A 114,213-nucleotide genomic window follows, 5' to 3' on the forward strand; every position below is an offset into this window, starting at 1 on the left:
GATACTTTCGACTGCCGTGATCTCGTCATCTGACACTCCTTCTGACATGTCGCCAGTCTTACCCCGACGAACATGACAAGAAGTTTGAGTCAGTAGATCCGCGTACTATCGAACATACATTCGAATAACTGGTTCCCCGGATTGCACCGGGATGTTGCCGGCGACGACGTCGCCGAAGGGTTCGATTGTCCCGTGCGGGATGGTCCGAGCCGATTCGCCTATTCGAGCTTGTGTTTCCGCCCTGGTTGTTCACCTTCCTTTGAGAGGTTGGGTATCTGGCATGGACGCCACCCATTTCGACACGTTCATCGATGCGCTCATCGATGACCTGGCCGCGTCGCCTGTTCCTGAGCGCGACGTTGATCGCAGGCTGTTTCATCTGCTCGACGCTCCGCGCCGGATTGTCGATGAGCAGCCCTTGCTGGGGGTGTTGGCCGGTGCGGTGGTGGCGCGCAATCTGATCGACCACGTGATCGCCCAAGCGGTCGCGGCCACCGAGCGGCTTGGGATCCCGGCACGCAAGCACCTACGTTCGGGAGCTGATCTGCTCACCAGATGTGGTGTTGCGCCCGGCGCGGCGCACCGGGCGGCACGGGTGGGGCGGGCAGCGCACACGCTGCCGGCTCTGACCGCGGCCCAGCGCCTGGGTGGGGTCGGCATCGAATTCGCCGACGCCGTCGGCCGCGGCGTCACCCACATCAGCGCCAGAGTCGCCTTGTCCGAGGAAGATCGGGCGAAGGTCGTGACCAAGCTGATGATCCAGACCACGCCGTCGCAGGTGGACGAGAAGGCCCGCGAGATCGCCATCGACAAAGCCCAGACACAACCACCAGAAGACGGGGCGGTCCCGGTGGCCGAGAACGCTGACCTCAACGAGATGACAGTGGTGGTCAACGACGAAGGACGCGTCGCTGCCACCCTGAACCTTGACGCGTTCACCGGTGAGGAACTGCTCACCGCACTGGACCCGCTATGCCGGCCCATACCGCTGCCGGACGGATCGCCGGACCCACGCCCGGTCGGTAAGCGTCGCGCGGACGCCTTCGGTCTGGTGATGCGGACCTACCTGTCCAACTCGCGGCGCCCGATGTCGGGTGGCGTGCTGCCGCACGTCACCCTGATCCGCCCACAGGCACCAGGGTTCGTGGACACCCTCGGTTTCACCGGGCCGGTCAGCGCCAGCACCGCCGAGCTCATCACGTGCGACAGCACCATCACCTCGGTGACTGTTGATGGCGCCGGGGCGCCCCTGGATGTGGGGCGCAGCGAGCGACTGTTCACGCCCGTGATCCGGAAAGGGTTGGCAGTGCGTGACGGTGGGTGTGCGTATCCGGGATGCGGGTGCCCGGTGTCCTGGTGCGATGCCCACCACATCACCCCGTGGAGCAGAGGGGGCACCACCAGCATCGACAACGGCGTGCTGCTCTGCCGACTGCACCACACCGCGATCCACCACGGCGGCTGGCAGGTCTACCTCGGCGCTGACCGCCACCCCTGGTTCATCCCACCCCGCAAACCTGGCGAACCCGAGCCGACGCACCTGCGCTCCCACGCCCGACGCACCATGACCACCCTGCCCACCGCGGCCTGACCAAACCCTTTGCGCACCTTGACAACTACACAGAGAAATTTTCAGCGGCGGGAACCGGCACGCACCACCGAGCCGGACCCGCCACGACGCCGCTGCCTGCGGACCGGACAGAACCGAACCGCCAGAGCCGACGAACCGAATCGCCGTCGGGCACGGGCGACTAAGCAGCCTCTTTGTCCGCCTTCTTGGTATCGGACTTCTTGACCTCAGACTTCTTGGTGTCGGACGTCTTGACCTCAGACTTCGTGGTCTCGGACTTCTTCGCGTCAGCCTCGGCGTCCCCGGCGGTCGACGCGGTCGCCGCCGGCTTCTTCTTCTTGGGGGTGAACGCATTGGTGATGTCTCGCACCAGGTTCTGCAGAGGGTTCTTCTTGACCGTCGGCTTCTTCACCACCGGCGCCTCCGCCTCGGCCTCGGGTTCGGCCTCAGCCTCGGACGCCGCCGGGGTTTCAGCGGGAGCCTCTGCCTCAGAGGGAGTTTCGGCCTTGGTTGGTTCCTCGGCCGCCTCGTCGGTGTCCTCGTCCTCCGGGGCCGCATGCTTGGGTGCCAGCCCGGAGTCCTCAGGGCTCTCGGCGCTCGGGTTGGCTGCATGCTTGCCCGTGGGGACGTCGCCATCGGGATTCACCGACAAAGTAACCAGTTTGGCGTCCGGGTCTGGAACCTCGCCTGCCGCCGCCGCCAGCGTGCGGGCCGCATTGGGCGACTGGCGACCCGCCTGCCCGGTGAGTCCGGCGACGAGATCATCAAGGCCCTCCTGCAGGCCCGCGGTGAGACCGCCCAGATTCAGTCCCTTGGTGAGGGTCTGGATCAGCTTGCCCAGATTCTCCAGGACGTTGGGCGGGGCCGCGCTGGGCTTACCGCTGACGAACTCCTTGTGGAAGCCGTTTGCCAGCGAGGTCAGCACATCGTTGATGGCCCTGCCCCAGTTGACGTCCGGGAAGGACATGAACGGTGTCGCGGTGTCCGGGTCGTCCAGCGTGCGGGTGTAGGTGCCGTCCGGGTTGCGCACCACGTCGGTGTAGCCGAGGTTCACCAGGCTGGTGAGCGCGGGAGCCAGCGCGTTGGCCAGCCGGATTGGGAGAGTGCCCAGCGTCCCGAAGCTCACCATGTTCAGCAGGTCACCGGCCAGATACAGCGGCTCCAACAGAGGCAGGGTGCTGGTCGCCAATGTCAGATAGATGTTGATGTTCAGCGGATTGCCGAGATCCAGTGCATCGCTGACGGTCTCCCCGACCTCTTCGAGGATCTGGTCCAGCGCACTGTCCAGCTCCACACCGCGCAGGATGTAGGACGCGCCGATGGTGCCTGCCAGCAGGTTGTTGAACAACGTGAACGGATTCGGCCAAGCCGCGAAGTCCGAGTACGGCTGGTATTGAACGGTGGCGTCCACCTTGATCGGGACAAGGTTCGCGGCACCGAGCTCGATTCCGGTGCCCAGCACCGGGATGCCGGTTCCCACGTTGGTGGCCTGCACATCCGGGGTGATCATGTCGATACCGAGCAGATCGAACAAGGGGTAGAACCGGGCGAGCATGCCGCCGTTGGCGCGGCCCACATTGTTGGCCAGGATCATCGGCAGCAGGGTCAGGCTGCCCAACGGGCCGCCGCCGTTCGCGCCGAGACGGGGCTGATTCTTCAGATCGTCCAGAACCTGCTGGTAGGCCGATCCTGCTGCCATCGCACCGAATCCCGATCCGATGACGATCGGGATACGCACCTCGATGACGTTGAGGTCGGGCAGGTTGATGTTCTCGATACCGTTGAGCACGGCGTCGATGAGGGGACCGAGCAGAGGAATCCCGCCGACCGCGTCCCCTGCCAGATCCAGGACGCCGTCCAGCAGCTTCTCGACGCCGATGTCCAGGTACGGCGTCTGGTTGATGGTCTCGGCCACGGCGTTCGCGGTGCCGGGCGTCCAGCCCAGGTCAAGTCCGGCGAGCATCTTCAGCAAGGTGAACGGTTCGCCGGCGGTGATGATGTTGATACCGGGAATGTTCAGTCCGGCCAGATTCAGCGGATCCGAGAGGTCCAGCCCGACAAGGCCCAGGACTGCCGACAGCGTGATGTTGCCCCGGGCATCGGTGATGTTCAGCAGGTCAAGGATTCTGATGAGCAACGGCGTGACGACGCCACCCAGGATCGGTTCGAGCACCGGCCCAAGACCTATCGGAATCGCACCCAGGATGTCGTCGAGGAACGCCGTCGGGATCTGACTGAGCAGGGTCTCGATGTTCAGGCCGAAACCGCCGGCCAGATTGACGCCGGCCAGCGCCCGCTCGTAGGCCGCGATGAATTCCTGAAAGGTGTTGTAGCCGGTCTGCCCCGCGCCGCCGGTGACATCGGCCAGGCTGCCGGGCGGACCGAACGGGCTGACCGCCGCGCTCAGGTCGACCGGCTGCTCCACCACCCGTAGGTAATGCTCCTCCGGGCGCGGGATCGGAGTCGGCGCTGCCGCACCGACCGTCAGCGCCGTCGCAGTCGCCGTCGCGGCCGTGACCACGGCGATCCGCCTCGTCCGTTCCGCCACGTTCCGGTGTTTTCCAGCCATCAGCCCCACGCCTCCCCCGCTGCCCCATGCAGTTCTCAGCGGAAACTTAACATTCAAGATCGCCGCGCTGGGGCGTTTGCGGAGGTAATGATCGACGGCGTCGATCAGGGCTGACGCATCACCGTCCGCAGTACCCGATCCCGCACGCGCGCTGGCAAATTCGTCATCAGCGCCACCTGTAGACGCGGTCCGGCGCCGACGATGTAGCGGGGGCGCGGCCGTCTCGCGGTGAGCGCCGCGCGTACCACGTCAGATACCTTCTCGGGCGCCACCGCAAGCCTTTGCGAGATCGGCACGGACTTGCGCATTCCGTCGACATGGCGCCCGTACAGCTCACGTTCGGCGGGCGTCAGCGCGGCCTCCACATCGTCGACCATGGTGCCCGCGGTCCGCCACATATCGGTGTCGGTCTGCGCCGGTTCGATCAGCACCACGGGAATCCGCCACGGGCTCAGCTCCATTCGGAGGGCATCCGCAGCCGCCTCCAACGCGAATTTCGACGCCGCGTACGCCCCGATCAGAGGAGTCGACAACCGGCCGTTCACGCTCGAGATGAACAGCACCCGGCCGCGGCCTGCCCGCAGGCGGGGCAGCACGGCCCGGGTCACCGCGAGCTGACCGACGACGTTCACGTCCAGCTGTCTGCGCCATTGCTCGCTGGTTAGGGTTTCCATCGGTCCGGCCATCACGACACCGGCGTTGTTCACCACCGCGTCCAACTGCGCGGGCAGCGCGCTGTCGAGTGCGGCGATCTGCGCGTCATCGGTGACATCGAGGATGATCGTCGAAATATGCTGTGGGTCAACAGCTGTCAGCACAGCGCCGTCTGCCTCGCTGCGCACGCCCGCGATGACATCCCAGCCATGGGCGGCCAGTTGTTCGGCGATGGTGCGGCCGATACCCCGGCCAGCGCCGGTGACCAGGACTGTAGGCATGCGGCCAGACTATCCGTCGCCGGGAGCTGCCGGGCCGAAGGCGAAGATCAGGGCCGCCGCCGTGACGACCGCCGCGGCCAGCCCGATCACCGGCGCCACCACGTGCAGTGTCAGCGTCGCGCCCAGCACCGCTCCCGCACACATCGTCAGCACCACGGTGTAGCGCAGCTTCTCGCGTTGTCCGGTGCCGCCGGCGATCCTGCTGTCGAACCCGATGCCGACGATGGTCTGGGTCAGCACGGTGGTGCTGAGTTCCTGGATACCGAACTGCCGGGCGGAGGCGTTCTGGATGCCGAATGCCACTGCGAGGCCGGCGATCAGGATGAGTTTGGTGTTGTCGTGGTAACGCAGCACACCGCTTCCGGCCAAGATGGCAAGGACGATCAGCAGCATGACCTCCACCGACAGCGCGACCGTCAGCCAGCGGCGCTGCGAGGAACCGAGGTGGCGTACCAGCCGTCCGCCGATGACTGCGCCGGTCACGAAGCTGAGGAAGGCCACCACCGCAGCCCACAGGTCCACGCCCGAATGCGGGACGAGCCAGAATCCCAGGAAGATGACATTGCCGGTCATGTTGGCCACGAACACATGACCGAGCACCAGCACGCTCACCGCGTCGACCAGTCCGGTCGCGAAGGTGAGCAGCAGCAGCGCCGTGACGGTCAGGCGCTGCGAGACGGGCGATTTCATGAACGCGTGCCCGGCAGCCGTCAGAGCCTGGGAGTCAGATCCAGAGAAGTGATGGCGTTCATCTGGGTGATGAGCCAGTCGGTCCCGCGTTTCTCCATGTTCAGACGGTAGGACAGGTAGCGCAGCGACGGGATGTTCTTGGTCACCGGACTGGTCGCCACCGAGTTCGTGTAGACGATCGCCGATGCGCTGTCGGTGTCCAGCGACTCCACCGCCGCGCCGAGCACCTGGGTGTTGTTGGACACCTGGGCCTGCTTGTTGGGTGCGGCGATCGCGTCGATGTATTTGCGGTACTCGGCCTGGAAATCCCCGCCGAGGAACTTGGCGGCCCGGTCCGGCAGGGTCTCCATGTCGTCAGGCGTGTAGGTCCACAGCGTCGTGATGGCATTGGCAGCGGTGCCCGCGATATCCAGCTTCACCTGGACCAGGGCGCGGTCGGTCAGATACGGCGCCGCATTGGCCCCGGCGAAGGCGGCGGCAGCGACGAACACGGCGGCGCCGGCGACAGCCGCGACCTTCACGCCGCGACTCGGTGCACGGTGCGGCACCAACACGGGTTCGGCGGCCGCGTCATCGTCGGCCGCTGCGTCGGTAACCGCATCTTCGGTCGCTGCATCGTCGGTCGCGGCGTCGTCGGCCGCTGCATCGTCGGTCGCGGCGTCGTCGGTCGCCGTCGTAGGCTCGACGTCGGCGTCTGCCTCGGAGGTCAGATCACCTGAATCAGCCGGCTGATCTTCCACTGCTGTCCCTCCTTGATCGCCGTTGCCACCCAACGACTTCCGGTCTCGATGGTCTGCTTGCCGTCCGGGGTGGTGGTGGTCATCTTGGTCGCAACCAGCACATCGGCGCTGCCGTCGTCGTTCCACCGTTGCACACCCGCCTCCAGCACCTCACCGTTGGTGGGTTCGTTGCGGGCCACCTGCAGCACGATCTCGTTCTGCTTCTCGGTGAACGTCTTCACGAATTCCCCGGTGCCCTGGGCGCGTATCCGGTCGGCGTAATCGTTGGCGTTGAACGGATCCAGCGTCGTGTAGGCCCGCATGAAGGCGCGCACATAGCCCAGTGCGTCGGCATCGCGAATCTGGGTCCGGCGGTCCGACTCGTGGGCAACGGTCATGAACGTGGCGAGGCCCAGCGTCACGGCGATCAGCAGCGCGGAGATCCCCGCGACCAACGGCAGACCCCACCGGGGCGGCGGATCGACCGGTGCGTAGAAGTACTCCGGCGCCTCGGTGTCGACGACGCGGCGCGGGCTCATTGGCCACCCCCGGTGCGGGGCTTGGTGAGTACGGACAGATTCTGCACCTGCCACTGATCGCCGGTCTTCACGAAGTCCGCCCGCACCGTGGCGGTGATGAACCGCATGGCGTTCGGATCACTGCCGCGCTGGCCCTGCATCGCCAACAGCATCGACGCGGAGCTCGTGGTCAGCGCGGGCTGCTCCAGCACCACGCCGTTGACGGTCCAGTACTCGTTGGACACCAGCGGAGTCTTCTGCAGCGCCTCCTGCTGCTGGACCAGTTGTGGGCGGTAGATGTCGGTGGCCAGCGACTGCGCGCGGGCGAAGTCGTCCTTGGCGGTGTCCGGGGTGTAGCTCAGGATCTCTTCGACGATCCGGGCGCCCTGCGCGGCGATCTCGGCACGCGCGGTCTCCAGGGCGCGGTCCTGGCGATACACCATCAGATAGCCGGCGGCGGCGGCGACGGCGCACAGCAGCGTGGCGGCCACCAGCCCGATCGCCACCGGCCGGCGCAGATTCCGCTCCGGTTCCCCGACCCGGTGAACTTCGGTGCGCAGCAACAGGTCTGCGAAGGTCCGGTGCCGCCGGTCCCACAGCGGCCACAGCCAGCCCAGGAACACCGCGGCGGTGTCCAGCAGATGAGCGAGGTCACGGGCCAGCAGCCGGACGGTCCCCGCGGCTGCACCGTCACGGCGCACCACCCGGATACCGGTCACGGCGCGGCCCACGGTCCAGCCGGTGATTGTCGGAAGCACCCAGCGGTTGATCATCATCGCCAGACCGGCCAGCACAGCCACCACGACGTAGACCCACCACAGCCAGCCCATCAGCGGCGCGGTCCAGGCCAGCAGTGCCAGCGTGACGATCAGCGCCACACCGAAAAGTACGTCGATGCCCAGCGCGGCAGCCCGGGCACCCCACGACGCGGGTACCGCAGGCGCGGCCTGTTCGGTGCCGTCGAGCTCGTCGAGCACGGCCGTCACGTGGTGACCTGGACGAGGTTGGCGATCTTGTAGGTGCCGTCGGCGCGCTGCATGGTGACCCGCAACCGGTAGCCCTGCTCCTGATCTGCGGTCTCGGAATTCGTCACCTTGGTGCGCACGGCCACCAGCACGTCGACGGAGCCGTCGTCGTGGTGGCGTTCGACTGCGGCACGCAGGTCGGCGACCTCGACCTGAACCTTGGCGGCCTGATAGGCCTCCATCATCATCGAGCTGTAGAACACCGCCTGGGCGCCGAAATCACCCGTCGCGCAATCGACGATCCTGGCCTGCGCGGCACCCATGGAAGCGGTGTCAGGTGCCTGGGTGGCCGTCACACAGTCCTTGGCCGCCTGCAGCGCCACCGCGTCATCGCGGGCGATCTGCTCGCTCTGCGCATTGGAACGCAGCAGCAGGTAGCCGCCCGCGGACAGAGCCGCGGCCGCCAGGAAGAGCACCAGACAAATGGTGACGAGCCAGCCCTGGCCGAATCGCCCGTGATTCGGTTCCTCGGTGGACTCCCGTTCCGCGAGTTGCTCGGGGGCGTCCGCTGTCAATATCTCCGCCGCCTCATCGGCAGCGGTGTCGTTCTCGTTGTCGGTGGGGTTCAGCCGGCTGGTGCCAGCATCTCCTTCCATCCGCTATCTCCTGAGCTACTCGAGTTGGTGACGGAGTACTTGACCCCATCGGGTCCGACAACCTCACCGCTGGACGGGCTGTAGACCGCCGATGGACCTGCTGCCGGAGTGTAGATGCAGGGGTTGGGTTGCTGTCCACTGCAGGTGACCGAGCCCTGGCCAGGCGGGGTCAACGGGTCACTGGTCGGCAACGTCGACTCCGGCGGCGGCAGCTGGCTGGCCGGCAGCGGGTTGACCCCGTTGTTGATCGACGGTGCCGGGATCACCTGACCGGGGTTGACCGGCTGGGTGCAGCGCGCACCCGCCGCGGGGCAGTCGACGATCTGGTTCGGGTCGCCGTACCAGGGGTTGGTGCCCAGCGGTACGTAGGGCTCCTCGCTACGGCACTCCCGCGGGGTGGCGGCCCGCTTGCCCGGCACATCCGCGCACGGGTAATTACGCGCACCGCGGACCGCGTTGGGCGCATCCTTGGGGATCTTGCAGTACAGGCCCGACGGCAGCGGTTCGGTCTTGGTGTCGGCCGGTGACCGCCACTGCGAGGCCGGCAGGAAGCCGGTCAGACACGGCGGCGGCAGGTTGATACCGAGACCGAAGTGCAGCAGACCTTCCGGGGCGAAGATCGTCGCGGTCTGTGCGATCGCCGCGCCCTGCGGGAGCACGACGAGCACCTGCTCGACGTTCTTGTTGTACCGCTTGAGCATGTCGATGACGACCTCAAGGTTGGCCAGCGTCTGCGGCAACGACTCCCGCACATCGCTGAACACCGCGTTGAGCTGATCGGCGGTGGGTGCGGCCTGCTGCAGTCCGCTGCGCAGCGCGGCGTCCTTCTCCGCGGTCTGCGCGGTGATCGTGTTCAGGTTGGCGGCCCACTGCGAGATCGCGTCCCGGGAGTTCACCTGCGAGTCGATGATCGGCCCGGAGTTCTCGACGATGTCGGTGACCGCGGGCAGGTTCTCCCGGAAGTCGCCGGCCAGCGCCTGGGTGCCGTCGACGAGGCGTTTGAGTGACGGCCCGAGGCCGCCGACGGCCTTGGCCGTCTCGTCGAGCAGGACGCTGATCTTTTCCTCCGGCAGCGCTGCCAGGCCGCGCTGGGCCGAGTCGAGCGCCGGACCGACCTCCGCGGGCACCCGGCCCTTGGTGATGGTGTCGCCGTCCTTGAAGTACTGCCCGGTGTTCTCGGTGGAGACCAGATCGAGGAACTGCTCACCGACCGCCGACACCGAGTGCACGTTGGCGACGGTGTCGACCGGCACCTTGGTGCTGTCCTCGATGTTCATCGTCACCCGGGCGCCCTGCTCGGTGGGTTCCACCGAGAGAACCTTGCCGACCGTGGTGCCGCGGAAGGTGACGTTGGCGGTCTCGTACAGACCCGCCGAGTTCGGCAGATTCGCGTAGAGCCGGTACATGCCGATGCCGGCGTAGGCCGGCAGTCGCAGGTAGCCCAGCGACAGCACCACCAGTGCCACCACCGTCAGCGCGACGAAGATCAGCAACTGGGTCTTGATCATGCGGGTCAGCAGCATGCTCTACTCCGACCTTTCGATCAGCGGACCGCCGGGCGCGTTGTTCGGGTTCGGCGTGAAGCGCACGTCCGGGATCATCGTCGCCGGATCGCGGCCCCAGGCCTGTTCCAGTGCCCGCAGCATGCCCGAGACACCGGTTCCCGACAGGAACCCGTTGTCGATGGCACTCAGGGTGAGGTCGATGGTGACCGAGACGTTGATGTAGTCACCGCGGATCGCCTTCGGGATGTTCTCGATGTTGAACGGCACCGTCAGCAGCAGCTTGAGCGCCCCCACCAGGTACGGCGAGGCCTTCGCCAGTTCCCGCAGCGGGCGCTGCAGGTTCTTCAGGTTGGTGTTGAGGTTGGCGTTGGTGTTGCTCAACGTCTCGTCGGCGGTCGCACTCAGCCTGCCCAGTGCGGTCACCGCATCGGCGAACAGATCCTTGGTCTCGGCGAAATGTTGGATCAGCGGGGGGAACTCGGTGAGCACCCGGTCCAGCGTCTCATTGCGGTCGGCCACGATCGACAGCAGCCGATCGGTGGAAACGATGGCCCGGGTGATGTCCTGGCGCTGCTCGTTCAGCTCATAGGTGAAGGTGTCGAGCCGGTTGAGGAACTCCCGGATCTCGCCCGAGCGCCCGGTGAGGATCGCGTTGACCTCGTCGCTGATGACCTCGATGTTCGGGATGCCACCGCCGGTGAGGATGCCCGAGATGCTGGCAAGCGTCCGCTCGATGGTCGGGAACGCCGAGGACCGCGCCAACGGGATGGTGTCCCCATTGCGCAGCGGCTCCGGCGACGGGGCCTCGTCCTCGGGCTCGTCCAGTTCTACATGCTGGGAGCCCAGCAGTGAGGTCTGGCCGATACGGGCCACCGCGTTCTGCGGCAGCTCGACGCCGGGCTCCAGGTCCACCGTCAGCAGCGGCGTCCAGTTCTTCAGCTCGATCTTGCGCACCCGGCCCACGAACACGTCGGCAACCCGGACCCGGCTGTTGGCGTTGAGCGCCAACGTTTCCGGCATCTGGATGTAGATCGTCGAGTGTCCGGACTGTGTGCCGGGACCACCTGGCAACGGGACGTTGGCGATACCGCGCCACTGCCCACAACCGCTGAGCATCAGCCCGGCCGCGGCCAGCGCCACCGTCCGCGTACCCAGCTTTTTCCAATTCCGGCTCATCACGCGCCACCTGCCTCTGCGGGCAGCGGAGGCCCGGGCGGAGCCGGCGCAGCGGGCACGGCGACCGCCGCGGCCGGCGGCGGATCACCGGGGATCACGCCGGGCGCCGGGATGGGCGGCGGGCCGGGCTGCGGGTACCACGGCGGCGGCAGCGGGGTGTTCTCGCTGTACGCGTTCGGCGGTCCGGGCAGGTTGCCGCCCGGCGGCACACCGAATGCCGGCGGGGCCGGCGGCGCCACGATATCGGGCCCACCGAGCAACGCGGCCAACGAATCCGGGGTCAGCATGTTCGCGGTGAACGGCTGCACCTCCACGCCCTGCATACCGGGTGCCACGATCCAGCCCGGCTCGTGGTTGCCGTGCGAGAACAGGGTGTCGCGGGAGAAGATGCCCGGCACGGTGGTGTCCTTGTAACCCGGAGGCGGTTGCAGCCGCGGCTCGGAGTACGCGATCTGCTTGGGCAGCGTCATCGCACCGGCGGCCAGGTTCGCCCCGAACGGGATGAAGTTGAACTTCATCGCATCCATCACCGGCGCCAGGTACTGCGCGCACAGCTCCGCGGACTCCTGGTAACCGAGCCGACTGCCGGCCTGGATCGAGCTGCAGATGAAGTTGAGCGGATTGGAGAAGTTCGTGACACCGGGCAACACCGGCAGACCGACGATGCCGCCCTGGTTGGGCGACACCACGTTGACGACGTTGGCCACCAGGTTCGGGTAGGCGTGCAGACCGGTCTCCAGGCCGTCACGGGGCTCGGGCTGCAGGATCGCGTTCGTCACCTCCGCCAGGTTGTTCACGTCGTTGGTGAGCGGTGTGCCGTTCTCGTCCAGGAACTTCCGGGTGGTGGCCAGCAGCGTGTCGAGGTCCTCCACCGCCGTGGCGACCTCACGGTCGGTGTTGGTGAACGAGTTGGTGAACTGCGCCAGATCGTTGTTCAGCTCCACGAACTGCTGATCGCTCTTGTGCAGCGCGTTGACGAACACGGCCAGGCTCTTCACGATTCCGACGAAGTCACCGCGGCCCTCGTTGAGCGCAGTCACCGCGTCCGAAAGACCCTTGAGCGTCTTGTTGAACTGCTCGCCCTTGCCCTCGAACCCGTCGGCGAACGATTCGACGACGTCACCGAACGGGCCCTTCGGCTGCTCCGGTGTCGGCCCGAGATCGGCCAGCAGGCGGGTGACCTGATCGCGCAGCTCGTCGTACTCGATCGGGATCTGGGTGCGGTCCTCGTCGATGACGGCGCCGTCCTGCATCGCCGGCCCGCCGGTGTAGGGCGGTGAGATCTGGATGACCCGGGAGGCCACCAGGGACGGGTTGAGGATCGAGGCGCTGGCGTTCTCGGGGACCTTGTACTTGCTGTCCCAGTGCATGACGATCTTCATCCGTTCGCCGTCGGGTTCGATCGAATCGATCGAACCGACCTTGACGCCCATGATGAGCACCTTGTCCCCGGGGTAGAGCGCCAACGCCTGCGGGAAGTAGGCGGTGACCGTGGTGGTGGTCAGCTTCTTGTAGACGTTCCAGCCCACGGCGGCGGCACCGACGGCGACCGCCAGCACGATGGCGCCCATGATGACGGCCGCTTTCGAGAGGCGCGGCAACTGGATGTTGCGAATGTTGAAGATCGTCGACATCTACTCGGCCCTATCCCTGCGATCCGGGCGGAAGAAACGGCGGGTTACCGGGTAACGGCTCGGTCCCCACCGGTGAGAGCTGCTGGCCCGGACCGGCCGGCGGCGGCGGTCCTGGCAGCGGCGGCGGCAGCGGTGCACGTCCGGGAAGCGGTCCCGGCGGGGTGGGAACCCCTGGCGGACCGACCGGCACGACGCGCGCTCCCGGCGGACCGGGTGCGATCGGCACCGGGGTGCCCGGCACGTTGGGTGCCACCTGGCCGGGAATGGCCGCACTCGGCACACCCGGGTTGGGTCCGATTCCGTGCGCGTTGGGATCGGAGGTCTGCACACCCACCGGACCCTGGTAGTTCGGGCCGTACGGGTTGTCGCCGAACGGACCGACGGTCAGATCCGCACAGGGCAGCGGGTTGTCGGGCCGCGGCAGGCCGTCGGCCGGCGGGGTGTAGGAGCACGGTGACCCCTTGGGCACCGCGGGACCGGGGAATTCCGGGGTGCCTTCGAGTACCCGCGGAGCCGGCGGCGGCGCGCCGTTCTCGAAGCGGGTGCCGTTGGGGTCCGGGAACTGGAATGCGGGCAGGCCGGCGTTGCGCCAGAACTCCTCCGGGTTGATGCCGCGCTTCTTGAACGCCGCGTCGACGAAGGGCTGCAGCAACGTGGGCGGCAGCAGGTTGACGAGCATCACCTTGAAGTACGGGCCCGACGCCAGCGCCTCGGCCAGTGAGGTGATGAATTTGCCTGCGATGGAGAGGGTGTCGGCGAGGTCCTGCTTACGCTCCACCAGCGTGTCGCTGACGGTGTTGAGCTGGGTCAGCACCTTGTTGAGATTCGGGTTGTCGTTGATCAATCCCGAGATCTGGTCGGACACCCCGGAGATGCGCTCCAGCAGCATGTTCACGGCCTGGCTGCGCTCGTTCACCGCGGCCAGCAGTGTCTGCGCGTTGACCAGCAGCGCGTTCACCTGACCACTACGGTCACCGAGGACGGTGGCGATCTTGTTGGCGTTGGCCAGCAGATCCTTGAGCTCGTCATCACGCTGGCCGAGCGTGTCGGAGAACCGCTGCAGCCCTTCCAGCGCGGACTGCAGATGCGGTGAGGTCTGATCGACGGTCTCGGACAACACATTCAGCGACTGCTTGATGGCCTGGGTGTCCCAGCCCGATGCCGCCTCGGTGACGTCGAGGAACGCGTCATAGATCTGATACGGCGTCTGGGTCTGCTCCACCGGCAGGAAGCCACGCGGCTTGAGCAGGGTGTCACCGCGCGGTTCGACCTCGATGTTCTTGCGGCCCAGCACGGTATCGGTACGGATGGCGGCGCGGCTCTCGGTGCCGATCTGGCGGCCACCGAGGGTGTAGCCGATCTCCACCTTGTCGCCCTTGATCTCCATGCTCTGCACGGTGCCGACGTCGACGCCGGCGATGCGCACCTTGTCGGCGATGTTCAGGCCGCCGGTGTCATTGAACTGTGCGTAGTAGGTCGGCACCGCGAACAGCATCGGCACGCTGGTGATGCTGGAACCGACGCCGATGACGAGTGCCACCGTCAGCACGCCCATCACACCCTTGCGGATGCGATCCGAACCCTGGATTGTCCTCATTGCGGTGTGCACCTACCCGTCGGCTGGGTGGTCACCTTGATGGTGCGGGTCGGGCCTCCCGGCTGAAGGCCGTTGAGCCGCAGCGAGAGATCGCAGGCATAGAAGTTGAAGAAGTCGCCGTAGATGCCACCGGCGCGGCCGATGACCCGCAGCGATGCCGGGATCTTCGCGACGATGTCGTTGACCTGGTCGAGCTGGTCGATCAGCGGCTGCTGGATGGTCTCCAGGTAGCCGACGGTGTCTCGCAGCAGCGGCCGGTTGTCGGCCAGCAGATCCGACAGGGAGCCGGCGGCGTTGCTGATGTCGGCCACCGAGGATCCGATCGGCTCGGCGCGGTCCTTCAGCCCGGTGATCAGTGTCTCGAAATTTTTCAAGGTGTCGTCGAACTGCTTCTGGTGTTTGACGGTGGTGTCCAGGACGGTGTTGAGGTTGGTGATGACCTCGCCGATGGCCTGGTCGCGATCGGCCAGCGCGGAGGTGAGCTCCGAGGTCTGGTCCAGGATGTTGTTGATCGTCCCACCCTGGCCCTGGAAGATCGTGATGATCGAGGTTGCGATGTTGTTGACCTTGTCCGCGTCAAGGGATTTGAACAGGGGACGGAACCCGCCGACGAGCGCGTCGAGGTCGAGCGCGGGCTCGGTGCGTTCCACCGGGATGGTGCTGCCGCCGGGCAGGATCGCGTCGCTGTCACCGCGGCGCAGTTCCACATAGCGGTTGCCGATCAGATCCAGGTAGCGGATCGCGGCGGTGGTCTCCTGGAACAGCTGCAGGTTGCGTTCCACCTCGAAGTCCACCCGGACCTTGTTGCCGCCGTCGATCAGGACGACGTCCTCGACCTTGCCGACCTCGACGCCGTAGGCGCGCACGAACTGTCCGGCGCGCAGGCCGCTGGCGTTCTCGAAAACCGCCGAATAGCCGGTGGTGCGGTCGAACCGGAGCTGGGCGAACACCACGAAGATGATGGCGGTGAAGGTGAGCAGCACCGCCGATATCGCACCGAGCTTGAAGAGCGTTCCTCGAATACTCATGGGTTGATCGTGTTCTCCCCCACTTGGCGTCCCCAGACGTACTCGGTCATGATCGGCTGGCCGAGTTCGAAGTGGTTGTACGGCGCGAGGCTGGCACCGGTGTCCATCACCAGGTACGGCATCGGCCACAGGTCGCGGGTGATCGGCTGCCAGCAGCCGGGGCGTCCGCCGGGGCCGCCCTTGGCGTTGACGCGGGGCAGGTTGTCCGGGAACACGTACGGGTTTCCGGCGCCGAGCACCGAGGAACGGGTCAGCAGGGAGTAGCCGTTGCCGCCAAGGGCCCCAGCGAGTTTGGGCGCCGCATCGTGGTAGTTGCGGACGGTGCAGAGAAGTTCGGGGCTGTAGTAGTCCAGCAGCTTCGAGGTGGGCAGCAGGTCCTGCGCACCGCGCACCAGGTACGGCCCGCCGCGCTCGAAGATGTCGGCACCGGTGTTGCCGAAGCCGACGGCCGCCATCAGCGCCTGGTCGATATTGCCCTGCTCGTCGTTGAGCGCCCGGGCGGTGATCACCGCATTGTCCAGGCCGTCGAACAGATCCGGCCCGGCGTCGGAGTACACCTCGCCCAGGTCGGCCAGCCCGGCGATATCGCGGCGAATCTGCGGCATCCGCGGATTCAGTTCGCCGAGAATGTCATTGCCGTCCACGATCGACTGCCCGAACTTGTCGCCGAGTCCGTCGAGGGCCTGCGCGGCGGCGGTGAGGGTCTGATTCAGCTTCACCGGATCGATCTGCTCGGAGATCTTCATGATCGTCTCGAACAGGGTGTTGAACTCGGTGGTGGTGCCGGAGGCCTCGATGGTGGCGCCGCTGGCCAGCCGGGTGGCGGCCGGGTTGTCCGGCGACAGGAAGGAGATGTACTTGTTGCCGAACACCGTGGTGGCCCGCAGCTCGGCTTCCACGTTGGACGGGATGAGCGACAGGTACTTCGGGTCGACGTCGAGGGTGAGCTTGGCCTTGGGCACCTCACCGACGGTGACCACGCCGGCCTCGGTGAGACGCCCGATCGGGACGCCGTTGAAGGTGACCTTGGAGCCGGGGTCCATTGCCAGCCCGGCACGTTCGGCCATCACCGTCAGCTGAACCCGCTTCTCGAAGAAGCCGCGGAACTGCAGCCAGGTGAGGCTGAGGATCAGTGCGCTGATCAGCAGCAGCACCAGGCCGGCCAGCTTGTAGGGCGGGGTCTTCGGCTTGTTGAGCGGTGCGTGTGGTGTCGTCATGGCGCTACACCGTCAGGTTGAAGTTCGGGTCGGTGCCGTAGAGCGCCAACGAGGCCAACAGGACCACCAGCACGATGGCGATCAGTGAGGTCCGCATCGAGCGGCCCACGGCCTCGCCCACACCGACCGCGCCGCCGCTGGCGAAGTAGCCGAAGTAGCAGTGGTTCAACATGATGATGATCGACATGATGATGACCTCCAGGAACGACCACATGACGTCGTCGACGCGGAGGAACGTGTGGAAGTAGTGCTCGTAGGTACCGACCGACTGTGAGTAGAACACCGTGGTCACCAGCTGAGCCGACAGGAAGGACAGCAGGATCGCCATCGCGTAGAGCGGGACGATGACGATGGCGCCGGCCATCAGCCGGGTGGACACCAGATACGAGATCGACTTGATGCCCATCACTTCCAGCGCGTCGATCTCCTCGCTGATGCGCATGGCGCCGAGTTCCGCGGTGGCACCGGCGCCGACGGTGGCGGCCATGGCCTGCCCGGTGACCACCGGTGCAACGACGCGGATGTTGGCCAGGGCGGCGAAGAAGCCGGTGAACGCCTCGACACCGATGTTGCCCAGCGAGGCGAAGCCCTGGATGGCGATCAGGGAGCCCGCCGAGAGGGTGACGAAACCGATGATGGCGACGGTGCCGCCGATGACGGCCATCGCCCCGGTGCCCATGCCGATCTCGGCGACCAGGCGCAGCGCCTCGCGGCGGTAGTTCTTGAACGCGTGCGGCAGTGAACCGACCGCCTGCACGACGAACCAGGCGACATGCCCGATGCTGTCGAGGAATCGGGCCGGCCCGCCGGCGTACCCTCGGGTGCGGTCGAACGCGCGCGGGAAGCGTGTCCGCAGGACTGCAGCGGTACTCATGGGGCGCTCAGCCTCCCGTTCCGAAGCGGACGCCGATGGTGGTCAGCACCACGTTGACCGCGAACAGCGCGACCACGCAGAGCACCAGGGTCTCGTTCACCGCGGTCCCGACGCCCTTCGAACCACCGGCGACGGTCAGTCCCCGGTAGCAGCCGACCAGCCCGGCGATGAGTCCGAACAGGGTGGCCTTGATGACCGAGATCATCACCTCGGGGAAACCGGTGAGCAGCGTCAGCGTGGAGACGTAGGCGCCGGCGTTGACGTTCTGGATGTAGACACCGAAGAAGTAGCCGCCGACGAGGCCGATGGTGATCACCGCGCCGTTGAGCAGGAAGGCCACGAACGTCGCCGCGACGACGCGGGGTGCGACCAGACGCTCGATGGGATCGATGCCGAGCACCTCCATGGCGTCGATCTCTTCGCGCACTGTGCGGGCCCCGAGGTCGGCGCAGATGGCGGTGGATCCCGCACCGGCGACCACGAGCACCGTGACCAGCGGCCCGAGCTGGGTCACCGCGCCGAGGGCGGCGCCGGCGCCGGAGACGTCGGCCGCGCCGAACTCGGCCAGCAGGATGTTGAGCGTGAAGATGATGAGCACCGTCAGCGGGATGGACACCGCCAGGGTCGGCAGGAACGCCACCCGGATCAGGAACCAGCTCTGATTGACGAATTCCTTGAACTGGAACGGCCGGGTGAACAGCGCTTTACCGGTCAGCACGCTCATCTTGAAGAAGCCGCCGATCATCGTCAGCGGTTTGTCGAGCTGTTCCTTGACGTAGTCGACCAGACCGTTGCCCGCCGTCACCGGCACACCCCGGAACCGAGTTCATAGCGTGGCGGCATTATCTGTCGCACGCCCCCTCCTTCACTTACTCGGAACCCCGCGTCCGCTGGCCTGTGATGCTGGTCTACCTACTGGTCGGTAGTAAGACAGACCACAGGACTGTACCCGATCCGATACCGGCGGTGTCGCACATCGGCTTTATTCACACCGCAACTGTTAGCAAAGACATCCCGTCCGGTTACCTCTCCGAAGTCGTCCCAGAAACCGTTGCCGCACTGGAACTTTCGTTGGCGTCAATCACGGATTCCGCACCGAAGGCCGAGCGCAGTTCCGTTTTCAGAACCTTGCCCGACGGATTTCGGGGGAGTGCATCGACGATCTCCAGCGCCTTGGGGTGCTTGTATCTGGCTAACCTCTCGGTGAGGAAATCGTCGAGTTCGGCGAGCGTGAGGCCCGCCGCGGATAAAGCTACAACAGCGACCGGAACCTCGCCCCACTTGCGGTGCGGGCGCCCGATCACCGCGACCTCGGCAATTGCCGGGTGAGCGGCCAGAACGTTCTCGACCTCGGCGCAGTAGATGTTCTCGCCGCCGGAGATGATCATGTCCTTCTTACGGTCGACGACCCAGATGTAACCCTCTTCGTCCTGGCGAACGAGGTCGCCCGAGTGGAACCAGCCGCCCGCGAACGACTCGGCGGTGGCCTTGGGGTTGTTCCAGTAGCCCGACATCAGGGTCGGGGCCCGGTAGACGATCTCGCCGACCTGGCCGATCGGGACGTCGTTCATGTCCTCGTCGACGATGCGGGCCGACACCGTCGGGATGACCCGTCCGACCGAGCCGAGCTTGCGAATTGCATCTTCGCCCAACAACATACAAGTCACCGGAGACATCTCGGTCTGACCGAACGCCGCGAGGATATTGGCGCCGGGGAAAGTTTCGGCCATGTCCTTCAGCAACGTGTCAGAGGCCGGTGCCGCGCCCCAGGACAGCACCCGCAACCGGAGGTTGCGCGGCTGGGCGCGCTGGGCCGCACAGACCGCCTGCCACTGTGCGGGCACCAGGAAGATGCCCGTCACCTCCTCGTCCTGCAGCACGTCCAGCAGGGCTCCCGGGTCGAAGGCGCCGAGGGGGTAGAGCACCGTCGGGCGGCCCAGCAGCAGGCCCGGGATCATGTTGCCGATACCGGCGATGTGGAACAGCGGGACGCCGATGAAACCGACGTCGTGGTTCAGATCGGCACCGTTGGTGAACAGGAACGTCTGCGCCTGCCCGGTGATGTTGGTGTGGGTCAGCACCGCGCCCTTGGGCCGGCCGGTGGTGCCCGAGGTGTACATGATCAGCGCCGGGGAATCGTTCGGGATATCGGCGGGGGCGGGTGCCGGGCCGGCTTCGGCCAGCAGGTCGTCGTAGCCGAGCACGTCGTCCTCGGTGCCGCCACCGGCGACGATCACCGTCGACAGCGTGGCGTCCAGGGCGCGGACGGCGGTCGCCACCGGCGCCAACACCTGTTCGGTGATGACCACCGCGGCGGCGCAGTCACTCACCAGGAAGGCGATCTCGGGCGGGGTCATCCGGAAGTTCACCGGGACGGCGATCGCGCCGAGTCGGTTGGCGGCCAGGAACGACTCGATGAACTCGGTGCGGTTGAGCATCAGGATCAGCACCCGGTCCCCGGGCCCGACCCCGCGCCGCTGCAGTGCACCGGCCAACTTGGTGACCCGGTCGTCGAGTTCGGCCCAGGTGGTGGTGTGGCCGAGGAAGCGCAGCGCGGTCTTCTGCGGCTGCATCAACGCATGTCGGGTCAGCTGGTTGGACCAGTTCTGCTGACGGGCGAGGTAGGGCTGTTCGGTGCTTGGAGCAGTCAACGCGAAGGCTCTTTCGTCAGGGATGCGCAACCGGGCTTGCGCAATGTTTATATTTGATCAAATCCTGTGTCGTCGCGGTCACACTATGACGACTGCAGCCGCTCGAACAAGCCCACTCACAGAAGAGGCCCCGTGATCGCACCCGTGAAATCGCGACGCCGCGAGCAGCTCTCCGACGAGGTCGCCGGCCATCTGCGCGTCGCGATCATGTCCGGGTCCCTGCGCCCGGGCACGTTCGTGCGCCTCGATGAGACCGCGGCACAGCTCGGCGTGAGCATCACCCCGGTACGCGAGGCGCTGCGCACCCTGCGCGGTGAGGGGCTGGTGCAGCTGGAGCCCCACCGCGGACACGTCGTGGCACCGTTCACCCGCGACGACATCGCCGACATCTTCTGGCTGCAGGGGACGATCGCCGCCGAACTGGCCTCCACCGCGGCCCAGCGTGCCGATGAGACCGATATCGACGAGCTGGAACGACTCACCGACGCGCTGGACGATGCGGTGCAGGGCGGCGACGTCGAGTCGATCGCGCGGGCCGAGTTCAACTTCCACCGCACGTTCAACCGCACCACGAACCGCATGAAACTGGCCTGGTTCCTGCTGAACGCAGCGCGGTATCTGCCGCCGCACATCTATGCCTCGGATCCGCAGTGGGGGGTGGAGGCGGTGGCCAACCACCGCGAGCTGGTGGCGGCGCTGCGGCAACGTGATGTCGGCGAGGTGGTGCGGCTGACCCGTAGCCAGTTCGACGACGGTGCGCGGCGGCTGACCAGTCTGCTCGACGACCTGGGGCTGTGGACCTGAGTCAGCCGGCCCGTTCCACCATGTCCAGATAGCGCTGTTCACGCTCGGTCAGCCGGGTATCGGTGATCGCGCCGAACGCCGCCGCGTCCCGGGCGAACCGGTCGGCGGCGTCGGGCAGGGCGTCCGGCCCCTCCAGCCGGAAACAGCTCGGCGCCAGCGGCCCGAACAGCAGCGCGCGGCGCAGCTGCGGCCAGCGCGCCGGATCGGGTTCCACGCCGGCGGCCCGGGCAAAGGCCAATGCCGCCAGGTTCATTCGCGTCTTCTGCGACAGGCCCCGGCGCTGCCGGCAGGCCTGCAGCCCGGGGTTCGGATCACGGGCTGCGATGGTCCCGCCCCAGGTGTAGGCGACCCATCTGGCTTGCAGCTCCATCGGTACGAAATAGCCACCGGATTGATCCCACATCCCGACGAACGCCAGACCGGGCAGATCGGGATGAAAGGTGTGCAGATCGGCGTCGAGGTGGACGTCGTCCAGATCGACGGCTGCGCGGATCGATTCGTCGAGGAACGGCAGGCTGAGGCGGAAGCCGGTGCCGAACAGGATCCCGTCGAAGGATTCGGCGTGGCCGTCGTTGAACCTCACCGTGGTCCCGCTGACCGCGTCGATCCAGGGGCGCACCGTGATGCGCCCTTCCGCGACCAACGGCAGATGGTTCTGGCTGAGCGTCACCCCGGCCGCGAACAGCGAGCGGTCCGGTGCGGGTGCGCCGTACTGCTCGGGGCTGCCACCGGCCTCGACGACGAGTTCCCGCAATTGGCGGTCGATCTCGGCCGGGGGTAGTTTCTCGGCGGCCAGCGCCCCGTAGCGGGTGAAGATGCGGTGATCCGACGGCACACCGGCGGCGAACTTCGGCAGCACGTAGCGCTGGCGTCGCTGCGTGAGGACCACCCTGGCCGCGCCCGCATGGACCAACTCGGCGGCGATCTCCAGTGCGCTGACCGCGCACCCGGCCACCAGCACCCGCTTGCCCCGATAGCGATCCGGGTCGCGGAAGTGGTAGGTCGAAATGGCCGATTCGCTGCCGTCGAAGGTGTCGAGGCCCGGGACCGGGGGGATGACCGGCGCCTGGAATCGCCCGCTGGCCACCACCACCTTGTCGAACCGTTCCTGATCGACCAACCAGCCCGAGTCCACATGCCTGCGCACGCAACGGACCTCGGTGCCGAACCGTATGCGCGGCAGCAGCCCGAACACCTCGGCGTAGCGCCGCAGATAGCCCAGGATGTCGCGGTTGGACGGGAACACCGCGGTGCTGTCGGGCGGCAGATCGCTGAAGGCCGTGAGAATTCGGCTGGTGTTGGTGTGCATGTCCGGCCACACCCCGCTGCGGCCGGGTCGGCCGTTCCACTGTCCACCGAGTTCGGGTGCCAACTCGAAGATCGTGACCCGGAAACCCTGCGCCGACAGCCAGCGGGCAGCCACCAGTCCGCCGGGACCGGCTCCGATCACCGCCACGCTCTGGCTCATCACGGAACTGTCCCACGCGCGGCGACGTGGGATCGGCGGTTAGGCGCTGAGCTCCTCGGCGCGCTTCTTCAGGTTGCCGGCCAGGTGTTCGAGCGCATCGCCCGCCACCTTCTTCACCATCATCGAGGGCACGCCGGGCATGGACACCTCGACATCCATGTCGACGGTGAGCAGGCTCGTCGGGCCCATGTCCACGACGGCGAACAGCTGCTCCTGCTTGGAGAACAGGTTGCCCTGCTGCATCACCGTCTGGATCTGGTTCTCGCCCGGGTAGTACACGGCCTGGATGTAGGTGCCGTCCATGCCTTGGACCTTGGTGTCCAGGCGCAGCTGGCTGGGCCGGCCGTCGTCGTAGCGGGCCAGCACCCAGGCACCGGTGACCTCTTCGTTCCACTGCGGATAGGACTCGAAATCGGCGACGATCGCCATGATCGCGGCGGCGGGGGCGGCAACCTCGACGGTCTTGCTGACGACTGGCATCGGGCGAGCATATCGAGCGGCCGCCCCAGGGTTGATCGCGCGCTCAGATCTGCACCGACTCGCCCCGCGGGATTTCGACGACGCGGTCGTCGAGACTGCGCCGGGTCATTGCGTCACGGAACTCGCTCAGCGGGGAAGCGAAGACACCGTAATCGTCGAAATGCACCGGGATGACCTTCGGCAGGCCCAGCGCGGCCGCAGCTGCCGCCCCCTGAGCGCCGTCCATCGTCACCGTCAGACCGAAGGGCAACCGAGGGCCGGCAGGCAACCGGGTACCGCCGAGATGGACGATCCCGGCTTCGATCGCTTCGAACCGCACGGGAATCTCCTTGAGATCCTCGATGAACAGCGTGTCCCCGGAGATGTACAGGCGACGCTTGAACGAATCGTCCGCCGTGCCGAATTCGAGCATCGACCCCATCACCGGAGGTAGCAGCCGCTGCGTCCACGCCGGCGCGTGCCGACCGGGTAGCGACGTCACCCGCAGCGTGGTGGAACCCTTGACGACGTCACGCGTGTCCCAGGTGCTCAGGCCGCGAGCGGCGTCAAAGCCACGCCGCAGCAGGCGCTTGGCGGCGTGCGGGGTGGTCAGTACCGGTAGCGCATGGTCGAGGTCCCGCTGGGCGACCCGGTCCCAGTGATCGCCGTGCATATGCGACAGCACGATGGCATCGATCGGTGGGAGCTCGTCGATGCTGAGCGCCGGTGGCCGACGCCGCCGGGAAACCAGGCCGTAGCCCAGATAGGCGTGTTGCCCCTGATGCAGAAAGTTGGGGTCGGTCAGAACGGTGATGCCACCGGCCGAGATCAGCGTGGTGGCATTGCCGATGAACGTGACGGTCAGGTCCACCGGGTTGCCGTCCGGCGCACGGTCCTGGCGGCCAGGACGCCGACGACCACCCAGGGACCGGCGATCATCAGCGGGTCCATCCAGGTGTGGGCGTTGTCCACCCGGGTGGTGCCGACGCGGGACTTCCAGCCGTTGTGCGTGAACTCACTCCTGATTCCCGTCTCGGTGATCGGGTTGTCCGGATGCAGGGTGACCAACGAGGCCAGGTGGCTTTCGATGGCGTCCAGACGGTCCGCGCCGATCAGCAACAGCCAGTGGGCCGCACGACCTTCGCTGTAGCGGTGGTATGCGAACCTTCTGACCACTCCCGACACACCGCGAAGCGGGGCCGATGTTCCGAAAACCGGTGTGAGCCTTGCATGTTCGATGGAACGCTCACGCGGGCGCTTCTCGGGTTGCTGCTCGGGTAGATCCCAGTGGGCTCCGGTTGCGGCCGGGTCGAACCTCATCCGCGGGACGGCTGGACGATCGGCGGGGTCCAGGTCGGCACCCCAGCCGGGAATCCGGGCTCGCAGGTCGTCACTGTCGGGAACCGGAGGGTGGTCTGCTGTGTACACCATGGCGCGCTCCTGTCAGCTGGCCTGGGGAAGGATGACCGGCTTTATGCAGTCATCGAGTTTTGCCGAGAAGATGTGATAGCCCTCGGCGATGTGTTCCAGTGGAATTCTGTGCGTCACAATGTCATTCGGCTTCAAATAACCGTTCTGGATATGCGAGAACAGCCGCGGCCACTGCCGCTTCACCGGGCATTGATTCATCCGCAGCGTCAGGCCCTTGTTCATCGCATCGCCGAACTTCACCGCACTGAACATCGGGCCATAGGCGCCCATCACCGACACCGTGCCACCCTTGCGGACCGAATCGATGGCCCAGTTCAAGGCCACCGGGGAGCCGCCCTGCAGTTTCAGTTTGGCCGCGGTGACGTGCTGGATGAAGTTCCCGTCAGCCTCGGCGCCGACACAGTCGATCACCGAATCCGCCCCCAGCCAGCCGGTGGCTTTTTTCATCTCCACCACGATGTCGTCGTACTCGGCGAAGTTGCGTGTCTCCGCGTGCGCGAAGGTGCGCGCCTTCTCCAGCCGGTTCTCCAGGTGGTCGATCACGATGACGCGGCCGGCACCCATCAGCCACGCCGATTTCGCTGCGTAGAGACCGATGGGGCCTGCACCGAAAACCGCGACGGTATCGCCTTCGACGATGTCGGCCAGTTGCGCGCCGAAATACCCCGTCGCCAAGGCATCGGTGCACAGCAGAGCGTCCTCGTCGTCCATCCAGTCGGGGATGAGGCCGGGGCCCACGTCGGCGAAGGGCACTCGGACGAATTCCGCCTGTCCGCCGTCGTAGCCACCACAGGTGTGCGAGTACCCATAGATACCGCCGACCGCAGTCGCGTTCGGATTGACGTTGTGGCAGTTGGAGTACAGGCCCCGCGCACAGAAGTAACAGGACCCGCAGTAGACATTGAACGGCACCATCACGCGGTCACCGCGCCGAAGGTTCCGGACCGACGGGCCGACCTGTTCGACCACCCCGATGAACTCGTGACCGAATGTCATGCCGACCCGCGTGTCGGGCATCATGCCGTGATAGAGATGCAGGTCGGAGCCGCAGATTGCCGCCATCGTGACCCGAACGATCGCATCGTTGGGGTGCTCGATCAGCGGCACGTCCTTCTGTTCGACTCGGACCTTGTACGGACCTCGATAGACCATTGCACGCATGGGAAGCCTCCGTGTTTCGGTCTCAGACGGCTACCCGGTCGAGGCTGACGGAAACAAGACGCGGTCAGGGCGTCGCCTGGTGGACCACCGTGCCCAGCAGGCTGCGTATCGCGGCCGGAATGGGCACCGGGCGTCGCGTTTCCCGGTCGACGTAGACGTGCACCCAGGAGCCGACGGCGGCGACGGGACCGCCGTCCGCCCACAGCCCGGTGCGGTAGGTGACGCTGCTGGTACCCAGCCGGGTCACCGCGAGCCCGACCACCAGATCGGAGGGGAACTTCAGCTCCGCGAAGTACCGGCAGCTCGACTCGGCCACCACGCCCAGCCAGGGTGCGGTCACCGGGTCCACCTGTGCCCGCGTGCCGATCCACGCATTGATGGCGGTGTCGAACAGCTGGTAGTAGATCGCGTTGTTGAGATGACCGAACATGTCGTTGTCGGTCCAGCGCGTCTGCACCGGCCAGTGCAGCGGGAAGTCCGCACTTGAGTACTCCATGGGCGCAAGCATGTCAGGCTGGAACCATGAAGATCCGTGGTGCGGTACTGGAAACGATCGGAGCGTCCCGACCGTATGCGGCCTCCAGGCCGTTGTCGGTGACCGAGCTGGAGCTCGACGATCCCGGCGACGGTGAGCTGCTGGTGCGGATCGAGGCGGCCGGGTTGTGCCACTCCGATCTGTCCGTGGTCGACGGCAACCGGGTGCGCCCGGTGCCGATGCTGCTGGGCCACGAGGCCGCCGGGATCGTCGAGAAGGTCGGCGGGGCCTCGGATCTGACACCCGGGCAGCGGGTGGTGATGACGTTCCTGCCGCGCTGCGGGCAGTGTTCGGCGTGCGCCACCGACGGGCTGGCGCCCTGCATCCCCGGGAGCGCCGCCAACGGTGCGGGCACGCTGCTCAGCGGTTCGGTGCGGCTGAGCGACGGTGTGCTGCACCACCTCGGGGTGTCCGGGTTCGCCACCCACGCCGTGGTGGACCGCCGTTCGGTGGTGCCCGTGGACGCCGACGTGCCCGCGGTGGTGGCCTCGCTGCTTGGGTGCGCGGTGCTCACCGGTGGCGGCGCGGTGCTCAACGCCGGGCAGCCCCGTGCCGGACAGACGGTCGCCATCGTCGGCATGGGCGGAGTCGGGATGGCCGCCATGCTGACCGCGCTTGCGCACGAAGATGTTCGGGTCATCGCGGTGGACCGGCTGCCCGACAAGTTGGCGCTGGCGCGGGAGCTGGGCGCGCACGCCACCTACACCCCCGAAGAGGTCACCGAGAAGGCCGAAGTGGTGATCGAGGCCGTCGGGCACGCCGCCGCACTGGAAGGCGCGATCGCACTGACCGCGCCCGGCGGGCGCACCATCACCGTCGGCCTGCCCGCCCCGGATGCGCGGATATCGTTGTCTCCGTTGAGTTTGGTGGCCGAGGGCCGCACGCTGATCGGCAGCTATCTCGGCTCGGCGGTGCCCGCCCGGGACATCCCGCGGTTCGTCGAGCTGTGGCGGGCCGGGAAGCTTCCGGTGGAGAAGCTGGTGTCGGCGACGCTGACCCTCGACGAGATCAACAGCGGCATGGACGAACTCGCCGACGGGCGCGCGGTACGGCAGATCATCGAGTTCTGATCGCGCACCCGGCGATCAGATGGGCAGACCGATCCGCTCGCCGGCGCACCGCACCACCGACCACACCCCGGGCGCGCCCTTCATCAACGGCCAGGTGACCACCGCCACCACCACCGAGCACACGCTCACCGCGAGCGAGGCCGGCACCCTGACGGGATCCATCAGGTCGTTCTCGGCGAACGGTCCGGCATCGGCGGACACCATGAGCGTGGTGAACTTGCGCAACGAGCGGCCCGCGCCGCGCAGCCCGTCCACGGCACGCAGGATCGAGTCCCGCTCCGCGATTTTCGCGCGCAGTTCGTCGACGGATACCCCCAGATGCTCGGCCAGCAGACCGTCCCGCACGGAGACGATGAGTGCGCGCACATCATCGCGGCCATCCGGATCATCCAGCGCCAGATCGCATTCGCTGTCGAAGCCCAGCGATCGGTTGTTCAGGTTGGAGGACCCGATACGCAGGAACCGGTCGTCGACGACCATGACCTTGGAATGTATGTACAACGACTGGCCGCCGGGCACCGCCGGCCAGTAGACGCCGAGGCGGCCGTGCTCGTCGGCCGCCCACAGCAACCGGAGCATCCGTTCGCGGGCGCTGTCCATCGAGGCGGTTTCCAACGGGCTCTCCGAGGTGCGCGGCAGCACGATCACCACTTCGGGCCCGTCCGGCTCACGCAGCCGCTCGGCGAGCGCCGCACAGATGACCCGGGAGGCCAGGTACTGGTTCTCCAGATAGATGAAGTCGCGAGCGGCGGCGATGGCGGCGAGGTTCAGCGCCTCCACCTCACGGACCTCGTCGCGCTCGGGCAGCGGCGGCAACGTGCGCGCGATCCCCACCTCGACATGGCGGAGCGCCGGTTCGCAATGCTTCGGCCAGGCCGCCGCGCCGGGCCCGACGGGTGCCAGCGTCTCGCCGGTCGCCAAGTGCCACCGGTCCCGGGCCAGCTCGGCCAGCGAACGTGCGGCTTCCCCGTCGACCACCGTGGCCACTTCATGACGCGGGCCATACGGCTCGCCGCCGGCGTGCCTGCCGGGATCGTTGGGGGTGTGCGCGCGGGTGTCCCACCGCCCGAGGGTCAGGTCGATTCCGCCGCAGAACGCCACCGCGTCATCGATCACCACGACCTTCTGGTGATGCACCGCACCGAGCGGATGTGCGCCGTCGACGGCCAGATGCATGCGCGCCGACGTGATCCGGTTGAGCCACTGCACCGGGACGATGCTGTACCAATACCGTTCGAAGGCGGCGAGCAGACGGAGATTCGACTTCAGCACGTAGACCTTCAGGTGCGGCCGTCGCCACAGCAGCCAGAACAGGAATGGGCCCAGCTGGTTCGGGCCGGGCATTGTCGCGCCTTCCGGCTCGAACGTCACACGGGAATCGAAGTCCCACCCCACCAGCAGGATCCGGTTCTCGGCACCCAGCATCGCGGACTTCACGTGCCGCAGGTAGTCGGCCCCGTCGATGATGGGCGCATAGCGATCGGCCTCGGCCGTCCGCCAGCAGGTATCACCGGGCGCCAGCAGCCGTTCCTCGACCATGGTCATCAGCTTCTCCTCCGCCCGCGGGCGTGCGCCCACGCGCACTCCTCTGTTGAGTCGCCCGCGAAGGGACTGCGCGCACGCAATCGAGACGCACAACACACATCTTCGTCCGACCACCAGGCCCTTTTCAACTTGTATGATGAGTTGTACACTCATCACATGACTGATGCCATCCGCCAGATCCGCCTGTCCCACGTCGTGCTGCCGCTGCCCAACCCGGTCAGTGACGCCAAGGTCCTCACCGGCCGCCAGAAACCTCTCACCGAGACGGTGTTGCTGTTCGCCGAGGTCAGCACGGAGCAGGGCTTCGAGGGAATGGGGTTCAGTTACTCCAAGCGGGCCGGCGGACCGTCGCAGTACACCCACCTCTCCGAGATCGCCGATGTTGCGATCGGCCAGGACCCCTCCGATATCGAGCGCATCTACCAAACGCTGCTGTGGGCGGGCGCATCGGTGGGACGCTCGGGCGTCGCCACCCAGGCCATCGCGGCTCTGGACGTCGCACTGTGGGATCTCAAGGCACGCCGCGCCGCACTGCCGCTGGCCAAACTCCTCGGCGCGCACCGTGACTCCTGCCGGGTGTACAACACCTCCGGAGGGTTCCTACAGGCCTCTGTCAGTGAGATCAAGGAGAAGGCCACCGCCTCACTGGAATCCGGCATCGGCGGTATCAAGATCAAAGTGGGCCAACCGGATTGGAAGATCGATCTGGATCGGGTCGCGGAAATCCGCGAACATCTCGGTGACACCCCGATGATGGTCGACGCCAACCAGCAGTGGGACCGGGCGCGTGCCCGCCGGATGTGCCGCGAGCTCGAACAACACGACCTGATCTGGATCGAGGAACCCCTCGATGCCTGGGACGCGGTGGGCCACGCCGACCTGTCGCGCGTCTTTGACACCCCGATCGCCACCGGCGAGATGCTCACCTCCGTCCCCGAGCACATGGCGCTGATCGACGCCGGATACCGCGGCATCGTGCAACCCGACGCACCGCGGATCGGCGGCATCACCCCGTTCCTGCGCTTCGCCACGCTCGCCGCGCACGCCGGGCTGGCGCTGGCCCCGCACTACGCCATGGAGATCCACCTGCACCTGGCCGCCGCGTACCCGACCGAGCCGTGGGTCGAGCATTTCGAATGGCTCAACCCCCTGTTCGATGAGCGCATCGAGATCCGCGACGGCCGGATGTGGTTGCCGGAGCGCGCCGGGCTCGGTTTCACACTCAGCGACCAGATGCGGGCCCTCACCAAGGAGAGCGCGACCTTCGGTCAGTCATGATGTTGCGATGACGACCTCGTTGGCCCAACGGGTGGTCGCCGGCCTGAAAGACAAGATCTTCGCCGGCGACCTCCCGCCCGGGCACAAGCTGCCCTCGGAAACCGAACTGGTCGACGAGTTCGGGGTGTCCCGCACCGTGGTGCGCGAAGCCGTCACCCGGTTGCGAGCCGAAGGTCTCGTCGAAACCTTCCAGGGCCGCGGCTCATTCGTGCTCGCCGTGCCCGAACCCACGTCGTTCACGGTCGAATCGGCAGCCATCCGGTCCCACCATGACGTGCTGGACATGATCGACTTCCGGCTCGGTATCGAATGCGAGGCAGCCGCCCTGGCCGCCGGCCGGATGGATGCGACGGGCGCACGCACCGTCCGCACCGCGCTCACGGAGTTCACCGAGGCCGCGCCGGAAGACGCCGTCGAGGCCGACTTCCGTTTTCACCGCGCCGTCGCGGCAGCCAGCAACAACCGCTTCTATCTCGACCTGATCGACTCACTCGGCCCGATGATGATCATGCTGCCCCGCACCCGCCTCGGCGACACCCACTCGATCACCGACGCCGGGCATGCCGAGCGGATTCGCCGCGAACACGACGCGATCGCCACGGCGGTCGTCGATGGGGACCCCGAGCTGGCCCGGGCCGCGATGCGTCTGCATCTGGGCAACACCCGGCGCCGGCTCGATGCCGGCAGGCATTAGCGCACAACGGTTTCGGAGGCTCAGAACGTGTCGGACCTCTCTGCGATAATCGTGGTATGCCGCCTCCCACAACCGCTTACGCCGAGCACGTGCCTCCGGTGCGGCGTATCGAGGTGTTGTTCGAGGAGATGGGTGAGCTGATCGGGCAGCGTAATGCCCTCGATGGACGGTTGGTGGAGATCATCGCCGAGATCGACGGCAGAGGCGCCAGTGACGGCAACGCGCTGTGGGGTGCCACGGGGTGCCGTTCCCTGGAAGCGTTGGTGGCCTGGAAGACCGGCGTCTCACCCCGTAACGCCGACACCATGGTCGCCATCGCCCACCGCATCGACGAACTTGAACGCTGCGTCGCGGGCTTGCAGGAAGGCCGGGTGTCGCTGGATCAGCTCGGGGTCATCGCCGAACACGGGGGCCAGGGCTGCGATGAGCACTACGCCGAACTGGTGCAGTACGCCACCGTCGCCCAGTTGCGTACCGCGGTCAAACAGGAACCCCGCCCCGAACCCGAGGTTAAGCCCGAACCCAAACGCTCCTTCAGCCGCACCGAGCAGGACGATTACACCACCTACCGGATCCGGCTCCCCAAGCTGGAAGCCGCGAAGTTCGAGGCCGGCCTGCAGTCCCATCGCGATGCGTTGGTCGCGGACTGGAAACGCGACCACGACGCCCAGGACTCCATCGATCCCGAGGACGGCAGTAAACGCCAGTACGGGGCCGAGAGCCAGGTGTCTGAGCAGGCGCCGCCGTTCCCGGACGGGGTCGATGCGTTCATGAGCCTGGTCGAGGCCGGCTGGGACAGCGAAGCGCAGCGGCGCCCGCACGGCCAGCACACCACCGTGGTGATGCATCTCGATGTCGAGAAGCCTGTGGCGTCACTGCATCTGGGTCCTGCGCTGACAGCAGACGATCGGCGATATCTGCTCTGTGATGCGACGTGTGAGGTGTGGTNTCGATGTCGAGAAGCCTGTGGCGTCACTGCATCTGGGTCCTGCGCTGACAGCAGACGATCGGCGATATCTGCTCTGTGATGCGACGTGTGAGGTGTGGTTCGAACGCCACGGCCGACCCATCGGGGTGGGCCGGGCCACCCGCACGATCAGCCGCCGGCTGCGCCGCGCCCTGGAACACCGCGACCACACCTGCGTCGTCCCGGGCTGCGGCGCCACCCGCGGCCTGCACGCCCATCACCTGGTGCACTGGGAAAACGGCGGGCCCACCGAGCTGTCCAACCTGGTCCTGCTGTGCCCGTTCCACCACCGCATGCACCACAAAGGCGGCATCACGATCACCGGGCCCGCCGAGACACTACGAGTCACCGACAGCGAGGGCGAACCCCTCACCAACCGATCACTGGCCCGACCACCCACCAAGGCCCCGCCCGACGTGCCGCCGTGCCGCGGTCCACTCGGGGAACGCGCGCAATGGTGGTGGTACACACCGTACGAACCACCACCACCGACAACCGACTAGCGCGCAACGGTTTCGGCGTCATCGGCCTTGGCGGGCGCAGAGGCCGCGGCACGCCGGTGGCGCACGTACTGGATCACCGGGAGCAGCACCAGCAGCAGGAAGACCGCCAGGATGCCACCCGAGATCGGCCGGGTGATGAATCCGGTCGGGTCGCCATCGAAGATCAGCAGGGAGCGCCGGGTACTGGCCTCGATGATGGTGCCTAGCACGAACGCCAGCACCATGGGGCCGGGATCGAAACCGGCCTTCTTCATCAGGTAGCCGACGATGCCGAAGGCCAGCATCACGAAGATGTCGAAGGTCGAGTTGTTGATCGTGTAGACACCCAGGATGGTGATGAGCGCAGTAATTGGCGCCAGGATCGCCGGGCGCACCCGCAGGATCCGGACGAACAGGCCCACCAACGGAATCGACAGGATCAGCAGCAGGATGTTGCCGATGTACATCGAGTTGATGACACCCCAGAACACGTCGGGATGCTCGTCGACGAGTTGCGGTCCCGGCGAGATGCCCAGGATCAGCAGCGCGCCGAACAGCATCGCCATCGACGCGTTGGCGGGCAGGCCGATGGTGAGCAGCGGGATGAAGGACGAGGTGGCAGCCGCGTTGTTGGCGGTTTCCGGTGCGGCGACGCCCTCGATGGCCCCGCGGCCGAACCGCTCGGGGGTCTTGGAGCGCCGTTTCTCGGTGGCGTAGGCCACGATCGACGACAGTGTGGCACCGCCGCCGGGCAGCACACCCAGGACGAAACCGATGATCGAACCGCGTCCGATCGCGCCCGAGGACTGCCGCAGATCCTTGCGCGACGGCCACACATTGCCGACCTTGGCCGGCACGTGTGTCTTACCGTGGCGCTGCTCCAGGTTGTAGAGGATCTCCCCGACGCCGAACAGGCCCATCGCGACGACCACGAAATCGATACCGTCGGCCAGTTGCAGGCTGTCGAAGGTGAAGCGGGAGGCACCGCTGAAACTGTCGCGGCCCACCGTCGCGAGCAGCAGGCCCACCGCCCCGGCGATCAGCGCCTTGAGCTTGTTGCCGCTGCCGATGGTGGCAACCAGGAGCACGCCGAGCAGCGCCAGAGCCGCGTACTCGGGCGGGCCGAAGTCGAGGGCGATCTCGGCCACCACGGGGGCCAGCAGCGTCAGCCCGATGATCGAGATCGTCGCGCCGACAAAGGATCCGATGGCCGCGATACCCAACGCGGTGCCGGCCTTGCCCTGTTTGGCGAGCGCGAATCCGTCGAACACGGTGACCACCGAGGACGCTTCGCCGGGGAGCCGCAGCAGCACCGAGGTGATGGTGCCGCCGTATTGGGCGCCGTAGTAGATGCCGGCCAGCATGATGATCGCAGCCACCGGGTCGATGGTGTAGGTGATCGGCAGCAGGATCGCGATGGTGGCGGCGGGGCCGAGGCCGGGCAGCACACCGATGATCATGCCGATGAGCACGCCCATCAGGCAGTACAGCAGGTTCTGCGGTTCGGCCACCAGGGCGAAACCGTCGAGGAATGCGTTGAAGTCCATGGCTTTTCGGCTTCGCTCAGAAGGAAATCAGGTGCGGGAGCGGAATCCGCAGCCCGTAGATGAACAGGACATAGAACACCGCCGTGGTGGCAACGCTGATCACCGCGGTGCTGCGCCAGCTTTCACCGCCCAGGAAACGCAGCCAGATCACACACAGCACCACCGCGGGGATCTCGAAGCCCGTCAACGGCATCAGCAGACCGAAGGCGGCGAAGGTGACGGCGCCGATGGCCACCAGAAGACTGCTGCGGGTGAACTTCTCGGCATCATCGAGGCGGCGCCCGACCACCAGCAACAGCACCGACAGTCCCGCGATGAGCACGCTGACCACGAACGGCCACAGCCCGGGGCCGGGCTCGCGCAGCGACCCCAGCCCGTAGCCGTACGCCAGTACGGCCCCGGCGACGCCGACCACCAGACCGGTCAGTGCACCCGCGATCTGGTAGCCGGGTCCACCCGCGGGCGGCCGTTCTTCCTGCAGCTCGTGCGCAACCTCGGCCTCGATCTCGGCGAGGAGGTCGTGTGCGTGCGGTGTGTGCGGCGTCTGCGGCTCACCCACGGCGGTCATCAGCCCGCATCCCGCAGATTGATGTCGTACTGCTGGACCAACTCGGCGTAGCGCTGCTTGTCCTCGTTGAGCTGGGTCAGCACGTCTTCACCGGGCAGCTCCATCGGCGTGAGACTGTTCTGCTCGTTGAACTTCTTATAGTCCTCGGTGGCGAACGTCGCCTTCAGACCCTCCACGAGCTTGTCCTTGGCCTCCTGCGGGGTGCCCTTGGGGACCGTCATGAACCGGTACTGCGTCACCTCGACGTCCAGGCCCTGTTCCTTCGCGGTCGGCACCTCGGGGAGGTAACTGATCCGGTCGGGGCCGAACACCGCCAGCGGCACCAGTTTCCCGGACTGGATGTTCTCGATCGCCTCGCCCACCTGGATGGAGGCGACCTCGACCTGGTTGCCCAGCACCGCGGCCAGCGCCGGCGCTCCACCGTCGAACGGGACGGCCGCCGACGGCACATTGCTGCTCTTGAACAGCAGCGCGGCCGACAGCTGGGCGCCGGTGCCCACGCCGGTGGTGCCGTACCGGACCGTGCGGTTGGCGTTCTGCATGTCCTGGATCGTCTTGAATCCGCTGGCGGGGCTGGTGACCAGGACGTAGTCGTCGCGGGAGATCCCGTAGACGACGTCGAAGTCGTCGATGTTGGTGACTTCGTCGGGACTCACCGCGAGCGGGGTGATGGTGTACAGCGACGCATTCTGGATGGCGATCTTCGAGCCATCCGCGGGTGCGTTCGCCACCTCTGCCGCGGCCAGCGCACCGTTGGCGCCTTCGCGGTTAATGACCGGGAACGACGCGCCCAGGTCATCGCTGAGACCCTTCGACACCGCCCGGCTGATGAGGTCGCTGGAACCACCGGCGGAGGCGCCGACGTACATCTCGACGGTGCCGGACGGCCAGCCGTCACCGGATCCACTTCCGGTACTGGTCTGCACTCCGCCGCAGGCGGTGAGCAGCAGTCCAGTGGCGGCTGCGGCGGCCAGCACGGCTCGGGGGCGTAGGCGGGCGGCTTCGATCGCCATCGGGCACCTCCTGTTGTTCAGGTCTCAGTCCGACACAGGTGTGGCGGCCATCACCTAAACTTAGAAAGCTCTGCGATACCTGTCCAAGGCATAATTGGTATCGCTTCATGCCGATAGTGAATCGACGGTGCTACCTCACGGAGCCGGTTTCCGCCCGAGGTCGTGCAGATCGATGCCGTTCTGCTGGACCAATTCGGCGTAGCGCTGCTTGTCCTCGTTGAGCTGCGCGAGCACCTCGTCGCCGGGGATCTCCATCGGGGTGAAGCTGTTCTCTTCGTTGAACTTCCGGTAGGCCTCGGTGTCGAATGTCGCCTTGAGACCGTCGACCAGCGCATTCCGGACGAACTTCGGCGTTCCCTTGGGCACCGTCATGAACCGGTACTGCGTCACCTCGGCGTCCACACCTTGTTCTTGGGCGGTGGGCACATCGGGCAGGTAGCTGTTGCGGTCCGGGCCGAACACGGCCAGCGGCACCAGCTTCCCGGACCGGATGTTCTCGATCGCCTCGCCGACGTGGATGACGGCGATGTCGACCTCACCGGCGACCACCGCGGCCAACGCCGGCGCTCCGCTGTCGAACGGCACCGGCTCCGCCGGCACCTCGGCGTTCTTGAACAGCAGCACGGCCGACAGTTGGGCGCCGGTGCCGACACCCGTGGTGCCGTATTTGATGGCCTGGTTCACGCGCGGAATGTCCTGAATCGAGCGGAATCCACTGGCGGGGTTGGCCACCACGACGTAATGGTCCCGGGAGATCCCGTAGACCACGTCGAAGTTCTCGATGTCGGCGGCCTCATCGGGTGCCACCGCGAGCGGGGTGATGGCGTACAGCGACGCATTCTGGATGGAGATCACGGACCCGTCGGCCGGGGCAGCGGCGACCTCCGCGGCGGCGATGGCGCCGTTACCGCCCTCCCGGTTGACGATCCGGAACGGAGCCGCGCCGTCACCGGCGAGGCCGTCGGCGACCGCCCGGCTGATCAGATCACTGGATCCGCCGACGGCGTAGCCGACATACATGTCGACGGCGCCCGACGGCCAGCTGCCGGCGGCGTCGTCGGCGTTCACGGACTCGTTCCCGCCGCTGCATGCCGCGAGCACGACGGCCGCGAGCGCCAGCGCGGCCGCTGGACGGAATCGGGCGCGTTTGAACGCCATGGACACTCCCCTGATTGTCGAAATCCCCCGGCCACTGCCGCTGTGTTGACGGTGACGTCAGAAAGATTACATGCCACGCAGTTACCGCAGGGAAGAACGGGGCGATCTCAGAACCAGTTGTCCTGCATCTCCAGCGTGGTGCGGTCCAGATTTTCCAGCAAATCCAGCTGAGCCGCGGTCTTGGGCAGTTCGTAGCGGAAGAAGAACCGGGCCGCCTGGCGCTTGCCCTGGTAGAAGTCGCCGTCCTGTCCGCCGGCGGCCAGGTACTGCTCCAGCCAGATCCAGGCGATGACGATATGCCCGAAGGCCTCCAGGTAGATCGCACTGTTGGCCATCGCGGCCTGGATGTCGCCCGAGGCGAACATGCCTGCGGTCACCGTCACCAGACGTTGCCAGGAGGCGTCCAGTTGCGCGGCCAGCGGATCGTCGCCGGCCGCGGCGATGGTCGAGGAGATCCGCTCGGACAGCGCCGCCAGGCTGGCACCGTCGTTCTGGGTCACCTTGCGGCCCAACAGGTCCAGGCTCTGGATCCCGTGGGTGCCCTCGTGGATCGGGTTGAGCCGGTTGTCCCGGTAGTGCTGCTCGACGTCGTACTCGCGGGTGTAGCCGTAGCCGCCGAGCACCTGGATTGCCAGGCTGTTGGCCTCCAGGCACCACTGCGACGGCCAGCTCTTGGCGATCGGCGTCAGGATGTCCAGCAGCACGGTGTTCTCTTCGTCGGCCAGCCGCGCGCAGTACAGCGCCAGGCCGAGTGCACCCTCGACATAAGCCTTCTGCGCCAACAACATCCGCTTGACATCGGCATGCTCGATGATCGGGACCTGCGGGCTGGCCGGATCCTTGATCAGCCTGCCCTGCGGCCGTTCCCGGGCGTACTCCAGGGATTTGAGGTAACCGGTGTAGCCGAGCGAGACGGCACCCATCCCGACGCCGAGCCGGGCCTCGTTCATCATGTGAAACATGTAGGCCAGACCGCGGTGCGGCTCCCCGACCAGATGGCCGACCGCACCGTCGAAGTTGAGCACGGTGTTGGTGATACCGCGTTGGCCCATCTTGTGATTGAGCCCGGAGATCGCGACACCGTTGCGGGTGCCGTCGGGCAGGAACTTCGGCACGATGAACAGCGAGATGCCCTTGGTGCCCGCCGGCCCGCCCGGGATCTTGGCCAGCACCAGGTTGATGATGTTCTCCGAAAGCTCGTGCTCGGCACCGGAAATCCACATTTTGGTGCCGGACAGCCGGTAGCTGCCGTCGTCCTGGGGTTCGGCGCGGGTGGTGATATCGGCCAGTGAGGAGCCGGCCTGGGTTTCCGAGAGCGCCATGGTCCCGGTGTACCGGCCCGCCAGCATCGGCTCGACGAAGGTCTCGATCTGTTCGGGACTGCCGAACTTGGCGATCAGGTTGGCGTTGGCGATGGTCAGCATCAGGTACCCGGAGGTGCTGGTGTTGGCCGCCGAGATCCATGCGAAGCCCGCCTGCGCGACGGTCGCCGGCAGTTGGGCCCCACCGAGCTCGGCGTCGAAGCTCATACCCATCAGGTCGGCCTTGGCGAAGGCCTCGATGGCCGCCTTCACCTCGGGGATGACGGTGACCGTGGTGCCGTCGAACTGGGGTTCGTGGGCGTCGCTGAGTTTGTTGTGCGGGGCGAAATAGCGTTCCGCCAACTGCTCGCACAGATCCAGCACACCGTCGAAGGTTTCCCGGGAGTGCTCGGCGAAGCGCGGCCGCTCCGTCAACTCCTCCACCCGCAGCCATTCGTACAGCAGGAAGTCCAGGTCACGGCGGGACAAGATGGTCGACTTCATGCCGCCAGATTAGTCCTCGGGTTCCGGAGCGGGCAGCGACATCTGGGCCAGTCGGGCGGGGTCGATGATCGACACGATCCCGACCAGGCGGCCGCCGTCGACCGTGCAGGCCATCACGCTCAGCGGCCGCCCGGACCGGCCCCACGCCAGGATGCCGGGTTCGCCGTTGACCGACACCCGCCGCGCCAGGACCTGGGAGCCCTGGCCGCGCCGCACCGCATCGATGACGGCCGCGGCCCCGGTCCCGCTGATCACGCCGGCGACGGTGTGACGCTGCCAGTGCACCTCGGGATCGAGCACGCGCAGCAACGCCTCGAAGTCACCGTCGCGGGCGGCGGCCAGGAACGCGTCGACGACGGCGCGCTGTTCCTCTTTCCGGCGATGCTCCCCGGTGGGCGCCGGCACGTCCTGCACCTTGCGGCGGGCCCGGCTAGCCGCCATCTTGGCCGCATCGGCCGACTTGTCGAGGATCTGCCCGATCTCGGCGAACGGCACGGCGAACATGTCGTGCAGTACGAACGCGAGGCGTTCATCGGGGCGCAGCGATCCCAGCACCACCAGCATCGCCAACCCGACCGAGTCCGCGAGCACCGCGGCGTCCTCCGGGGTGTCGGCATCCTCGGTCACGACGAGCTCGGAGATGGGCACTTCGGGACGGCTGCTGCGCGCCCGCAGCATGTCGACACAGATGCGGCCGACGACGGTCGTCAGCCAGCCCGCGATGTTGTCGATCGCCCTCGCGTCCTGACGGGACAGCCGCAGCCATGCCTCCTGCACGGCGTCCTCGGCCTCCGATCGCGACCCCAGCACGCGGTGGGCGACCGCGAGCAGCCGCGGGCGCTGCGCCTGGAAGTGCTGCGCCAGTTGTGTCTCGGCCGTCATCGGTTACCTCTCGTCGCGTGGATCCGTCACAGAGATGACGAGTCGGCGCGTACCGACGTAACCACGAGATGAGGATTTTCATGCACGCAACACTGTGGACCGTGACGATCATCGCCGCGCTCGCCTACGGCGCCGGCGGTGCGAGCCTGCTGCTCATGTCACGGCAGCGCTACCGGGCCCTGGCCGCCAGCCAGCGCTGGGTCGACGATTTCGGCGACGGACACCTGACCGTGATCGCGGCGATCAAACTGATCGGCGCGGCCGGCGTGGTGCTGCCCGTGGCGACCGGGATCGCGCCGGTACTCACCCCGATGGCGGCCTGCGGGCTGGCGCTGTTCATGGCCGGGGCGGCCACCACCCGGTTCCGGCGCAGCGAGTGGCCCGCCATGTTCGGCGACACCGTCTTTCTCCTGGTGTTCGTTTTCCTGGCGTGGGGCTGGTTCGGCGTCCTGGCCAATGGCTAGGCGGCGGCGATCTCCCCGGACTTGAGTTCGCGGATCGCGGTGCGCAGCCCACGCCGCTTACCGGTACTCGGGTCCACGCCGAAGGTGTCGCGCACACCACCGCGGATCCGGAACTTGAGTTCGGAGTTGGTCTCCGGCGCGTCATCGGCGGTCGCCTTGAGGAACCGGTTCGGCAGGGCCAGCTTCGCGATGGTCCAGAATGACTGACTGTATTGCCGCAGAAGGGGACCCGTCGTGTACGGCAGATCGTACTTCTCACACAGCGCCTGTACGCGCTCGGCGATCTCGGCGTACCGGTTGCTCGGCAGGTCGGGGAACAGGTGGTGCTCGATCTGGTAGCAGAGGTTGCCGCTCATGAAGGCCATGATCGGGCCGGCATGGAAGTTGGCCGAGCCGAGCATCTGCCGCAGGTACCACTCGGCATGGGTTTCCTGCTCGAACTCCTCCTTGGTGAATTTCTCTGCGCCGTCGGGGAAGTGGCCGCAGAAGATGACCATGTAGGACCAGTAGTTACGAATGAGATTGGCCACCGCGTTGGCGCCCAGGGTGTGCTTCCAGTTCCGTCCGGCCAAGGCCGGGAAGACGATGTAGTCCTTGCCGACCTGCTTGCCGACCTTCTTGCCGATGATGCGCAGGTCCTTGCGCATCTCGCCCATGGTCTTCTCACCCTTGCGCCACTTGGTCGTCTCGACACCGTGCAGGGCGACGCCCCACTCGAAAAGGGTGCCCAGCAGGAAGTTGTAGACCGGGTTGCCGATCATCCACTTCTCCCAGCGTTGATCGCGGGTGAGACGCATGATGCCGTAACCGATATCGTCATCGAGGCCGACGACGTTGGTGTACTTGTGGTGGATGTAGTTGTGCGACTTCTTCCAGTGCACTGTCGGTGACGTGGTGTCCCACTCCCATTCCGTGGAGTGGATCTCCGGATCGTTCATCCAGTCCCACTGACCGTGGGTGATGTTGTGCCCGAGTTCCATGTTCTCGATGATCTTGGCCGCGGCGAGCATGCCCGTTCCTGCCACCCAGGCGAACTTGTTGCGGCTCTTGAACAGTGCGATACGCCCGCCCACGGCCAGTCCGCGCTGCAGCTGGATGGCCCTGCGGATGTAGCGCGCGTCGCGTTCGCCACGGGATTCCTCGATGTCGGTCCGGATCGCGTCCAGCTCGCGTTCGAGTTCGGCGACGTCCTCGGGCGTCAGGTGTGCGTATTCCTTGATATCGGTGATGGCCATGCTGAGCCTCCTAGACGTTGATGGTGCAGTTGCCGGACACTGCCGAGATACAGGTCTGAATGCGGTCGCCCTCGCCGTGCTCGGTTCCGGACCGGAAGTCCCGGACGTGGCCGGATTCCAAAGGCAACACGCAGGTTTGGCAGATACCCATCCGGCAGCCGAACGGCATCTGGATACCCACCTTCTCGCCGGCTTCCAGCAGCGAGGTGGCACCGTCGACTTCGACGGTCTTGTCCGACAGGGCGAACGTCACGGTGCCACCCTCACCGCCCTTGTCGGTTCGGGCGATGACGAAGCGCTCCATGTGCAGTTGGTCCTCGGGCACGCCGGCCTCGGTCCACACCTTTTCGATCGTGTCGAGCATCGCGGGCGGGCCGCACGCCCAGGTGGGCCGTTCCTTCCAGTCCGGGACGATGTGTTCGAGGTCGCCGAAATCGAGGTGTCCCGCCTCGTCGGTCAGCTGCAGGTGCAGCCGATAATCCGTCCGGCCGTCGTGCAACTCCTGCAACTCGTCGTGAAAGATCACGTCGCCCGCGGACGGGGCGGAGTGCACGTGCACGATGTCGGCGGACTGGCCGCGCGCCGCGATCGACCGCAACATCGCCATCACGGGCGTGATTCCGCTGCCCGCGGTGACGAACAGCGCTTTGGCCGGTGGCGGGTCGGGCATCGCGAAGTCGCCCTTCGGCGCCGCCAGGCGAACGATCGTTCCGGATTCCACGCCGTTCACCAGGTGCGTCGACAGGAAACCCTCCGGCGTGGCCTTGACTGTGATCGAGATGAGCTTGTTGTCACGCTTGGGGACCGAGGTCAGCGAGTAGGACCGCCAGTGCCACCGGCCGTTGATCCGCAGACCGATCCCGACGTACTGGCCGGGTTGATAGTCGGCCGCGAATCCCCACCCCGGCTTGATGATCACCGTGGCGGAGTCCTCGGTTTCCCTGCGCACATCCACCACCTCGCCGCGCAGTTCGCGGGCGGTCCACAGCGGGTTGAGCATCTTGAGGTAGTCGTCGGGCAGCAGCGGGGTCGTCATGCGCGCTGCCAGGCCACGGATCATGTTGATCTTCGGCGTGGTGGCGGTGGCCACGTCGCGCGCGGGCGCTTCACTCCATCGGGTCAGTCCACGCAGATTCAGCACCATGGCACGCCCCTTGGGACAGTCTTCGGTGAACACATGTACACCGGACTACCCGCCTGCGACGCGGTTCACACATCGCGGTGAAAACTGCCCGCCTCAGCGGATGGTGCTGAGCCCGCCGTCCACCGGAATGATGGTCCCGGTGATGTAGCTGCTGGCCCGGCTGGCCAGGAACACGGCGATGCCGGCCATGTCATCGGGCTGACCCACCCGCTTCAACGGCAGCGCCGCGCCGACGGCCTCTTCCCCGGCGGACATCAGCACCTTGGTCATCTTCGACGGGAAGAGCCCGGGCGCGATCGCGTTGACCAGGATCTTAGGCGCCAGCTCCCCGGACAGGTGCCGGGTCAGCATGTGCACGGCGGCCTTGCTGGCGCTGTAGGAGAAGTTGTCGCGGCCGATCTCCGGCACGAAGAACCCGTCGATGCTGCCGGTGTTGATCACCCGCGCCGGGTCCTCCTCGGTGGCGGCGGCCTCCAGCAGCGGCACCAGCGCCCGGGTCAGCAGGAAGACGCCCTTGACGTTGACGTCGAAGACCTTGTCGAAGCCTGATTCCGGGAACTCGCCGAACGGCGCGCCCCAGGCCGCGCCGGCGTTGTTGAACAGCACGTGGACGGCGTCCTCACGGGCCGCCACGGCGTCGGCGAGGGTCTGCACGCCCTCGGCGGCGCCCAGGTCGGCGGGGATCCCCTCGACGGCGCCCAGCGGTGACAGCTCGGCGACCACCGATTCCAGTTCGGCTTCCTTGCGGGCCGCCAGGTAAACCTTGGCCGCGCCCGCCTGCAGCAGGCCGCGGGCGATCATCACGCCGATACCGCGGCCGCCACCGGTGACCACGGCGACCTTGCCGTCGAGGGAGAACAGGCCGGTCATTTCTGGGCACCGCCCAGGGGCTGTTCGTTGCGGATCGTCTCGTCGCGGATCAGCCCCCGCAGCAGCGCGGTGCTGAACTCCACCGCGATCTCCTGGGCGGTGCGGCGGCCGTGCGGGCGCAGCCAGCGGTAGGCGCCGAGCGTCATGCCGATGTAGCCGAGCGCCAGCACATGCGAGTCGCAGTCGTAGAACTCGCCGCTGGCGATGCCGCGGTCGATGACATCGCGGACATGCTCGTAGACGGTGGACTCGGCCTTGCGGATGTAGGCGACCTGCTCCTCGGTGAACCATTCCGAGATATAGGGGCCCTCCTGGAAGTAGACGGCGGCGGCCTCCAGATCGTTGGCGATGCCGGTGAGCAGCCGCCGGGTGAAGTGGTAGATCGTCTCCCGGGCGGTGGCAGTGGGATCATCGTGCAGGGCGTCGACGGTGAAGTCGGCGGTGCGTTTGTAGATGTCCCAGAGGATCAGCGACTTGCTGGCGTAGTAGTGGTAGACAGTGGCCTTGTTGAGGCCGACCGCGTCGGCCACATCGTCCATCCGGGTGCCGTGGTACCCACGGGCGGCGAACAGCTTGGCGGCGACCGCCAGCAACTCGTCGCGGCGGGACGATCCGTTGGGTGCCGACTCGGTGGACATGACTACTCACTATCTGCAGACCGGGGTGAACCGGGATTACCAATCAACTGGTTGGCCAGTCTAGGCATTAAGACGGTTACGGTGTCCCGACATGTGCGGTTAGGTCTAAACTCCTGAGAAAGCGGCCGTGCCTGGGAGGTACTGATGGATCCGAATCCTGATTACGACATCAGCGATGAAGGCGAGTTCTTCTTCAGCTGGCTGGCTTGGGGTCTTCGCGGCGTCTACCCGCCCCCGGCCTACCCGCCGGTCTAGACCGTCCGACACAGAAGCACCCGCACGCCTTGGCGTGACGGGTGCTTTTCTGCATTCGGGGCCATGCTGCCGCGTCCGGTCTCACGCCTCGCCGGGTGGTGCGATGTGTGCGCCGACGGTGTCGAAGGCTTTGGCGATGAGGTCGCGTAGCGCCTGAGCGCCGCGGGCGGGATCCCAGAACCGGTAGGCGGTGGTCGCGGCGGCGTCGGCTGTGGCGACCACGAGCGCGGCCTGAAACTCCGTCATGCCCGCGTCCATGGCCCGCCGGGTCGCCCAGGCGGTCAGCGCCTGACGAAACTGGTCCCCGAAGGAACGTCCACTGTCGGCGAGCACCCTGTTGCGCTGCAACAGATCACGCTGGACGACCATTTGTTCGCCGACCGAATCCACGGTCGCGATCAGAACCTCGCGCAGTGAGGTCCACACAGGCTCGTCGGCCGGTCGGGCATCGAGGAGCGCCTGATAGGCCGCAAGCTCTTCGGGGTCCGCGTCGAAGACGACCGCATCCTTGGAGCCGAAGTAGTTGAAGAAGGTTGCCCTGGAGACATTGGCCTCGGCGGCGATCATGTCAATGCTGACGTCGGCATAGTCGTGATCACGGAGTAACCGGGTGGCAGCACCCCGAATTTCCCGCCACGTGTGCAGCTTCTTGCGCGCCCGCAGACCGAGCGGGCGCTGCGCCTCGGCGTAAAACATAGACTCAGTCTACTATTGGATGGAGTCTGAGAATCAGTTTCGCCGGAATGCGCCGCACGAGCGGCTCGCCGGCTTGAGCGTGACGGAGGTCCATTGATGCGAAGAGACCGAGAACCGCGGCATCCTGGGCTCCGATGACGCAGGATCCCGCAGCGGCCGGCCGGCCCGTCGTGGTGATCACGGGCGCCACCAGCGGCATCGGCGAGCTGGCCGCCATAGACCTTGCGCGTCGCGGCATGCACCTCGTCCTCACCGCCCGGAACCGGCGACGTGCCGACCTGACCGTGGCCAGGATCCGGCAGGCGGCGCCGGCTGCCGATGTTGACATCGTCGACGCAGACTTCACCGATCTCGCCGGCACCAGGGACGCCGGGACCGAGATAGTCGAACGCTTCGAACGCTTCGACACCTTGATCAACAACGCGGGTGTTCACACCATGAACCAGCGGACCACGAATTGTGGCCTCCCCGAGATGATCACCGTCAACTATCTGGCGCCGTGGCTGTTCACCGGCACCGTCCTGCCGGCACTGCGGCGCGCCGACCAGGCCCGCATCATCACTGTCGCCTCCGAGGCCTCGCGCCGCCACGGCTTGCTGAAGATACCGGAGGACCTCACCGACATCCGCCCGTTCAACGCTCTCCAGTCGTCGCCGATCTACGGCAAGACCAAGCTGCTCGACATCATGTTCAGCCTCGAACTGGCCGACCGACTCGCCGGCACCGCGGTCAGCGCGACATGTCTGAACCCGGGCTACAACACCACCGGGCTCGGACGCGAATTGCCGTTCGCCGCAACGCTGGAGCGCATCCTGCATGCGCTGAACATCGGAGATCCCGACCACGGCGCCGGCCTCATCGTGCAACTCGCCACCGAAGGCGGGTTGGAGTCAGGAGGCTATTACTCGGGCCGATCCGCCCGCCGCGTCACTCCGGTGGCACCGGGCGATGACCCCACCGCCCGACGACGGCTCTGGCAAGCCACCGCAGAGTTGTTGAGCGCCAGAGGATTCTCGGGTATCTACCCCGAGACAGAGGGTTAAGCGGCGGCCGCCTTCACCGCGTCGCTGACCTCATTGCGCAGCTTCAGGAACTCCGATGACTTGCGCAGCTCGTCGGCCTCGATCCCGGAACGCGGCAGCTCCGAGGGCAGGTCGAGTGCGACCTTGCCGGGCCGGCGGGTCAGCACCACGATCCGCGATCCCAGGAAGGCGGCCTCGTCGGCGCTGTGGGTGACGAACACCGTGGTGCGCCCCGACTCGGCGCTGACCTGACGCACGTCGTCCTGCAGCCGTTCGCGGGTCAGCGCGTCCAGTGCGGCGAACGGTTCGTCGAGCAGGAACAGCGGGGTCTCGGCCGCCAGTGCCCGCGCGATCGCGACGCGCTGCTGCTGCCCACCGCTGATCTCCCAGATCTTGCGGTTGCCGGTGCCCTCCAGCCCGACGCGCTCCAGGAGCTGATCGCGTCGCTCGGCGCGCCGCTCGCGAGGCACCTTCGCGTATTTGAGAGCCAGGTCGACGTTGCCGCCGACGGTGCGCCAGGGGAACAGCCGCGGCTGCTGGAACACCACGCCCGAGGTGACACCTGGTGTGGGCGAGGCACCTTCGACGCGCACCTCACCCGCGGTGGGTTCCTCGAAGCCTGCGATCAGCCGTAGCAGCGTGCTCTTACCGCAGCCCGACGCGCCGACCAGCACCAGGAACGCGCCCGGCTCGACATCGAGATCGACCGGTCCCAGCGCGGTGACGTCACCGTAGCGATGCGCGACGTTCGCGATCCGCAGACCGCCGCGGGTGGCGATGTCACTGCTTGAGGGCATCGGGAAGACCCTTGGTGTAGATGGCGTCCTGGAACGTCTTCAGCGGTGCCGCCTCCGGGATCTGCTTCTGCTCGGCGAGGAACTCCGACGCGCTCTGCAGGTTGGCCGCGATGTTGCCGGGCTTGCCGTCCGACCCGAGCCACTCGGGGGAGGCGACCTCGGCCGGCGTCAGGTAGACGCCCTGCTTGAGCTGTCCGGCAAGGTCTTCCGGTGTCAGACCGACCTCGGCGGCGATGGCCTTGGCGGCGGCTTCCGGGTCATCTTTGATGACGTCGAGGGCCCGCGCTTCCTGCTGGCGCCAGATGTCGACGACCTCGGGGTGCGCGTCGGCGAACTCGGTGCGCACCGCGCCGAGGTCCAGCGTCGGCTTACCGTCCTTGGCCAGCTGGCGGCTGGTGATCAGGTCCTTGCCGGACTTGCGCAGGTCGTCCAGGGTGGGCAGCCAGGTGTAGGCGGCGTCGATGTCACCGCGGTCCCACGCCGCCAGGATCGCCTGGGGCTGCAGGTCGATCAGCTGAACGTCATTGGGCGTCAAGCCGTTCTGCGAGAGCGCCGCGAGCAGGCTGTAGTGGGCCGTCGACGCGAACGGGGTGGCGATCCGCTTGCCCTTCAGCTCGGGGATGGTGTTGACGTTCGCGGCGTTGCGCACCACCAGCGCCTCGTTGTCGCCGGCGACGTCGAGGACGAATGCCACCTTGTAGGGGATGTTCAGCGGGGCGGACAGGCCGCGTGCCACCGGGCTGGAACCCAGCGCACCGAAGTCGAGTTCCTTGGCGATGAACGCGGTGTTCACGTCGGCGCCGGAGTCGAACTTGATCCACTTGATGTTGAAGTCGGGCAGTGCCTCTTCGAGCCACTTGTTGTTCTTGACGATCAGGTCGCCGCTGGGGAAGGACTGGTAGCCGATGCGGATGGTCTCCTTGTCGGAGTCGCTTCCGGAGTTGTCCACCGCGCAACCGGCCAGCGCGAGAGCGCTGGCGGCAACTGCCAGTAGGGCTTTGAACTTCATCTAGATTTTTCCTCTCCAGGGGACGGCGCGCCGTTCGGCGGCGCGAAGTAGACCGTCGATGATCAGGCCCGAAAAGCCGATGGCGAAGATGCCGACCAGCACAACCGGCGTGTTGTTGTAATTGCTTGCGTCCTTGACCAATCCGCCGATACCGGGGATGCCGTTGAACAGTTCGGCGGCGACCACCGAGGAGTAGGCCATGCCGACCGCCAGCCGGATGCCGGTGAAGGTCTCCGGCAGCGCCGAGGGCACCACCACATCGCGGATCACCTGAATCCGGGTGGCGCCCAGCGCCCGGGCCGCTTCCTGCAGACCCACGGGCGCGGCGACGACGGCCGCCGTGGTGGCCACCGCGGCGGGCGGCAGCGCGGCCAGCGCCAGCAGGGTGATCTTCGGGGCCTCATCGATGCCGAGCCAGATCACCAGCAGGAAGAAGTAGGCCAGCGGCGGCAGCGCCCGCAGGAACGTCAGCCATGGCTCCAGCACGCTGCGCAGCCAGCCGACCGACCCCATCAACAGGCCGAGCAGGACACCGAGCACCACACCGATCACGACACCGGCGAAGACCCGGCGCAGCGTCATGTAGAGGTGCTCGTAGAGCAGGTAGCCGGCGTAGCCGCGGGTGCCGTCATGGGTGGTGGAGACGTCGATGAAGGCGCGCCACACCGTGCTCGGGTACGGCACGAAGGTCTCGTTCCAGATACCCAGGGTCGCGACGGTCTGCCAGACGGCGAAGAACACCAGGACCGAGAGCAGCGGCAACCCCGCCTTGGTGAGCAGGCCCTTCCACCGCTGGGAGGGTGCGGCCGAGCGCGACGGATCGACTTTCGGCTCGTCGGGCACGATATCAACGAAGACAGACACTGCTGGCCGACTTTCTCTTGCTGTGAGAGCTGTTGGAAGAAATGCGCTGGGGCGTTTGGCCTCAGCGGCAACAGCAAGGGTCGGCGGACAGCGACTTGTTCACCCGCGTATTAGAACCGCGGGGTGCCCGACCGGGAAGATCTGGAATCGCGGTGAGTTTTATCCCGCGGCGGGTCGCGGCAACGTGCGGATGGCGTACCGGACCGCCAGCACCATCAGCGTGGTGGTCACCAGGAACAGCGGCCAGCCCATGGCCAGCCGCGCCACCGCCAGCAGTTCGGCCCGGTCACTGTCGTACAGGTGGTTCTGCACCAGAAAGCGTGACCACGACACGGCGGCCATCACCGCGGTGACGACGTCGAAGGCCAGCCGTACCCGCGGTATCCGTCGCCACGCGCCGTCCCGTCCGGTCACCCATGCCCACACGACTCCGACCAGGGGGCGCCGGATCACGATGGATGCGGTGAACAGGATGGCCATCAGCAGGGCGATCCAGATACCGGGGAGATAGAAGTCCTTCGCCTGCCCGGTGACCAAGGCCAGTCCGGCGCATAGCGCCACGCCGGCGAATCCCCACAGTGCCGGCCGCAACGATTCCCGGTGCGCCAGTTGCCACGCCAGCGCCAGGGCGGCGACCGTCAGCGCCGCGACGACCGCGGGGATGCGTCCGAGCGCCGCGGCGGTCACCGCGTAGGTGGTGACCGGCAGCGCCGAATAGACCAGTCCGCGGATACCGCCCGCTCGTTCCAGCAGACCGTCCAGCGGCGCGTCCCTCACACCCGCCGAGCGTACCGATCCACCTAGGCGACGGGCTCCACCACGGTTTCAGTCTGTCGGCGCGCCCGAAGCGACGCCAAGGCCGAGGTGGTCGAGGCGGACAGCGTCGCGGCCCGGCTGCGGACGGTTCCGACCCAACCGTCCATGCGCGCGCGCAGTGGCACGCTCGGCTCCGGAATGGCCGGCAGCCAATCGTCGACCGTGGCGAGCACCCCGGCCGCCGGGGCCACCGGACCCAGTTTCTCGCGATAGGCCTCCCCGCAGCCGACGCAATTCACCTCGTAGCGAAGAAGATTCGGCCCCAGCTCGACGAAGGAGTACTCGGCCACCGCGACACAACGCGGGCAGCGGGCCTTACCGCGTTCGACCACGAATTCCATGGAGTACATGGTGGGGTCACCGGCGGCGGTGCGGATCAATCCGTCCCATGTCGATGCACGTTCGCAGCGCAAACGAGATGCGGCCTGCGTTTCCACTAGCGGGGGTTCTCGACGCGCCGCGGCGGATCGGTGATCACCTGACGATCGGGGGCGTCGTCACCGTCGCGCCGATGGTTCTTCACGTCGGGGTCGAGCTTGTCGATGTGTTTGCTGCGCTCGTCGAGATCCTCAAGATGGGTCGCGGCCGTCTCCTGATGAGAGGATGCCCGCTCACTGAGCCGCCGCGCCTCGGCAGCCTTGGCCTCGGCTTCGGCCGCCGCCGCACGCGCCCGGGCATCGGTCTCGTCGGCCAGTGCCTGCCGCTTGGCCACCTGCTCACGCTCGGATTCGAGTTCGGTGCGCAACCGCTGGGCCTCATCGCGCCTGCTCTGAGTGCGTTTGTTGCGGGCCAGCAGGATCAGGCCGACGACGACCACCAAGGCCACCACCGCCGCCACAATGATCCAGAGGGTGTTGTTGTCAGACATCTCGACTCCTTCGGAGGATGGACGCGCCGCATTTATCGACGCGCCCGGCAATTACGTGCATTCCCCGCAGTCCGCGTGCCGAAACTCTCCGACGAGGAATGATGGCGGGCGTGACGCAAGTGACAGGCCGGTTGTGGCGGAATGGCGAACCGCGCGACGACGAGTTCACCTTCGATGCGATCTCGGACTGCCTGGCCTCCGAGGACCAACTGGTATGGGCCGATATCTACGACCCGGACCACGACGCCCTGCTGGCACTGGCGCACGAGCTGCGCCTCAACATCTGGGCCGTCGAGGACGCGACCGCACCGAAGGAACGCACCAAAGCCGCTGTCTACCAATCACATACGTTCTTCACGGTGTACGCGCTGGACGTCCGCGATACCGACGGCGACAGCGATTCCATGCTGGTCAAGCACCGCATCTCGGCCTTCGTACTGCCCCGCGGACTCATCACCGTCCGGCTGCCGACCATCGGCGGTGAGGATCCCGCCTTCGATATCGGCGAGGTGTCCCGCCGCTTCGACGAACTCGGCGGGCAGTCCCACGGGGTCGGCTCGCTGGTGCACGGCCTACTCGACGTGGTGGTGGACGGACATTTCGATGCCGTCCAGGCCCTCGATGACGCCATCGAATCACTGGAAGATGAACTGTTCTCCGACGACGGGCCGCCACATGGCCTGCAGCGGCGGACCTTCCGGGTCCGCAAGGATCTGGTGGACCTGCGCCGGGTGGTGTTGCCGGTACGCGAGGTGGTCAGCACCATCCAGCACCGCCGGCTCGACGCCAAGACCTCACCCGAGCTCGACCCGCTCTACGCCGACCTGTACGACCACGTGCTGCGCGCCTCGGAATGGACGGAATCGCTCCGCGACATGGTCACCACCGTGTTCGAGACGAATCTGTCGTTGCAGGACGCCCGGCTGAACACCGTGATGAAGAAGCTCACCGGGTGGGCCGCGATCATCGCGGTGCCGACCGCGATCACCGGGTTCTACGGCCAGAACGTCCTCTATCCGGGACTGGAGACCGTCGGGGGCTTCCTCACCAGCTCGGCGCTGATCGTCGCGCTGGTGATGATCCTGTACGTGATGTTCAAGCGCCGCGACTGGCTCTAGGCACGCCACTTCGACCTGCTCCTCGCCTGACTCAGCGCGACCTCGACAGTGCGCAAATGCGCGATCCATCGACCGGAGATCGCGCATTTCGTCACGTTGGGCGGGTTAAGCGGACCGCTCACCGCCAGAGGGGCATGCGCACAATCGCGGCGTGGATGCGAGACTCTTCGGATGATCATCGGGATACCGCGCGAGTCTCAAGCAGGTGAGACTCGTGTTGCCGCCACGCCGCAGACCGTCGGCCAGATCCTCAAGCTCGGCTACTCCGTCGTCGTCGAATCCGGCGCCGGGGTCGCCTCGAGCTTCTCGGACGCCGCCTATGAGGAGGCCGGCGCCAGCATCGGCTCACCCTGGACCGCCGATGTCGTACTGAAGGTCAACGCACCCGAGGACGCCGAGATCGCCGCGGTCAAGGATGGCGCGACGCTGGTCAGCCTGATCTCTCCGGCACTGCGCCCCGAACTCCTCGAGAAGCTCTCGACCCGCCCCATCACCGTGCTGGCCATGGACGCGGTACCGCGCATCTCACGCGCCCAGTCCCTGGACGTGCTGTCCTCGATGGCCAACATCGCCGGCTACCGCGCCGTCGTGGAGGCCGCGCACGCGTTCGGCCGGTTCTTCACGGGGCAGGTCACCGCCGCGGGCAAGGTCCCCCCGGCCAAGGTGCTCGTCGTGGGCGCCGGGGTGGCCGGGCTGGCCGCGATCGGCGCCGCGGGCAGCATGGGCGCCATCGTGCGGGCCACCGACCCGCGACCCGAGGTCGCCGACCAGGTCAAGTCACTGGGCGGGGAGTACCTGTACGTCGACAAGGAGGCGGCCGAGGTCTCGGCCACCGGCTACGCCAAGGAGATGGGCGAGGACTACAAGGCCCGCGAGGCCGCGCTCTACGCCGAGCAGGCGGCCGACGTCGACATCATCATCACCACCGCACTGATCCCCGGCCGGCCGGCGCCCCGCATCATCACCGCCGACATGGTGGCCTCGATGAAGCCGGGCAGCGTGATCGTCGACATGGCCGCGGCCAACGGCGGCAACGTCGAGGGCACGGTGAAGGACCAGGCCATCCTCACCGACAACGGCGTGACGATCATCGGCTACACCGATCTGGCCGGGCGGCTACCGGCAACGGCTTCTCAGCTCTACGGCACCAACCTGGTGAACCTGCTCAAGTTGCTCACCCCGGAGAAGGACGGCCTCCTCACGCTGAACTTCGACGACGTCGTGCAGCGTTCGGTGACCGTCGTGCGCGACGGCCAGACCACCTGGCCCCCGCCACCGGTGCAGGTCTCGGCGGCCCCGGCGTCTGCTGCCGCGGCCGCCCCGGTCCAGGCCCCCAAGGCCAAGGAGCCGATGACGGCCGGGCGCCGGTTGGGCATCACGTTCGCCGCGGCCGCGGTGCTGTTCGCGCTGATCGCACTCTCCCCCGCCGCGCTGCAGGTGCACCTGACAGTCTTCGCCCTGGCGATCGTCATCGGGTACTACGTGATCGGCCACGTGCACCATGCGCTGCACACTCCGCTGATGTCGGTGACCAACGCGATCTCCGGGATCATCGTCGTCGGCGCCCTGCTGCAGATCGGTCACGAGAACACCCCGATCACGGTCCTCGCGACCGTGGCGATCCTGCTGGCCAGCATCAACGTGTTCGGCGGGTTCGCGGTGACGCGTCGCATGCTCGCAATGTTCTCTAGAAGCTGATGTTCTCCCGCAGCTAGCCCTGCGCCCCTTCCTCGACTCATCTGATCCGAATGGAAATGGATTCCATGCTCACGGTAGAGACTGCCGCCACCTCGGCCTACGTCGTCGCGGCCCTGCTGTTCATCCTCGCGCTGGCCGGGCTGTCCAAGCACGAAACGTCGAAGGCGGGCAACACCTTCGGCATGGCCGGCATGGCCGTCGCGCTCGTCGCGACCGTCGCGCTCGCGCTGAACCGCCACATCGAGCCGCTCGGGCTCGGGCTGCTGGTCGGGGCCATGGCGATCGGTGCCGCGATCGGTCTGTGGCGCGCCCGGGTGGTCGAGATGACCGGCATGCCCGAACTCATCGCGCTGCTGCACAGCTTCGTCGGTCTGGCCGCGGTACTGGTGGGCTGGAACGGCTACCTGCACGTCGAAGCCGATCCCGGCGGCGCCGAGGCGGCCGTCCTCGCCGGCGAAGGCCTGCTGGGCATCCACTCCGCCGAGGTGTTCGTCGGCGTCTTCATCGGTGCGGTCACCTTCACCGGCTCGATCGTGGCGAACCTCAAGCTGTCCGCCCGGATCAAATCCACACCGTTGATGCTGCCGGGCAAGAACTTCCTCAACGTGGGCGCGCTCGTCGTCTTCATCGCCCTCACCGTGTGGTTCGTCATCGACCCGCACCTGTGGCTGCTCGTCGTCGTCACGGTGCTGGCGCTGCTGCTCGGCTGGCACCTGGTCGCCTCCATCGGCGGCGGCGACATGCCCGTGGTGGTATCGATGCTCAACAGCTACTCCGGCTGGGCCGCGGCCGCCTCGGGCTTCCTGCTGTCCAACGACCTGCTGATCATCACCGGCGCGCTCGTGGGCTCCTCGGGTGCCTACCTGTCCTACATCATGTGCAAGGCCATGAACCGGTCCTTCATCTCCGTCATCGCCGGAGGCTTCGGCATCGAGGCCGGCCCCGCCGAGGACAAGGACTACGGCGAGCACCGCGAGATCAACGCCGACGCCGCCGCCGAACTGCTGTCCTCAGCCAGCTCGGTCATCATCACCCCCGGCTACGGCATGGCGGTGGCCCAGGCCCAGTACGGCGTGGCCGATCTGACCCGCAAGCTGCGCGAGCGCGGTATCAACGTCCGCTTCGGCATCCACCCCGTCGCCGGCCGGCTGCCCGGCCACATGAACGTGCTGCTGGCCGAAGCCAAAGTGCCCTACGACATCGTCCTGGAAATGGACGAGATCAACGACGACTTCGACGGCACCACCGTCGTGCTGGTCATCGGCGCCAACGACACCGTCAACCCCGCCGCCTCCGAAGACCCCTCCAGCCCGATCGCGGGGATGCCGGTGCTCACGGTGTGGAACGCCGACAACGTCATCGTCTTCAAGCGCTCCATGGCCTCGGGCTACGCCGGCGTGCAGAACCCGCTGTTCTTCCGGGACAACACCCAGATGCTCTTCGGCGACGCCAAGGACCGGGTGGACGCGATCAACGCCGCGCTGTGACGCCGTGACGCGGGTGCCCGCCTGGTCGGTGCCCGCGTTCTTCGTCGTCGGTGCCATCTCGCAGTACGTCGGTGCCGCGATCGGGGTCTTCCTGTTCGAGACGACCGACCCCGCGGCGGTCGCCTGGCTGCGTGCGACCGCGGCAGCGCTGGTGCTCATTGCCTGGCGCCGGCCGTGGCGGCGGACCTGGACGCGACGCGGCATCGCGGTCGCCGGCGGGTTCGGCATCGTGACGGTCGGGATGAACGTCGCCTTCTTCGAAGCGATCGCGCGGATCCCGCTCGGCACCGCGGTGGCCATCGAGTTCCTGGGTCCGGTGGCGGTCGCAACGTACGGGTCGCGACGGCCGCGCGACATCCTCGCGGTGGCGATGGTGGCGGCGGGGGTCGCCCTACTGGCCGGGGTCCAGACCGGCGCCGACACACTGGGCATCGTCTTCGCGCTCGTCGCCGCCGCGCTGTGGGCCGGCTACATCCTGCTCGGTAAGCGCGTCGCCGACGCGGGCGCCGGACTGGACTCGCTGGCGGTCGGGATGGCGGTGGCCGCGGCGGTGTTGGCCGCTCCGCTGTTGAGCGGCCAACTACTCGATGACCCGACCGTGTTCACCGAACCCCGAACCTGGCTGCTCGGTCTCGGCGTCGGCGTGCTGTCCACCACGGTCCCGTACGCGTTCGATCAGGTGGTGCTCACCCGGGTGGGCCGGGCGCGGTTCGCGCTGCTGCTGGCCTTGCTTCCGGCGACGGCGGCCGTGGTCGGCGCTGCGGTGTTGCACCAGGTTCCGGCGGTCGCAGAGGCGGCGGGTATTGCCCTGGTGATGGCCGCTCTGGTCATCAGCGCGGGCGGGCAGGACGCGGCGCCGGGGCCGGTCGGCGGCTAGTGTCACCCGTCAGCCGCACACCTAAAAGGGCGGTGGGTTGGCTTCGTAGTGGGCGCGGTTGAGCCCGCGTTCGTGGGCTATTCGGTAGGCCCGGTTCTGCGCCCGGGTGCGTTTTCGCTTGGGAGTGGCGAATTCTCGGTGCGCGCTGGGAGGTGGGGCCGGTGGCAACACGAGGGCTGCGGTCGACTGCGCGATCTGCGGGAAGAACAGCGTCCCGCCTGGTGTGGTGGTGTACACCCGGCCGTTGGGGGCCGTGATCGTGATCGTGCCATCGGCGTGCTGCTGGTCGTTCCAGCCACCCGGTCCGCTGTGAAAAGTCTTGATCAAGTGGTGAATTCGGCAGTACAACTTCGTGTTCGACGGATGCGTCGGACCGTAGGGCCACGGGGTCGTATGGTCGATATCGCAGCGCGCGACCGGGACATTGCACCCGGGCCAGCGGCAGGTCAGATCCCGACAGCCGATGAACTCGGTGAGCGCGCGAGACGGTTGGTAGCCGCGCTCGGCCCCCAGATCGGCTGCCGTAGGCACGGCCCGGACGGTGGCGCGCGGTCTCATCTCGCGGACCTGTTCGGCGGGGACAGGTCCATAGCCGGGCAGTAGCGCGGGACGGTCCGATCTGCCCTCGACAGTGTCCCGGTCGCCGTGCAGGTGGAGGACGATGTGTCCGTGGGGTGCCTCGTTGCCGGCGGCCGGACATTCCTGCTGCCCGCACAAGCACGGCAAGCTGGTCGCGCCCAGGGCGAGCGGCTCGACAGCATCGGCGCGGCGTTCGGCGACAGTGCGTGGATCATCCGGGCACACCGTGCGGGCCAGCTCATCGAGGCGCTGATCGAACACCGCACCGGCGGTGGCATCGAGGCGGCCGTAGATCTCGACCAGCCCGCCACCGCACGGCTCCACCGTGATGCTGCGGGCACGCCGGGATTCCCGGGCCCGGCGCACCGCATCGGGATCGACGTCGATGACCATCCAATCGACGAGCTCGGAGACGCGGTCATCGGAGAGCCCGTTCCACGAAGGCGCCGCCTTGGCGAGCAGGGCGTCGATGACGGACATTATGTCGGGGTCGGTGATCAGCCCGGTGCGGTGCAGGATGATCCGCAGCACCCGCAGATCCACCACGCCGGTGGCGAAGACCTCGGCGAAGCGGGGCAGGTGAGTGAGCAGGGTGCGGCCCTGGGTGATCATGGTGCAAGCGCGGCCGCGGCTGAGCCCGAGTTCGGCGCCGAGTTCGGCGGCGACCAGCTCCCAGTCATCGACGATCAGGTCCTCGAACGCATTGCCCAACTCCGCCATCCGGGCGACCGCGAACGCGCCCGCGGCCAGTATCTTCGCGGCCACCGCGGTGCGTTCGGCGCGCAACTGCTCGCGTACGGCGTCCAGTGCCGTCGTCGCCTCCGCCGCCTTCATTCTTCGAACATACATTCGACCACCGACAATTCCTGGCACGCGTCCGTATGGCGCCTGGAGAGGGCCCCAGATTCCGCCGGAACCGCCACGCGAGGCTAGGTTCGCAGACCGTAAGTGAGCAGCGTCGCCAACTCGGTGTAGGCCTCGGCATCGCTCAGACCGGTCGCGGTGGCGACGCCACGCTGCTGGATGCGGACCATCATCGTCGCGATGAGGTCGGCGGCGAAGGAGGCGTTCACCGCGCGGAATGTTCCTGCGCCGACACCGTCCTCGATCAGTTCCCGGACCCGTGCCGCAGCCGCGGCGGTGTTGGCTTCGTAGACGTCGCGGGCCGGGGCGCAGGCATTCAGGTCGGCCATGAACACGTCGGACGCGACGGCCAGCTCCCGGCCGACCGCGGTGAGGTAGGCCGAGACACGTTCTTCGAGATTCTCGGTCTGCGCCATGGCCGCTTCGACGGCCACGGTCGCGCGCTTGAAGAAATGCACCGTCACGCGCCTGACCAACTCGTCCTTGCTAGCGGCCAGCGCATACAGCGTGGATTTCGAGCACCGTAACCGGGACGCCAATTCATCGAGGGTCAGATGGCTGAACCCTTCGTCCAAGAACAACGCCAGCAGATCATCGAACAGCTTGGTTTGCCGACGTGTGGCGAAACCACCCTCCAACAGGTCGGACATACCGCAATAGTACTGCACGCGATCATCCAGTACTCTTTCTGACGATACTGCTTGATCGGTCTGAGTACCGTTTTGCGAGAGGTGACTGCTGTGCCCGTGGACCGCCTGCTCCCTTCCGACGAGGCGCAAGAGCTCATCGCGCTGACCCGCGATATCGCCGACAAGGTCCTCGACCCGATCGTCGACGCCCACGAGAAGGCCGAAACCTATCCCGATGGGGTGTTCGCGCAACTCGGCGCGGCCGGACTGCTGAGCCTGCCGCAGCCCGAGGAATGGGGCGGCGGCGGTCAACCGTTCGAGGTGTACCTGCAGGTCCTCGAGGAGATCGCGGCGCGCTGGGCCGCCGTGGCCGTCGCGGTGAGCGTGCACAGTCTGTCCTCGCACCCGCTGCTGGCCTTCGGCACCGATGACCAGAAGCAACGGTGGCTGCCCGGAATGCTCTCCGGTGACCAGATCGGCGCGTACAGCCTCTCGGAGCCGCAGGCCGGTTCCGACGCCGCAGCGCTGCGCTGCGCCGCGACCTCCGACGGTGACGGCTACGTGCTCAACGGATCGAAATCTTGGATCACCCACGGGGGCGTCGCGGATTTCTACACACTGTTCGCGCGCACCGGTGAAGGCTCGAAGGGGATCAGCTGCTTCCTGGTTCCCGGCGACCTGGACGGCCTGACCTTCGGCAAACCCGAGGAGAAGATGGGCCTGCACGCAGTCCCCACCACCGCGGCGTTCTACGACAACGCCCGCATCGACGCCGACCGGCTGATCGGCACTGAGGGACAGGGACTTTCGATCGCCTTCTCCGCGCTGGACTCTGGCCGGCTGGGCATCGCGGCGGTCGCCGTCGGCATCGCCCAGGCCGCCCTCGATGATGCGACGCGGTACGCGAACGAGCGAACCACGTTCGGCCGCAAGATCATCGACCATCAGGGACTGGGTTTCCTGCTGGCCGACATGGCGGCCGCGGTGATCAGCGCCCGCGCCACGTATCTGGATGCCGCGCGGCGCCGGGATCTGGGTCTGCCCTATTCGACCCAGGCCAGCGTGGCAAAACTGGTCGCCACCGACGCCGCCATGAAGGTCACCACCGATGCCGTCCAGGTGCTCGGCGGGGTCGGCTACACCCGCGACTTCCGCGCCGAGCGCTACATGCGGGAAGCCAAGATCACGCAGATATTTGAGGGCACCAACCAGATTCAGCGGTTGGTCATCGCACGCGGGCTCACTGACTGACGAAATCTTCGATGGCAGACAGGAACTCGTCGGGCTTCTCCACCATCGGACTGTGCCCGGAGCCGGCGATGATCCGCGGGGACAGGCCGGCCGCCAGATACCGGGTGACATTGGGATCCGTCGGCGTGAGCGCATCGGTCTCACCCCAGATCACCAACACCGGCTTACCCAGGCCGGTCAACGTGTCCGCGACCGACACCGGCGCGCCCTGCTTGGAATCGCATACGCCCCTATAAGTGAGCCGCTCCAGCGACCGGTAGGCGAACTGCGGCACCGGGTAATCCGCGGCGAAACCGGTCTGCAACGAACTCTCGGTGATCGCCGGCACCTCACGGAAGTGATCCATGGCGGGTCCGAGCACCGGCCAGCACACCATCTTTCCCAGCAACGGCATGGACACCAGCTCGACGGCGGCAGGCGTGTCGGAGACCACCACCCGCTCCACCACCTCCGGGTAGCGGTCCGCCAACACCGATGCGACGCTGCCGCCCATCGAGTGACCGATGATCACCGCCTGCCGAATACCCAAGGCCGTCAACGCATTGTGTACCACGGCCGCCTGGCCATCGGCCTGAAATTGCCGCGGATCACCCGGCGCCTCAGAACCACCGTGCCCGACGAGGTCGATGGCGACGACGCGTCGGTCACGCGCCAATCGCGACGCCACCTCCTCCCACCAATCGATGGAGGCCGAATACCCGTGCAGCAGCACGATGGCTCGCTCACCGGGCGGCCCGTACTCCCGGACGTTCACATCGGGGCCATCGAGTTGCAGCACATGGCCCCCGGCGAACGGTTCGGCGGCACGCGTCGTACCGGTCACCACGAACGCGTTCACCAGCGCCGCGACGATGACTGCGACGAGGGCCACCACGGCGATCCGGAACTTCACCTCTGGCACGGTACTGGCCCAGGGCTTTCCGGCGCGACGGATTTACTCCGGCGGCGATGTCACGGTGATGACGGTGCCGCGACCGGACATCGAGTCGATCTCCAGTGCGCCACCCATGGCCTCGAAACGCGCCAGCAGCGAGCCCAGCCCGATATGGCCCTCCTCCAGGCGCGTCGCGATGACGGCGGGGTCGAACCCAGGGCCGTCGTCGGAGACGACCAACACCACACGGTCGCCCACGCGCCGCAACGTCACCTCGACTTCCGTGGCGCGAGCGTGCTTGTGGATGTTGGCGAGCAGCTCTCGGGCGGCCCGGTGCAGCAGCGTCTGGGATTCCGGCTTCCCGACGTCCTGCAAATCGGCCGACACGGCATAGTCCCCGCGGGATTCGAACTGGCGCAGCAATTCCCGGATGGCCGGGGCCAGGCCCAGCTGCGCGAGCACCTGCGGGTGCAGTTCGGTGACCGTCGAGCGCAGCATCGCGGCGGTGTCCTGCAGCGCGTCGTACACCATGTCCAGCGCGGGGTCGGGATGGGTATCGCGGAGCAGGTCGACCTCCATCCGCGCCGCCAGCAGCGTCTGCAACGGGCCGTCATGCAGGCTCTCCGCCACTTCCCGATTCTGCCGCTCGTCAGCCTGCATCGCCTCGGCGACCAGCTGGCGGCGCACCTCCAGCAGGCTCCGAACCCGGGCGGCCCGCAGGGACAGCACCAGGCACAGCGCGGTGGTGGCGACCSCCAGCCACAGCAGGAACCCGAAGTGCGTATAGACCATGTCCGGCAGGCCGATCCGGTCATCGCGCTTGGAGTAGACGATCCACACCGACAGATAGGCGCCGGCGGTGACAGTCCCGATGATCGCCGTCAACAAGGGCCGGTCCTGGAACGCCACCGAGATGGGCAACAGGAAGAACACCGGCAGCAGCGCCGCGGTGGCGCCGCCCGAGACGACGCACAGCACCACGATCAGCAGCACGTCGACACCGGTCGACGCCCAGTCCGCCCAGCGCGGCAGCGGTCCGTTGAGCACGGCGAGCAGCCACACCACCGCGGCGACCGCGTAGCCGCCGAGGACCACGGCATACAGCCCGGGCAGCCAGTGGTCGACCTCCCAGATCCACACCAGCACCGCGATCAGTGCGATGAGCGGCAGCCGCAGCACCGCCGACACCCGAACGGGTTCGGCGGCGAAGAACTCGACGAGGCGCGTCACCTCAGTCGAGCAGCTTGCGGCGCATCGCCTCGGCCACCGCGGCCCCGCGGTCGCCGACGCCGAGCTTCTCGTAGAGCCGTTGCACGTGGGTCTTGACCGTCGACGGCGCGAGGTAGAGCTCCTTGGCCATCGCGGGAATCGTCAGGCCGCGCGCGATCATGGCGAGCACCTCGGCCTCCCGCGCCGACAGACTCGGGACATCGGGCTCGTTGCGTCGGCGGATCTCGCCGGCGAGCGAGGCCGCCAGCGCGGGGGCGATGACGTCACGGCCGCGGGCGCAGTCCAGTACGGCACTGACCAGTTCGCTGCGGGTGGACTCCTTGGACAGGAACCCGGCGGCACCGTCCTGCAGCGCCTTGTAGACGATGGCCGACTCGTCATGGGCCGAGATGAGCAACACCCGCGTCGGCAGGCGGTCGCGGGTGACAGCGGCGGCCACCTCGGAGCCGTCCATGCCGGGCATCCGATAATCCAGCAGGGCCACCGCCGGTTCGTGGGTGCGGATCAGTTCGAGTGCGGCGACACCGTCGTCGGCTTCGGCGACCACGTCGATCGATCCGCTGGCCGCCAGCGCCCGCACCACACCGTCCCGGAACATCGGGTGGTCGTCACCGACCACCACACGCACCTTGTGGGCCGAATCCTGCATGTGAGCAGCTTGTCACAGCGGGACCGCTCCGGGTGGCAAGATGCGGTGCGGGAGAGGCGGTGGCGGTGAACATCGAAGAGCTGCAATGGTTCGTGACGCTCGCCGAGATCGAGCATGTCACCGACGCGGCGGCCGAACTGGGCATCAGCCAGCCGACGCTGTCGCGGTCGCTGGCTCGATTGGAGGCACAGGTCGGGGCGCCGCTCTTCGACCGGCTCAACCGTAGGCTGCAACTCAACCGCTACGGCCGGATCCTGCTGGAGCACGCCCAGCGCAGCATCGGCGAGATGCGTTCGGCCACTGAGCGTATCGCGGAGTTACGCGATCCCGAGACCGGCACGGTACGGCTGGCATTCCTGCACTCGCAGGCCGGCGGGTTCGTGCCCGAGGTGTTGCGCCGGTTCCGCGCCGAAGCGCCGCGCGTGCAGTTCGAACTGTTCCAGGGCGCGACGGTGGACATCCTGGATCGCCTGGAGAGTGGCCGGACGGACCTGGCCATCACCTCACCCCGACCTCCCGGTTACCCGTGGCGGCTGCTCTACGGCGAACGGTTGTGCCTGGCGGTGCCGCGCGATCACCGATTCGCCGCCCGCAACCGGCTCCGGCTTGCCGAGGCCGGCAGTGAGCCGTTCGTGGCACTACAACCGGGATTCGGTTTGCGGCAGTTGACCGACGACCTGTGCGTGGAGGCCGGCATCACCCCGTCGGTGGTGTTCGAGGCTATGGAGATCCCGACGATGGAAGGCCTTGTCGCGGCGGGTTTCGGGGTCGCGGTGGTACCCGTCCCCCGCCCCGACCGCGCCGAGCCCGGCGCGGTCTACGTGCCGCTGACCGAGGCGACGGCCCGGCGGCAGATCGGCCTCACCTGGAGCCCGGACCGGGAACTGGCCCCGACCGCCCGCCGTCTCGCCGATTTCGTCATGCATATTCGTAATGAATTGTCCTAATCTCATGCATTGGACACATCACGGGTAGGCTCCTAACGTCGTCGGGGTGACTACCACGGTGACCCCCGTTGACTGGCAAGGCCATTCGCGTGGATCCACCGAGTACCGGCGCCTGCTGGCCGCGCTGTTCTTCGCCGGTGTCGCGACCTTCGCGCAGCTGTACTCCCCGCAGTCGGTGCTGCCGCTCATCGCCCGCGACCTGGGCACCGGGGCCGCCGACGCCGCCCTGACCGTGTCGGCCGCGACCGTCGGCCTGGCGCTGGGCGTCATTCCCTGGGCCGCGCTGGCCGATCGTATCGGCCGCGTCCAGGCGATGACGATATCCATCACGGCGGCAACGGTTCTGGGTCTGCTGGTGCCCTTGGCGCCGACCAGGGAACTGCTGTTGTCCGGGCGTTTCGTCGAGGGCCTGATGCTCGGAGGGGTGCCCGCCATCGCGATCGCCTACCTGACCGAGGAGGTCGACGCCGGTAACGCCGCCCGCGCCGCGGGCAGCTACGTGGCGGGCACGACCATCGGCGGGTTGGTCGGCCGACTGGTCACCGGCCCGCTCGCCGAATACGCCGGCTGGCGGGTGGGTGTGCTGGCGGTGGCTGCGCTGTGCGGGCTGTCGGCGCTGGCCTTTGTCCGACTCGCTCCGCCGGCCCGCGGTTTCCGGCCCTCCCCGGGGGGCGACCTGGCCCGTCGGCTGCTGGACAACCTGCGCTCCCCCCGCCAGCTGGTGCTCTACAGCCAGGCCTTCCTGCTGATGGGCGGCTTCGTCGCCATCTACAACTTCCTCGGATTCCGGCTGACCGCCGCACCGTTCCACCTGCCCCAGACACTGGTCAGCCTGGTGTTCCTGGCGTATCTGGCCGGCACCTTCGCCTCCGCCCGGGCCGGCGCCGGGGCCGGCCGCTTCGGCCGCCGTAAGGTGCTGCTCGGTTCGATCGCCACCATGATCGCCGGCACCGCCCTCACCGTGAGCGACCACATCGCGGTGGTGCTCGTCGGACTGGTGATCGCGACCGCCGGCTTCTTCGGCGCGCACGCCATCGCGTCCGGCTGGGTGGCCTACGCCGCAGGGGGCAGCAAGACCCAGGCGTCCTCGCTGTACAACCTGTTCTATTACGCCGGGTCCAGTGCCGTCGGCTGGCTGGGCGGCCTGGCCTTCGACGCGGTGGGCTGGACGGCCGTGGCCGGCGTCGTCATCGGACTGGCGGTGCTGGCCGGCGTCCTGGCCCTCACCACACTGGGAAGTCCCGCCCGTACTCCGATTCCGGTCGCGGACCGAACAGCCGGCGCTGCGCCGCGGTGATCGCCACGTCGTTGATACTGGCCTCCCGGCGGGCCATCAGACCTTCCGCGGTGAACTCCCACAATTCGTTGCCGTGACTGCGGAACCACTGTCCGTCCGTGTCATGCCATTCGTACTGGAACCGCACCGCGATCCGGTTGTCGTGAAAGGCCCACAGACCCTTGCGCAGGACGTAGTCCTGCTCGCGTTCCCATTTGGCGGTCAGGAACTCGACGATGGCGTCGCGGCCGACCACGTGCAGGTCGCGGTTGCGCCATTCCGAGTCGGGTGTGTACGCGAGGCTGACCCGATGCGGGTCGCGGGTGTTCCATGCGTCTTCGGCGGCCTGCACCTTCTGCACGGCGGTGTCGTGGGTGAACGGGGGCAGCGGCGGGCGTGGTTGGCTCATGCTGCCCAGGGTGTCACTTGTCTAACCATGTGACATATCGTGGCGGTCATGGACTTCGCGATGTCTGCCAAGGCGGCTGATTACCACAAGCGGCTTTCCGACTTCATGGTCGAGAACGTCTTCCCGGCAGAGGCCTCCTACCACGCCTATCGCGAGGAGAAAGGCCCGAAGGATCACACTGTCCCTCCGGTGGTCGAGGAGCTCAAGACCAAGGCCAAGGCCGCCGGGTTGTGGAATCTGTTCCTGCCCTCGGAGTCGGGTCTGACCAACGTGGACTACGGGTCACTGGCGGAACTGACCGGGTGGAGCATGGAGATCGCCCCCGAGGTGTTCAACTGCGCCGCGCCCGACACCGGGAACATGGAGACCCTGCACCTGTTCGCCACCGAGGCGCAGAGCAAGCAGTGGCTGGAGCCGTTGCTGGCCGGCGAGATCCGCAGCGCGTTCGCGATGACAGAGCCCGCGGTGGCCTCCAGTGATGCCCGCAATATCGAGACCACCATGCTGCGCGACGGCGGCGACTATGTGATCAACGGCCGCAAGTGGTGGATCACCGGGGCGGCCGATCCGCGGTGCAAGCTGCTGATCGTGATGGGCCGCACCAACCCCGACGCCGCTTCCCATCAGCAGCAGTCGATGATCCTGGTGCCCGCCGACACCCCGGGTGTGTCGATCGAGCGGTCGTTGCCGGTGTTCGGCTGGCAGGACCAGCACGGTCACTGCGAGATCAACTTCGAGAACGTGCGCGTTCCAGTGGAGAACCTGCTGCACGAAGAGGGCAGCGGATTCGCGATCGCCCAGGCCCGGCTGGGCCCGGGCCGCATCCATCACTGCATGCGTGCCCTCGGTGCCGCCGAGCGGGCGCTGGCGTTGATGATCGACCGCGTGCAGACCCGCATCGCGTTCGGCAAGCCGCTGGCCGAGCAAGGTGTGGTGCGCGAGCAGATCGCCAAGTCCCGCAACCAGATCGATCAGGCCCGGCTGCTGTGTGAGAAGGCCGCCTGGACCATCGATCAGGAGGGCAACAAGGCCGCCCATGTGCTGGTCTCCCAGATCAAGTCGGTGGCCCCGCAGATCGCCTGCGATGTGATCGACCGGGCCATCCAGGTGCACGGCGGCGCAGGGGTCTCCGATGACTTCCCGCTGGCCCGCCTGTACGGCTGGCACCGCGCGATGCGCCTGTTCGACGGGCCCGACGAGGTGCACATGCGCACCATCGCCCGCGCCGAACTCGGCAGGGAGAAGTCGGCCTTCGCGGCGGCTGTGACACAGTAGAAACCGTGGAACTGACGGGTGCCTGGAACTTTCGTGACGTTGCCGAGTCAGCCGGCATCCGGCCGGGCCTGCTGTTCCGGTCCAGTGAACTGAGCCGCCTCACCGAGCAGGGTGGTACCACCCTGCTCAAACTGGGTATCAACGATGTCGCCGATCTGCGCTCGCGCCGCGAACTGGAACGCCGCGGCCCCGGCCAGGTACCCGCAGGTGTTTCCCTGCACCACTTGCCGTTCCACTTCGAGGACGACTCCGAACAGGACGCGCCGCACGAGACCACCTTCCAGCGGGTGATGTCGGAGTCACCCGACGGCGAGGACGTCGCCGAGTCCGCCAAGCGATACATGACCGAGGTGTACGAGGAGTTCCCGTCGCTGACCGGCGCGCAGGTGGCCGTGCGCCAGGTGATCTCGCTGCTGGCCGACGGCAGGCCGGTGATCGCGCACTGCTTCGCAGGCAAGGACCGCACCGGGTTCACCGTCGCCACCGTGCTCGAGGCCGTCGGGGTGCCGCGGGACGCGATCCTGACCGACTTCCTGCGCAGCAACGACGCCATCGACCCGCTGCGCGACAGCATCATGGAATCGGTGAAGGCCCGCGCGGGCGAGTCTCCCGAGGTGCTGACCTTCGCCGGAGCCCGGCTCACCGATGCCGTGCTCGGTGTCCGCGCCGAATACCTCGAAGCCGCGGGCCGCAAGGTCGACGAGATCTACGGTTCGGTGGGCGGTTTCCTGGAGGCCTCCGGGGTGACCGAGGAGGATCTTGCCCGGCTGCGTACGTCCCTCACTAGCTGACGAGGACGCCGACGACCCAGGTCACGGTCGCGAGCAGCGCGCCGGTCAACTCCACGCCGACCGACAGCGCCACCCCCTTGAGTGCGTGCACCGTCGAGGCCCACGCCCGGGTGGTGTCACGTCGCATTGCCAGTTCGGCGGCGAACACTCCGAGCACGAATCCGATGAGCAGACCGATGACGGGGATGACGAAGAAGCCGACGATACCGGCCACCGCACCGATCACCAGCACCGATGTCCGAACCTCGGCGCGGCGCATTCGCTGGACAGGCCAGGTGTACTTGATCACCTCGGCGATGACGAAGAACGCTGCCGCGATACCGAATGTCACCCAGGACGTGGTCGAACCCTCGACGTAGGCCCACACCCCGATCGATGCCATGACCAGCAGACCGCCGGGCAGGATCGGGATCACGATGCCGGCCAGCCCGACCGCGATCGCCAGCGCGACCAGAACGATCCCCAGGGTGCTCACCCCTTGAATCTACGGACTACGCGCCGAGCTGTCGGGCCAGGTCGATGAAATCCTGAGCAACCACCTCGAACTCGCCGTCGGTCACCTCCGGCAACGGATGGCCGCGGCCGTGCTCGAGCGGTCGCACGACATAACCGGTGCGCAGACCGCAGGCCCGTGCCGCCCGCAGATCGCTCGGATGGGTGGCGACCAGCATGAGCTCGTCGGGTGCCACATCGAGCAACCGGGCGCAGCCGAGATAAGCCTCGCGGTCGGGTTTGTAGTGGCCGAACAACTCGGCGGAGATGACACAGTCCCAGGGCAATCCGGCGTTCTTGGCCATGTTCGTGAGCAGCGAGAGGTTTCCGTTGGACAGGGTGGTGATGACGAAGCGCTGCTTCAACCGGTGTAGGCCGGACACCGAATCCGGCCACGGCGTCAGCCGGTGCCAGGCCCGGTTGAGGTCATCGATCTCGGCCTCGTCGACCCGGACATCGCCGAGCAGATCGACCAGGATCTCGCGGTGCAGATCGTCGATGCGTGTCCAGGGCAGCTCACCGCGGCGCACCCGGTCCATGGCGGGCGCGTAACCGGCCCGCCACGCATCGGCGAAGGACGCCCAATCTCGTTGCAGCCCATGGCGGGTGCCGAAGGAATTCAGCTCGGCGATGATGCTTGACCGCCAGTCCACCACGGTGCCGAACACGTCGAACGCCAATGCGCGCGGGCCGTCCACTACGGCTCCAGAACGAGCTTGCCCCGGATCTTGCCCTCGGCCAGCGCCTGCAAGCCTTCGGCGCCGTCGGCGAGCCGGTAGGTCACCGGCGCCGGCGGCCGCAGCCCGGCGGCGACCAGGTCGGCGAGCCCGGCACCGACCTCGGCCTGGGCGGCTGGCGAATGTCGGACGAACTCACCCCATCCGACACCGACCACGCTGACGTTGCGCAGCAGCAGCCTGTTCACCTTCACCGTCGGAATACCTTGTCCGGCAGCGAATCCGATGACGAGCAGCCGCCCCTCGGGGGCCATTACCCGGATGGCGTCGTCGAACGCGTCACCGCCGACCGGGTCGACCACCACATCCACACCGCGGCCGTCGGTGGCATCGAGCACCGCCTGCTTCCAGCCCTCGGTCAACGGCAGCACCACGTCGGCGCCCACGCTCGCCACGAAATCCTGGGCGTCGGGCCGGTGCACCAGCGCCACCACCCGGGCGCCGAGCGCCTTGGCGATCTGGATGGCCGCCACCCCGATGCCACCGGCCGAGCCGAGCACCAACACCGTCTCCCCGCTCCGCAATGCCGCGCGGCGTTGCAGGGCGAAGTACATGGTGTAGTAGTTGCCCAGCAGAGCCGTGGCCGACGCATCGTCGACACCGTCGGGCGTGGGCACCACGCTCGACGGCGCCACGGCCACCTGCTCAGCGTAGCCGCCGAGCATGGACATGGCCGAAACCCGCTGGCCGACAGTAAAACCCGACCCTTCCGGAGCCGACCGGACGGTACCGGCCACCTCCATACCCGGCGTGAACGGCGGCTCCAGGCGGAGCTGGTACTCCCCGCGCAGTAACAGCAGGTCGGGGAAGCAGACGCCGGCCGCGCCGACGTCGATGATCACCGAGTCTGCAGACTCCGGATCGTCGACGTCGATGTAGGCCAGTCCGTCGGTACCGGTCAGCGCTTGTGCGACAAGCGCTTTCATCCGAGCTTGAAGCTGGCGGCCTGCGCTGCAGACAGATCGGTGATCTCGCCCCACTTGCCGGCGATGTCATCCACCGAAGGCACCTCGGTGAAGGTGACGCCCTCGTTCTGGAACAGTGCGGTGCGCTGCACCTTGCCGCCGCCGACGATGAACACCGAATCGGTATCCGGCAGTTCCTCGGTCATCAGGTACGCCACCACGGGCGCAACGTATTCCGGGGTCAGCTTCTCGAACACCTCGGGCGGCAGGATGTCCTGCGTCATGCGGGTGGCGGCGATCGGTGCGACGGCGTTGGTCTTGATGTTGTACTTGGCGCCCTCCTGGGCGAGCGTGTTGATCAGGCCGACCAGGCCCAGCTTGGCGGCACCGTAGTTGGCCTGCCCGAAGTTGCCGAACAGACCGCTGGTGGAGGTCGCGACGACCACACGACCGAAGCTCTGCTCACGGAAATGCGGCCACGCGGCGCGAATGACGTTGTAACCACCGTAGAGATGCACCTTGAGCACGGCATCCCACTGCTCGAAGGTCATCTTGTGGAAGGTGCCGTCACGCAGGATGCCGGCGTTGCTCACCACACCGTCGACCTTGCCGAACTCATCGATGGCGGTTTTGATGATGTTCTCGGCACCCTCGGGCTCGGCGACGCTGTCGTAGTTGGCGACGGCACGGCCACCGGCGGCCTTGATCTCTGCGACCACCTCGTCGGCCATGTTGTGTCCGGCACCGGACCCGTCCCGCGAACCACCGAGGTCGTTGACGACGACGCTGGCACCCTCACGGGCCAAGGTCAGGGCGTACTCGCGGCCAAGGCCACCGCCGGCTCCGGTGATGACGACGACGCGATCCTGCACTCCGGGCATTACGTTCCTCTCGGTGTTGGGTCAGTTCTTGTGTGGTCGATACGGCGCCTAGAACAGCCGCCGGGCCAGTTTCCACGCCTTCTCTGTATACGGCGGGTAGATCATCGCCCCCAAGTCGGGGCGGGTGGTCTTGGTCAGCACCGACTTGCGGTGGCTGAACTCCTCGAACCCGTACCTGCCGTGGTACGCGCCCATCCCGGACGGGCCGACTCCACCGAACGGCAGCTTGGTGGTCGCGAAGTGGAAGATCAGGTGGTTGACCACCATGCCGCCGGCGGGCACCTCACGGATCACCCGTTCGCGGGTCGCCTTGCCCTTGGTGAACAGGTAGGCGGCCAGCGGTTTGGGTCGCGCATTGACGAAAGCGATTGCCTCGTCCAGGTTTTGGACGGTGACGATGGGCAGGACCGGCCCGAAGATCTCGTCGGTCATCAGCGGCTCGTCCAACGACGGATCGACCACGACGGTGGGCTCGATCGCCAACTCGGTGGCGTTCGTGCCGCCGCCGATCGCGATCTCACCCTCGGTGGCGGCCACCGCCGCGGCGAGCCGATCGAAGTGGCGCCGGTTCACGATCGGCTTGCCGCCGGTGGCGTCGGCTTCGAAGACCTGCACCGCGGCCTTGACCTTGGCGACCAGTTCGTCGCGCACCGAGGCGTCGACGAGTACGTAGTCCGGTGCGATGCAGATCTGGCCCGAATTGATCAGCTTGGTCCAAGCGATGCGCTTGGCGGCGACGTCCAGGTCGGCGTCGGCGGCCACGATGACCGGGCTCTTGCCGCCCAACTCCAGGGTCACCGGGGTCAGATGAGCCGCCGCGGCCTGGTAGACCTTGCGTCCGATCTCGGTGCCGCCGGTGAAGCAGATCTTGTCGAATCCCTGGTCGATGAGCAGCTGGCTGACCGATCCGTCACCCTCGATGACCGCGACGGCCTCGGGGTCCAGGTAGCGCGGCACCAGCTCGGCCATCAGCGCCGAGGACGCCGGCGCGAGCTCGGAGGGCTTGAGCGCGACAGTGTTGCCCGCGGCGATGGCGCCCACTGCGGGGCCCAGGGTAAGGGCGAAGGGGAAGTTCCAGGCGCCGATGACGAGCACGGTGCCGTAGGGCTCGTATTCGACCCAGCCGCGGGCGGGCAGCTGGGACAGCTCCAGGCGCCGGTACCGGCGCTTGGCCCACTTACCGAGATGCTTGGCCGCGTCGCGGGCCTCGGCGGCGGTGCTGGCGATGTCGGCCAGCCACGCCTCGAACGGTTTGCGCCCCAGGTCTGCTGCCAGCGCCTCGGCAATGGCGGACTCGTTGTCGACCACCAGCCGTTCCAGGGCGCGGAGCTGCTGTTTACGCCACTCGATGTCGCGGGTGCGACCGGTGGCGTATGCCGCGCGGAGCCCGGCGACGACCGCCGGGATGTCCGCCACCGCAGGTGAGGTGGGTGCGTCTGCGTGCGTGGTCATCGGAGCGTCCTTCCAGACCGGGAAATCTGATCCTAACCATCCGGTCGGTCGGTCCATAAGACCCGAATTACGCACTCAGCGTCGTGTGGCGGTCACAAACTGGGAGAACGCGTCGTCTGCGGGCGCATCGGGGCCGTCGGGCAGCGCCCAGCGGTCGAGCCGACGCATCTCGGCGGCCGATTGCACGGCGGTGCTGTCCCACCCGTTGGCGCCGAGCCATTCGGCGACATCGGCGCGGTCCGGGTCGTTGTACATGAGCTCGCCGACGTCGAGGCTGTCGGTGATGCCGAACTTCTCCTTGATGACCTCGAACCGTTCCTTCATCTGCTGGCGACGTTCCTCGGCTTGCGTCGGAGCGGTCTCGGCCGCGATCCGGCTGCCCGCGGCGCTCAGTTCGGTGATCTGAGCGAACAGCCGGTCCTGCGCGTCGGCGGGCAGGTACATCAACAGGCCCTCGGCCAACCAGGCAGTTGGCTCGGCCGCGTCAAATCCGGCTTCGCGCAACGCCTTCGGCCAGTCGTGGCGCAGGTCCACGGCCACCTCGCGACGGGTCGATGTCGGCTGCACGCCGTGCTCGGTCAGCACGGATTCCTTGTACTCCAGCACCTTGGGCTGGTCGATCTCGAAGACGGTGGTGCCCGCCGGCCAGTCCAACCGGTAGGCGCGCGAGTCCAGGCCGGACGCGAGGATCACCACCTGGCGGATCCCGGCGCCGCCGGCCGCGGTGAAGAAGTCGTCGAAGAATCGGGTCCGCACGGCCTGGTAGCTGCCCATGTGCGCGAAGATCGCGGCGCCCTCGGGATCGATGTCGACCGCGCGGGCCACCCATTCCTCGTCCATCATCAGGCCCCACACCCCGCCGCCGGCGCCCTCGACGAGGATGCGCGCGTAGGGGTCGCTGATCAGCGGATCGGGGCTCGCCGTCTCGGCGGCGCGCGCTGCGGCGACCATCACGGCGGTGGTTCCTACGCTGGACGCGATGTCCCAGCTGTCATCGTGGGTACGCAGTGAGCTCATGTCCCGATGCTACCGAATAGTTAGGTAGCCTATCCGCTGCCGCCGCCGCGCAGTTACTCCGACAGCGTCCACAACTTGTTAGCCATCAGCAATTCCAGCTGCGCGACGACAGCCGCGGTCTCGTCATGGCTCCCGACGTACCCGGCATAGAAACCCATCCCCCACATCACCGCGACCAGCATCTCGACCAAGGTCGACACATCGGTGTCGGTGGTCAGTTCACCGCGTTGGATGGCATCGGTGACGGCCCACTGCACGAACGCCCGGGAGTTCGCCAGCGGATCGTGTTCGTCCTGGCTGAGTTCGGGATGGCGCTGCGCCTCCAGCACCGAGGTCACCAGAAAGGCCGCGACCGAGCGGTCCTTGCTGTCGGCCTGCATGGCGACCGAATAGAAGGCCGACAGCCTCCTCAGCAGGGTGGGCTCGGAGCGGGCTTTTTCGATCCCGGCCCGCACCACCACGGCGTTGGTGTGTTCCACCACTTCCCGGTACAGCAGATGCTTGCTCTGAAAGTAGTGATTGATCGCCGGGCGGGTCAGATCCGAGCGAACCGCGATGGCCTGGAATGTTGCTGCGTCGTAACCGAGTTCGCTGAATACCTCGCGCGCCGCCTGCAGGATGCGCTCCCGGGTCTCCGCTGCCTTAGCGGCAGGCGGACGACCCGGACCTCTGCTGGCTATATGTGGCACAGTCAAATTGTGCCACAGATCACCTGCTCCACTACCGAGGGATGATTGCGAAGTCACACTGAATCGACCTTTCAGCAAACTCCCAGGAGGCGGTCAGCGCGCCCGGTGCGGCGTGAGCGCGTTCGGCGGGAGCGACCCGAACCGGCCGGCGTTGAAGTCCTCCAGCGCCTGCAGCACCTCCGATTTGGAGTTCATGACGAACGGCCCGTACTGGACGACCGGCTCGCGGATCGGCCGACCACCCAGCAGCAGCACTTCGAGCGCCGGGCGGTTGCCGTCCTGAGTGGACTCGGCGGCGATGTCGATGCGGTCACCGGATCCCAGCACCGCGAGCTGACCCTGCTGGATCGGCCGGCCCTCCGGCCCCACGGTGCCCCGCCCCGACAGCACGTAGACCAGCGCGTTGAACTGGCGGTTCCAGGGCAGGTTCAGGCGCGCGCCGGGCTCGATGGTGGCATGGGCCAAGGCGATCGGGGTGTGCGTCTGGCCGGGCCCGGCGTGCTCGCCGATGGAACCGGCGATGACGCGCACCAGTGCGCCGCCGTCCTGCGAGGACAGCAGTTCGACGGCGCCGCCCTCGATGGATTGGTAACGCGGAGAGGCGAACTTGTCCTTGCGCGGCAGGTTCACCCAGAGCTGGACCCCGTGGAACAGCCCGCCGCTCTCGACGAGTTCGGCCGGCGGGGTTTCGATGTGCAGGATGCCGGACCCGGCCGTCATCCACTGGGTGGCACCGTCGGTGATCAGACCGCCGCCGCCATGAGAATCCTGGTGCGCGAAACGTCCGTCGATCATGTAGGTGACGGTCTCGAAGCCGCGGTGCGGGTGCCAGTCGGTGCCGCGCGGTTCGCCGGGCTGGTATTCGATCTCGCCCATCTGGTCCATGTGCACGAAGGGATCCAGGTCGGCGGCGCTGACGCCGGCGAAGGCGCGCACGACGGGGAACCCTTCGCCCTCGTAGCCGCGGGGGCCGGTGGTGATGGAGCGCACGGGGCGCTCGGTCTCGGTGGGTGACGCCGCCGCGATGCGGGGCAGGGTCAGCGTATCGGCTGTGATGGCAGGCATGCAATGTTTAACCGGACCGCGGTCCGATTCATTCCGGGCGGGATAACCGCTGGACACCGCAGTGACAATCACTCCTATGACCATTCAGCAGATCAGCGGCCACAAGCTGCTGAACTTCGCCTCGCTGGTCGACGAAAACACGATCGAGCAGGCGAAGCAGACGGCGTCGATGCCGTTCGTGCACCCGCACGTGGCGTTGATGCCGGACGCGCACTTCGGCAAGGGGTCCGCCGTGGGCACCGTGATCCCCACCATCGACGCGGTGATACCCGCCGCAGTCGGGGTCGACATCGGGTGCGGGATGATCGCCGCGCGCACCGTGTTCACGCTCTCCGACACCGAGGGCCGCGATCTCGCCGCGCTGCACGAATCCATTGAATCCGCGATCCCGCTCTCGCCCGGCAACTACAACCGCGGCACCGACCGCTACCCGTTCACCCGGGAGCGGATCACTGATCTGCGCTCCCGCGCCGAGGCCGACGGCGTCGACCTGACGCACTCACCGAAGTGGCCGGAGCAGCTGGGCTCGCTCGGCGGCGGCAATCACTTCATCGAACTGTGCGTCGACGAGGCGTCCAGGCTGTGGATGTTCCTGCATTCGGGGTCGCGCGGGGTCGGCAACAAAATCGCCCAGCATCACATCAACGAGGCGAAGCGACAGTGTGCACAGCGTGAGATCGACCTTCCCAACCGCGACCTCGCCTACCTCCTGCAGGGCACCCCCGAGTTCGATGCCTACCTGCGAGACCTCCAGTGGGCCCAGCGTTTTGCGCTGTACAACCGCGCCGAGATGATGGACCGGTTCCGCCAGACACTGGCCCATTGGATGGGTGTCCCCGCCGACGACGCAGCCGCGATCGAGGCCGACCGGGTGAACACCCATCACAACTACACCCAACTCGAGGAACACGGTGGCCGTTCGGTGTGGTTGACGCGCAAGGGCGCCATCGACGCGAGCGTCGGTGTGCGCGGGATCATTCCCGGGAGCATGGGCACCCGCTCGTACATCGTGCGCGGCAAGGGAAATGCCGCGAGCCTGTGCTCGGCCCCGCACGGAGCGGGCCGACGGTTCTCCCGGACCGAGGCGCGGCGGCGGTTCACCGCCGACGATCTCGCGGATCGGATGGCAGGAATCGAGTACCGGCACGGCGCGGAGTGGGTCGATGAGATCCCGGATGCGTACAAGGACATCGATCAGGTGATGCTCGATGCCGCCGATCTGGTGGCGGTGGAGCACACGTTGCGTCAGATTCTGAACGTGAAGGGGACCTGATCAAGACTGGCAGGTTTGGATTTTGACGGTTTTGGTAATTCTTCCTGAGCGATAACGCGACAGCATCACCTTAAGGATGGGAAATCACCATGATTGTGCTCGGCATCGTCCTCCTGCTGATCGGATACTTCACCAGCCTGTCGATCCTCTACACGATCGGCGCCATTCTCGTTGTGGTCGGCGTCGTGCTGTGGATCCTCGGCGCGGTCGGCCGTCCGGTCGGTGGGCGAAAAGTCTGGTTCTAGCCCGCTCTACCCCAACACTGCGAGTGCCGCGGACCTGGCGTCCGCGGCACTTGCCGTGTGTACCACCGCCTGGGCCGCGGCGCGGCAACGCTCCAGCGTGACTCCGGCCAGCGCGGCGCCCACGCCGGGCACCGCGGTCGCGGCCGCCGACAGAGACGTCACGCCCATCCCCACCAGCACGCACGCCAGCAACGGGTCCGCGGCCGCCTCACCGCACACACCGACCGGCTTGCCGACGGCCGCGCCCGCGCGGGCGGTCAGCTCCACCAGCGCCAGCACTCCGGGCTGCCACGGGTCGGTCAGGGTCGCCAGTTCGGCCGACATCCGGTCGGCGGCCATCGTGTACTGGGCCAGATCGTTGGTGCCGATCGACAAGAAGTCGACATGCTCGAGGATGTGGTTGGCCAGCAGCGCCGCGGCCGGAATCTCGATCATCACACCGGGGGTCAGCCCGAAGGAACGTGCCTCTGCGGCAAAGTTTTTCGCTTCATCCGGGGTGGCGATCATCGGCGCCATCACCCAGGGATCGCTGCCGGTGGCCTGTGCTGCCGCGGCGATCGATTCGAGCTGTCGGGTCAGCAGCCCGGGGTTTCCGAATGAGATGCGCACGCCGCGCACCCCCAGCGCCGGGTTGGCCTCATCCGTATGGCCGGCGAATTTCAACGGTTTGTCCGAGCCCGCATCCAGCGTGCGGATGACGACCTTGCGGCCCTCGAACGCGGTGAGCACCTCACCGTAGATGCGCGCCTGCTCCTCGACCGTCGGCTCGGTGTCACGGTTCAGGAAGCACAGCTCGGTACGGAAGAGCCCCACGCCTTCGGCCGGCGTCTGACTCGCCGACCGGGCCGCCGCACCGTCCTGGACATTCGCCAGTACCGCGACCGCATGCCCGTCGGCGGTGGCACCGGGTCCGGTCCACTGCGCGATGCGCGCGGCGTCCTCGCGTGCCTTGCCGACGGCGCGCTGCGCCTGCTCGGCGTCGGGGGACACCGTCACCGTGCCGCGGGCACCGTCCACCATCACCTGCGCTCCGGCCGGCACCGCGTCCAGCCCGTCCACCGCCACCACGCACGGAATGCCGAGCTGGCGGGCGATGATCGCGGTGTGGCTCGTCGGGCCGCCCAGCGTGGTGGCCAGCGCCACCACCAGGGTCGGGTCCAGGCCCGCGGTGTCAGCGGGCGCCAGATCCTCGGCGCACAGCACCGAGGGGACATCCGGCACCGGGACCCCGGGTTCGGGCAGCCCGGCCAGCTGAGCGAGCACCCGGTCACGGACATCCCGCAGGTCGGTCACGCGTTCGGCCATCAGGTCACCGGCCTTGGACAGCGCATCAGAGATCTTGGCGATGGCCGCACCCACGGCATGGTGGGCCGGACTGCCTGCCTTGATCCGCTTTTCGGCGTCCAGGAGCCACGCCCGGTCCTGGGCCAGCGCGGCCGTGGTGGCCAGCACCTCCGACGCCACGCCGGTCGCGTGGGCCGCCCGGTCGCGCAGCCGCTCGGCGACTGCGGCCGCCGCGGCTTTGAGCCGGTCCACCTCGCCCGGCCGGTCCGCCTCGGGCACATCGGCGGCGGACACCGGGGCGGTCGGCCGCGCGCCCGGCCGGATCACCGGGGCATAGGCGACCCCGGCCACCACCGGAACGCCGGTCAGAACCTGTGTCTCAGTCACGGATGAAGTGCTCATGTGATTCAGATTACAAGAAAGCATTGACAAGTCAACAGATTCAAGCGTAAAACCACATATATCAACATTTGAGCCGGTGAGCCAGCCCCGAACGGAGACCATGTACGCCGAGGAACGCCAGAACGCGATCGCCACCCTGGTGATGCAGCAGGGGCGTGCGTCGGTCACCGAATTGGCTCAGACCTACGACGTCACCACCGAGACGGTGCGCCGCGACCTCGCCGTGCTGCACAAGGCCGGTCTCCTGCGTCGGGTGCACGGCGGTGCCGTCCCGGCGCGCGCGCTGCACCTCGTCGAGCAGGACGTCGGGGAACGCGACGCCACCCGGTCCGCTCACAAGGACGCCATCGCCGCGGCCGCCACCGATGTTCTCCCGGTCGGCGGCGCCAGCGTCCTCCTGGACGCAGGCACCACCACCAGCCGGGTCGCCGCGCTCATCCCGACCGACCGCGAACTCGTGGTGGTGACCAACTCGGTACCGGTGGCCGCCCGGCTGTCCGCGGTGCAGTCGGTGTCCTTGCAACTGCTCGGCGGCCGGGTCCGCGGCCTCACCCAGGCCACCGTCGGCGATCAGGCCCTGCAGACCCTCGAGCAGATCCGGGTGGACATCGCCTTCATCGGCACCAACGGGATCACCGTCCGGCACGGCCTGTCCACCCCCGACAGCGAGGAGGCCGCGATCAAACGCGCCATGGTCAAGTGCGCGAATTATGTTGTCGTCGTGGCAGATTCGTCTAAGATCGGCCGGGAAGAACTGCACAGCTTCGCGCCGATCTCCAGTGTCGACGCACTCATCACCGATACCGAGATCGCCCACACCGCCCGCGAGGAGCTCATCGGCCTCGGCATCGAAGTCACCTGCGCAGGAGCATCCGCATGATTGTCACGGTCACACCCAATCCCAGCATCGACCGCACCGTCACGCTGCCCGGCACCCTGACCCGGGGTGCGGTGCACCGGATCAGTTCGGTGACCGACGAACCCGGCGGCAAGGGCGTCAACGTCGCCCGTGCGCTCGGGCTGGCTGGCCTCGACGCGCTGGCCGTGCTGCCCGCGGCCGACGCCGACCCCATGCTGTCCGCGCTGCGGGCCTGCGGGGTCCCCTACGCCACCGTGCCCATCCGCGGAGCGGTCCGCACCAACGTCGCCATCACCGAGAATGACGGCACCACAACCAAACTCAACGAGCCCGGCGCAACACTCGACGCCGACGCCCTGGACGCGCTGACCCGCACCGTGGTGGAAGCGGCACACCGGGCCGAATGGATCGTGATGTCCGGATCGCTGCCACCGGGCGTGCCGGTCAGCTGGTACGCCGATGTGGTCGCCCAGCTTGCCGACAAGAACTGCCTCGTGGCGGTGGACACCTCGGATGCGCCACTGGCCGCGCTGGCCGCATCCTTCGGCACGGCCGCCCCCGATCTGATCAAACCCAACGCCGAGGAACTCGCCGGACTGACCGGCACCTCCGCGCAAGAGCTCGAAGACGCTGCCGCCGCCGGTGATCCGATGCCGGTGATCGCCGCGGCCCGCCAGCTGGTCGACCGCGGCGCCCGCACCATCCTGGTCACCCTCGGTGCGGCCGGGGCGGTGCTCGTCGAGCCGTCCGGCAGCTGGCTGGCCGGCTCGCCCCCGATCACCCCCCGCAGCACCGTCGGCGCCGGTGATTCCGCGCTCGCCGGGTATGTCCGGGCGGCGCTGTCCGGGGCGGATGCCCCCGACCGGCTGCGGATGGCCGTCGCCTACGGCAGCGCCGCGGCATCGCTGCCCGGGTCCGCATTGCCGGGCCCCGATCTCATCGATCTCAAAGCCGTTCCAGTGAAAGCCATTTCGCTGTCCCGTTCCGACTCCTGACAACAGAAGGCCATTTCATGTCCAGTTCACCCCCGGTGATTACCACCGACCTGGTCCTGCTCGACGCCGACGCCGGCGCCGACAAGCAGGCCGTCATCGCCCGCATCGCCGGGTTACTGGTCGGCGCGGGCCGCACCACCGACGCCGACGGGCTGATCGGCGCCGCCATGGCGCGCGAGGCCCAGTCCGCGACCGGCCTGCCCGGCGGGATCGCCATCCCGCACTGCCGGTCACCGTATGTCGACACACCGACCATCGGATTCGCCCGGCTGTCCCCCAAGGTGGACTTCGGGGCTCCGGATGGGCCCGCCGATCTGGTGTTCCTCATCGCGGCACCGGATTCCGGCGGCGCCGAGCACATGAAGCTGCTCTCCAGCCTGGCCCGCGCGCTGGTGCGCAAGGAGTTCGTGGAATCGCTGCGCTCGGCGAGCACGGCCGGTGAACTGGTTGCACTGGTGGAGGGTGTGGTGAACCCGGCCCCCGCCGCGGCCCCCGCCGCCGCGCCGGCCGCCCCCGAAGCACCGGCCGCCAAGAAGCGCATCGTGGCGATCACCGCGTGTCCCACCGGGATCGCGCACACCTACATGGCGGCCGACGCGCTGAAACTGGCCGCCGAACGGGCCGGGGTCGACTTCGTGGTGGAGACCCAGGGCTCCTCGGGCAGCACGCCGTTGCCCGGTTCGACCATCGCCGCGGCCGACGCCGTCATCTTCGCCACCGACGTGGGCGTCAAGGACCGCGGCCGGTTCGCGGGCAAGCCGGTGATCGCCTCCGGCGTGAAACGCGCCATCAACGAACCCGACACCATGATCGCCGAAGCCGTTGCCGCCTCCGACAATCCGCGGGCAGCCAAGGTGGAAGGCTCCGCCACTGCCGACAGCGGCACCGAAGGCTCCTCCAACGTCGGCTGGGGCACCCGTACCCGACAGATCCTGCTCACCGGCGTGAGCTACATGATCCCGTTCGTCGCGGCCGGTGGTCTGCTGATCGCGCTGGGCTTCCTGTTCGGCGGGTACGAGATCGCCGACAACGGCCAGGACATCGCACTCAACAACTCGCTGACCAACCTGCCCGACGGCGGCATGATGCAGTACCTCGGCGCCATCCTGTTCACCCTGGGCGGGCTTGCCTTCAGCTTCCTGGTGCCCGCGCTGGCTGGCTACATATCCTTCGCGATCGCCGACCGGCCCGGTATCGCACCGGGATTCACCGCGGGCGCGCTCGCCGTGTTCGTCGGCGGCGGCTTCATCGGCGGCATCGTCGGCGGCGTGATCGCCGGCTTCACCGCGCTGTGGATCAGCAACATAGAGGTACCCCGTTGGTTGCGCGGCCTCATGCCGGTCGTCATCATCCCGCTGATCGCGTCACTGTCCGTGGGTCTGATCATGTTCTTCCTGATCGGCCGGCCGCTGGCCTGGGTCAACACCAGCCTCACCGACTGGCTCAACGGGCTGACCGGAACCTCGGCGGTGTTGCTCGGCGTCATCCTCGGCCTGATGATGTGCTTCGACCTGGGCGGACCGGTCAACAAGGCGGCCTACGCCTTCGCCACCGCCGGCCTCGCGGCCGCGACCACCGGGTCTTATCAGGTGATGGCGACGGTGATGGCGGCCGGTATGGTCCCGCCGCTGGCCATGGCGCTCGCGACGACTATCCGCCCAGCGCTGTTCAGTGAGCCCGAGAAGGAAAATGGCCGCGCCGCTTGGCTTCTCGGCGCCTCGTTCATCTCCGAGGGCGCCATCCCGTTCGCTGCGGCCGACCCGCTGCGCGTCATCCCTTCGATGATGGCCGGTGGCGCCATCACCGGCGCGCTGTGCATGGCGTTCGGCGTGACGCTTCGGGCCCCGCACGGCGGCATCTTTGTGTTCTTCGCGATCGGGAACCTGCTGTGGTTCCTGGTCGCCCTCGCCGCGGGAACCGTTGTCTCCGCCCTGGCGGTCGTCGCCGCCAAGCAGTTCATCAAGCCCCGCCAAGCTGTCTCCGTCTGACCACCTCAACCACAACCACAACAACCAAGGAGAAACACATGCCCGAGAAGACCGTCACCGTCGGATCGTCCATCGGCCTGCACGCCCGGCCCGCCGCGATCATCGCCGAGGCCGTCGTCAACGCCGGTGTCGAGGTGACCCTCGCCGTCGACGGTGGCGAACCCGTGGATGCCGGCTCCGCACTGATGATCATGACGCTGGGCGCCGGCAACGGAGCGCAGGTGACGGTCGCCTCGGAGGACGCCGCGGCACTGGCTACCATCGCCGATCTGGTGACCCAGGATCTCGACGCCTGAGCTCGATGTCCACTGGGTCCTAGTGAACGCCGCCGGAAAACAGAAGATGACCCCTCACGCCGAGGGGCCATCCCACCGTTCGAATAGAGCTAGTTAGCTATCACTACCGGAATCGCTGCCTCCGGCGGACTTGGTGCTTGTGGCACCGGCATTGCCCGGGGAGTCGGTGTCCTTGTCCGCTCCTACCGGGCTGGCATCGGCCTTCGGCTTCGCCGTCGAATTGTCGCTGTCTTTGTCGTCGTCAGCATCTGCATCAACGGCCGCGGCGTCGGGCTCGGTGTCAACAGGCGCGTCATCGTAGTCATCGCTGCCAACAATGCCGCTGGTCTCATCCCCGGCCTCGACGCCACCCGGCGTCTCGGTCAGCTCGGTATCGGTCAGCTCAACCTCAGCCGACTCGGTATCGGTCAGCTCAACCTCAGTCGACTTGGTATCGGTCAGCTCAACCTCAGTCAGCTCGACCGGGGTCGGGATCTCCTCGGTGGTCGACACCTCGGTCACCAAAGTTTTTGACAGAATCGCGGGCTGAAGATCAAGCGTCACCGTGTCCGCCTCTAACGGAAGAACGGTCGAGGATAGACCAACCGGCGGGGTGACCGGCGGGGTGACCACTGGGTATACCGGGTTGTTGAATGCGTCAGCCAGCGCCTTGGGCAGATCGTGCAGGAAGTAGTCCAGGGTGCCACGTTCGCCCAGGATGCCGGTCCACGGGCTCCGCGACGTAAACGGCGGGACGAATCCATTGACGAAGGCGTTTGTCACCTTGACCGGCAGGGCAACAAGCTCGCTGATTGCCGTCACGGCGTCGCCGCCGACCGCGGCGGCCCGCACCGCGTCGAGGGCCAGCGCGAACTGAAGCCCCGCACTGGCGAACGGGCCCAGGATCGACCGGGTGAACTCGGTGAAGATGCCGCGCTTGAGCACCGTGTCGAAGACGGCGGCGAGCCGCTCACCGTTGGGCAGAGCCGACAACACGTCGCCGGGAATCGCCAAGGCCGGCAACAGCGGAACCAACGCACGCTCGATGCTGACTAGGAACCACACATTCACCTCGCTGAACGCCTCGACGAACTGGCCGGTTCGGAGGAACTCGATTGTGTTGGTGATGACCGTCGGGACCATGTCTAGCCGCAGCTTCAGCGCGTCGGCCCCCGCCTGCAGGCCGGTGCCGATGGTGCCACTGTAAAGGGAGTTGAAGTTTCCGAGCTGCTGCAAGGCCGGCAGCGGGTTAAACACATTGGAACCGAGGAAAGTGACGAAGTCTGCATAGATCGCCGGGTTGGTGATCGCACCCGCCAACGAGGGAAGTGCACTGGTCAGGGCATCTTGACCCAACACGCCCGCATTGACAACGGTGTTCTTGAAGAGATCGCCCAAGTCTGCCAGGGGGTTCGCCGCCAGCTCAACCGCATGCTGTTCAAGTTTGGGCAAGCTCGACAGGGTCGGCATGGTCGGTGCGATCGGATTGACCGCGATCGCGGCCGCGCCTGCCGCCGCGACACCGGCGATCATGAAGCGGTTGGCCCGGGAAACTGTCGGTGTTGCGGTGGCTCCGACGCCAAGACCCGCCGGGTCGACATAAACAGCTGGTTGCACGGTCTACTCCTGTTAATTGATTGAAGGGTCAAAATTTGCCCAGGCTCGGCAGACACTAACGTGAGCACAGCTAATAAGCAATAGGCTTGGCTTACCTCACTTAGGCAAGCCTCAGCATCCGCTATTTCGTTGAATACGGCAATCGAATCGCCTGCCGAAACCGTCTTTGCTCGTGTCGGACTTTCCGCGTGTCGCGACGTCGGGAAACGGGCCGAACGGAAAGCTGTCCGGAAACACCACCGGCCGCGGTACGAGCGGCAGTACATTGCTAGCGGACCACGATCCGCGATTATCGCGCCGTTCAGAAAGCGGAACGAACCCCAGCTGCACCCCCGTAAAATGACTCTGGCAAAGCTGGATGGGAAGTCCACATTTAGGCTGTCGTGACAGGATGCGCCGCCGGTAGGCGGCCTCCACTTTGCTGCGGGTTGTGCCAGCACAGACCGCATCCGGGGACTGCAAGGGGGAGTGAACAACCGTGCGACGCATCGGTGCGCTGCTGGCCGCTTCGGCACTCGTCCTGCTGACGGCGCCGCCGGCCGTCGCGATCGAACCGCCCGTCATCGACGCGGCCGCCGTTCCGCCCGACGAAACGGGGCCTGACCAGCCCACTGAGCAGCGTCGCCAGTGTTCGGCGCCGATCACCTTCCCGGACTCGAACTTCATCGACAAACCGTGGGCGAACGACTACCTGCGCATCGCCGATGCGCAGAAGTTCGCCACCGGCGCCGGCGTCACCGTCGCGGTCATCGACACCGGCGTCAATGGCTCCGCCCGGGTGCCGGCCGAACCGGGCGGCGACTTCGTGGACAAGGCCGGCAACGGTATGTCGGACTGCGACGCGCACGGAACACTGACCGCGGCAATCATCGCCGGCCGGCCGGCGCCCACCGACGGGTTCGTCGGCGTGGCCCCGGAGGCGCGGATCCTGTCGCTACGCCAGACCTCGGATAATTTCCAGCCCGTCGGCTCCCGCAGCGACCCCAATGATCCCAACACCACCCAGACCGCGGGATCGCTGCGCAGCCTGGCCCGCTCGATCGTGCACGCCGCCAACCTGGGTGCGCAGGTCATCAATATCAGCGAGGCCGCCTGCTACAAGTCCACGCGGCCGATCGATGAGGCCACCGTCGGCGCGGCGATCAACTTCGCCGTGAACATCAAGGGCGCGATCGTGGTGGTGGCCGCGGGCAACACCGGCCAGGACTGTTCCCAGAATCCGCCGCCGGAAGCCGACGCGCCCAACGATCCCCGCGGCTGGAAACAGGTGCAAACGATCGTGTCCCCGGCCTGGTACTCGCCGCTGGTGCTCACCGTCGGTGGCATCGGGCAGACCGGCCAGCCCAGCACCTTCTCGATGTCGGGGCCCTGGGTGGACGCCGCCGCACCGGCGGAGAACATCACCGCGCTCGGTTACGGCGGCGAGCCTGTGAACGCCCTCAACGGCGCCGAGGGGCCCATCCCGATCGCCGGCACTTCCTTTGCCGCCGCGTATGTTTCGGGTCTGGCCGCGCTACTCAAGCAGCGGTTCCCCGACCTGACGGCGGCCCAGGTCATGAATCGGATCACCGCCACCGCCCGCCATCCCGGGGGCGGTGTGGACAACTACGTCGGCGCCGGCGTCATCGACCCGGTGGCCGCCCTGACCTGGGATGTGCCGGCCGGTCCGAAGGCAGCGCCCTACCGCGTCAAGCAGCTACCGCCGCCGGTGATCATCGAACCGCCCGACCGCGGCCCGATCACCATCGTGGTGCTCACCGGCGCCGGGCTGGCGCTGGTCCTCGGGATCGGTGCGCTCACCCGACGGGCCATGAGGCGCCGATGAAGGAGTTCCTCGGCCAGTTCGGGTTCCGGTTCACCACCGGGCATCTGCTGTGGGCGGCGGTCCTCATCCCGGCCGCCATCGCGGTGTTCATCGCGCTCGACCTCATGTGGGTCGGCATCACGCTGGCCGTGCTGCTCGCGATCGCCACCACGCTGACCGTGCGCGGCCGCCGGTTCACCGGCTGGATCGCGGCGCTGTTCTCCTGGCGCCGCCGGCTTGCCACACCGCCTGCCCCGCCTTCAGCGCCGGCGGTCGGAGCCACCGTGTTACCGGGCGACCATGTCGCGGTTCGCTGGCAGGACGAATTCCTGGTCGCGATCATCGAACTCATCCCCCGACCGTTCACCCCGACCGTCCTGGTCGACGGTGAGGCCTTCACCGACGACGTGATCGACACCCGCGTCGTCGAGCAGTTGATCAGGGCACACTGCCCGGAACTGGAAGCCGATGTGGTGTCCGCGGGCTACCGGGTCGGCAAGTCGGCACCGGCCGGCCTCGTCGCACTCTACGAACAGGTCGTGGGCCCCTACCCGGCGCCGGCGAACCGGCGCACCTGGATTGTGCTGCGCGCCGATCCCGAAGTGACGCGGCGGCCCGCACAGCGCCGGGACACCGGGGTGTCCGGTCTGGCCCGTTATCTTGTGGCCTCGGCCACCCGCATCGCGGACCAGTTGGCCAGCAACGGAATCGACGCGCGCTGCGGCCGCAGCTTCGACGACTTCGACCGCGCCACCGAGATCAGCTTCGAACGGGAATCCTGGTCATCGATCAAGGGCCGCAGCACGTTCACCGCCGCCTACGTCGCGCCGGGCGGTCCCGACATGTGGTGGTCGGCGCGTGCGGATCACACCATCACCCGGGTGCGGATCCGGCCCGGGGAAGCGCCGACGACGACGGTACTGCTGACGACTCTCGCCAATCCATCGACACCACGCGGCTTCTCGTGTCTGTTCGGCGGTCAGCGGGCCGCACTGCTCGGCGAGAGCCCGGTTTCGGACCGGCATTACGAGCTGCCCATCGGTTCGGCGGGTGTGCTCATCGGTGAGACCGCGGACCGTTACCCGGTGTACATGCCGTTCGACGATGTCGACGTCAGCATCAACCTGGGCGATGCCCGGCTGTTCACCCAGTTCGTGATCCGTTCGGCGGCCGCCGGCGGGGTGGTGACGCTGGGCCCGCAGTTCCGCGAGTTCGCCGGCTTCGTCAACGGGCGAATAGGGCAGGTCGCCAAGGTGTCCTGGCCGAATTCCACGACCTATCTCGGACCCCACCCCGGTGTCGGCCGAGTCGTGCTGCGCAGCAACTTCATCGAGACTCCGCGGCACAGTCAGCTGCCCATCCGGCTGATCAACCCGCGTGAGGAGAGCCGGTACCAGATGGCATTGGAGAGTGCGTAATGAGCGCGGGAGTTCGCGTCCTACCGGATTCGCTCGACACGCTGGCCGAGCTGCGCAGCCAAGCCGAATGGCCGCCGGTGGACACCCAGGTCCAGAAGCTCGACAACCTGCCGAACACGCAGGCCGCCGTCGACAACCTCAATGCGAACGCCGAAACGCTGGCGCGGTACCAGACGATGGCCGACCAGCAGAACCAGAAGCTCAACGAGATGCTGCGGATCACGGCAGGCGAGTACCGCAAGGTCGATGAAAAATACGCGGCCAAGCTCGACAGCGACGAGCGGGCAGGAGCGGTCGATGCCATCGCCGTGCCCGAGCCCGACACGCAGGTGACGCCGGTGCCGGAGCTGGCGCCGTTCGTGCCCGTCAGCGCAGGCGGCTACGCCGATGTCGAAAAGACTCAGCAGGATCTGCTCGACGGCGACCACGGCGCCTCCCTGCAGGGTGCCATCGCGCAGTGGACGGCCGCCGCCGCGGCGACAAGACGCAACGACACCGGCGGGTTTCCGACGAACTGGGAGGGCGAGGCCGCGGACGCCGCCATGGCCCAGCTCAACGAGTACGCGGTTTGGCTCGGCGAACTCGCGAACGCCTGGGACCAGCTGGCCGCGGCCGGCGAACAGGTGTTGACCGCGCACAGTGTCGCGCTCGCCAACCACGCCGTCGTGTACGCGCAGTACATGGTGCTCAAGGCCCAACTCGCCGAGCTCGCCGCCCACCCCGCGGGTCAGGGTGTCGCGATGGCCGAGGTTCAGCGTGCGCTGGTCGAGCTGCAGGAGCGTTCCGACGACCTGCGGGAGGAGTACGCCGGCCATTCGAACTTCCCACCGGCCACGGTGCCCGACCCCGGCTACGCCAAGAAGAAGGTCGGTCGAGGTACGGGAGGTGCGACGCAGCAAGGAGGCTCGGGCAGCGGCACCGGGGGCGGCTCACCCGCCGGCGGCGGCCAGCCTGCCGGTGCGCAGCCGCAGGTTTCACCGCAGTCCATGGACCCCTCGGCCGGGCAGCCGCAGGGCAATCCGGCCGGTGCCGGCTCCCCGTCGGGAGGCGGTTCCCCCTCCGGGGGCGGTTCACCGGCCGGCGGGGGCTCCCCCTCCGGTGCGGGTAAATCCGGAAGTGCCGGCGGCGGCCTGCCCGGCGGCGGCCTGCCCGGCGGTGCCGGAATGCCCGAGACGGGCCTGCCCGACCTGGGGCTCGACGATCCCGGCATCTCCCCGGCCGGCGCCGGCGGCGGTGGCTCCGGTGGCGGATCCGGTGGGGGCAGTGGCGCCCCGTCGATGCCGTTGCAGCCCAACGTCGGTGCCGAGACCGTCGCACCTGGTCCCGGCGGCGGCGCCCGCGGCGGCGGGTCCGGTGCCATCCCGGCATCGGCGATGGGTGCCGGGATGGGCGGTATGGGTGGCGGCATGGGCGGTATGGGCCACGGCGGCGGCCAACAGGGCAAGGAGAAGCGGCGTGATGCGCGCTTCGCCCCGGACGAGGAGATCTACGTCGAGGACCGCGCCTACACCGAGCCCGTCATCGGTAACCGCAGGCGCAAGGACGTGCAGGACAAGGAGTCCAAGTGAGCACCGACCACGGCGGCACCGAGATGCACCCGGAGGTGGCGGCAGTGCTGCGCCAGGCCGGTCGTCTCCAGGAACTGATGGACCAGCAGCTGCACAAGATGGCCAGCGAGTCCTTCGCTGCGACAGATGAGTCCGAGACCGTCGAAGTGACCCTCAACGGGCATCACCACCTCGTCGACGTGTTCATCGCCGACGGCACGCTACGGCTGGGGACCGGCACGGTAGAACAGCGGCTCAACGAGGCACTGCTCAATGCGACCGCCGAGGCGGCCGAATCGATTGCCGTCGACCAGGACCGCCTCAACGAGGCGGTCGCTGAGATCACCCGGACGGCGCCCTAGAACCGCAGGTTGCGCAGCAGGTCGTAGACGCCGGCGATCCACAGCAGCAGCGGTATCACCGCGGCGATCGAGGCGCCGTCGAGCAACTCGAAGATCCGCTTGGTGACCGGTGAGAGCCGATTGACGTTGTCGGTGGCAGCCACCGTGATCAAGGCGACGAGCGCGATCAGCAGGTAGAGCGCCAGCACCAGCCAGGCCCGGTCCGGGTACCACTGGCACAACCGGACGGCCACCCCGGTCGGCACGGCGACGGTCACCGCCATCAATGCCCAGGCACACCATCTTTCGGCGTACAGCCGGGACCGAAACCCGCAGATGACGGTGACCAGTCCGGCCACGATCATGCTGTGCAGGAAGAAGTGCCCCTGCACCACCACGGAGATGGCTCCGGCCGCCAGCACCACCGCGCCGGCGGTGAGGAAGCCGATCAGCAGCTGTTTGGAGAGCTGGCTGCGCTCGGTGAGCCGGGCCGCCGAATCCGGCACCGAGGCGATGATCGCCTGCCAGGTCGGGGATTCCTCGTCGGCGATATCGGGCCGCGAAACCGGATCCAGCAGTTCGTCATTGGTCACCGCTTCGCCCGGAGCCGGGATCGGCGGCAGGGCGATGCGCGCCACCGCGACAGTCAGCTTCGCGGCATTGGTCACCACGATCAGACCGAAGGCGATGGCACCGGCGGGCACCCATTCCTGGCCGCCGTATCCGAAGGCAACGGCGGCCGCGGTGATGGCCACCGTGAGTACCGCGAAGAACGAGGCCACGTTGGCGCGCTTACGCGGTCCACCGCGGGTGGACAAGGTGAACAACAGTGTCAGAGCGGCCGCGGCGGCCAGTTGTGGGGCGCCCAGCCCGTCGGCCTCACGTGGCAGCGGCACCGCCAGTGCGGCGGCGGCGGCCAGCGGTGGCAGGGCGGCCAGCGTCAGACTCTCGGCCAGATCGATGCTCTGATAACGGTTCTGCGACAGCATGGCGCCGCCCAGCAGTCCCAGTCCCAGCACCGCGAGCGCCACCGCCCACCACCACGACTGCCCGGACTGCGTCCAGGCGACCAATGCGGTGAGTGTCCCGATCGTCGAGACCGTCGGGATCGCCAGCCCGACGAACCGGTTCAGCGCGTTGCGGTCGAACTCCGGGGACTCGTCGAGCACCGCGATGGCATCGATGACGTCCTCGACCAACGGCCGGTACCGTTCGGTGCGGCTGACCGACACCAGGGTCAGCAGCGCACCGTCCACGACACCCGCGTCATCCAGCGATTCGCTCGCCTTCAGCGGGGGCGCGCCCGGACGCGCGAACGCCCAGACACCTTGGGCTTTGAAGTCGAAGCCCGCCAACACATCTGCGGGCGCATCGTCCAGCAGTTCTGCCAGCACCGCCACCGTCTCATCGATGTAGGTGTCGATCGGCGCCGACGCCGGCAGCACCAGGTCGGTCATCCGCCGACCGGTCAGGATGGTGACCCTGGTTGTCGACGGGCGGCCCGGAGTGATGGCCGACTGCCCCGGCGACGTTGCGGTGGCGGTCAACGCCGTTCGAGCCGGTCGAAGTCGTCGGACAACGAGGCGGCCAGTTCAAGGATCCGACGCTGGAAGGTCTGGCCGAGCAGGTCCAACTGGATCTCCGTGCCCGCGGCGATGTGCTTGTCCCAGGGCAGCACCACCACGCGGCCGGGCGCGACGTGCCGCTCGAACTGCTGCACGAGATCTTCGACATCGATGTTGGTCTTACCCGGGGTGACATGGTTGATGACCACGCAGGAGCGGCCCAGCAGATCTTGGTATCCGTTCTGTCGCAACCAGTCCATCGTCACCGCCGCCTGCCGCGCTCCGTCGATCGAGGCGCTGGCCACGATGACCATGCCCGACACGGTCGAGAGCACACCCCGCGAGGACGGGGTGAACAGACCGGCGCCGCAGTCGGCGAGTACCAGGTTGTAGTACCGGGACACCACACCGACGGCGGCTTTCCAGTCGTCATCGTTGAACTCGCGACGGGCGGCGCTGTACTCCTCGGAGGACAGCACCTCGAGGTTGGCCGCGTTCATGCTGGTGTAAGCGCGGATATCGTTGTAGCGGGACAGTTCCTTGTCCGACAACAGATCCGATACCGTCGCCGCGGACTGCCTGCCGGCGCGGTCGGCGAGGTTGCCGCCGTCGGGATCGGCATCGATGGCCAGGATGCGGTCTCCGCGGACGCGGCTCAGGGCCGAGCCCAGCGCCACCGTGACCGCGGTCTTGCCCACTCCACCCTTGAGACCGAACACGCCGATCTGGTAGGAATCCCTGGCGTTTCGGCGGACGCGGGCCTGCAGGTCCATCTCGTAGATCTCGTCCGGTGACGGGCCCATGTTGATGCGGGTGAACATGTAGAGCCAGTGCCGCCACCCGCGCTGCGATGGCATCTTCACCGCGGAGCGCACACCGACATGGGACAGCGCATCGATCGCGCGGTGGTTGCCGATGGTGGCCGCCGAGGTAGGTGCGGGCTGCCCGATCGGTGCCGGGGCATTCGCCTGGGGCCACGCCGATTCCGGCACCTCACTGAAGTGCTGGCTGGGAGCGGGCGCCGGGGCCGACCGCGGTTGCGGCGCGGGGGCGGCGTACTGCTGCTCGAATCGGGCACCGGCGGCGGGGTTGGCCTGCGGAGTGCGCAGCAGCCCGTTCTGCACCCGCTGCGGACCCGTCGAGTGCGTCACCGGGATCTGGCTGGTGACCTCGCTCGGACGCGGTGGCGGCGCCGCGGTCGGCGGTGCCGCCGAACTCTGTGTCGGCGCGATCGGCATGGGCGGGGCTGCGTGCTCTCCGGTGTAACCCGAACCACCTGCGCCGGAACCGGATGCGTTGACCGGCATCGGCGCGGCACCCGCGGACGATCCCCCCTCGCGGTGCGCGGCGGCATCCTCGTCGGCCGCGTCGGCGGCACCGGAGGAATGGAAGAGCCGGTCATAGTCGGCCGACATATTCACCTCTCAGAGTAGTGCGGTGGCACCAACGCACAGGGTGGGCGGACATGCCAGAGGCTAGTCCGCCCACCCGACGCCGTGTGGTACTAGGCGAACATCCCGGTGACGCCATGCTCGACCTGCTGCATGTTCTGTCCCGAGTCGCTGATCGTCTGCGCGAGATTCTGCAGCGCGGCGTTCAATTCGGCCGACGTGCTGTCCCACCGCGCCTGGACGGCCTGATAGGCCTCCGAGCCGGAGCCACCCCACACCGAGGCCAGCGACGCGAGCGATGCCTTGCCTTCGTCGAGCAAGCCCTGGGTGACGCCGACCGCGCCGTGGATCTCGCCGGCAGATCCTTCGATGCCACCGAACTGCCAAACCTGAGGTCCTGACATGTTTATCTCCTTCTGAAAGTTGTTGAGGTCAGAGGTTCATCGCCGACGACAGCGTCGCGGCATTGTCATCGTCGGCGGATGTGTACTGCGTGCCGGACGTCTGGATGTTCTGCGTGATGTCGTTCAGTTCCTGAACCTGCCGTGCTGCCGCCTCGTGGAAGCGCAGCAGCGCCGCCTGCGCCGCGGTGCCGGCCTGGCCGACCATCTGCGCGGCCAGTGCGCCACCGGTGGATTCGACATTGGCGATGACGCCCTTGAGCTCGCCGGAGATGCTCTCGAAGTTGGCTGCCTCCTTGGCGAGGACAGCGGCATCTGTATTCATCTGTGCCATGCTCGGTACTCTTTCTGTTTTCCTGTGTCCTCACCACGGGTGGCGAGTCTTCCAGCCCCCTCGGCCGGGAAGTCATGTGTTGGTGGAGGATTCACCAGTCGTCGTCCTCGTCTTCGTCTTCGCCCAGATCGTGGGCCAGCTGCGACGGCGTCGCCAGGCTCTGCCTGTTGCCCCCACGCTTGCCCGCGCTGCCCATGCCCCCCATCGGGCCGCCGCCGGCACCGGCCCCGGCACCCACGGGCGCCAGACCCGCACCCGCACCACCGGCAGCCGCACCGGTCGGTACTGCAGCCCCGGCCGTCGGCTGGGCGACCAAGCTGTTCATCAGGGGCGTGCTCGCCAAGGTGCCGCCCGCGCCCGGTAGCGACGCTGCCCGCACCAGACCCGCCCCGCTCGCAGGGCCCGCCCCGCCGGCGAGCGGATGGTTCGAGAACGGGCTCGCGCCCATCAACCCGAACTGCGCGCCGTTGTTCACTCCGCCCGAGCCCATCTGGCCGAACATCGAACTCACCTGCTGCAACGGCGCCACCAGCTGCTGCATGGGTTGGGCGACGGTCTGCATCATCTGCTGCGGTGCCTGCATCGCCATAGAACCCAGCTGCGAACCGATCTGCATCCCCATCTGAGCGCCCTGCTGCACGCCTTGCATCAACTGCTCGGGTTCCCCCTGGGCCTGTTGCGCAGTGTTCTCCGCCTTGCGCGATTGATTCTGTGCCGCGGCCGCCGAGAAATTCGCCTGTGCGGCAGCACGCCCGGCGTGCAGGCCGGCAGATTCCACCGAGGCCTGTGCGGTGACATGACCGAAGGCCATCTCGCGCATGACCGAACCCGGCAGTGTCGCCGCGATCCGGCCGGTGGACATACCGAGTGCGGCCTCACCGACGCCGGGCACCACCATGGGCTTGAGCGGCGGGACCGGTTCGAACACGGTATTGGCGGCCGTCTCCAGCTGGTAGCCGTGCATCGCCACGGCGGCCTGCGTCCACATCCGGACGAAGTAGTCGAACTCGTTCACGCCGATCGGTACGGCATTGACCCCGAGAAAGTTGGTCGCCTCGAGCACCGCGTGGGTGACGTGGTTCATCTCGATCTCGACGAGCGGCGGAGTGACGGCCATCGCCAGCAAATACGAGTTTGCCTGCGCGATGGCCTGCATGGCCCGCTTCTGCGCCTGCAGCGCACTGGTCCGCAGCCACACCACCATCGGCATGGTCGAGGAGACCGCCCGCTCGCTGGCCCCGCCCTGCCATGACGCTGCCAGTGACGCCAGACTCGCCGACAGTTCCTCTGCCTGGGTCTCCATCGCGATGGACAGCATCTCCCAGGCGGCCGCCGCCTGGTACATGGGCGCAGCGCCGGCACCGACCATCAGTCGGCCGGTGTTGATCTCCGGTGGCAATGCCGCGTAAAGCATCGGCACAATTGCGGGTACCGTCGTCATAGTTTGCTGTGCCCAGTCTCGTAGTGGACGGCGGAAAACCGATCAGGAAAGCGTGGCCGCGGACTCGGCATCCACCGTCGTGTAGATGCCGGTGGCTTCCAGGTACGCCGCACCGGTGCGGGCCAACTCCTGCTGCGCATACGCATTCAGCGCTGCCATCTGCACGCTTTCGCTGGCGAATGCCATCACGGCCTGCGCCGAAACCTCTTCGGCACCGGCCGGGATCAAGGCAGCAGCCTCGGTGGTGGCGGCGGTGCCGGTGGCAAGGCCCCGCGAACCATTTGCGATGACCTGATTACCGACACCCAGAACCCCGGGATTGTGTTGCAGCGGTTGCATTTGCAGATCCTCCTCACAGATTCCAAACGTGCTGGAAAAGCTCATGTAAAGGGGGGACGCAGCTGTTGCTCCGTCGCATCAGAATCGTTCCCCCGACTCGTTTGCTAGCGCGTTGCCGACCATTTTGCTGAGCGGCTCAGATTCCATACTAACCGCGGTTTGGGGGTGCTCAACACACTTATTCTTCGGGGGGGTCGATATACGCCGCCTGCACCACTTCCTTGCCGTCCGGCGACACCAGAAGGGCCTGGCCAGGGGGCCTGCGCTTGAGCTTGAACTGGCTCGACGGGAACTCCGTCTTGTCACCGGACAGGAACAACGTCGGGGACCCTGCCCCGAATGCGGCGCCGACGAACTTGTCCATGGTGGCCCGATGCGCCTGGCTCATCTGACACGTCACGACAACGTGTAGACCGATATCGGCAGAGGCCGGCAACAGCGGCGCGAGTGGAGCCATCGGTGGGACCATGCCGCCGGCCGCGACGATCATGTGCCAGTCATCGACCAGCAACACCACGTCCGGCCCCGTCCACCACGACCTGGCACGCAACTGTGCGGTGGTCAGGTCGGGCGGGGGCAATCGCTTCTTCAGGTTGACGGCCAGCGCCTTGATCGACTCGTCGAGTGAGGCGCTGTTGCGATTGACCGCACCCGCGTCGAGCAGGTGGCTCTGTGGCACCGCATCCAGCAGGCCGGATCGATAGTCGGCCAGCATGAACCGGACCTGGGTCGGGTCGTTGCGCGCGCAGATGGCCTGCGCAACGGCGGCCGCGATCGTCGTCTTGCCCGACTTCGGGGCGCCGAATATCAGCAGGTGCGGTGTCACCGACATGTTGTTGTAGGCGACCGACAGATCGGATTCGCGGATACCGACCGGCACCGTCCATCGGGTCCGGTAGTCGGCGTCCGGGCCCGGCGGGGCCGGGTCCAGTTCGTGCAGGTGAATGCGCTCCGGCAGCACCCGCACCCGAGGAGCCTCATCGGTGTGCAACGAGGCGATGTGGTCCACCGCGGCAGTGATGGCCGGCACGATGTCGGCCGCACTGTGCACGCCGTCGAGGCGGGGCACACCCATCATCAGGTGATGCTTCTCCATCGAGATGGCCCGCCCCGGCCGGTTCGCCGGAATGTCGCGGGTCATCCGGTCGACCTGGGTCTCGTTGACGTCGCCGAGACGGAATTCGACCTTGGTGCCCAGATAGTCACGGACGCGCGACTTCAACTCGGTCCAGCGCGGCGTGGAGATGATGGTGTGCACCCCGAAGGCGAGTCCCTGCCCGGCGAGATCCTGCACCACCGGCTCCAGGTCCGGGAACTCCGAGACGAACGCGGGCCAGCCGTCGATCACCAGGAAGACGTCCCCGAACGGATCGGCCGACGCCGGATGGTTGGGGTCTTCGCGCATCTGCCGGTAGGTGGCGATGGATCCGACGCGGTACTGCTTGAACATCGCTTCCCGCTGTCGCAGCACTGCTTTCATCTCGGCTACGGCGCGGTTGACCCGGTCGGGTTCGGAACGGGTGGCCACCCCGCCGACATGCGGCAGGTCCTCCAGATACATCAAGCCGCCGCCACCGAGGTCGATGCAATAGAACTGCACCTGCCGTGGCGTATGCGTGGCCGCCGCCGAAAGCACCAGCGTCTGAAGGAATGTCGACTTGCCCGTCTGCGGGGCACCACCGATGGCGATATTGCCCGCCGCCGCGGATACGTCGATGCCCCATACCTCCTGGCGGTGCCGGCGCGGCTCGTCCATGATGCCGAGACCGAAGCGCAAGGGCTGACCGTGATCGCGTTCCACGAGCTCGTTCACCGGCGTCGGATCGGTCAGCGGCGGCAGCCACATCTTGTAGGCGCGCTCCTCGCCGGTGGCCAGCTGACCCAGCACCACTTCACGGAGGACACGCGGCTCTTCTGCTGTCGTCATCGCGACGTCACCTCCGTCGCATCCATCATCGGTGCGGCCGTGAACGGCTGGATGCGCACCTGACTGGGCGCGTGGGGCCGCGGAGCCACGTCGCCGTCGGCGGTGATCGCCGACGCCGAAACGTAATTGGTGCCGGTGTAGACGCTGCGGAACTTGACCGGATCTTCCATGCCGACCCGCAGAAAGCCCACGCCGCTCTCTTTGTTGGTGATGTACTGCGCCTCCGGAGTGCCGATCACGGCCTTGGACTCGGCGGAGCTGGTGGTGCGCAGCGCAATTCGATAGGTCAGGTTGGGTTCGAGCTTGTCGATCCGCACCCCGCCGGTGTTCAGCGACTGGGTCGCCAGCAGCAGGTGCACCCGCAGCGACCGGCCGACACGGCAGATACGGTCGAACAGCGCGATGAAGTCGGGGTGGTTCTGCAGCAGTTCGGCGAACTCGTCGACCACGACGAACAGGGTGGGCAGCGGCGCCAGATCTGCGCCGCGTTCCCGATGCTTCTCGTATTCGGCCACACCGGACAACGCGCCGGCCGCCCCCACCTGGATGCCGGCCTGGCGCAGAATGGACTGCCGCCGGTCGAGTTCACCGGAGAGCACCTCGCCCATGCGGCTGACCAGTTCGGCTTCCTCCTCCATGTTGGTCACCACCGCCGCGGTGTGCGGAAGTTTCTCCATACCGAGGAACGTCGAACCGCCCTTGAAGTCGGTGAGCAGCAGGTTCACCTGATCCGGATGGTGGGTGGCGGCGAGCGAAAGGATCAGTGTGCGCAGGAATTCCGACTTACCCGAACCCGTCGTGCCGATCAGCATGCCGTGCGGACCGGCACCGAACTCGGCGCCCTCCTTGATGTCGAGGTGCATGATGTCGCCGGTCTTGAGTTCGTGTCCGAACGGGATCTTCAGCCGGTCCCGGTCGGTGTCGGTGAACATCCGCCAGCGCGACGGCGTCACCTCCTCGACCGTCTGCGCACCGACCAGCTGATGCCATTCGGTGGCCACCTTCTTCTGCACCCGGGTGTTCCTGTCGATGATCGTCCCGGTGATCGACCATCCGGCCAGCTTGCGGGCCACCCGCCCGGCCTGCGCCGGTGTCATGCGGTCGGCGGTGTTGACCACCAACCGGAAGGTCTGATTCGGCAATCGGTCATCGGCGGTGCCATCGGCGTCCAGCCGGATCCGGTAGGCCGACCCGCGGTGGTTGCCGAGGGTGATGACCGTGACGCCGGCCCGGCCGTCCACCGGGAAACCCGCCTTGCCACCGGTGAGATCGACGACGACGACGTAGGGCCCGCTGGGCGCGGCGTCCGCGGTGTGCGGTCCGCGGGCGGTGAGATCGGAGAGGCCGTCGGGTCGGGTGAACACCAGCCGGGTCGGGCCGGCGGCATCGGTGTCGGTCTGATGCTGGACGTGCGGAAGCCATTTGAGCCACGTCCAGTCCGGATCCTCCGGGTTGTCGGTGAGCACCCGGATCTGCACCAGATCCGGCGGATGGAACACCGCCAGGTGGCAGATCATCGCGGTCAGCAGGCCCGCTGCACGCGCGGCGTCCCCACCGATCGCGATGGTGGGAAAGGTGCGCAGCTGCACCAGCTTCGGGCAGTCGTGGATCAGTCCGTGGGTACGCAGGAACTTGATCAACCACATGTGGCTGACCGGTTCCAGATGAGGCTGCGGGGCTCCCGACGGTCCGGACAGTTCGCCACCCACCGACGGCTTGAGCAACCGGTCCACCGCGGGCTCCGCACCGATACCGATCCGGGTGGCAGCGTAGAAGTCCGCGTTGGCCTGCCGCGACCACTGCCGGTTGGTCCCGATGATCGACAACAGATCTTCGGGATGCGGCGCGTGATAGTTGAAGAACGTCACCTGCGCGGCTGCCGACGTCGTCACCCGGGCACGCAGACCTGCCAGGTAGCGCAGGTATTCCTTGCGATCGGCGTTGATCTCGGGCACCCGCTTGCCGCCCGGACCGCCGCCGGCCATGAAGCCGACGGTCGCCATGATCATCATCAGCGGCATCATCAGCATGTACGGCGACAGCTGCCGGATACCGGTGAAGATCATGATGCCGATCATCCCGAGCATGCCGCCGCCCATCACCCACGGCAGCGCCTTCTGAATACCCGAGGGCGGGATGTCGATTCCGAGGTCATCCGGTGGGGTGATGTTGATTTCGCCGGGTGTGAGCCGCGGGCCCCGCTTGATGATCGGGGTGAATTTCTTCGTCGTCATCCACCGGCTCCTTCGGGCGGCATCGGGGACCCAGGCGCCGGCGCGGGCAGGCCGCCTGCCGGGGCACCGGGCGCGGCAGGTGCTCCGGGTGGTGCCGCCTGATTGTTGCTGAGGCCGTCGACCTTGCGCGGGTTCGGATCCGGGGGCAGCGTGTCGTGTTCGAGCAGTGCGGCCTGTTTGGTCAGCACCGGCCCGTCGATCAGCAGGCTGACCACCTGCCAGGGCGCGGTCTGCGGTCCGCTGAGGCCCAGCGCTCCCGCGGTGTCCTCGTTCGGTAGCCCGTACCGCACGCCCTGCGCGTCGATGTAGTAGAGGCTTTCGCCGTAGCGGGGATCCGGTGACTGCAACCGGATGAACTGCCCACCTTCGATGAACACTGTTGCATTACCGGCGATCTGCTCGATGCCATTGTTGAGCCGCGCGGCCGGCACGGGCAGATGCCGTCCGCTGATCACGGTCTGGCGGGGTGCCTGATCGCCCGGCTCGCGCTGCCAGCTCCAGCACAGCGTGGGGGCGTCATGGCGCAGCCTGATGTCCATCGGCCGGTCGGGCAGCGGGGAGACGAAAACCTGCTCGGGAATCGCCGCGACGTCACTGGATTCCACCGAGGGTGAGGTGATGAGGCCGAATGAGTTGGTGGCCCGCAGTGCAGCGGCCGTGGTGCCGTTCACCTTCGCCACCCCGTCGGGCAGCACCACATAGCGTTGTTCGGTGTTGTCGGTGATGGTCTTGAAGACCGAGCCGATCACCAGGTTCGGCGGGAGGCCGACGGTGTTCGGGGCGCCTGCGGACGGGACCGCGGGCAGTTGCCAGGGCCCGACGTTCGGAAGCGCGTTGAAAAGGCCCTCCGAGATCGGAGTCGCCTTGGCCGTGACCGGAATTCCGACGGCGGAGGTGATGGCGCGGTCGGCGAGGTCGATGGCATGCCTGCCGTCGTCGGTCACCAACCAGGTGCGGTCCTTGAAGGAGACCAACACACCCTGGCTCGGTGTCATCGGCCCGACCGAGGCATCCACCGACAGCGGCATCACCAACGCCGAGGTCTGGACCTCGGGTGCCACGCTGTCCGGCTTGATCACCGTGTCGCACAGTGACCACGAGGAGGTCGGTGCGCCGACCGGGGTCGCGTACGGCGCACCCGGGATGCCGATCGGCTGGCCCTTCGTCATCCGGTTCAGCTCTTCGGATTTGACCGCGGACGGGTTGGCCGGGTTCCCCAGCACCAGTCGGGCCGAGGTCAGGTTGTAGACCGGCCGCAGATCATCTGACCCGGGCACGAGTACGTACAGCTGATTGGTGGTGCGATCGACCAGAAGGGTGTCCGCACCACGCTTCCCGAGCGGCTTGAAGTATGCGAGCAGCACCGCGCCCAGGCAGACGACCACGGCGATCACGACGCCCGCCATCACCGCCCGGCTGTAGAACTGCAGCGGATCGTCGAACATCCGGGTGTCGCGCCGCACGATGGCGTGCTCGACACGGCGCAGCAGGAATCGCCAGCCGCTGACCTGAACCTTCGTGGTTAACCGGAACCCTGCCATCGTTACTCGCTGATGTTCAGTCGGCCGTGGACCGCGGCGATCGCGTTGCCCATGTCTTCGTCGCTGATCTCGCTGAGCTGTTCGACGTCCAGGCTCTCGATGTCCAGCGATCGGGCCAGCCGCATGTCCCGGCTCTGCTCACCGGCTTCGACGAGTTGGCGGGCGTAGCGGCCGTTACCAGCGATGTCGAGCGCCGGCTTGCCGTTCAGCAACCGGTCGTGTAACAGCGTGGCGGCATCGAGCACCCGCTTGGCGGCATCCTCGCTCAGCTGCGAATCATTGGCTTCAGCAATGACTTTGGCGATCTCCACGATGTCCTCGGCCGAGTAGGAGTCGAACTCGACCCGGGTGGCGAAGCGGGACCGCAGACCGTCATTGGTTTCCAGCAACCGGTCGATGTCGGCGCTGTACCCCGCGATGATCACCACCAGGCGGTCCCGGTCGTTCTCCATCCTGGCCAGCAGCGTGTCCAGTGCCTCGGTGCCGAACGGATCCGCGCGTCCGTCGCGTTCCTGCACGAGTGTGTAGGCCTCATCGATGAACAGCACCCCGCCCACGGCGCGGTCGATGGTGCGTGAGGTCTTGACCGAGGACTGGCCCTCGTACTCGGCGACGAAGTCCTTGCGGGAGGTCTCCACCAGTTTCGGTTCGGCGATCACGCCGAGACCGGCCAGGATGTTGGCCACCACCCTGGCGATGGTGGTCTTGCCGGTACCGGGCGGGCCGGTGAAGATCATGTGCTTGGACTGCTGGGCGACCTTCATGCCACGAGCGGCACGCACCTTGGCCATCTGGGTTGCCGCACGGTACTTCTCGATCTGCTCCTTGACCCTGCTCAGACCGATTTGGCGGTCCAGCTCGGCTTGGGCCTCGGCCAGCAGCTTCTCGCGGCCGGAGTTGTCGGCCTGCACGCTTCCCGGGTCCCACGGGTCGGTCCGGGCAGCGATCTTCTCCGCCGTCGTCGTGACCAGCCGGTAGGCCGGATCCTTCAGGGCGGCAGACACCTTCGGCGAGGGGTGGGTGGCCTGCAGCCACTCCAGCAGGGCCATCGCGGCGTCTTCGTTGCCCTGGCTGCGCCGTGCCATCGCCAGGTACCAGGCGATGGAAGGTGCGCACGCCTCGCCCGCCGGTGAGGAATTGGACTCGGTGAGCCGCCGTTCGGCCTCGGTGAACAACCCCAGGTTGGTCACCGCGACCCCGTGGGCGACACCTGCGGCCGCGCCGAGGAACTTGTCCGGCCAACCGGATGCCGCCCGCACCTCATCGATGACATCGGTCCAGCGTTCTGCCGCGCCGTAGATGACGGCTTTGATCCAGGACACCAGGTACTCGGCGTTCATCGCCGGGGCATCGTCCAGCGCTTCCATGGCGTCGGCGAAGTTGCCCTCGGCGGCCTCGCGCACTGCGAATGCCATGGTGATCGCCAGCGGGGAGTTCACCGGGTAGGTGATGTCTCCGTACAGCCCGCCGATCGGGATGCGCGCGTTGAGACTGTTCATCGAGATCTCGGCCGTGCCGGCCAGCTGGCCGAAGTTGTTCCTCGAGTACCACGCCCGGAACAACGTGGCGCGGTCGGTATCGCCGCAGCGCAGCCGACCCACCCAGGCGTCGCAGGCGGTTTCGTCCGCGGACGTGATCTCGGTGAACAACTCCAGGGCTCGGACCGGGGCCGTCGGCAGCATGCCGACGGCCGTACCGAACAGGCTTGCCAGGTGTTCAGTCATGGTCACCTTGATACCGGGTCGCGAAAACCTTTGCCTGCGCGGCGTCGGCATCTTCAGGGGACGGCAGGCCGACACTGCGGTTCAGAAAGTCTCGGGTGTCGACGGTGTCGTGTCCGTGGTCCTGCATGCCCTCGAGCATGTAGGAGAACTGTGCGGCCCTGGCACGCTGGGTGGCCAGTCCGGCGATCACCACGATCTCGGCGGCCAGTTGCGCCTCGCCTGCCTCGGCCGCCTCCGGGGAGAGCTCGATGCGCTGGACGCGCCCGTCGAAGAATGCCGAAACCGTCACCGTTCCTGGCGGATTGGTGACAGTGAACGTCGGCTCGGCGGGGTCGTCGGATTCGTCGGGCGCCGACGGCTGATAGACCTCGAACGCGTCGAGTCCGTAGTCACCATCGTCCTCGGCGCCGGGCGGCGTGAAGTCCAGTGCGTCGAGCCCGCCGCTGTGGTCGTCGTCGGCGTCATGGTCGTCATACGGCGAGTTGCCCATCGCGGCCCTCAGTCGCCCTCGTAGTAGAAGTCGGCGTCGGACTTGGCGTCGAACCAGGCGCCGGCGGGCAGGAACGTCATCAGTTCGTCGAGCGCGCGTTGCAGGTTGTCCGGCGTGCCGGGCAGGAAACTGCCGAACAGCTCACCGTTCACCCTTCGCGGAATCGAGACGATGCGCCCCTGTGCGGAGTCGAGCACCCCGGCCGCCACATCGGCCTGGGTGTAGGTGCCCCCGGAATGGCGTTCGGTCGCGGTGATCTCCACCCAGCTGCTCGGGTTGGCGGTCGCCTCCGCGTAGGTCCGCGCCGAGGCCGGGGCGATACCGAACTGCGCCAACTGATTCGGTGAGCGTGATTCGGCCAGCCGGCTGGACACACCGGTCATCGGCTCCACGTCGGCGGGCTCGGCGGCCCCCAGCACCGCTGTCACCATGCCGGCCAGACCGACCTGCGGGGCCACCCGTTGCAGCACCAGCAGGTCGCCGTCCCTGGCAGCGATGACATGGCGGTCACCTTTGCGGCAGACCACGAAGCGGACCATCTTGCCGCCGATGTCCCGGCGCCACCACCGGCCCTCGAGCATCCGATCCGAGCGGGACAGCGAGTCGGTCATGGCCGCCACCTCGGGATGCGGCTTGCCGTGGAGATCGAGGACACCCTGGTCGGTCAGATCTGCGGCGACCTTCTCCCACACCTTGTCCCGTAGGTCGGGCTGCGGAATGTTGGGCCGGATACCCAGGGAGGGCGGGAACTCCTCCAGGTTGAGTCGGTCCGCGATGACGAGCATGCCGTCGATGGTCACTTCGACGGCGATCACGTCGTCGTAGTGCGTGGGTTCGCCGTGCCCGGCAAAGGAACTGGACACCGGCTATGCCACCCGCATCGCAGAGCCCCGCGCAACGGGTTCACGCAGATGGATGGTGTGACGAACGTCGTGTGCCATGTTGCTCCTCCCCCTCGGTGACAATCGTCGCGTCGTTGCTGCCGGCGCGGGCCGATTCTCCGGATTTACCGTAAAGGCGGCTCGACTCACTGTCTCGTCCCCTTCGCTTCTCACACCAATTGCCGACCCGCCGCGGCGAGCCGGCTGCCGTCACCGAATCCCTTCCCCTCCATCGACCCTAACAGCGGCCGAGCACCCCCCGATGCACTAATTTTCGCTCGCCACCTGGGCCGATCCCGATTGCTTCCGGTGGTCCCGGCACGGCCGCACCCGAACCCCACGGCGCGGTGGTTGATACTGGTGCAGGCCGGTGAAAAGACTCGACAGCAGCCCAGGAGGAGGTCCGCGATGAGCGACCGCGATGACGCACTGCGCCACGAGCTGGGTTGGACCGGGCCCGTGGAGTCCGATTACGAGCCCGGCCCGGAGAAGAGCGCCAAGCCCGTGCCCGAGCCGGTGCCGACGCGCCCGCCGGTCGATTTCGTGCCGCCGGCCCAGGAGTCGAGGACACACGGCGCCGACACCGGTCCCATTCCGCCTCAGCGGCCGACGGCACCACCGGCCACCTGGCCAACGCAGGGACCGCCACCGGGACGTCCGCCAGTTCCCGGTCCACCCCCGAACCGGCCTCCGATCCCCGGCACGCCAGGACCCGGGCAGCCGTACCCGCCGCCGTCCTGGCCGCCGCCCGGCCGCGTGCCTCCGCCGCCGCCGGGCTCGTATGCCGACCGCATCCCGGTCCACGATCTGGTTCCGGTCCAGCGGGTCCCGCCCGGCCGGGGCTGGCGACGGCTGTTGTTCCAGGCCTCGTTCGGTCTGATCAATCTGGGGCCGTCCCCCGATGAACTGCGTCAGGCCGAACTGGAGGCCCGGATCCGCGGGGTGCTGCGCGGTCACTACAAGATCGGGGTTCTCGGCAAGGGTGGCGTCGGAAAGACGACCGTATCGGCCAGTGTGGGCTCGGTTTTCGCGGAACTCCGTCAGGATGACCGGGTGGTGGCCGTCGATGCCGACACCGCCTTCGGCAAGCTCGGCAGCCGGGTGGATCCCAAGGCCGTGGGTTCGTACTGGGAGCTGGCCTCGGATCAGCACCTGGAGACGTTCGCCGATATCCGTAGCCGGGTCGGCAACAACGCCGCCGGTCTGTTCGTCCTGGCCGGCGAGGGCAGCCCGGCACGCCGGCGGGTACTCGACCCGGCCATCTACCGCGAGGCCACCGCACGGCTGGACCGCTACTTCAGCATCTCGATCGTCGACTGCAGCTCCACCATGGACAGCGCCGTCACCCAAGAGGTGCTGCGCGACCTCGACGCACTGATCGTGGTCTCCTCACCGTGGGTGGACGGTGCCGCCGCGGCCGGGCAGACCATGGACTGGCTGGCCAACCGCGGGCTGACCAGCCTGTTGCGACGCACCGTGGTGGTGCTCAACGATTCCGACGGTCACGCCGACAAGCGCACCCGCGGGATCCTGGCCCAGCAGTTCTCGGGCCAGGGCCAGACGGTGGTGGAGGTGCCCTTCGACGGGAACCTGCGCCCCGGCGGCGTGATCGCCGGTACCCGGGTGATGTCGACGCAGACGCGGCGCAAGTTCCTCGAGATCGCCGCCGCGCTGGCCGCACATTTCCCGACCATCGACGACCGCAACCGGGAACGTTTCTGAACTACGCTCAGCGCCAGTCGATCTGGGTGATGAGCTGCTCGACGGCGCCGATGTCGGCGGACGACACCGGCTGATCGGCCTCGATCTGCACGATCACGTCCTCGACGACGCCGGCCGCCTGCGCGGTTTCCCCGATCGTCAGGTTGGCGCGCCGGCGCGCGGCATAGAGCCGCTGCCCCACCGTCGCTGTCGGGGCGGTCGCTGCGCGCATCGTCAGCTCGTCGATACGGGTGCGGACCGTGCTGAGTGCCCGGATGAGTTCGGGCGTCACCTGGATGCGCGCGGCGCGCGCGGCGACCGCCTCCAGCTGACGCAGATCGCCCAGGATGGCGGTGGCACGCGGGGTGAATTCGGACTCGGTGACCGGGGGCAGCGCATCGATCGTCGAGGCGAACGTGTTGGCCGCGGCGACGACCGCCTGCGCAATCAACGGGACCTCGTCGGCGGGTCCCATCGCAGGTGGCCCGGCCACGCGACGAGGTGCGGAACCCGCTGCCGGATCTCCGCGGCGGATGCGTTCGATGGCACCCGGGGGCCATTGCAGCACCGACTCCAGTTTGGCTCTGGTGGCTTGCCGCGGCCAGCTGCGGCCCTTCTCGAACGCGATGAGAGCTCCGGCGTTGATCACGCCGTCGGCGGCCAGACTGCGCTGGCTGACGTTGAGCTCGCGGCGACGCGCTGCTGCGGCAGCTCCCGCGCGCACCATGCCGGGGTCGTCACCGGGTTCGGCTTCGACCACGCGTACGTCCCTCCTGGAGGCCGGTTGTGATCCGCTGATGCTAGCCAAACCTAGAGCAGTGCTATGGCTTGGGGTGGCATTTCCGCGTATTCGCTTCAGTTTCGACCGGTCATCGCCGCCGAGAAACCGTAGCGTCCAAGGCCCCGCATTTCCCGATAAACCCGAGTTCAAGGGCGCTTACAAGCCCTCGGCGCAGCGCCGACCAGGCCGCAGCGCCCCGATTCACTCCTTCAAACTGTTGCAACGCTACGGTTTGTGTTCTACATTCGTCTGCAACGCGGCAGTTGAGCCGCCGCACAAGGAGACACACCATGAATGCACTGGGCATGGACGGACTGCCGGTCGGCGAATGCACCCGCAATCCCGACCTCTGGACCAACACCGAAGACGAGCAGGCCAAGGCGATCTGCCGGATGTGCCCGCGGCGTTGGGCGTGCGCACGGGAAGCCTGCGAACTGCCCCGCGCCGAAGGAATCTGGGCGGGTATCGCCGTTCCCGAATCCGGCCGCGGCCGCACCTTCGCGCTGCGCCAGCTGCGCTCACTCGCCGAACGCAACGGGTATCCGGTGCGGATGCGCAGGCTCTTCCTGGAGTCCGCCTAGACCTGCCGCTCCCGCTGCCGTTTTGAGGGGCCGGCAGCGGGAGTGGCGCCCCGGCGAAGGCGCGGATCAGACCTTGGCGATGAAATCCGAGGTGTAGACCTCGGCGGGCTGCTGCGAGAACGGGGAGGGACGCTCCACCGATGCCCAGACGCCGGTGGTGCCGGAGTCGATAGGGGTGGTGACGGTGACGTACGCGGCGCCCGCGCCGTCGGTGCGCACCCGAACAGGGGCTACGCCACAATCCGCCGAACCGCGGGGCATCTGGAAGACCTTGACGTAGTAGTCGGTGTTGGGCAGCGCCGTCTGCAGCTGCACGTCGATCGCGACCGAATCGGCGGTGGCCGGATGCACGTAGGCGACTGCGCGGGCGTAGCCGGTCCGCCAGGTGTGCTCCGAAACGCTGAAGTCGCAGGCCCGCACGATGCTGGTCATCGGCATCGCCGCGGCGCCGGCCGGCGCCGCTACCGCCACGCCGGCACTGGCCGAGAACGCCACCAACGCCGCAAGCAGCACTTTTGCGCCCCGACGCGCCATTTCGCCAACCCTTCAGAAGTTACTCGCCAGTAAAACCTTAGCTTCTCCGGCGTCAATTTTGACGGCCGTCGAGGGTGATCGTGGTCACCGTGGGTGGTGCGGAATAGTCGCGGCCCGGCGCGGGTTGAACACTCCGACGGTGCCGGTCATGCCCCGGGTACCACTTAGAAAACCGTCGCTTCGTGCGACCACTTGCCGAGAGGCGCCATGCCGGCACCGTCCCCCAACTTTTCCCGGCAGCACTGCGAGCGCGAGGCTAAGGTTGAGCCGGTGAGCAACGTCGATCCCGAGCCCGACGAAGTCGATTGTCGCGCATCGCGATTCACCGGCGTACTGCAAGCACGCGAAGTCCCGCTCGGCGGGCCACGGGCCATGCTGGTCCGCCGCACCCTGCCCGCGAAACAGCGCTCCATGATCGGTGCGTGGTGCTTCGCCGACCACTATGGTCCCCATGACGTCCGGTCCTCGGCGGGTATGGATGTGCCGCCCCACCCGCACACCGGATTACAGACGGTGAGTTGGCTTTTCGAGGGTGAGATCGAGCACCGGGACAGCGCAGGCGTGCACGCCATGGTGCGACCCGGTGAACTCAACCTGATGACGGCCGGCGCCGGCATCTGCCATTCGGAAGTCTCCACCCCGGCCGCCGCCATCCTGCACGGCGTGCAACTGTGGGTCGCATTGCCGGACTCCGACCGCGACACCGGCCGCGACTTCGCCCACCATGTGCCCGAGGCCACCACCGTGCACGGAGCGACCCTGCGAGTCTTCCTCGGCGAACTGGCCGGCAGTCGTTCACCGGTGCACACCTTCACACCCTTACTCGGCGCGCAGCTCGATATCGACCCGCGCGCGACCGTGACCCTGGACGTGGATCCCGGTTTCGAGCACGGCGTGCTGCTCGACGACGGTGACGTCGACGTCGGCGGCACCGTCCTGCAACGCGCGGATCTCGCCTATCAGTCCCCCGGCTGGGATCGCTTGGAGATCATCAACCGCGGAGACGCGCCGGCCCGGCTGATCCTGCTGGGCGGCCCGCCGTTCGGCGAGGCCCTGCTCATGTGGTGGAACTTCGTCGGCCGCAGCCACGATGAGATCGTCGCCTACCGGCAGGCCTGGCAGGACGGTGCCGACAGATTCGGTGCGGTCACCGGATACCAAGGTGCCGTCCCCCGACTTCCCGCTCCGGCAATGCCCGGCACTAGGCTCAAACCTCGTGTCCGCTGACCACACCGACAGCACCGGCGCGCAGGCCATCGTCGCCGCCGGTGACAACCAGTTCACCATCTCGGTCGACGGTCGACAGGTCGGGCTGATCGACTTCTACGATCGGGACGGCGTGCGCACGTTCACCCACACCGAGGTCGATCCCGCGTTCGGCGGACGCGGCCTGGCCACCATCCTGGTCGCCGAGGCGCTACAGGCCGCCCGTGCCGCCGATCTGCGCATCGCGTCGCACTGCTCGATGGTGACGCAGTACATCGGCAAGCACCCCGAGTACCAGGGGTGAGCGCGCTGCCGACGGCGTATTACCTCGCCGACGGTGACGCCTTCGTCCCCACCAGTATCGCCAAGGGTCCGTGGGGCGAGACCATCAGCGGAAACGTCCTGGGTGGGCTGCTGGGATTCGTCCTGGATCGGGACTTCGGCGATCCGGAGCTACAGCCGGCCCGACTGACCGTCGATCTGTTCCGGCCCGCCGCGCTGGCCCCGCTGACTATTCGCGCCGAGGCCATCCGGGCCGGGCGGCGAATCAAAGTCGTTGATGCCCAAGCACTTCAAAGCGGCGAGGTGGTGGCGCGTGCCAGCATGGTGCTGCTGCGTCGCGGACCCGCATCGCCGACGGGCGTCTGGACCACCCCGATCGACATCCCTGCCGCACCCGGACCGGACCACCCGCTCAGCGATGCGTCGATGCAGTTGGTGGCGCACGGCGCCGGCACCAGTTCCGATCTGAGCGCCTGGCGGCACATCGGACCCAAACACATCTGGGTGCACAACGTCACGCCGCTGGTCGACGAGCAGCCCATGACACCGTTCACCCGCGCCGCGATGGCCGGCGATGTGGTCAGCTCGCTGACCCACTTCGGGCCGGACGGGCTGCTCTACATCAATGCCGACTACACGCTGACCCTGAGCCGGTTACCCGAGAGCCCGGAGATCGGGCTGAGCGCGCTGACGCACTACAGCCATGCGGGTGTCGCCACCGGGACGGCGACGCTGTTCGACCGGCTCGGCCCGATCGGCAGCGGCATCGCCACCGCGCTGCTCAGCCCCGGCTTCGCGCCGCCGGATCACTGACCGAGATACTGGGCGGTGCTGCCGCCGAGCGGTACGGCGGGCATGCCCAGCTTGCGGTGGTCCCAGCTGCGCCGCCGCGACTCCACCACCCGGACACTCACCCGGTTGTTCATCATCTGCTCGACAAAGGGTTTCATCTCTTCGGTGTAGGGGCCCGTGTAGCGCTCCCACACACTGATGCCGACCCGAAGATTGGTCTCGGGGTCATCGACGATCTCCGCGGTGCCGTCGATGGACACGCCGCGCAGGGTGTCATACGTGTGGCCGTCCTCGATCATCACGGTGATGGTCGGATCGCGGCGCAGGTTCACCGCCTTCTGCGATTTGGCCTTGGTCTCGAACCAGATCTCACCGTCGAGGACGGCGTACCACATGGCCACCAGATGGGGCCGGCCGTTGGGCAGCACCGTCGCCATGGTGGCGGTGCGGCTGCGGTCGATGAACTCGGTGATCTCGTCATCGGCCATCACGATCTTGGCGCGCTGATTGGTTCCCATGATCAATCCTTATCAGGCTGTCGACGCACTGACCGTCACCGGGATGCCATTGAGCGCCCCGTTGCCCGACGGCTCGTCCAGGAAGGTGGGCGGGGACAAGATGTTGGTGTTCACCCCGGGTGAGGTGTTGGCCACCGCCATCCTGGTGCCCGGCTGCCCGTGCCCCCAGCCGTGCGGCATCGACACCACGCCCTCCCGGATGGCCTCGGTCACCTCCACCGGCACCTCGAGGGCCCCGGCCGAGGACGCCACCCGTACCAGTGCGCCGTCGGTGATGCCGTGCCGGCCGGCGTCGGCCGGGTGCATGAGCAGGGTGCACCGGTCGCGGCCCTTCATCAGCGGCCCGACGTTGTGCAGCCAGGAGTTGTTGGAGCGCAGATGCCGCCGGCTGACCAGCACCAGTTCCTCGGGGTCACGGTCCAGCCGGGACGCCAGCCGCGGTAGGTCGTCGAGCAGATACTGCGGCGCCAGACGGACTTTGGCGTCGGAGGTGCCCAGTACGTCGGGCAGTCGCGGCTGCATCGGGCCGAAGTTGATGCCGTTGGGTTCGGCCTTGAGCGTGTCGAGGGTCAGCCCGTCGGGCCGCTCACCGTAGCGGTCGCCGAACGGGCCGGTCCGCAGCGTCAGGTCGAGGACCCGTTCCGGCCCGCCGTGCGTGTAGTGGCTGCGGATGGCCGCGCCGTCGAATCCCTGGGTGAAGGCCATGTAGTCGAAGAAGCCGTCGTCGATGGCGGCGACGTCGACGTCCTCGGCGGGAGTGCCGGTACACAGGCCGGTCAGCCGGATCAGGATCTCCCATTCCTCGGGCCGGTCCGGGTCCTCGGGCACGAACACCGGCGCCGAATAGTTGGCGATGCTGTTGACCGCGAACTGCAGGATCAGATCGTCATGGTGCGGCTGCTCCAGCGGGGAGAGCCCGGGCAGGATGACATCGGCGTGCCGCGTGGTTTCGTTGAGCCACAGGTCAACCGAGATCATCGCGTCCAGGCCCGGTAGCGCCGCATCGAGGCGGTGCCCACCCGGCGTGGACAGCACCGGGTTACCGGCCACCGTGATGAGCGCCCTGATCTGGCCCTCCCCCGGTGTGGCGATCTCCTCGGCCAGACACGACACCGGCACCTGCCCCAGCACTTCCTTCGCGCCGCGCACCCGGGTGCGGAAACGCCCGAACTCGGGCATCCCGTCCTCGAGGCCGGGCAGCGGCTGAGTGGTGATGGACCAGGCGGTCGGTTGCGGGAACATCAGGCCGCCGCGGGTGTCGAAATGCCCGGTGAGGATGTTGACGACATCGACCAGCCAGCTGGCCAGACTGCCGAACTCCTGATTGCACAACCCGATCCGGCCGTACACCACGGCGCGCGGGGTGGCGGCGAGCTCGCGCGCCAGGCCCCGGATACGGTCCGCAGAGATTCCGGTGAACGCCGCCACCCGCTCAGGGGTCCAGTCCGCGGCGACCTGCGCCATGGTGGCGAGTCCGTCCACGTGGGGGGCGGCAGAACCGAGGTCGACGAGGTTCTCGGCGAAAAAGGTGTGCACGACGGCAAGCAGGAACGCCGCATCGGTGCCGGGCCGGATTGCCAGCCATTCGTCGGCGCGGGCCGCGGTCATGGTGCGCACCGGGTCGATGACGATCACCTTGCCGCGCTCACGGATACCGTCGATGATTCCCATGACGTCCGGGGCGGCCATCAACGATCCCTGCGAGGCAGCGGGATTGGCGCCCATCACCACGAACAGGTCGGTGTGCTGGATATCGGGCACCGGCACCGACCACCACCCGCCGTACATCAGGTGCGAGGTCAGGTTCTTCGGCCATTGGTCGACGGTGCCCGGCGAATAGGTCAGCGGGATACCGGACATGCCCAGCAGGATGCCCGCGTAGCGGGCCAGCGAGAACGAATGCGCCAGCGGGTTACCGGTATAGGCGGTGACCGCCCCGATGCCGTGTTCGGCGATGACCGGCGCCAGCAGTTCGGTGCACCGCCGGAACGCCACCTCCCAGCTGACCTCCTGCCACTGGCCGTCCACCTTGATCATCGGTCGCCGGATACGGTCCGGGTCCTCGTGCACGGCGCCGAGGGTGGCGCCCTTCGGGCAGATGTGTCCGTGGCTCCAGGTGTCGTCCGGGTTGCCGCGGATCCCGGCGACCTTGCCCTCTGCGACGTGAATGTCCAAGCCGCACATGGCTTCACACAGCGGACAGGTGTAGAGGTGATGGCCGTCGGCACCGACGGGGGCCAGATCGAGATTCATGGTGGGCCTCACTCATCCGGGTTTGTTGTGACAGACTGTATCGACAAATCCGGGTGGGGAGGCCGAAATCAGCGAGACAGCGTCGCGGCACCGCAGGCAGGGCTCACGCCGCGACCCGGCCATCGATACCGCGGTGCTGGCCGCGGCCCGCACCCTGCTGGTCGAGCGCGGCTACGCCGCCACCACCATCGACCTGATCGCGTCGACGGCCGGGGTGAGCAGGCCCGCGGTGTACCGGCGCTGGCGCTCGAAGGCCGCGCTGGTGCACGAGGCGGTCTTCCCCGATCTGGGCCCGGACACGCCCGAGGACGATCTCGTCGCCGAGATCACCCGGTTGTGCCGCGGCGCGATCCGGATGTACGCCGATCCGGCGGTGCGGGAATCGATTCCGGGCCTGCTCGCCGATCTACGCGCCGACCGTTCCATGCGCCGGGTGATCAGTGACCGGCTGGAGGCGACCGCACGGCACGACCTGTCCGATCGGGTGTCCGCGGCGGTGGCGAACGGGGCGGCCCGCCAGGTCGACGCCGACACCGTGATGGACGTGATCGCCGGTGGCGCCTGGTACGCGGTGTGCGTGCGGCGGGTCGCCGATGCCGACGCCGCAGCCGGTCAGTTGTCCGACCTGGTACTCAACGGGGTGCTGCGGCGGCCGTGAGTGTCTCGGCGGCCGGGCCGAACATCGTCGTCTTGATCGCCCCGAGGGTGCCCGGGTCCTTTCCGGCCAAGGGCCGCAACAGATCCAGCGCGGCGGTGGTGATCGCTCCCTCGTCGGCGACGGCGTCCACGATCCCGTAGGCCTTGGCGTCCGGCGCGCCGAACCGGCGGGCGGTGGTCATCGAGGCGACGGCCGCCTGCGGTGTCAGCTTCGCCTGGATCAGTGCGGCCATGCCGGGAGTGAAGGGAATCCGGATGTCGGCCTCGGGGAAACAGAAGTATCCGCGGTCGGTCCGCATCACCCGGAAGTCGTGGGCGGTGGCGAGCATCGCCCCGGCGCCGAAGGCGTGCCCGACGATGGCGGCGACCGTGGGGATGGGAAGCGTGAGCACGCGCGCCAGCAGCGTCTGCACCTGCCCGACGTACCACTGGGTCTGCTCGCCGTGGGCGGCCAGCCAGTCCAGGTCCAGTCCGTTGGTGTAGAACTTGCCGGTCGCCGTGGTGACCAGGCCGGTTGCCCCGTCGGCCAGCACCTGATCGAGCAGTGCGTGCACGGTCTCCAGGAAGTCGGGGGTGAAGCGGTTCTCGTCGTCGCCGAGGGTCAGGACGGCGATACCGTCCACCTGGTCCAGGGTTGGTGTCATCGGTGTTTTTCCTTTCGTGGTGCGGGTCCGGTCGCGAGCACCGCACGCACCGCAGCACCCAGCTGCGCGCGTGCGGTCGGGTCGTGCAGCCGGTCGCGGCTGAGCAGGAGGGCGGTCGGCAGATCGACGATGCAGGCGGTGATGGTGTCGACCGCGGCGGCGTCGCGGCGGTCCCACAGCTGCTCGGCGAGTTCGATCATCACCGTCACCAGCAGGGCGTCCAGTCCGAGCAGCTCGGCGGCGAGCTGCTCGGACAGTTCGGGTCCGAGGATCTCCTCCCGCCGCACCGTGAGAACCAGCCGCGCCGATTCGGGGTGGTGTTCGGCGAAAGCACCGGGTGCCTGAGCGGCGGCCACCACGGCCTCGACGCCGGCGGCGCTGCCGACAGCTGCGCGCTGCCTGGCCAGGAACCGGGTTCCTGCCCGTAGCCAGGCGCGACCCATCAGCTCCGAGCGTGACGAGAAATTATGGTAGAGCGCGCCATTGGACACCCCGGCGGCCGTGGCCACGGCTCGCACCGTCACCGCCGCGGGACCCTGGGCGGCCACCAGGGACTCCACCGCGTCGAGCACGGTGTCCAGGTCGTACACGCGGGGGCGGGGCACCGCACGACCGTAACAGAGCAAGTGCTCTGTTACAACGAGCGGGTACGCACAGCTGTCCTGTACCGGCTAGCCTTCGGTACATGAGCGCAGGACTGTTCGCACTCCTCGATGATGTTGCCGTCCTGGCCCGCCTGGCCGCCGCGTCGATCGACGACATCGGCGCCGCGGCGGGCAAGGCCACGGTCAAGGCCGCCGGAGTGGTGATCGACGACACCGCCGTGACACCGCAATATGTGCAGGGCATCAGCGCCTCCCGCGAGCTGCCGATGATCAAGCGCATTGCCATTGGATCGCTGCGCAACAAGCTGGTGTTCATCCTCCCGGCGGCGCTGCTGCTCAGCATCTTCGCGCCGTGGGCGCTGCCCTATCTGCTGATGGCGGGTGCGACGTTCCTCTGCTTCGAGGGCGCCGAGAAGGTGTGGGGTTGGATTTCCGGTCACGACGCCCACGCCACACCCGTGGCGGTGGCCGGTGAGGACGCCGAGAAGACGATGACCTCGGGTGCCATCCGCACCGACTTCATCCTGTCCGCCGAGATCATGGTCATCGCGCTCAACGAGGTGGCCGACCAGACGTTCTGGCTGCGCCTGGCCAGCCTGATCGTCGTCGCCATCGTGATCACGGCGGCGGTGTACGGCGTCGTCGCGCTGATCGTGAAGATGGACGACGCCGGCCTGGCGCTCGCGCAGCGGTCCTCGGCGTTCGCCCAGAAGCTGGGCCGCGGCCTGGTCGCCGCGATGCCCAAGGTGCTCTCGGCGCTGTCGATCATCGGCACCGTCGCGATGCTGTGGGTCGGCGGGCACATCCTGCTCGCGCAGAGCTACGAGGCCGGTCTGCGGCCGCCGTACGACCTGGTGCACGACGCCGAACACTGGGTGTCGCACGCCGTGGGCGTCGCCGAGGGCGGGGTGGGCTGGCTGGTCAACACCGGGATCTCGGCGGTCGTCGGTCTGGTGATCGGCGCCATCGTCGCAGCGATCGTGCACGTGCTCCCGTTCGGCAAGGAAAAAGCCCACTAACCACATCCAGGCCGGCCCCCCGAAGGGAACCGGCCTGGAATGAGGGCTGCAGTTAGTTCAGATCGAATCGGTCGGCGTCGGCCAGCTTGGCCCACACGGCGATGAAGTCCTTGACGAACTTCTCCTCCGAACCATTCTCGGCGTACACCTCGGCCCACGCCCGCAGCTGCGAGTTGGAGCCGAACACCAGATCGTTGCGGGTACCGGTGTACTTCTGCGTGCCGGTGGCCCGCTCGGTGCCGACGTAGGTGCCGTCGTCGGCCGAAGAGGGCTCCCACTTGATGCCCTGATCGAGCAGGTTGACGAAGAAGTCGTTCGTCAACGCGCCCGGCTTGGCGGTGAACACGCCGTGCTGGGAACCACCGAAGTTGGTGTCCAGCACCCGCAGGCCACCCACGAGCGCGGTGAGCTCCGGGCCCGAGACGTCGAGCAGGTTGGCACGGTCGATCAGGTAGTACTCCGCGGGCAGACGCAGACCCTTGCCCAGGAAGTTACGGAAGCCGTCGACCTTGGGCTCCAGGTAGGAGAACGACTCGACGTCGGTCTGCTCCTGGGTGGCGTCGCCGCGGCCGGAGGTGAACGGCACCGTCACGTCGTGACCGGCGGCCTTGGCCGCGGTCTCGACACCGACGTTGCCGGCCAGCACGACCAGGTCGGCGAAGGACACGTCGACGCCGGCCGAGGCCTGGATGTCCTCGAGCTTGGCGATCACCTGAGCCAGCTCGTCGGGCTCGTTGACCTCCCAGCCCAGCTGCGGCTGCAGACGCAGACGGCCACCGTTGGCACCGCCGCGCTTGTCGCTCTCACGGAAGGTCGAGATGGCCTTCCACGCGGTCGAAACCAGCTGCGAGACAGTCAGACCCGAAGCGGAGATGGCGCTCTTGAGCGTCGCCACGTCGGCGTCGGACAGCGTCTTGCCCGCCGGGATCAGGTCCTGCCAGAGCCAGGTGTCCTTGGGCACCTCGGGTCCGAGGTAACGCGCCACCGGGCCCAGGTCGCGGTGCAGCAACTTGAACCAGGCCTTGGCGAACTCCTGCGCCAGCTCCTCGGGATGATCCAGCCAGCGGCGGGTGATCTTCTCGTAGGACGGGTCGACGCGCAGCGCCAGATCGGAGGTCAGCATGGACGGGTGGGTGCGGCCCTTGAGGTCCGCGGTCGGCACCGAGTTCGCCCAGCCGCCGTCCTTGGGACGCCACTGGTTGGCCCCGGCCGGGCTCTTGAACAGCTCCCACTCGTTGCCGTACAGGATCTCCAGGAAGCTGTTGTCCCACTTGGTCGGCGTG

The 114,213-nt window shown here is 67.4% G+C and carries 110 protein-coding genes and 1 pseudogene (1 of these 111 only partly in view); 36 read left to right on the forward strand and 75 right to left on the reverse strand.

Going from position 1 to position 114,213, the window contains the following annotated elements:
* The first annotated feature begins 280 nt into the window (after positions 1-280).
* The gene (locus ASE48_RS20655) at positions 281-1,591 is read left to right on the forward strand and encodes an HNH endonuclease signature motif containing protein (RefSeq protein WP_057169034.1); all 1,311 of its coding nucleotides are present in this window, start codon (positions 281-283) and stop codon (positions 1,589-1,591) included.
* Positions 1,592-1,751: 160 nt separating this feature from the next.
* On the opposite strand, the gene ASE48_RS20660 is transcribed toward ASE48_RS20655, so the two are convergent.
* From ASE48_RS20660 to fadD5, 16 genes are all read right to left on the reverse strand, one after another.
* The gene (locus ASE48_RS20660; protein WP_156409303.1) at positions 1,752-4,118 is read right to left on the reverse strand and encodes a hypothetical protein; all 2,367 of its coding nucleotides are present in this window, start codon (positions 4,116-4,118) and stop codon (positions 1,752-1,754) included.
* 125 nt (positions 4,119-4,243) lie between these two features.
* Complete coding sequence (locus tag ASE48_RS20665) at positions 4,244-5,074, reverse strand: SDR family NAD(P)-dependent oxidoreductase (RefSeq protein ID WP_057169036.1); 831 nt, start codon at positions 5,072-5,074, stop codon at positions 4,244-4,246.
* A gap of 9 nt (positions 5,075-5,083) precedes the next feature.
* Positions 5,084-5,764: a YoaK family protein gene (locus ASE48_RS20670; protein ID WP_057169037.1), complete on the reverse strand. Its 681-nt coding sequence runs from the start codon at positions 5,762-5,764 to the stop codon at positions 5,084-5,086.
* A 20-nt stretch (positions 5,765-5,784) separates the two neighbouring features.
* Complete coding sequence (locus ASE48_RS20675) at positions 5,785-6,504, reverse strand: hypothetical protein (RefSeq protein ID WP_057169038.1); 720 nt, start codon at positions 6,502-6,504, stop codon at positions 5,785-5,787.
* On the reverse strand, positions 6,471-7,022 hold the full coding sequence (locus ASE48_RS20680; protein ID WP_057169039.1) for a hypothetical protein: 552 nt from the start codon (positions 7,020-7,022) through the stop codon (positions 6,471-6,473). The genes ASE48_RS20675 and ASE48_RS20680 overlap by 34 nt, the downstream gene beginning before the upstream one ends.
* A complete protein-coding gene (locus ASE48_RS20685) occupies positions 7,019-7,987 on the reverse strand; it encodes an RDD family protein (RefSeq protein ID WP_057169040.1) in 969 nt (322 codons plus the stop codon). Before ASE48_RS20685 ends, ASE48_RS20680 begins: the two co-directional genes overlap by 4 nt.
* Positions 7,984-8,622: a hypothetical protein gene (locus ASE48_RS20690; protein ID WP_057169041.1), complete on the reverse strand. Its 639-nt coding sequence runs from the start codon at positions 8,620-8,622 to the stop codon at positions 7,984-7,986. The genes ASE48_RS20685 and ASE48_RS20690 overlap by 4 nt, the downstream gene beginning before the upstream one ends.
* The gene (locus ASE48_RS20695) at positions 8,592-10,142 is read right to left on the reverse strand and encodes an MCE family protein (protein ID WP_057169357.1); all 1,551 of its coding nucleotides are present in this window, start codon (positions 10,140-10,142) and stop codon (positions 8,592-8,594) included. Before ASE48_RS20695 ends, ASE48_RS20690 begins: the two co-directional genes overlap by 31 nt.
* Before the next feature lie 6 nt (positions 10,143-10,148).
* Positions 10,149-11,303 carry a virulence factor Mce family protein gene (locus tag ASE48_RS20700; RefSeq protein WP_057169042.1) on the reverse strand — a complete coding sequence of 385 codons (1,155 nt, stop codon included), beginning with the start codon at positions 11,301-11,303 and terminating at the stop codon, positions 10,149-10,151.
* Positions 11,303-12,937 carry a virulence factor Mce family protein gene (locus tag ASE48_RS20705; protein ID WP_057169043.1) on the reverse strand — a complete coding sequence of 545 codons (1,635 nt, stop codon included), beginning with the start codon at positions 12,935-12,937 and terminating at the stop codon, positions 11,303-11,305. The genes ASE48_RS20700 and ASE48_RS20705 overlap by 1 nt, the downstream gene beginning before the upstream one ends.
* A 10-nt stretch (positions 12,938-12,947) precedes the next feature.
* The gene (locus ASE48_RS20710; RefSeq protein ID WP_057169044.1) at positions 12,948-14,534 is read right to left on the reverse strand and encodes a virulence factor Mce family protein; all 1,587 of its coding nucleotides are present in this window, start codon (positions 14,532-14,534) and stop codon (positions 12,948-12,950) included.
* The gene (locus ASE48_RS20715; protein ID WP_057169045.1) at positions 14,531-15,562 is read right to left on the reverse strand and encodes an MCE family protein; all 1,032 of its coding nucleotides are present in this window, start codon (positions 15,560-15,562) and stop codon (positions 14,531-14,533) included. The genes ASE48_RS20710 and ASE48_RS20715 overlap by 4 nt, the downstream gene beginning before the upstream one ends.
* Positions 15,559-16,779, reverse strand: coding sequence for an MCE family protein (locus ASE48_RS20720; RefSeq protein WP_057169046.1), 1,221 nt, complete (start codon positions 16,777-16,779; stop codon positions 15,559-15,561). The genes ASE48_RS20715 and ASE48_RS20720 overlap by 4 nt, the downstream gene beginning before the upstream one ends.
* Before the next feature lie 4 nt (positions 16,780-16,783).
* Entirely contained in the window at positions 16,784-17,653 is an 870-nt protein-coding gene (locus tag ASE48_RS20725; protein ID WP_057169047.1) for an ABC transporter permease, read from the reverse strand.
* A 7-nt stretch (positions 17,654-17,660) separates the two neighbouring features.
* Positions 17,661-18,398, reverse strand: coding sequence for an MlaE family ABC transporter permease (locus ASE48_RS20730; protein ID WP_162264260.1), 738 nt, complete (start codon positions 18,396-18,398; stop codon positions 17,661-17,663).
* A 277-nt stretch (positions 18,399-18,675) separates the two neighbouring features.
* Positions 18,676-20,304, reverse strand: a complete 1,629-nt coding sequence (fadD5, locus tag ASE48_RS20735; RefSeq protein WP_057169359.1) for a fatty-acid--CoA ligase FadD5 — start codon at positions 20,302-20,304, stop codon at positions 18,676-18,678.
* A gap of 132 nt (positions 20,305-20,436) precedes the next feature.
* Between fadD5 and ASE48_RS20740 the strand changes: the two genes are divergently transcribed.
* Entirely contained in the window at positions 20,437-21,108 is a 672-nt protein-coding gene (locus tag ASE48_RS20740) for a GntR family transcriptional regulator (protein WP_057169048.1), read from the forward strand.
* Between the two features lies 1 nt (position 21,109).
* On the opposite strand, the gene ASE48_RS20745 is transcribed toward ASE48_RS20740, so the two are convergent.
* From ASE48_RS20745 to ASE48_RS20770, 6 genes are all read right to left on the reverse strand, one after another.
* Entirely contained in the window at positions 21,110-22,576 is a 1,467-nt protein-coding gene (locus ASE48_RS20745; protein WP_057169049.1) for a flavin-containing monooxygenase, read from the reverse strand.
* A gap of 39 nt (positions 22,577-22,615) precedes the next feature.
* Positions 22,616-23,056 (reverse strand): SRPBCC family protein, encoded by a 441-nt coding sequence (locus tag ASE48_RS20750; protein WP_057169050.1) that lies wholly within the window; start codon positions 23,054-23,056, stop codon positions 22,616-22,618.
* A 43-nt stretch (positions 23,057-23,099) separates the two neighbouring features.
* The gene (locus ASE48_RS20755; RefSeq protein WP_057169051.1) at positions 23,100-23,906 is read right to left on the reverse strand and encodes an MBL fold metallo-hydrolase; all 807 of its coding nucleotides are present in this window, start codon (positions 23,904-23,906) and stop codon (positions 23,100-23,102) included.
* Positions 23,897-24,466 carry a hypothetical protein gene (locus tag ASE48_RS20760; RefSeq protein WP_057169052.1) on the reverse strand — a complete coding sequence of 190 codons (570 nt, stop codon included), beginning with the start codon at positions 24,464-24,466 and terminating at the stop codon, positions 23,897-23,899. The genes ASE48_RS20755 and ASE48_RS20760 overlap by 10 nt, the downstream gene beginning before the upstream one ends.
* Before the next feature lie 12 nt (positions 24,467-24,478).
* Positions 24,479-25,627: a zinc-dependent alcohol dehydrogenase gene (locus ASE48_RS20765; RefSeq protein ID WP_057169053.1), complete on the reverse strand. Its 1,149-nt coding sequence runs from the start codon at positions 25,625-25,627 to the stop codon at positions 24,479-24,481.
* A gap of 64 nt (positions 25,628-25,691) precedes the next feature.
* Positions 25,692-26,123, reverse strand: a complete 432-nt coding sequence (locus tag ASE48_RS20770) for an acyl-CoA thioesterase (protein ID WP_162264256.1) — start codon at positions 26,121-26,123, stop codon at positions 25,692-25,694.
* A 26-nt stretch (positions 26,124-26,149) separates the two neighbouring features.
* Between ASE48_RS20770 and ASE48_RS20775 the strand changes: the two genes are divergently transcribed.
* Positions 26,150-27,232, forward strand: coding sequence for an alcohol dehydrogenase catalytic domain-containing protein (locus tag ASE48_RS20775; protein ID WP_057169055.1), 1,083 nt, complete (start codon positions 26,150-26,152; stop codon positions 27,230-27,232).
* A gap of 15 nt (positions 27,233-27,247) precedes the next feature.
* Here the strand turns inward: ASE48_RS20775 and ASE48_RS20780 are convergent, their stop codons facing one another.
* Positions 27,248-28,771: a phospholipase D-like domain-containing protein gene (locus ASE48_RS20780; RefSeq protein ID WP_057169360.1), complete on the reverse strand. Its 1,524-nt coding sequence runs from the start codon at positions 28,769-28,771 to the stop codon at positions 27,248-27,250.
* Between the two features lie 162 nt (positions 28,772-28,933).
* Between ASE48_RS20780 and ASE48_RS20785 the strand changes: the two genes are divergently transcribed.
* The 4 genes and pseudogenes from ASE48_RS20785 to ASE48_RS33510 all read left to right on the forward strand — a co-directional run.
* Complete coding sequence (locus tag ASE48_RS20785) at positions 28,934-30,055, forward strand: L-talarate/galactarate dehydratase (RefSeq protein ID WP_057169056.1); 1,122 nt, start codon at positions 28,934-28,936, stop codon at positions 30,053-30,055.
* Between the two features lie 7 nt (positions 30,056-30,062).
* Positions 30,063-30,749: a FadR/GntR family transcriptional regulator gene (locus ASE48_RS20790; protein ID WP_057169057.1), complete on the forward strand. Its 687-nt coding sequence runs from the start codon at positions 30,063-30,065 to the stop codon at positions 30,747-30,749.
* Positions 30,750-30,805: 56 nt separating this feature from the next.
* A partial coding sequence (locus tag ASE48_RS33505; RefSeq protein WP_235571407.1) for a DUF222 domain-containing protein occupies positions 30,806-31,697 on the forward strand: 892 nt, incomplete at its 3' end.
* A 1-nt stretch (position 31,698) separates the two neighbouring features.
* Positions 31,699-32,219 (forward strand): annotated as a pseudogene (locus ASE48_RS33510) (DUF222 domain-containing protein); the annotation flags it as partial.
* Here ASE48_RS33510 and ASE48_RS20800 read toward each other — a convergent pair.
* The 6 genes from ASE48_RS20800 to ASE48_RS20825 form a co-directional block, all read right to left on the reverse strand.
* Complete coding sequence (locus tag ASE48_RS20800; protein ID WP_057169058.1) at positions 32,216-33,745, reverse strand: tripartite tricarboxylate transporter permease; 1,530 nt, start codon at positions 33,743-33,745, stop codon at positions 32,216-32,218. The pseudogene ASE48_RS33510 and the gene ASE48_RS20800 sit on opposite strands and share 4 nt — an antisense overlap.
* Before the next feature lie 16 nt (positions 33,746-33,761).
* Positions 33,762-34,313, reverse strand: coding sequence for a tripartite tricarboxylate transporter TctB family protein (locus tag ASE48_RS20805; RefSeq protein WP_082614324.1), 552 nt, complete (start codon positions 34,311-34,313; stop codon positions 33,762-33,764).
* Positions 34,313-35,326: a tripartite tricarboxylate transporter substrate binding protein gene (locus ASE48_RS20810; RefSeq protein ID WP_057169059.1), complete on the reverse strand. Its 1,014-nt coding sequence runs from the start codon at positions 35,324-35,326 to the stop codon at positions 34,313-34,315. The genes ASE48_RS20805 and ASE48_RS20810 overlap by 1 nt, the downstream gene beginning before the upstream one ends.
* Before the next feature lie 135 nt (positions 35,327-35,461).
* Complete coding sequence (locus tag ASE48_RS20815; RefSeq protein WP_057169060.1) at positions 35,462-36,484, reverse strand: tripartite tricarboxylate transporter substrate binding protein; 1,023 nt, start codon at positions 36,482-36,484, stop codon at positions 35,462-35,464.
* Positions 36,485-36,591: 107 nt separating this feature from the next.
* A complete protein-coding gene (locus ASE48_RS20820) occupies positions 36,592-38,289 on the reverse strand; it encodes an acyl-CoA dehydrogenase (protein WP_057169061.1) in 1,698 nt (565 codons plus the stop codon).
* 9 nt (positions 38,290-38,298) lie between these two features.
* Complete coding sequence (locus tag ASE48_RS20825) at positions 38,299-39,171, reverse strand: sigma-70 family RNA polymerase sigma factor (protein WP_057169062.1); 873 nt, start codon at positions 39,169-39,171, stop codon at positions 38,299-38,301.
* A gap of 80 nt (positions 39,172-39,251) precedes the next feature.
* Between ASE48_RS20825 and ASE48_RS20830 the strand changes: the two genes are divergently transcribed.
* A complete protein-coding gene (locus ASE48_RS20830; protein ID WP_057169362.1) occupies positions 39,252-39,635 on the forward strand; it encodes a DoxX family protein in 384 nt (127 codons plus the stop codon).
* Here the strand turns inward: ASE48_RS20830 and ASE48_RS20835 are convergent.
* From ASE48_RS20835 to ASE48_RS20850, 4 genes are all read right to left on the reverse strand, one after another.
* The gene (locus tag ASE48_RS20835) at positions 39,632-40,870 is read right to left on the reverse strand and encodes a fatty acid desaturase family protein (RefSeq protein WP_057169063.1); all 1,239 of its coding nucleotides are present in this window, start codon (positions 40,868-40,870) and stop codon (positions 39,632-39,634) included. The genes ASE48_RS20830 and ASE48_RS20835 overlap by 4 nt on opposite strands.
* A 10-nt stretch (positions 40,871-40,880) precedes the next feature.
* Positions 40,881-42,014: a ferredoxin reductase gene (locus ASE48_RS20840; RefSeq protein ID WP_057169064.1), complete on the reverse strand. Its 1,134-nt coding sequence runs from the start codon at positions 42,012-42,014 to the stop codon at positions 40,881-40,883.
* 93 nt (positions 42,015-42,107) lie between these two features.
* Positions 42,108-42,884: an SDR family oxidoreductase gene (locus ASE48_RS20845; RefSeq protein ID WP_057169065.1), complete on the reverse strand. Its 777-nt coding sequence runs from the start codon at positions 42,882-42,884 to the stop codon at positions 42,108-42,110.
* A complete protein-coding gene (locus ASE48_RS20850) occupies positions 42,881-43,522 on the reverse strand; it encodes a TetR/AcrR family transcriptional regulator (protein WP_057169066.1) in 642 nt (213 codons plus the stop codon). Before ASE48_RS20850 ends, ASE48_RS20845 begins: the two co-directional genes overlap by 4 nt.
* Before the next feature lie 141 nt (positions 43,523-43,663).
* Between ASE48_RS20850 and ASE48_RS32815 the strand changes: the two genes are divergently transcribed.
* The gene (locus ASE48_RS32815; protein ID WP_200962227.1) at positions 43,664-43,777 is read left to right on the forward strand and encodes a hypothetical protein; all 114 of its coding nucleotides are present in this window, start codon (positions 43,664-43,666) and stop codon (positions 43,775-43,777) included.
* An 81-nt stretch (positions 43,778-43,858) separates the two neighbouring features.
* Here the strand turns inward: ASE48_RS32815 and ASE48_RS20855 are convergent, their stop codons facing one another.
* A complete protein-coding gene (locus ASE48_RS20855; RefSeq protein ID WP_057169067.1) occupies positions 43,859-44,473 on the reverse strand; it encodes a TetR/AcrR family transcriptional regulator in 615 nt (204 codons plus the stop codon).
* Between the two features lie 134 nt (positions 44,474-44,607).
* On the opposite strand from ASE48_RS20855, the gene ASE48_RS20860 reads away from it, so the two are divergent.
* Positions 44,608-45,516: an SDR family NAD(P)-dependent oxidoreductase gene (locus tag ASE48_RS20860; protein ID WP_057169068.1), complete on the forward strand. Its 909-nt coding sequence runs from the start codon at positions 44,608-44,610 to the stop codon at positions 45,514-45,516.
* On the opposite strand, the gene ASE48_RS20865 is transcribed toward ASE48_RS20860, so the two are convergent.
* From ASE48_RS20865 to ASE48_RS20890, 6 genes are all read right to left on the reverse strand, one after another.
* Positions 45,513-46,292 (reverse strand): ABC transporter ATP-binding protein, encoded by a 780-nt coding sequence (locus ASE48_RS20865; protein WP_057169069.1) that lies wholly within the window; start codon positions 46,290-46,292, stop codon positions 45,513-45,515. The two genes, ASE48_RS20860 and ASE48_RS20865, sit on opposite strands and share 4 nt — an antisense overlap.
* Positions 46,276-47,301, reverse strand: coding sequence for a taurine ABC transporter substrate-binding protein (locus tag ASE48_RS20870; protein WP_057169070.1), 1,026 nt, complete (start codon positions 47,299-47,301; stop codon positions 46,276-46,278). Before ASE48_RS20870 ends, ASE48_RS20865 begins: the two co-directional genes overlap by 17 nt.
* The gene (locus ASE48_RS20875) at positions 47,302-48,165 is read right to left on the reverse strand and encodes an ABC transporter permease (protein ID WP_057169071.1); all 864 of its coding nucleotides are present in this window, start codon (positions 48,163-48,165) and stop codon (positions 47,302-47,304) included.
* 159 nt (positions 48,166-48,324) lie between these two features.
* Complete coding sequence (locus tag ASE48_RS20880) at positions 48,325-48,942, reverse strand: DUF3159 domain-containing protein (RefSeq protein ID WP_057169072.1); 618 nt, start codon at positions 48,940-48,942, stop codon at positions 48,325-48,327.
* A gap of 23 nt (positions 48,943-48,965) precedes the next feature.
* Positions 48,966-49,322, reverse strand: coding sequence for a hypothetical protein (locus ASE48_RS20885; protein ID WP_162264255.1), 357 nt, complete (start codon positions 49,320-49,322; stop codon positions 48,966-48,968).
* A gap of 95 nt (positions 49,323-49,417) precedes the next feature.
* Positions 49,418-49,849 carry a hypothetical protein gene (locus ASE48_RS20890; protein ID WP_057169074.1) on the reverse strand — a complete coding sequence of 144 codons (432 nt, stop codon included), beginning with the start codon at positions 49,847-49,849 and terminating at the stop codon, positions 49,418-49,420.
* 110 nt (positions 49,850-49,959) lie between these two features.
* On the opposite strand from ASE48_RS20890, the gene ASE48_RS20895 reads away from it, so the two are divergent.
* The 4 genes from ASE48_RS20895 to ASE48_RS20910 all read left to right on the forward strand — a co-directional run bounded on the left by ASE48_RS20895 (position 49,960) and on the right by ASE48_RS20910 (position 55,029).
* A complete protein-coding gene (locus ASE48_RS20895; RefSeq protein ID WP_082614357.1) occupies positions 49,960-50,967 on the forward strand; it encodes a magnesium transporter CorA family protein in 1,008 nt (335 codons plus the stop codon).
* Between the two features lie 171 nt (positions 50,968-51,138).
* The gene (locus ASE48_RS20900; protein WP_057169075.1) at positions 51,139-52,665 is read left to right on the forward strand and encodes a Re/Si-specific NAD(P)(+) transhydrogenase subunit alpha; all 1,527 of its coding nucleotides are present in this window, start codon (positions 51,139-51,141) and stop codon (positions 52,663-52,665) included.
* Between the two features lie 65 nt (positions 52,666-52,730).
* Positions 52,731-54,152: a Re/Si-specific NAD(P)(+) transhydrogenase subunit beta gene (gene pntB / locus ASE48_RS20905; RefSeq protein ID WP_057169364.1), complete on the forward strand. Its 1,422-nt coding sequence runs from the start codon at positions 52,731-52,733 to the stop codon at positions 54,150-54,152.
* Positions 54,153-54,156: 4 nt separating this feature from the next.
* Positions 54,157-55,029: an EamA family transporter gene (locus ASE48_RS20910; RefSeq protein WP_057169076.1), complete on the forward strand. Its 873-nt coding sequence runs from the start codon at positions 54,157-54,159 to the stop codon at positions 55,027-55,029.
* 21 nt (positions 55,030-55,050) lie between these two features.
* On the opposite strand, the gene ASE48_RS20915 is transcribed toward ASE48_RS20910, so the two are convergent.
* Positions 55,051-56,442: an HNH endonuclease signature motif containing protein gene (locus ASE48_RS20915; protein ID WP_057169077.1), complete on the reverse strand. Its 1,392-nt coding sequence runs from the start codon at positions 56,440-56,442 to the stop codon at positions 55,051-55,053.
* Positions 56,443-56,537: 95 nt separating this feature from the next.
* Positions 56,538-57,122 (reverse strand): TetR/AcrR family transcriptional regulator, encoded by a 585-nt coding sequence (locus tag ASE48_RS20920; protein WP_057169365.1) that lies wholly within the window; start codon positions 57,120-57,122, stop codon positions 56,538-56,540.
* Between the two features lie 90 nt (positions 57,123-57,212).
* Between ASE48_RS20920 and ASE48_RS20925 the strand changes: the two genes are divergently transcribed.
* The gene (locus ASE48_RS20925; RefSeq protein WP_057169078.1) at positions 57,213-58,352 is read left to right on the forward strand and encodes an acyl-CoA dehydrogenase family protein; all 1,140 of its coding nucleotides are present in this window, start codon (positions 57,213-57,215) and stop codon (positions 58,350-58,352) included.
* Here the strand turns inward: ASE48_RS20925 and ASE48_RS20930 are convergent.
* From ASE48_RS20930 to ASE48_RS20940, 3 genes are read right to left on the reverse strand one after another with little or no spacing between them, the layout of a single operon-like run.
* Positions 58,342-59,244, reverse strand: a complete 903-nt coding sequence (locus ASE48_RS20930; RefSeq protein ID WP_057169079.1) for an alpha/beta fold hydrolase — start codon at positions 59,242-59,244, stop codon at positions 58,342-58,344. The genes ASE48_RS20925 and ASE48_RS20930 overlap by 11 nt on opposite strands.
* Before the next feature lie 42 nt (positions 59,245-59,286).
* Entirely contained in the window at positions 59,287-60,456 is a 1,170-nt protein-coding gene (locus ASE48_RS20935; protein WP_057169080.1) for a sensor histidine kinase, read from the reverse strand.
* A gap of 1 nt (position 60,457) precedes the next feature.
* A complete protein-coding gene (locus ASE48_RS20940; protein WP_057169081.1) occupies positions 60,458-61,105 on the reverse strand; it encodes a response regulator in 648 nt (215 codons plus the stop codon).
* Between the two features lie 65 nt (positions 61,106-61,170).
* On the opposite strand from ASE48_RS20940, the gene ASE48_RS20945 reads away from it, so the two are divergent.
* Both ASE48_RS20945 and ASE48_RS20950 read left to right on the forward strand, forming a co-directional pair.
* A complete protein-coding gene (locus tag ASE48_RS20945; protein WP_057169366.1) occupies positions 61,171-62,052 on the forward strand; it encodes a LysR family transcriptional regulator in 882 nt (293 codons plus the stop codon).
* Between the two features lie 46 nt (positions 62,053-62,098).
* Positions 62,099-63,349, forward strand: coding sequence for an MFS transporter (locus ASE48_RS20950; RefSeq protein WP_235571408.1), 1,251 nt, complete (start codon positions 62,099-62,101; stop codon positions 63,347-63,349).
* On the opposite strand, the gene ASE48_RS20955 is transcribed toward ASE48_RS20950, so the two are convergent.
* On the reverse strand, positions 63,276-63,737 hold the full coding sequence (locus tag ASE48_RS20955; RefSeq protein WP_057169082.1) for a nuclear transport factor 2 family protein: 462 nt from the start codon (positions 63,735-63,737) through the stop codon (positions 63,276-63,278). The genes ASE48_RS20950 and ASE48_RS20955 overlap by 74 nt on opposite strands.
* A 60-nt stretch (positions 63,738-63,797) precedes the next feature.
* Between ASE48_RS20955 and ASE48_RS20960 the strand changes: the two genes are divergently transcribed.
* Both ASE48_RS20960 and ASE48_RS20965 read left to right on the forward strand, forming a co-directional pair.
* Positions 63,798-65,012: an acyl-CoA dehydrogenase family protein gene (locus ASE48_RS20960; RefSeq protein WP_162264261.1), complete on the forward strand. Its 1,215-nt coding sequence runs from the start codon at positions 63,798-63,800 to the stop codon at positions 65,010-65,012.
* 5 nt (positions 65,013-65,017) lie between these two features.
* On the forward strand, positions 65,018-65,803 hold the full coding sequence (locus ASE48_RS20965; RefSeq protein WP_057169084.1) for a tyrosine-protein phosphatase: 786 nt from the start codon (positions 65,018-65,020) through the stop codon (positions 65,801-65,803).
* Here ASE48_RS20965 and ASE48_RS20970 read toward each other — a convergent pair.
* From ASE48_RS20970 to ASE48_RS21005, 8 genes are all read right to left on the reverse strand, one after another.
* Positions 65,796-66,278, reverse strand: coding sequence for a DUF456 domain-containing protein (locus ASE48_RS20970; RefSeq protein WP_057169085.1), 483 nt, complete (start codon positions 66,276-66,278; stop codon positions 65,796-65,798). The genes ASE48_RS20965 and ASE48_RS20970 overlap by 8 nt on opposite strands.
* A 16-nt stretch (positions 66,279-66,294) precedes the next feature.
* On the reverse strand, positions 66,295-66,993 hold the full coding sequence (locus ASE48_RS20975) for a haloacid dehalogenase type II (RefSeq protein ID WP_057169086.1): 699 nt from the start codon (positions 66,991-66,993) through the stop codon (positions 66,295-66,297).
* Positions 66,993-67,958, reverse strand: coding sequence for an NADPH:quinone oxidoreductase family protein (locus ASE48_RS20980; RefSeq protein ID WP_057169087.1), 966 nt, complete (start codon positions 67,956-67,958; stop codon positions 66,993-66,995). The genes ASE48_RS20975 and ASE48_RS20980 overlap by 1 nt, the downstream gene beginning before the upstream one ends.
* Positions 67,955-68,818 carry an SDR family oxidoreductase gene (locus ASE48_RS20985; protein ID WP_057169088.1) on the reverse strand — a complete coding sequence of 288 codons (864 nt, stop codon included), beginning with the start codon at positions 68,816-68,818 and terminating at the stop codon, positions 67,955-67,957. The genes ASE48_RS20980 and ASE48_RS20985 overlap by 4 nt, the downstream gene beginning before the upstream one ends.
* A 48-nt stretch (positions 68,819-68,866) precedes the next feature.
* Positions 68,867-70,270, reverse strand: coding sequence for an aldehyde dehydrogenase family protein (locus tag ASE48_RS20990; protein WP_057169089.1), 1,404 nt, complete (start codon positions 70,268-70,270; stop codon positions 68,867-68,869).
* A 75-nt stretch (positions 70,271-70,345) separates the two neighbouring features.
* Positions 70,346-71,287 carry a class I SAM-dependent methyltransferase gene (locus ASE48_RS20995; RefSeq protein WP_057169090.1) on the reverse strand — a complete coding sequence of 314 codons (942 nt, stop codon included), beginning with the start codon at positions 71,285-71,287 and terminating at the stop codon, positions 70,346-70,348.
* Positions 71,288-71,340: 53 nt separating this feature from the next.
* Positions 71,341-71,976, reverse strand: a complete 636-nt coding sequence (locus ASE48_RS21000; protein ID WP_057169091.1) for a TetR/AcrR family transcriptional regulator — start codon at positions 71,974-71,976, stop codon at positions 71,341-71,343.
* A gap of 93 nt (positions 71,977-72,069) precedes the next feature.
* Positions 72,070-73,041 (reverse strand): pirin family protein, encoded by a 972-nt coding sequence (locus ASE48_RS21005; protein WP_057169092.1) that lies wholly within the window; start codon positions 73,039-73,041, stop codon positions 72,070-72,072.
* An 82-nt stretch (positions 73,042-73,123) separates the two neighbouring features.
* Between ASE48_RS21005 and ASE48_RS21010 the strand changes: the two genes are divergently transcribed.
* Both ASE48_RS21010 and ASE48_RS33175 read left to right on the forward strand, forming a co-directional pair.
* On the forward strand, positions 73,124-74,314 hold the full coding sequence (locus ASE48_RS21010) for an RtcB family protein (RefSeq protein WP_442928750.1): 1,191 nt from the start codon (positions 73,124-73,126) through the stop codon (positions 74,312-74,314).
* Between the two features lie 89 nt (positions 74,315-74,403).
* Positions 74,404-74,559, forward strand: coding sequence for a hypothetical protein (locus tag ASE48_RS33175; protein WP_105363062.1), 156 nt, complete (start codon positions 74,404-74,406; stop codon positions 74,557-74,559).
* A gap of 6 nt (positions 74,560-74,565) precedes the next feature.
* Here the strand turns inward: ASE48_RS33175 and ASE48_RS21015 are convergent, their stop codons facing one another.
* Positions 74,566-76,245 (reverse strand): phosphoenolpyruvate--protein phosphotransferase, encoded by a 1,680-nt coding sequence (locus ASE48_RS21015; RefSeq protein WP_235571410.1) that lies wholly within the window; start codon positions 76,243-76,245, stop codon positions 74,566-74,568.
* Positions 76,246-76,345: 100 nt separating this feature from the next.
* Here ASE48_RS21015 and ASE48_RS21020 point away from each other — a divergent pair, with 100 nt between their 5' ends.
* The 4 genes from ASE48_RS21020 to ASE48_RS21035 are packed head-to-tail and all read left to right on the forward strand — an operon-like array spanning position 76,346 to position 80,383.
* Entirely contained in the window at positions 76,346-77,125 is a 780-nt protein-coding gene (locus ASE48_RS21020; RefSeq protein WP_057169094.1) for a DeoR/GlpR family DNA-binding transcription regulator, read from the forward strand.
* The gene (pfkB, locus tag ASE48_RS21025) at positions 77,122-78,099 is read left to right on the forward strand and encodes a 1-phosphofructokinase (protein ID WP_057169095.1); all 978 of its coding nucleotides are present in this window, start codon (positions 77,122-77,124) and stop codon (positions 78,097-78,099) included. The genes ASE48_RS21020 and pfkB overlap by 4 nt, the downstream gene beginning before the upstream one ends.
* Before the next feature lie 17 nt (positions 78,100-78,116).
* Positions 78,117-80,087: a PTS fructose transporter subunit IIABC gene (locus tag ASE48_RS21030; protein WP_057169096.1), complete on the forward strand. Its 1,971-nt coding sequence runs from the start codon at positions 78,117-78,119 to the stop codon at positions 80,085-80,087.
* A gap of 38 nt (positions 80,088-80,125) precedes the next feature.
* Entirely contained in the window at positions 80,126-80,383 is a 258-nt protein-coding gene (locus tag ASE48_RS21035) for an HPr family phosphocarrier protein (protein ID WP_057169097.1), read from the forward strand.
* Between the two features lie 93 nt (positions 80,384-80,476).
* On the opposite strand, the gene ASE48_RS21040 is transcribed toward ASE48_RS21035, so the two are convergent.
* On the reverse strand, positions 80,477-81,979 hold the full coding sequence (locus ASE48_RS21040) for a hypothetical protein (protein ID WP_156409306.1): 1,503 nt from the start codon (positions 81,977-81,979) through the stop codon (positions 80,477-80,479).
* Positions 81,980-82,457: 478 nt separating this feature from the next.
* On the opposite strand from ASE48_RS21040, the gene mycP reads away from it, so the two are divergent.
* Genes mycP through ASE48_RS21060 form a run of 4 tightly spaced genes read left to right on the forward strand, consistent with a single transcriptional unit; the run spans position 82,458 to position 87,110 of the window.
* A complete protein-coding gene (gene mycP / locus ASE48_RS21045) occupies positions 82,458-83,804 on the forward strand; it encodes a type VII secretion-associated serine protease mycosin (protein ID WP_057169099.1) in 1,347 nt (448 codons plus the stop codon).
* The gene (gene eccE / locus ASE48_RS21050) at positions 83,801-85,201 is read left to right on the forward strand and encodes a type VII secretion protein EccE (protein WP_057169100.1); all 1,401 of its coding nucleotides are present in this window, start codon (positions 83,801-83,803) and stop codon (positions 85,199-85,201) included. Before mycP ends, eccE begins: the two co-directional genes overlap by 4 nt.
* Positions 85,201-86,769: a PPE domain-containing protein gene (locus ASE48_RS21055; protein WP_057169101.1), complete on the forward strand. Its 1,569-nt coding sequence runs from the start codon at positions 85,201-85,203 to the stop codon at positions 86,767-86,769. Before eccE ends, ASE48_RS21055 begins: the two co-directional genes overlap by 1 nt.
* Positions 86,770-86,792: 23 nt before the next feature.
* Positions 86,793-87,110: a YbaB/EbfC family nucleoid-associated protein gene (locus ASE48_RS21060; protein ID WP_057169368.1), complete on the forward strand. Its 318-nt coding sequence runs from the start codon at positions 86,793-86,795 to the stop codon at positions 87,108-87,110.
* On the opposite strand, the gene eccD is transcribed toward ASE48_RS21060, so the two are convergent.
* The 12 genes from eccD to ASE48_RS21120 form a co-directional block, all read right to left on the reverse strand.
* Positions 87,107-88,636: a type VII secretion integral membrane protein EccD gene (gene eccD, locus ASE48_RS21065; RefSeq protein ID WP_057169102.1), complete on the reverse strand. Its 1,530-nt coding sequence runs from the start codon at positions 88,634-88,636 to the stop codon at positions 87,107-87,109. The genes ASE48_RS21060 and eccD overlap by 4 nt on opposite strands.
* Positions 88,633-90,069 (reverse strand): MinD/ParA family ATP-binding protein, encoded by a 1,437-nt coding sequence (locus ASE48_RS21070; protein ID WP_057169103.1) that lies wholly within the window; start codon positions 90,067-90,069, stop codon positions 88,633-88,635. The genes eccD and ASE48_RS21070 overlap by 4 nt, the downstream gene beginning before the upstream one ends.
* 89 nt (positions 90,070-90,158) lie before the next feature.
* Positions 90,159-90,449, reverse strand: coding sequence for a WXG100 family type VII secretion target (locus tag ASE48_RS21075; protein WP_057169104.1), 291 nt, complete (start codon positions 90,447-90,449; stop codon positions 90,159-90,161).
* 28 nt (positions 90,450-90,477) lie between these two features.
* Positions 90,478-90,780 carry a WXG100 family type VII secretion target gene (locus ASE48_RS21080; protein WP_057169105.1) on the reverse strand — a complete coding sequence of 101 codons (303 nt, stop codon included), beginning with the start codon at positions 90,778-90,780 and terminating at the stop codon, positions 90,478-90,480.
* 91 nt (positions 90,781-90,871) lie between these two features.
* A complete protein-coding gene (locus ASE48_RS21085; protein WP_082614326.1) occupies positions 90,872-92,194 on the reverse strand; it encodes a PPE family protein in 1,323 nt (440 codons plus the stop codon).
* Between the two features lie 69 nt (positions 92,195-92,263).
* Positions 92,264-92,560: a PE family protein gene (locus ASE48_RS21090; RefSeq protein ID WP_057169107.1), complete on the reverse strand. Its 297-nt coding sequence runs from the start codon at positions 92,558-92,560 to the stop codon at positions 92,264-92,266.
* A 178-nt stretch (positions 92,561-92,738) separates the two neighbouring features.
* Positions 92,739-94,487, reverse strand: coding sequence for a type VII secretion protein EccCb (eccCb, locus tag ASE48_RS21095; RefSeq protein ID WP_057169108.1), 1,749 nt, complete (start codon positions 94,485-94,487; stop codon positions 92,739-92,741).
* On the reverse strand, positions 94,484-96,721 hold the full coding sequence (gene eccCa / locus ASE48_RS21100) for a type VII secretion protein EccCa (RefSeq protein ID WP_057169109.1): 2,238 nt from the start codon (positions 96,719-96,721) through the stop codon (positions 94,484-94,486). The genes eccCb and eccCa overlap by 4 nt, the downstream gene beginning before the upstream one ends.
* Positions 96,718-98,262, reverse strand: a complete 1,545-nt coding sequence (eccB, locus tag ASE48_RS21105) for a type VII secretion protein EccB (RefSeq protein ID WP_057169110.1) — start codon at positions 98,260-98,262, stop codon at positions 96,718-96,720. Before eccB ends, eccCa begins: the two co-directional genes overlap by 4 nt.
* 2 nt (positions 98,263-98,264) lie before the next feature.
* Positions 98,265-99,986 carry a type VII secretion AAA-ATPase EccA gene (gene eccA, locus ASE48_RS21110; RefSeq protein WP_057169369.1) on the reverse strand — a complete coding sequence of 574 codons (1,722 nt, stop codon included), beginning with the start codon at positions 99,984-99,986 and terminating at the stop codon, positions 98,265-98,267.
* Positions 99,979-100,476 carry a hypothetical protein gene (locus tag ASE48_RS21115; RefSeq protein WP_057169111.1) on the reverse strand — a complete coding sequence of 166 codons (498 nt, stop codon included), beginning with the start codon at positions 100,474-100,476 and terminating at the stop codon, positions 99,979-99,981. Before ASE48_RS21115 ends, eccA begins: the two co-directional genes overlap by 8 nt.
* Before the next feature lie 8 nt (positions 100,477-100,484).
* Positions 100,485-101,261: an ESX secretion-associated protein EspG gene (locus ASE48_RS21120; protein WP_082614359.1), complete on the reverse strand. Its 777-nt coding sequence runs from the start codon at positions 101,259-101,261 to the stop codon at positions 100,485-100,487.
* 504 nt (positions 101,262-101,765) lie between these two features.
* On the opposite strand from ASE48_RS21120, the gene ASE48_RS21125 reads away from it, so the two are divergent.
* Positions 101,766-103,079, forward strand: a complete 1,314-nt coding sequence (locus ASE48_RS21125; protein WP_082614327.1) for a MinD/ParA family ATP-binding protein — start codon at positions 101,766-101,768, stop codon at positions 103,077-103,079.
* Positions 103,080-103,086: 7 nt separating this feature from the next.
* On the opposite strand, the gene ASE48_RS21130 is transcribed toward ASE48_RS21125, so the two are convergent.
* Entirely contained in the window at positions 103,087-103,785 is a 699-nt protein-coding gene (locus ASE48_RS21130; protein WP_156409328.1) for a transcriptional regulator, read from the reverse strand.
* Between the two features lie 344 nt (positions 103,786-104,129).
* Here ASE48_RS21130 and ASE48_RS21135 point away from each other — a divergent pair, with 344 nt between their 5' ends.
* Positions 104,130-104,420: a WhiB family transcriptional regulator gene (locus ASE48_RS21135; RefSeq protein WP_057169115.1), complete on the forward strand. Its 291-nt coding sequence runs from the start codon at positions 104,130-104,132 to the stop codon at positions 104,418-104,420.
* A gap of 66 nt (positions 104,421-104,486) precedes the next feature.
* On the opposite strand, the gene ASE48_RS21140 is transcribed toward ASE48_RS21135, so the two are convergent.
* Entirely contained in the window at positions 104,487-104,954 is a 468-nt protein-coding gene (locus ASE48_RS21140; protein ID WP_082614328.1) for a hypothetical protein, read from the reverse strand.
* 270 nt (positions 104,955-105,224) lie between these two features.
* Between ASE48_RS21140 and ASE48_RS21145 the strand changes: the two genes are divergently transcribed.
* Genes ASE48_RS21145 through ASE48_RS21155 form a run of 3 tightly spaced genes read left to right on the forward strand, consistent with a single transcriptional unit; the run spans position 105,225 to position 107,255 of the window.
* Positions 105,225-106,181 (forward strand): pirin family protein, encoded by a 957-nt coding sequence (locus ASE48_RS21145; RefSeq protein WP_057169117.1) that lies wholly within the window; start codon positions 105,225-105,227, stop codon positions 106,179-106,181.
* Positions 106,171-106,464, forward strand: coding sequence for a GNAT family N-acetyltransferase (locus ASE48_RS21150; protein WP_057169118.1), 294 nt, complete (start codon positions 106,171-106,173; stop codon positions 106,462-106,464). Before ASE48_RS21145 ends, ASE48_RS21150 begins: the two co-directional genes overlap by 11 nt.
* On the forward strand, positions 106,461-107,255 hold the full coding sequence (locus ASE48_RS21155) for an acyl-CoA thioesterase domain-containing protein (RefSeq protein WP_156409307.1): 795 nt from the start codon (positions 106,461-106,463) through the stop codon (positions 107,253-107,255). The genes ASE48_RS21150 and ASE48_RS21155 overlap by 4 nt, the downstream gene beginning before the upstream one ends.
* Here ASE48_RS21155 and ASE48_RS21160 read toward each other — a convergent pair.
* Positions 107,249-107,752, reverse strand: a complete 504-nt coding sequence (locus tag ASE48_RS21160) for a pyridoxamine 5'-phosphate oxidase family protein (RefSeq protein WP_057169119.1) — start codon at positions 107,750-107,752, stop codon at positions 107,249-107,251. The two genes, ASE48_RS21155 and ASE48_RS21160, sit on opposite strands and share 7 nt — an antisense overlap.
* Before the next feature lie 12 nt (positions 107,753-107,764).
* Positions 107,765-110,005, reverse strand: coding sequence for a molybdopterin-dependent oxidoreductase (locus tag ASE48_RS21165; RefSeq protein WP_200962221.1), 2,241 nt, complete (start codon positions 110,003-110,005; stop codon positions 107,765-107,767).
* A 133-nt stretch (positions 110,006-110,138) separates the two neighbouring features.
* Here ASE48_RS21165 and ASE48_RS21170 point away from each other — a divergent pair, with 133 nt between their 5' ends.
* On the forward strand, positions 110,139-110,663 hold the full coding sequence (locus ASE48_RS21170; RefSeq protein WP_442928742.1) for a TetR/AcrR family transcriptional regulator: 525 nt from the start codon (positions 110,139-110,141) through the stop codon (positions 110,661-110,663).
* Here ASE48_RS21170 and ASE48_RS21175 read toward each other — a convergent pair.
* Positions 110,638-111,306: an enoyl-CoA hydratase-related protein gene (locus ASE48_RS21175; protein ID WP_057169121.1), complete on the reverse strand. Its 669-nt coding sequence runs from the start codon at positions 111,304-111,306 to the stop codon at positions 110,638-110,640. The genes ASE48_RS21170 and ASE48_RS21175 overlap by 26 nt on opposite strands.
* Positions 111,303-111,911: a TetR/AcrR family transcriptional regulator gene (locus ASE48_RS21180; RefSeq protein ID WP_057169122.1), complete on the reverse strand. Its 609-nt coding sequence runs from the start codon at positions 111,909-111,911 to the stop codon at positions 111,303-111,305. The genes ASE48_RS21175 and ASE48_RS21180 overlap by 4 nt, the downstream gene beginning before the upstream one ends.
* Positions 111,912-111,991: 80 nt before the next feature.
* Here ASE48_RS21180 and ASE48_RS21185 point away from each other — a divergent pair, with 80 nt between their 5' ends.
* A complete protein-coding gene (locus ASE48_RS21185) occupies positions 111,992-112,930 on the forward strand; it encodes a DUF808 domain-containing protein (RefSeq protein ID WP_057169123.1) in 939 nt (312 codons plus the stop codon).
* 52 nt (positions 112,931-112,982) lie between these two features.
* On the opposite strand, the gene katG is transcribed toward ASE48_RS21185, so the two are convergent.
* On the reverse strand, positions 112,983-114,213 hold the 3' portion of the coding sequence (gene katG / locus ASE48_RS21190; protein ID WP_057169124.1) for a catalase/peroxidase HPI. The gene runs 989 nt beyond the window's last position; only the last 1,231 of its 2,220 coding nucleotides appear in the window; the start codon falls outside the window, past its right edge; its stop codon occupies positions 112,983-112,985.

Origin of the sequence: Mycobacterium sp. Root265, assembly GCF_001428895.1 — a bacterium.
Taxonomy (GTDB): Bacteria; Actinomycetota; Actinomycetes; order Mycobacteriales; family Mycobacteriaceae; genus Mycobacterium.

Coding starts and splice junctions, on each gene's coding strand:
- ASE48_RS20655 (WP_057169034.1), top strand. CDS start 281: ATGGACGCCACCCATTTCGACACGTTCATCGATGCGCTCATCGATGAC.
- ASE48_RS20665 (WP_057169036.1), bottom strand. CDS start 5,074: ATGCCTACAGTCCTGGTCACCGGCGCTGGCCGGGGTATCGGCCGCACC.
- ASE48_RS20670 (WP_057169037.1), bottom strand. CDS start 5,764: ATGAAATCGCCCGTCTCGCAGCGCCTGACCGTCACGGCGCTGCTGCTG.
- ASE48_RS20680 (WP_057169039.1), bottom strand. CDS start 7,022: ATGAGCCCGCGCCGCGTCGTCGACACCGAGGCGCCGGAGTACTTCTAC.
- ASE48_RS20690 (WP_057169041.1), bottom strand. CDS start 8,622: ATGGAAGGAGATGCTGGCACCAGCCGGCTGAACCCCACCGACAACGAG.
- ASE48_RS20700 (WP_057169042.1), bottom strand. CDS start 11,303: ATGAGCCGGAATTGGAAAAAGCTGGGTACGCGGACGGTGGCGCTGGCC.
- ASE48_RS20705 (WP_057169043.1), bottom strand. CDS start 12,937: ATGTCGACGATCTTCAACATTCGCAACATCCAGTTGCCGCGCCTCTCG.
- ASE48_RS20710 (WP_057169044.1), bottom strand. CDS start 14,534: ATGAGGACAATCCAGGGTTCGGATCGCATCCGCAAGGGTGTGATGGGC.
- ASE48_RS20715 (WP_057169045.1), bottom strand. CDS start 15,562: ATGAGTATTCGAGGAACGCTCTTCAAGCTCGGTGCGATATCGGCGGTG.
- ASE48_RS20720 (WP_057169046.1), bottom strand. CDS start 16,779: ATGACGACACCACACGCACCGCTCAACAAGCCGAAGACCCCGCCCTAC.
- ASE48_RS20725 (WP_057169047.1), bottom strand. CDS start 17,653: ATGAGTACCGCTGCAGTCCTGCGGACACGCTTCCCGCGCGCGTTCGAC.
- ASE48_RS20730 (WP_162264260.1), bottom strand. CDS start 18,398: ATGATCGGCGGCTTCTTCAAGATGAGCGTGCTGACCGGTAAAGCGCTG.
- ASE48_RS20745 (WP_057169049.1), bottom strand. CDS start 22,576: ATGAGCCAGAGCGTGGCGGTGATCGGAGCCGGTCCCGGCGGACTGGTG.
- ASE48_RS20750 (WP_057169050.1), bottom strand. CDS start 23,056: ATGCCAGTCGTCAGCAAGACCGTCGAGGTTGCCGCCCCCGCCGCCGCG.
- ASE48_RS20760 (WP_057169052.1), bottom strand. CDS start 24,466: ATGGTGTACACAGCAGACCACCCTCCGGTTCCCGACAGTGACGACCTG.
- ASE48_RS20765 (WP_057169053.1), bottom strand. CDS start 25,627: ATGCGTGCAATGGTCTATCGAGGTCCGTACAAGGTCCGAGTCGAACAG.
- ASE48_RS20770 (WP_162264256.1), bottom strand. CDS start 26,123: ATGGAGTACTCAAGTGCGGACTTCCCGCTGCACTGGCCGGTGCAGACG.
- ASE48_RS20775 (WP_057169055.1), top strand. CDS start 26,150: ATGAAGATCCGTGGTGCGGTACTGGAAACGATCGGAGCGTCCCGACCG.
- ASE48_RS20780 (WP_057169360.1), bottom strand. CDS start 28,771: ATGGTCGAGGAACGGCTGCTGGCGCCCGGTGATACCTGCTGGCGGACG.
- ASE48_RS20785 (WP_057169056.1), top strand. CDS start 28,934: ATGACTGATGCCATCCGCCAGATCCGCCTGTCCCACGTCGTGCTGCCG.
- ASE48_RS20790 (WP_057169057.1), top strand. CDS start 30,063: ATGACGACCTCGTTGGCCCAACGGGTGGTCGCCGGCCTGAAAGACAAG.
- ASE48_RS20800 (WP_057169058.1), bottom strand. CDS start 33,745: ATGGACTTCAACGCATTCCTCGACGGTTTCGCCCTGGTGGCCGAACCG.
- ASE48_RS20805 (WP_082614324.1), bottom strand. CDS start 34,313: ATGACCGCCGTGGGTGAGCCGCAGACGCCGCACACACCGCACGCACAC.
- ASE48_RS20810 (WP_057169059.1), bottom strand. CDS start 35,326: ATGGCGATCGAAGCCGCCCGCCTACGCCCCCGAGCCGTGCTGGCCGCC.
- ASE48_RS20815 (WP_057169060.1), bottom strand. CDS start 36,484: ATGGCGTTCAAACGCGCCCGATTCCGTCCAGCGGCCGCGCTGGCGCTC.
- ASE48_RS20820 (WP_057169061.1), bottom strand. CDS start 38,289: ATGAAGTCGACCATCTTGTCCCGCCGTGACCTGGACTTCCTGCTGTAC.
- ASE48_RS20825 (WP_057169062.1), bottom strand. CDS start 39,171: ATGACGGCCGAGACACAACTGGCGCAGCACTTCCAGGCGCAGCGCCCG.
- ASE48_RS20830 (WP_057169362.1), top strand. CDS start 39,252: ATGCACGCAACACTGTGGACCGTGACGATCATCGCCGCGCTCGCCTAC.
- ASE48_RS20835 (WP_057169063.1), bottom strand. CDS start 40,870: ATGGCCATCACCGATATCAAGGAATACGCACACCTGACGCCCGAGGAC.
- ASE48_RS20840 (WP_057169064.1), bottom strand. CDS start 42,014: ATGGTGCTGAATCTGCGTGGACTGACCCGATGGAGTGAAGCGCCCGCG.
- ASE48_RS20845 (WP_057169065.1), bottom strand. CDS start 42,884: ATGACCGGCCTGTTCTCCCTCGACGGCAAGGTCGCCGTGGTCACCGGT.
- ASE48_RS20850 (WP_057169066.1), bottom strand. CDS start 43,522: ATGTCCACCGAGTCGGCACCCAACGGATCGTCCCGCCGCGACGAGTTG.
- ASE48_RS20855 (WP_057169067.1), bottom strand. CDS start 44,473: ATGTTTTACGCCGAGGCGCAGCGCCCGCTCGGTCTGCGGGCGCGCAAG.
- ASE48_RS20860 (WP_057169068.1), top strand. CDS start 44,608: ATGACGCAGGATCCCGCAGCGGCCGGCCGGCCCGTCGTGGTGATCACG.
- ASE48_RS20865 (WP_057169069.1), bottom strand. CDS start 46,292: ATGCCCTCAAGCAGTGACATCGCCACCCGCGGCGGTCTGCGGATCGCG.
- ASE48_RS20870 (WP_057169070.1), bottom strand. CDS start 47,301: ATGAAGTTCAAAGCCCTACTGGCAGTTGCCGCCAGCGCTCTCGCGCTG.
- ASE48_RS20885 (WP_162264255.1), bottom strand. CDS start 49,322: ATGGAATTCGTGGTCGAACGCGGTAAGGCCCGCTGCCCGCGTTGTGTC.
- ASE48_RS20890 (WP_057169074.1), bottom strand. CDS start 49,849: ATGTCTGACAACAACACCCTCTGGATCATTGTGGCGGCGGTGGTGGCC.
- ASE48_RS20900 (WP_057169075.1), top strand. CDS start 51,139: ATGATCATCGGGATACCGCGCGAGTCTCAAGCAGGTGAGACTCGTGTT.
- pntB (WP_057169364.1), top strand. CDS start 52,731: ATGCTCACGGTAGAGACTGCCGCCACCTCGGCCTACGTCGTCGCGGCC.
- ASE48_RS20915 (WP_057169077.1), bottom strand. CDS start 56,442: ATGAAGGCGGCGGAGGCGACGACGGCACTGGACGCCGTACGCGAGCAG.
- ASE48_RS20920 (WP_057169365.1), bottom strand. CDS start 57,122: ATGTCCGACCTGTTGGAGGGTGGTTTCGCCACACGTCGGCAAACCAAG.
- ASE48_RS20940 (WP_057169081.1), bottom strand. CDS start 61,105: ATGCAGGATTCGGCCCACAAGGTGCGTGTGGTGGTCGGTGACGACCAC.
- ASE48_RS20955 (WP_057169082.1), bottom strand. CDS start 63,737: ATGAGCCAACCACGCCCGCCGCTGCCCCCGTTCACCCACGACACCGCC.
- ASE48_RS20960 (WP_162264261.1), top strand. CDS start 63,798: ATGTCTGCCAAGGCGGCTGATTACCACAAGCGGCTTTCCGACTTCATG.
- ASE48_RS20980 (WP_057169087.1), bottom strand. CDS start 67,958: ATGAAAGCGCTTGTCGCACAAGCGCTGACCGGTACCGACGGACTGGCC.
- ASE48_RS20985 (WP_057169088.1), bottom strand. CDS start 68,818: ATGCCCGGAGTGCAGGATCGCGTCGTCGTCATCACCGGAGCCGGCGGT.
- ASE48_RS20990 (WP_057169089.1), bottom strand. CDS start 70,270: ATGACCACGCACGCAGACGCACCCACCTCACCTGCGGTGGCGGACATC.
- ASE48_RS20995 (WP_057169090.1), bottom strand. CDS start 71,287: ATGAGCTCACTGCGTACCCACGATGACAGCTGGGACATCGCGTCCAGC.
- ASE48_RS21005 (WP_057169092.1), bottom strand. CDS start 73,041: ATGCCTGCCATCACAGCCGATACGCTGACCCTGCCCCGCATCGCGGCG.
- ASE48_RS33175 (WP_105363062.1), top strand. CDS start 74,404: ATGATTGTGCTCGGCATCGTCCTCCTGCTGATCGGATACTTCACCAGC.
- ASE48_RS21015 (WP_235571410.1), bottom strand. CDS start 76,245: ATGAGCACTTCATCCGTGACTGAGACACAGGTTCTGACCGGCGTTCCG.
- ASE48_RS21020 (WP_057169094.1), top strand. CDS start 76,346: ATGTACGCCGAGGAACGCCAGAACGCGATCGCCACCCTGGTGATGCAG.
- pfkB (WP_057169095.1), top strand. CDS start 77,122: ATGATTGTCACGGTCACACCCAATCCCAGCATCGACCGCACCGTCACG.
- ASE48_RS21030 (WP_057169096.1), top strand. CDS start 78,117: ATGTCCAGTTCACCCCCGGTGATTACCACCGACCTGGTCCTGCTCGAC.
- ASE48_RS21035 (WP_057169097.1), top strand. CDS start 80,126: ATGCCCGAGAAGACCGTCACCGTCGGATCGTCCATCGGCCTGCACGCC.
- eccE (WP_057169100.1), top strand. CDS start 83,801: ATGAAGGAGTTCCTCGGCCAGTTCGGGTTCCGGTTCACCACCGGGCAT.
- ASE48_RS21055 (WP_057169101.1), top strand. CDS start 85,201: ATGAGCGCGGGAGTTCGCGTCCTACCGGATTCGCTCGACACGCTGGCC.
- ASE48_RS21060 (WP_057169368.1), top strand. CDS start 86,793: ATGCACCCGGAGGTGGCGGCAGTGCTGCGCCAGGCCGGTCGTCTCCAG.
- ASE48_RS21070 (WP_057169103.1), bottom strand. CDS start 90,069: ATGTCGGCCGACTATGACCGGCTCTTCCATTCCTCCGGTGCCGCCGAC.
- ASE48_RS21075 (WP_057169104.1), bottom strand. CDS start 90,449: ATGTCAGGACCTCAGGTTTGGCAGTTCGGTGGCATCGAAGGATCTGCC.
- ASE48_RS21080 (WP_057169105.1), bottom strand. CDS start 90,780: ATGGCACAGATGAATACAGATGCCGCTGTCCTCGCCAAGGAGGCAGCC.
- ASE48_RS21085 (WP_082614326.1), bottom strand. CDS start 92,194: ATGCTTTACGCGGCATTGCCACCGGAGATCAACACCGGCCGACTGATG.
- ASE48_RS21090 (WP_057169107.1), bottom strand. CDS start 92,560: ATGCAACCGCTGCAACACAATCCCGGGGTTCTGGGTGTCGGTAATCAG.
- eccCb (WP_057169108.1), bottom strand. CDS start 94,487: ATGACGACAGCAGAAGAGCCGCGTGTCCTCCGTGAAGTGGTGCTGGGT.
- eccCa (WP_057169109.1), bottom strand. CDS start 96,721: ATGACGACGAAGAAATTCACCCCGATCATCAAGCGGGGCCCGCGGCTC.
- eccB (WP_057169110.1), bottom strand. CDS start 98,262: ATGGCAGGGTTCCGGTTAACCACGAAGGTTCAGGTCAGCGGCTGGCGA.
- eccA (WP_057169369.1), bottom strand. CDS start 99,986: ATGACTGAACACCTGGCAAGCCTGTTCGGTACGGCCGTCGGCATGCTG.
- ASE48_RS21115 (WP_057169111.1), bottom strand. CDS start 100,476: ATGGGCAACTCGCCGTATGACGACCATGACGCCGACGACGACCACAGC.
- ASE48_RS21120 (WP_082614359.1), bottom strand. CDS start 101,261: ATGCTCGTCATCGCGGACCGACTCAACCTGGAGGAGTTCCCGCCCTCC.
- ASE48_RS21125 (WP_082614327.1), top strand. CDS start 101,766: ATGAGCGACCGCGATGACGCACTGCGCCACGAGCTGGGTTGGACCGGG.
- ASE48_RS21130 (WP_156409328.1), bottom strand. CDS start 103,785: ATGGTGCGCGCGGGAGCTGCCGCAGCAGCGCGTCGCCGCGAGCTCAAC.
- ASE48_RS21135 (WP_057169115.1), top strand. CDS start 104,130: ATGAATGCACTGGGCATGGACGGACTGCCGGTCGGCGAATGCACCCGC.
- ASE48_RS21140 (WP_082614328.1), bottom strand. CDS start 104,954: ATGGCGCGTCGGGGCGCAAAAGTGCTGCTTGCGGCGTTGGTGGCGTTC.
- ASE48_RS21160 (WP_057169119.1), bottom strand. CDS start 107,752: ATGGGAACCAATCAGCGCGCCAAGATCGTGATGGCCGATGACGAGATC.
- ASE48_RS21165 (WP_200962221.1), bottom strand. CDS start 110,005: ATGAATCTCGATCTGGCCCCCGTCGGTGCCGACGGCCATCACCTCTAC.
- ASE48_RS21175 (WP_057169121.1), bottom strand. CDS start 111,306: ATGACACCAACCCTGGACCAGGTGGACGGTATCGCCGTCCTGACCCTC.
- ASE48_RS21185 (WP_057169123.1), top strand. CDS start 111,992: ATGAGCGCAGGACTGTTCGCACTCCTCGATGATGTTGCCGTCCTGGCC.